Source organism: Streptomyces sp. NPDC031418 (genome assembly GCF_055581605.1).
In genome coordinates this window covers 124,582-239,924 of the sequence record NZ_JBVIJC010000004.1, presented here as the reverse complement: position 1 = coordinate 239,924, position 115,343 = coordinate 124,582, and the positions used below count along the sequence as shown (strand labels likewise).

The 115,343-nt window shown below is 71.2% G+C and carries 87 protein-coding genes, 4 pseudogenes and 1 riboswitch (2 of these 92 only partly in view); of the genes and pseudogenes, 49 read left to right on the top strand and 42 right to left on the bottom strand.

Annotated elements, in window-relative coordinates; all coding sequences use genetic code 11:
- From ACZ5CZ_RS07150 to ACZ5CZ_RS07115, 8 genes are all read left to right on the top strand, one after another.
- Nucleotides 1–5,491, top strand: partial view of a type I polyketide synthase gene (locus ACZ5CZ_RS07150; protein WP_468939954.1) — the 3' portion only. Its footprint begins 4,001 nt before the window's first position; only the last 5,491 of its 9,492 coding nucleotides appear in the window; its start codon lies off the left edge, out of view; the stop codon is at nt 5,489–5,491.
- A gap of 11 nt (nt 5,492–5,502) precedes the next feature.
- On the top strand, nt 5,503–9,387 hold the full coding sequence (locus ACZ5CZ_RS07145) for a type I polyketide synthase (protein ID WP_468940176.1): 3,885 nt from the start codon (nt 5,503–5,505) through the stop codon (nt 9,385–9,387).
- Entirely contained in the window at nt 9,384–10,148 is a 765-nt protein-coding gene (locus ACZ5CZ_RS07140) for a thioesterase II family protein (RefSeq protein ID WP_385845987.1), read from the top strand. Before ACZ5CZ_RS07145 ends, ACZ5CZ_RS07140 begins: the two co-directional genes overlap by 4 nt.
- A 73-nt stretch (nt 10,149–10,221) precedes the next feature.
- Nucleotides 10,222–11,658, top strand: a complete 1,437-nt coding sequence (locus tag ACZ5CZ_RS07135; protein ID WP_385845986.1) for an MFS transporter — start codon at nt 10,222–10,224, stop codon at nt 11,656–11,658.
- Nucleotides 11,659–11,724: 66 nt separating this feature from the next.
- Complete coding sequence (locus ACZ5CZ_RS07130; protein ID WP_468939950.1) at nt 11,725–12,918, top strand: cytochrome P450 family protein; 1,194 nt, start codon at nt 11,725–11,727, stop codon at nt 12,916–12,918.
- A 106-nt stretch (nt 12,919–13,024) separates the two neighbouring features.
- The gene (gene ccrA, locus ACZ5CZ_RS07125) at nt 13,025–14,362 is read left to right on the top strand and encodes a crotonyl-CoA carboxylase/reductase (protein WP_385845991.1); all 1,338 of its coding nucleotides are present in this window, start codon (nt 13,025–13,027) and stop codon (nt 14,360–14,362) included.
- A gap of 59 nt (nt 14,363–14,421) precedes the next feature.
- On the top strand, nt 14,422–15,633 hold the full coding sequence (locus tag ACZ5CZ_RS07120; protein ID WP_385845984.1) for a cytochrome P450: 1,212 nt from the start codon (nt 14,422–14,424) through the stop codon (nt 15,631–15,633).
- A 158-nt stretch (nt 15,634–15,791) separates the two neighbouring features.
- On the top strand, nt 15,792–16,706 hold the full coding sequence (locus ACZ5CZ_RS07115) for a HipA family kinase (RefSeq protein ID WP_468939947.1): 915 nt from the start codon (nt 15,792–15,794) through the stop codon (nt 16,704–16,706).
- A gap of 58 nt (nt 16,707–16,764) precedes the next feature.
- On the opposite strand, the gene aceB is transcribed toward ACZ5CZ_RS07115, so the two are convergent.
- Together aceB and ACZ5CZ_RS07105 are read right to left on the bottom strand one after the other, a co-directional pair.
- The gene (gene aceB, locus ACZ5CZ_RS07110) at nt 16,765–18,390 is read right to left on the bottom strand and encodes a malate synthase A (protein ID WP_385845982.1); all 1,626 of its coding nucleotides are present in this window, start codon (nt 18,388–18,390) and stop codon (nt 16,765–16,767) included.
- Nucleotides 18,391–18,574: 184 nt separating this feature from the next.
- On the bottom strand, nt 18,575–19,189 hold the full coding sequence (locus ACZ5CZ_RS07105) for a nucleotidyltransferase family protein (RefSeq protein ID WP_468939943.1): 615 nt from the start codon (nt 19,187–19,189) through the stop codon (nt 18,575–18,577).
- A gap of 156 nt (nt 19,190–19,345) precedes the next feature.
- Here ACZ5CZ_RS07105 and ACZ5CZ_RS07100 point away from each other — a divergent pair, with 156 nt between their 5' ends.
- Complete coding sequence (locus tag ACZ5CZ_RS07100; protein ID WP_467544296.1) at nt 19,346–19,633, top strand: DUF5955 family protein; 288 nt, start codon at nt 19,346–19,348, stop codon at nt 19,631–19,633.
- Nucleotides 19,634–19,699: 66 nt separating this feature from the next.
- Here the strand turns inward: ACZ5CZ_RS07100 and ACZ5CZ_RS07095 are convergent, their stop codons facing one another.
- On the bottom strand, nt 19,700–20,494 hold the full coding sequence (locus ACZ5CZ_RS07095; RefSeq protein ID WP_385845979.1) for an IclR family transcriptional regulator: 795 nt from the start codon (nt 20,492–20,494) through the stop codon (nt 19,700–19,702).
- Nucleotides 20,495–20,768: 274 nt separating this feature from the next.
- Between ACZ5CZ_RS07095 and allB the strand changes: the two genes are divergently transcribed.
- Both allB and alc read left to right on the top strand, forming a co-directional pair.
- Entirely contained in the window at nt 20,769–22,106 is a 1,338-nt protein-coding gene (gene allB, locus ACZ5CZ_RS07090) for an allantoinase AllB (RefSeq protein ID WP_385845978.1), read from the top strand.
- 53 nt (nt 22,107–22,159) lie between these two features.
- Nucleotides 22,160–23,275, top strand: coding sequence for an allantoicase (gene alc, locus ACZ5CZ_RS07085; protein WP_467544292.1), 1,116 nt, complete (start codon nt 22,160–22,162; stop codon nt 23,273–23,275).
- A 66-nt stretch (nt 23,276–23,341) separates the two neighbouring features.
- Here the strand turns inward: alc and ACZ5CZ_RS07080 are convergent.
- Nucleotides 23,342–24,134: pseudogene (locus ACZ5CZ_RS07080) on the bottom strand (SDR family oxidoreductase).
- Between the two features lie 96 nt (nt 24,135–24,230).
- Between ACZ5CZ_RS07080 and ACZ5CZ_RS07075 the strand changes: the two are divergent.
- The 3 genes from ACZ5CZ_RS07075 (at nt 24,231) to ACZ5CZ_RS07065 (ending at nt 26,764) form a co-directional block, all read left to right on the top strand.
- Complete coding sequence (locus ACZ5CZ_RS07075; RefSeq protein WP_385845975.1) at nt 24,231–25,049, top strand: AIM24 family protein; 819 nt, start codon at nt 24,231–24,233, stop codon at nt 25,047–25,049.
- 76 nt (nt 25,050–25,125) lie between these two features.
- Nucleotides 25,126–25,734, top strand: a complete 609-nt coding sequence (locus ACZ5CZ_RS07070) for a dihydrofolate reductase family protein (protein ID WP_385845974.1) — start codon at nt 25,126–25,128, stop codon at nt 25,732–25,734.
- A 121-nt stretch (nt 25,735–25,855) separates the two neighbouring features.
- On the top strand, nt 25,856–26,764 hold the full coding sequence (locus ACZ5CZ_RS07065; protein WP_468939937.1) for a DMT family transporter: 909 nt from the start codon (nt 25,856–25,858) through the stop codon (nt 26,762–26,764).
- Between the two features lie 115 nt (nt 26,765–26,879).
- Here ACZ5CZ_RS07065 and ACZ5CZ_RS07060 read toward each other — a convergent pair whose 3' ends face one another.
- Complete coding sequence (locus ACZ5CZ_RS07060) at nt 26,880–27,275, bottom strand: guanyl-specific ribonuclease (RefSeq protein WP_468939935.1); 396 nt, start codon at nt 27,273–27,275, stop codon at nt 26,880–26,882.
- A gap of 194 nt (nt 27,276–27,469) precedes the next feature.
- Between ACZ5CZ_RS07060 and ACZ5CZ_RS07055 the strand changes: the two genes are divergently transcribed.
- Complete coding sequence (locus ACZ5CZ_RS07055; protein WP_468939932.1) at nt 27,470–28,654, top strand: cytochrome P450 family protein; 1,185 nt, start codon at nt 27,470–27,472, stop codon at nt 28,652–28,654.
- A gap of 206 nt (nt 28,655–28,860) precedes the next feature.
- On the opposite strand, the gene ACZ5CZ_RS07050 is transcribed toward ACZ5CZ_RS07055, so the two are convergent.
- Nucleotides 28,861–29,883, bottom strand: coding sequence for a Gfo/Idh/MocA family protein (locus ACZ5CZ_RS07050; protein ID WP_468939929.1), 1,023 nt, complete (start codon nt 29,881–29,883; stop codon nt 28,861–28,863).
- 130 nt (nt 29,884–30,013) lie between these two features.
- Here ACZ5CZ_RS07050 and ACZ5CZ_RS07045 point away from each other — a divergent pair, with 130 nt between their 5' ends.
- The 12 genes from ACZ5CZ_RS07045 to ACZ5CZ_RS06990 all read left to right on the top strand — a co-directional run bounded on the left by ACZ5CZ_RS07045 (nt 30,014) and on the right by ACZ5CZ_RS06990 (nt 45,009).
- Nucleotides 30,014–30,751 (top strand): GntR family transcriptional regulator, encoded by a 738-nt coding sequence (locus ACZ5CZ_RS07045; RefSeq protein ID WP_468940173.1) that lies wholly within the window; start codon nt 30,014–30,016, stop codon nt 30,749–30,751.
- Between the two features lie 201 nt (nt 30,752–30,952).
- The gene (locus tag ACZ5CZ_RS07040) at nt 30,953–31,957 is read left to right on the top strand and encodes a sugar ABC transporter substrate-binding protein (protein ID WP_450785826.1); all 1,005 of its coding nucleotides are present in this window, start codon (nt 30,953–30,955) and stop codon (nt 31,955–31,957) included.
- Nucleotides 31,954–32,997: an ABC transporter permease gene (locus ACZ5CZ_RS07035; RefSeq protein WP_468939926.1), complete on the top strand. Its 1,044-nt coding sequence runs from the start codon at nt 31,954–31,956 to the stop codon at nt 32,995–32,997. The genes ACZ5CZ_RS07040 and ACZ5CZ_RS07035 overlap by 4 nt, the downstream gene beginning before the upstream one ends.
- Entirely contained in the window at nt 32,994–33,764 is a 771-nt protein-coding gene (locus ACZ5CZ_RS07030) for an ATP-binding cassette domain-containing protein (RefSeq protein ID WP_385845967.1), read from the top strand. Before ACZ5CZ_RS07035 ends, ACZ5CZ_RS07030 begins: the two co-directional genes overlap by 4 nt.
- Before the next feature lie 117 nt (nt 33,765–33,881).
- Nucleotides 33,882–35,027, top strand: coding sequence for an ROK family glucokinase (locus tag ACZ5CZ_RS07025; protein WP_385845966.1), 1,146 nt, complete (start codon nt 33,882–33,884; stop codon nt 35,025–35,027).
- Nucleotides 35,024–35,605, top strand: a complete 582-nt coding sequence (locus ACZ5CZ_RS07020; protein ID WP_385845965.1) for a sugar kinase — start codon at nt 35,024–35,026, stop codon at nt 35,603–35,605. Before ACZ5CZ_RS07025 ends, ACZ5CZ_RS07020 begins: the two co-directional genes overlap by 4 nt.
- 97 nt (nt 35,606–35,702) lie before the next feature.
- Complete coding sequence (locus ACZ5CZ_RS07015; RefSeq protein ID WP_468939922.1) at nt 35,703–38,585, top strand: DEAD/DEAH box helicase; 2,883 nt, start codon at nt 35,703–35,705, stop codon at nt 38,583–38,585.
- 302 nt (nt 38,586–38,887) lie between these two features.
- Nucleotides 38,888–40,993 carry an SWIM zinc finger family protein gene (locus ACZ5CZ_RS07010; RefSeq protein WP_468940171.1) on the top strand — a complete coding sequence of 702 codons (2,106 nt, stop codon included), beginning with the start codon at nt 38,888–38,890 and terminating at the stop codon, nt 40,991–40,993.
- A gap of 51 nt (nt 40,994–41,044) precedes the next feature.
- Nucleotides 41,045–42,322 (top strand): MalY/PatB family protein, encoded by a 1,278-nt coding sequence (locus ACZ5CZ_RS07005; protein WP_468939919.1) that lies wholly within the window; start codon nt 41,045–41,047, stop codon nt 42,320–42,322.
- A gap of 73 nt (nt 42,323–42,395) precedes the next feature.
- Entirely contained in the window at nt 42,396–42,896 is a 501-nt protein-coding gene (locus ACZ5CZ_RS07000; protein WP_468939917.1) for a GNAT family N-acetyltransferase, read from the top strand.
- Nucleotides 42,897–42,924: 28 nt separating this feature from the next.
- Nucleotides 42,925–43,986, top strand: a complete 1,062-nt coding sequence (locus ACZ5CZ_RS06995) for a YihY/virulence factor BrkB family protein (RefSeq protein ID WP_467544268.1) — start codon at nt 42,925–42,927, stop codon at nt 43,984–43,986.
- A 498-nt stretch (nt 43,987–44,484) separates the two neighbouring features.
- Nucleotides 44,485–45,009: a peptidylprolyl isomerase gene (locus ACZ5CZ_RS06990; RefSeq protein ID WP_385845959.1), complete on the top strand. Its 525-nt coding sequence runs from the start codon at nt 44,485–44,487 to the stop codon at nt 45,007–45,009.
- 81 nt (nt 45,010–45,090) lie between these two features.
- Here the strand turns inward: ACZ5CZ_RS06990 and ACZ5CZ_RS06985 are convergent, their stop codons facing one another.
- The 5 genes from ACZ5CZ_RS06985 to ACZ5CZ_RS06965 form a co-directional block, all read right to left on the bottom strand.
- A complete protein-coding gene (locus tag ACZ5CZ_RS06985) occupies nt 45,091–45,969 on the bottom strand; it encodes a carbohydrate ABC transporter permease (RefSeq protein WP_468939914.1) in 879 nt (292 codons plus the stop codon).
- Entirely contained in the window at nt 45,966–46,949 is a 984-nt protein-coding gene (locus tag ACZ5CZ_RS06980; RefSeq protein ID WP_467544263.1) for a carbohydrate ABC transporter permease, read from the bottom strand. The genes ACZ5CZ_RS06985 and ACZ5CZ_RS06980 overlap by 4 nt, the downstream gene beginning before the upstream one ends.
- A 99-nt stretch (nt 46,950–47,048) precedes the next feature.
- Nucleotides 47,049–48,359 carry an ABC transporter substrate-binding protein gene (locus tag ACZ5CZ_RS06975; RefSeq protein WP_385845956.1) on the bottom strand — a complete coding sequence of 437 codons (1,311 nt, stop codon included), beginning with the start codon at nt 48,357–48,359 and terminating at the stop codon, nt 47,049–47,051.
- Between the two features lie 67 nt (nt 48,360–48,426).
- Nucleotides 48,427–51,417 (bottom strand): glycoside hydrolase family 2 TIM barrel-domain containing protein, encoded by a 2,991-nt coding sequence (locus tag ACZ5CZ_RS06970; protein ID WP_468939911.1) that lies wholly within the window; start codon nt 51,415–51,417, stop codon nt 48,427–48,429.
- A 68-nt stretch (nt 51,418–51,485) separates the two neighbouring features.
- A complete protein-coding gene (locus tag ACZ5CZ_RS06965; RefSeq protein ID WP_468939908.1) occupies nt 51,486–52,496 on the bottom strand; it encodes a LacI family DNA-binding transcriptional regulator in 1,011 nt (336 codons plus the stop codon).
- Between the two features lie 338 nt (nt 52,497–52,834).
- Here ACZ5CZ_RS06965 and ACZ5CZ_RS06960 point away from each other — a divergent pair, with 338 nt between their 5' ends.
- The 3 genes from ACZ5CZ_RS06960 (at nt 52,835) to ACZ5CZ_RS06950 (ending at nt 60,356) form a co-directional block, all read left to right on the top strand.
- On the top strand, nt 52,835–55,627 hold the full coding sequence (locus ACZ5CZ_RS06960; RefSeq protein WP_468939906.1) for a glycosyl hydrolase family 28 protein: 2,793 nt from the start codon (nt 52,835–52,837) through the stop codon (nt 55,625–55,627).
- Between the two features lie 175 nt (nt 55,628–55,802).
- Entirely contained in the window at nt 55,803–58,703 is a 2,901-nt protein-coding gene (locus ACZ5CZ_RS06955; protein ID WP_468939903.1) for a glycosyl hydrolase family 95 catalytic domain-containing protein, read from the top strand.
- A 96-nt stretch (nt 58,704–58,799) separates the two neighbouring features.
- Entirely contained in the window at nt 58,800–60,356 is a 1,557-nt protein-coding gene (locus tag ACZ5CZ_RS06950) for an alpha-L-arabinofuranosidase B (protein WP_468939900.1), read from the top strand.
- A gap of 63 nt (nt 60,357–60,419) precedes the next feature.
- Here the strand turns inward: ACZ5CZ_RS06950 and ACZ5CZ_RS06945 are convergent, their stop codons facing one another.
- The 8 genes from ACZ5CZ_RS06945 to ACZ5CZ_RS06910 form a co-directional block, all read right to left on the bottom strand.
- The gene (locus tag ACZ5CZ_RS06945) at nt 60,420–62,468 is read right to left on the bottom strand and encodes a family 43 glycosylhydrolase (RefSeq protein ID WP_468939896.1); all 2,049 of its coding nucleotides are present in this window, start codon (nt 62,466–62,468) and stop codon (nt 60,420–60,422) included.
- A gap of 21 nt (nt 62,469–62,489) precedes the next feature.
- Nucleotides 62,490–65,600 (bottom strand): RICIN domain-containing protein, encoded by a 3,111-nt coding sequence (locus ACZ5CZ_RS06940; RefSeq protein ID WP_468939893.1) that lies wholly within the window; start codon nt 65,598–65,600, stop codon nt 62,490–62,492.
- Between the two features lie 111 nt (nt 65,601–65,711).
- Nucleotides 65,712–66,596 (bottom strand): amidohydrolase family protein, encoded by an 885-nt coding sequence (locus ACZ5CZ_RS06935; protein ID WP_468939890.1) that lies wholly within the window; start codon nt 66,594–66,596, stop codon nt 65,712–65,714.
- Nucleotides 66,593–66,937 carry an L-rhamnose mutarotase gene (locus ACZ5CZ_RS06930; protein ID WP_468939887.1) on the bottom strand — a complete coding sequence of 115 codons (345 nt, stop codon included), beginning with the start codon at nt 66,935–66,937 and terminating at the stop codon, nt 66,593–66,595. Before ACZ5CZ_RS06930 ends, ACZ5CZ_RS06935 begins: the two co-directional genes overlap by 4 nt.
- Nucleotides 66,937–68,922 carry a DUF8034 domain-containing protein gene (locus ACZ5CZ_RS06925; RefSeq protein ID WP_385845946.1) on the bottom strand — a complete coding sequence of 662 codons (1,986 nt, stop codon included), beginning with the start codon at nt 68,920–68,922 and terminating at the stop codon, nt 66,937–66,939. The genes ACZ5CZ_RS06930 and ACZ5CZ_RS06925 overlap by 1 nt, the downstream gene beginning before the upstream one ends.
- A 74-nt stretch (nt 68,923–68,996) precedes the next feature.
- Nucleotides 68,997–69,908, bottom strand: a complete 912-nt coding sequence (locus ACZ5CZ_RS06920) for a carbohydrate ABC transporter permease (RefSeq protein ID WP_385845945.1) — start codon at nt 69,906–69,908, stop codon at nt 68,997–68,999.
- A 55-nt stretch (nt 69,909–69,963) separates the two neighbouring features.
- Complete coding sequence (locus tag ACZ5CZ_RS06915) at nt 69,964–70,878, bottom strand: carbohydrate ABC transporter permease (RefSeq protein WP_468939882.1); 915 nt, start codon at nt 70,876–70,878, stop codon at nt 69,964–69,966.
- Complete coding sequence (locus ACZ5CZ_RS06910) at nt 70,875–72,236, bottom strand: ABC transporter substrate-binding protein (protein ID WP_468939879.1); 1,362 nt, start codon at nt 72,234–72,236, stop codon at nt 70,875–70,877. Before ACZ5CZ_RS06910 ends, ACZ5CZ_RS06915 begins: the two co-directional genes overlap by 4 nt.
- 376 nt (nt 72,237–72,612) lie before the next feature.
- Here ACZ5CZ_RS06910 and ACZ5CZ_RS06905 point away from each other — a divergent pair, with 376 nt between their 5' ends.
- The gene (locus tag ACZ5CZ_RS06905) at nt 72,613–73,380 is read left to right on the top strand and encodes a FadR/GntR family transcriptional regulator (RefSeq protein WP_385845942.1); all 768 of its coding nucleotides are present in this window, start codon (nt 72,613–72,615) and stop codon (nt 73,378–73,380) included.
- A gap of 52 nt (nt 73,381–73,432) precedes the next feature.
- Here the strand turns inward: ACZ5CZ_RS06905 and ACZ5CZ_RS06900 are convergent, their stop codons facing one another.
- The 8 genes and pseudogenes from ACZ5CZ_RS06900 to ACZ5CZ_RS06865 all read right to left on the bottom strand — a co-directional run bounded on the left by ACZ5CZ_RS06900 (nt 73,433) and on the right by ACZ5CZ_RS06865 (nt 82,327).
- Complete coding sequence (locus ACZ5CZ_RS06900; protein WP_468939877.1) at nt 73,433–76,441, bottom strand: hypothetical protein; 3,009 nt, start codon at nt 76,439–76,441, stop codon at nt 73,433–73,435.
- 43 nt (nt 76,442–76,484) lie between these two features.
- Entirely contained in the window at nt 76,485–77,126 is a 642-nt protein-coding gene (locus tag ACZ5CZ_RS06895) for a LutC/YkgG family protein (protein WP_385845940.1), read from the bottom strand.
- Entirely contained in the window at nt 77,123–78,616 is a 1,494-nt protein-coding gene (locus tag ACZ5CZ_RS06890) for a LutB/LldF family L-lactate oxidation iron-sulfur protein (protein ID WP_468939874.1), read from the bottom strand. Before ACZ5CZ_RS06890 ends, ACZ5CZ_RS06895 begins: the two co-directional genes overlap by 4 nt.
- Entirely contained in the window at nt 78,613–79,353 is a 741-nt protein-coding gene (locus tag ACZ5CZ_RS06885; protein ID WP_468939871.1) for a (Fe-S)-binding protein, read from the bottom strand. Before ACZ5CZ_RS06885 ends, ACZ5CZ_RS06890 begins: the two co-directional genes overlap by 4 nt.
- Nucleotides 79,354–79,405: 52 nt before the next feature.
- Nucleotides 79,406–80,410 (bottom strand): aldo/keto reductase, encoded by a 1,005-nt coding sequence (locus tag ACZ5CZ_RS06880; protein WP_468939869.1) that lies wholly within the window; start codon nt 80,408–80,410, stop codon nt 79,406–79,408.
- Nucleotides 80,407–81,165 carry an SDR family NAD(P)-dependent oxidoreductase gene (locus tag ACZ5CZ_RS06875; RefSeq protein WP_385845936.1) on the bottom strand — a complete coding sequence of 253 codons (759 nt, stop codon included), beginning with the start codon at nt 81,163–81,165 and terminating at the stop codon, nt 80,407–80,409. Before ACZ5CZ_RS06875 ends, ACZ5CZ_RS06880 begins: the two co-directional genes overlap by 4 nt.
- Nucleotides 81,162–81,377 (bottom strand): annotated as a pseudogene (locus tag ACZ5CZ_RS06870) (fuconate dehydratase); the annotation flags it as partial. The gene ACZ5CZ_RS06875 and the pseudogene ACZ5CZ_RS06870, both read right to left, overlap by 4 nt.
- Before the next feature lie 98 nt (nt 81,378–81,475).
- Entirely contained in the window at nt 81,476–82,327 is an 852-nt protein-coding gene (locus ACZ5CZ_RS06865) for a fumarylacetoacetate hydrolase family protein (protein WP_385845989.1), read from the bottom strand.
- A 279-nt stretch (nt 82,328–82,606) separates the two neighbouring features.
- Here ACZ5CZ_RS06865 and ACZ5CZ_RS06860 point away from each other — a divergent pair, with 279 nt between their 5' ends.
- Nucleotides 82,607–83,308 (top strand): FadR/GntR family transcriptional regulator, encoded by a 702-nt coding sequence (locus ACZ5CZ_RS06860; RefSeq protein WP_385845935.1) that lies wholly within the window; start codon nt 82,607–82,609, stop codon nt 83,306–83,308.
- A gap of 84 nt (nt 83,309–83,392) precedes the next feature.
- Here ACZ5CZ_RS06860 and ACZ5CZ_RS06855 read toward each other — a convergent pair whose 3' ends face one another.
- The 5 genes from ACZ5CZ_RS06855 to ACZ5CZ_RS06835 form a co-directional block, all read right to left on the bottom strand.
- Nucleotides 83,393–84,625, bottom strand: coding sequence for a COG4705 family protein (locus ACZ5CZ_RS06855; RefSeq protein WP_468939865.1), 1,233 nt, complete (start codon nt 84,623–84,625; stop codon nt 83,393–83,395).
- An 80-nt stretch (nt 84,626–84,705) separates the two neighbouring features.
- Nucleotides 84,706–85,974, bottom strand: coding sequence for a sensor histidine kinase (locus tag ACZ5CZ_RS06850; RefSeq protein WP_468939863.1), 1,269 nt, complete (start codon nt 85,972–85,974; stop codon nt 84,706–84,708).
- Nucleotides 85,965–86,618 carry a response regulator transcription factor gene (locus ACZ5CZ_RS06845; RefSeq protein ID WP_385845932.1) on the bottom strand — a complete coding sequence of 218 codons (654 nt, stop codon included), beginning with the start codon at nt 86,616–86,618 and terminating at the stop codon, nt 85,965–85,967. Before ACZ5CZ_RS06845 ends, ACZ5CZ_RS06850 begins: the two co-directional genes overlap by 10 nt.
- Nucleotides 86,619–86,686: 68 nt before the next feature.
- On the bottom strand, nt 86,687–87,763 hold the full coding sequence (locus ACZ5CZ_RS06840; RefSeq protein WP_385845931.1) for a bile acid:sodium symporter family protein: 1,077 nt from the start codon (nt 87,761–87,763) through the stop codon (nt 86,687–86,689).
- A gap of 179 nt (nt 87,764–87,942) precedes the next feature.
- Nucleotides 87,943–89,592: a purine-cytosine permease family protein gene (locus ACZ5CZ_RS06835; RefSeq protein WP_468939859.1), complete on the bottom strand. Its 1,650-nt coding sequence runs from the start codon at nt 89,590–89,592 to the stop codon at nt 87,943–87,945.
- Nucleotides 89,593–89,912: 320 nt separating this feature from the next.
- On the opposite strand from ACZ5CZ_RS06835, the gene ACZ5CZ_RS06830 reads away from it, so the two are divergent.
- The 3 genes from ACZ5CZ_RS06830 (at nt 89,913) to ACZ5CZ_RS06820 (ending at nt 91,584) form a co-directional block, all read left to right on the top strand.
- A complete protein-coding gene (locus tag ACZ5CZ_RS06830; protein ID WP_385845929.1) occupies nt 89,913–90,311 on the top strand; it encodes a (2Fe-2S) ferredoxin domain-containing protein in 399 nt (132 codons plus the stop codon).
- Between the two features lie 96 nt (nt 90,312–90,407).
- Nucleotides 90,408–90,552, top strand: a riboswitch (cobalamin riboswitch).
- Between the two features lie 35 nt (nt 90,553–90,587).
- Nucleotides 90,588–90,809: a CbtB domain-containing protein gene (locus ACZ5CZ_RS06825; protein WP_385845928.1), complete on the top strand. Its 222-nt coding sequence runs from the start codon at nt 90,588–90,590 to the stop codon at nt 90,807–90,809.
- A 22-nt stretch (nt 90,810–90,831) separates the two neighbouring features.
- Nucleotides 90,832–91,584 (top strand): CbtA family protein, encoded by a 753-nt coding sequence (locus ACZ5CZ_RS06820; protein ID WP_468939855.1) that lies wholly within the window; start codon nt 90,832–90,834, stop codon nt 91,582–91,584.
- 402 nt (nt 91,585–91,986) lie between these two features.
- On the opposite strand, the gene ACZ5CZ_RS06815 is transcribed toward ACZ5CZ_RS06820, so the two are convergent.
- Entirely contained in the window at nt 91,987–92,850 is an 864-nt protein-coding gene (locus tag ACZ5CZ_RS06815; RefSeq protein ID WP_468939853.1) for an SDR family oxidoreductase, read from the bottom strand.
- 152 nt (nt 92,851–93,002) lie between these two features.
- On the opposite strand from ACZ5CZ_RS06815, the gene ACZ5CZ_RS06810 reads away from it, so the two are divergent.
- The 5 genes from ACZ5CZ_RS06810 (at nt 93,003) to ACZ5CZ_RS06790 (ending at nt 97,273) form a co-directional block, all read left to right on the top strand.
- Nucleotides 93,003–93,380 (top strand): winged helix-turn-helix transcriptional regulator, encoded by a 378-nt coding sequence (locus ACZ5CZ_RS06810; RefSeq protein ID WP_385845924.1) that lies wholly within the window; start codon nt 93,003–93,005, stop codon nt 93,378–93,380.
- Nucleotides 93,381–93,847: 467 nt separating this feature from the next.
- A complete protein-coding gene (locus tag ACZ5CZ_RS06805) occupies nt 93,848–94,090 on the top strand; it encodes a DUF5302 domain-containing protein (protein ID WP_028424692.1) in 243 nt (80 codons plus the stop codon).
- A 689-nt stretch (nt 94,091–94,779) separates the two neighbouring features.
- Complete coding sequence (locus ACZ5CZ_RS06800; protein WP_380968669.1) at nt 94,780–94,983, top strand: cold-shock protein; 204 nt, start codon at nt 94,780–94,782, stop codon at nt 94,981–94,983.
- 346 nt (nt 94,984–95,329) lie between these two features.
- Nucleotides 95,330–96,826 carry a DEAD/DEAH box helicase gene (locus ACZ5CZ_RS06795; protein WP_468939848.1) on the top strand — a complete coding sequence of 499 codons (1,497 nt, stop codon included), beginning with the start codon at nt 95,330–95,332 and terminating at the stop codon, nt 96,824–96,826.
- Between the two features lie 45 nt (nt 96,827–96,871).
- A complete protein-coding gene (locus ACZ5CZ_RS06790) occupies nt 96,872–97,273 on the top strand; it encodes a CBS domain-containing protein (RefSeq protein WP_385845920.1) in 402 nt (133 codons plus the stop codon).
- A gap of 166 nt (nt 97,274–97,439) precedes the next feature.
- On the opposite strand, the pseudogene ACZ5CZ_RS06785 reads toward ACZ5CZ_RS06790, so the two are convergent.
- Nucleotides 97,440–97,547 (bottom strand): annotated as a pseudogene (locus ACZ5CZ_RS06785) (IS30 family transposase); the annotation flags it as partial.
- Nucleotides 97,548–98,162: 615 nt separating this feature from the next.
- Here ACZ5CZ_RS06785 and ACZ5CZ_RS06780 point away from each other — a divergent pair.
- Complete coding sequence (locus tag ACZ5CZ_RS06780) at nt 98,163–98,507, top strand: MerR family transcriptional regulator (RefSeq protein WP_251097368.1); 345 nt, start codon at nt 98,163–98,165, stop codon at nt 98,505–98,507.
- Between the two features lie 277 nt (nt 98,508–98,784).
- Here the strand turns inward: ACZ5CZ_RS06780 and ACZ5CZ_RS06775 are convergent, their stop codons facing one another.
- Both ACZ5CZ_RS06775 and ACZ5CZ_RS06770 read right to left on the bottom strand, forming a co-directional pair.
- A complete protein-coding gene (locus ACZ5CZ_RS06775) occupies nt 98,785–99,903 on the bottom strand; it encodes a fatty acid desaturase family protein (RefSeq protein WP_385845919.1) in 1,119 nt (372 codons plus the stop codon).
- Between the two features lie 7 nt (nt 99,904–99,910).
- A complete protein-coding gene (locus ACZ5CZ_RS06770) occupies nt 99,911–100,966 on the bottom strand; it encodes a ferredoxin reductase (protein WP_385845918.1) in 1,056 nt (351 codons plus the stop codon).
- A gap of 87 nt (nt 100,967–101,053) precedes the next feature.
- Here ACZ5CZ_RS06770 and ACZ5CZ_RS06765 point away from each other — a divergent pair, with 87 nt between their 5' ends.
- Complete coding sequence (locus tag ACZ5CZ_RS06765) at nt 101,054–102,193, top strand: PucR family transcriptional regulator (RefSeq protein ID WP_468939843.1); 1,140 nt, start codon at nt 101,054–101,056, stop codon at nt 102,191–102,193.
- An 814-nt stretch (nt 102,194–103,007) separates the two neighbouring features.
- On the opposite strand, the gene ACZ5CZ_RS06760 is transcribed toward ACZ5CZ_RS06765, so the two are convergent.
- The 4 genes and pseudogenes from ACZ5CZ_RS06760 to ACZ5CZ_RS06745 form a co-directional block, all read right to left on the bottom strand.
- On the bottom strand, nt 103,008–104,687 hold the full coding sequence (locus ACZ5CZ_RS06760) for a SpoIIE family protein phosphatase (RefSeq protein ID WP_468939840.1): 1,680 nt from the start codon (nt 104,685–104,687) through the stop codon (nt 103,008–103,010).
- Nucleotides 104,688–105,041: 354 nt separating this feature from the next.
- Nucleotides 105,042–105,440 carry a transposase gene (locus ACZ5CZ_RS06755; protein ID WP_468939837.1) on the bottom strand — a complete coding sequence of 133 codons (399 nt, stop codon included), beginning with the start codon at nt 105,438–105,440 and terminating at the stop codon, nt 105,042–105,044.
- Between the two features lie 232 nt (nt 105,441–105,672).
- Nucleotides 105,673–106,023 (bottom strand): annotated as a pseudogene (locus ACZ5CZ_RS06750) (helix-turn-helix domain-containing protein); the annotation flags it as partial.
- Nucleotides 106,024–106,177: 154 nt separating this feature from the next.
- The gene (locus tag ACZ5CZ_RS06745; protein ID WP_030645405.1) at nt 106,178–106,738 is read right to left on the bottom strand and encodes a TetR/AcrR family transcriptional regulator; all 561 of its coding nucleotides are present in this window, start codon (nt 106,736–106,738) and stop codon (nt 106,178–106,180) included.
- 110 nt (nt 106,739–106,848) lie between these two features.
- On the opposite strand from ACZ5CZ_RS06745, the gene ACZ5CZ_RS06740 reads away from it, so the two are divergent.
- The 3 genes from ACZ5CZ_RS06740 to ACZ5CZ_RS06730 all read left to right on the top strand — a co-directional run bounded on the left by ACZ5CZ_RS06740 (nt 106,849) and on the right by ACZ5CZ_RS06730 (nt 109,650).
- The gene (locus ACZ5CZ_RS06740; RefSeq protein ID WP_030645402.1) at nt 106,849–107,535 is read left to right on the top strand and encodes an SDR family oxidoreductase; all 687 of its coding nucleotides are present in this window, start codon (nt 106,849–106,851) and stop codon (nt 107,533–107,535) included.
- Between the two features lie 127 nt (nt 107,536–107,662).
- Complete coding sequence (locus ACZ5CZ_RS06735) at nt 107,663–108,667, top strand: NADP-dependent oxidoreductase (protein ID WP_030645400.1); 1,005 nt, start codon at nt 107,663–107,665, stop codon at nt 108,665–108,667.
- A 92-nt stretch (nt 108,668–108,759) separates the two neighbouring features.
- Nucleotides 108,760–109,650 (top strand): alpha/beta fold hydrolase, encoded by an 891-nt coding sequence (locus ACZ5CZ_RS06730; protein WP_351092540.1) that lies wholly within the window; start codon nt 108,760–108,762, stop codon nt 109,648–109,650.
- A gap of 631 nt (nt 109,651–110,281) precedes the next feature.
- Here the strand turns inward: ACZ5CZ_RS06730 and ACZ5CZ_RS06725 are convergent.
- Nucleotides 110,282–111,334, bottom strand: coding sequence for a fatty acid desaturase family protein (locus ACZ5CZ_RS06725; protein WP_468939832.1), 1,053 nt, complete (start codon nt 111,332–111,334; stop codon nt 110,282–110,284).
- Nucleotides 111,335–111,541: 207 nt separating this feature from the next.
- Between ACZ5CZ_RS06725 and ACZ5CZ_RS06720 the strand changes: the two genes are divergently transcribed.
- The 4 genes from ACZ5CZ_RS06720 (at nt 111,542) to ACZ5CZ_RS06705 (ending at nt 114,521) form a co-directional block, all read left to right on the top strand.
- On the top strand, nt 111,542–112,519 hold the full coding sequence (locus tag ACZ5CZ_RS06720) for a magnesium transporter CorA family protein (RefSeq protein WP_386417324.1): 978 nt from the start codon (nt 111,542–111,544) through the stop codon (nt 112,517–112,519).
- Between the two features lie 189 nt (nt 112,520–112,708).
- Nucleotides 112,709–113,245, top strand: a complete 537-nt coding sequence (locus tag ACZ5CZ_RS06715; RefSeq protein ID WP_468939828.1) for a DUF5994 family protein — start codon at nt 112,709–112,711, stop codon at nt 113,243–113,245.
- 6 nt (nt 113,246–113,251) lie between these two features.
- Nucleotides 113,252–113,776 carry a hypothetical protein gene (locus tag ACZ5CZ_RS06710; protein WP_385842446.1) on the top strand — a complete coding sequence of 175 codons (525 nt, stop codon included), beginning with the start codon at nt 113,252–113,254 and terminating at the stop codon, nt 113,774–113,776.
- Between the two features lie 259 nt (nt 113,777–114,035).
- Nucleotides 114,036–114,521 (top strand): DUF5994 family protein, encoded by a 486-nt coding sequence (locus ACZ5CZ_RS06705; protein ID WP_385842447.1) that lies wholly within the window; start codon nt 114,036–114,038, stop codon nt 114,519–114,521.
- A 39-nt stretch (nt 114,522–114,560) separates the two neighbouring features.
- Here ACZ5CZ_RS06705 and ACZ5CZ_RS06700 read toward each other — a convergent pair whose 3' ends face one another.
- Nucleotides 114,561–115,343: the 3' portion of an ATP-binding protein gene (locus ACZ5CZ_RS06700; RefSeq protein WP_386417319.1), read on the bottom strand. It continues 486 nt past the right edge of the window; only the last 783 of its 1,269 coding nucleotides appear in the window; its start codon lies beyond the right edge, outside the window — the gene reads right to left on this strand; the stop codon is at nt 114,561–114,563.

Sequence of the window (115,343 nt, the reverse complement as noted above, 5' to 3'; positions counted from 1 at the left end):
GCACGGCCTGCTGCGGTCCGCGCAGAACGAGCACCCGGGACGCTTCGTCCTGGTCGACACCGACCGCCCGGAAGACCCGCTCACCACCGCCGTCCTCGGCCCCGAGCCCCAGTTCCTGGTCCGCGACGGCGCCTGGTCGGTGGCCCGGCTGGCCCGCGCCGACCTCAGGACCGGCGCCGACGGGACCACGGCCCCGGGCACCGAAGCGGCCGCCGGTGCGGCGGCCCGGTTCCGGCCCGACGGCACCGTCCTGGTCACCGGCGGCACGGGCACCCTCGGCGCTGCCCTCGCCCGGCACCTCGTCACGGCGCACGGCGTCCGCCACCTGGTGCTGACCAGCCGCCGCGGCCCGGCCGCCGACGGCGCCGAGGCGCTGACCGCCGAACTGGGCGAGCTGGGCGCCACCGTGTCGGTCGTCGCCTGCGACGCGGCCGACCGGCCCGCCCTCGCCGCCCTGCTGGCCGGGATCCCGGACGCGCACCCGCTGACCGCAGTCGTCCACGCGGCCGGGATCGTGGCCGACGGACTGCTGGAGTCCCTCACCCCGGAACAGGCCGACGCGGTGCTCCGCCCCAAGGCAGACGCCGCGCTCCACCTGCACGAACTCACCCAGGGCCTGGACCTCGCACAGTTCGTCCTGTTCTCCTCCGCCGCCGGGGTCTTCGGCGGCGCGGGCCAGGGCGCGTACGCGGCGGCCAACGCCTTCCTGGACGGGCTCGCCGCCCACCGCCGGGCCTCCGGACAGCCGGCCCTCTCGCTCGGCTGGGGCCTGTGGGCCGAACGCAGCGGCATCACCGGACAGTTGGCCGAGACGGACCTCGCCCGAATCGCCCGGGCCGGGTTCGCCCCGCTCGCCGTCGAGGAGGGTCTGGCCCTCTTCGACGCCTGCCTCGGCGCCGACCGGGCCGCCCTGCTCCCGATGCGCCTGGACACCGCCGCGCGGTCCGGCCGGCAGGTGCCGCCGCTGCTCAGCGGCCTGGTGCGGGCCCCCCGCCCGGCCGCCCGAGCGGCCGCCGCACCCGCGACGACGCTCCGCGACCGGCTGCTCGCACTGCCCGCCGGCGAACGCGACGCGATGCTGCTCGACCTGGTGCGCACGCACGCCGCGACCGTCCTCGGGCATGCCACCGCCGACGCCATCGGCACCACGCACACCTTCCGCGACCTCGGCGTCGACTCGCTGAGCGCCGTCGAACTGCGCAACGCCCTCGGCCTGCGCACCGGCCTGGCGCTGCCCCCGACCCTCGTCTTCGACTACCCCACACCGGCCGCGCTGGCCGAGCACCTGCGCCGCGAACTCCTCGCCGAGAGCGGCACCGACGCGGAGGAGACCGTCACCCACCCGGAGGACGAGCCGATCGCCATCATCGGCATGGGCTGCCGCTACCCCGGAGGGGTCCACTCACCCGACGACCTGTGGCAGTTGGTGGCCACCGGCTCCGATGGCGTCTCGGGTTTCCCGACGGATCGTGGCTGGGATCTGGAGGGGTTGTACGACCCTGATCCGGGGGTGCGGGGGAAGGTCTACACGCGGGAGGGTGGCTTCCTGCACGACGCGGCGGAGTTCGATGCCGGGTTCTTCGGTATCTCGCCGCGTGAGGCGCTTGCCATGGATCCGCAGCAGCGGTTGCTGCTGGAGACGTCGTGGGAGGCGATCGAGCGGGCGGGGATCGATCCGGCCTCGCTGCGGGGCAGCCGTACCGGCGTCTACATGGGCCTGATGAACCGCGACTACCTGACCAGGCTGCGCGCCATCCCCGAGGAGCTGGAGGCGTTCCGCGGCACCGGCACCGCCGGCAGTGTGGCGGCCGGCCGGCTGTCGTACACCTACGGCCTCGAAGGCCCGGCGGTCACGGTCGACACGGCGTGCTCCTCCTCCCTGGTGACCCTGCATCTGGCGGTGCAGGCGCTGCGGCGCGGCGAGTGCCGGATGGCGCTGGCCGGCGGTGTCACGGTGATGTCCTCCCCGGCCGCCTTCCTGGACTTCAGCCGCCAGCGCGGCCTCTCCCCGGACGGCCGCTGCAAGGCCTTCGCGGAGGGCGCGGACGGCACCGGCTGGGCCGAGGGCGTGGGCGTGCTGGTCGTGGAGCGTCTGTCGGATGCCCTCAAGCAGGGGCACCCTGTCCTGGCCGTCGTCCGGGGGAGCGCGGTCAACCAGGACGGTGCGAGCAACGGTCTTACGGCGCCCAACGGGCCGTCGCAGCAGCGGGTGATCCGGCAGGCACTGGCCGATGCCCGGCTGGGCGCCGCGGATGTCGACGCCGTCGAGGCGCATGGCACGGGTACGCGTCTGGGTGACCCGATCGAGGCGCAGGCGCTGCTCGCGACGTACGGGCAGGAGCGTACGGCCGAACAGCCGCTGTTCCTCGGCTCGTTGAAGTCGAACATCGGCCATGCCCAGGCCGCTGCCGGTGTCGGCGGTGTCATCAAGATGGTGATGGCGCTGCGGCACGGTGTGCTGCCCAAGACCCTGCACGTGGATCAGCCGACCTCGCACGTCGACTGGTCCGCGGGCGCGGTGGAGCTGCTGACCGAGCGGCGGGACTGGCCCGAGGTCGACCGGCCGCGCCGTGCGGCCGTCTCCTCCTTCGGGCTGAGCGGCACCAACGCCCATGTCATCCTCGAACAGGCCCCCGAGGCCGAGGAGGAGGCGGCCGACGCGGCGCTCGGCCCGATCCCGTGGATCGTCTCGGGCCGGACGGAGGCGGCGCTGCGCGCCCAGGCCGAGCGGCTGCACACCTTCGTCGCCGAGCGCCCCGGACTCGACCTGAGCGCGGCGGCGTACACGCTGCTCACCAGCCGCACCACCTTCGACCACCGGGCCGTGGTGGTGGCCGAGGACCGCGACGCGCTCCTCGGCGGCCTGGCCGCCGTGGCCGCCGGGGAGCCCGCGGCCGGAGTCGCGCAGGGCCGCCCGCACACCGGCCGGCTCGCCCTCCTCTTCACCGGGCAGGGCAGCCAGCGCCTCGGCATGGGCCGCGAACTGTACGACGCCCACCCGGTCTTCGCGGCGGCCTTCGACGAGGTGTGCGCCGAACTCGACCGGCACCTCGACCGTCCGCTGAAGGAGATCGTCTTCGCCGCCGAGGGCAGCCCCGAGGCCGCTCTGCTGCACCAGACCGGCTTCACCCAGCCCGCCGTGTTCGCCCTGGAGGTCGCCCTCCACCGGCTGGTCGAGCACTGGGGCATCCGCCCCGACGCCGTGGCCGGGCACTCCATCGGCGAGCTGGCGGCCGCCCATGCCATCGGGCTGTTCCCGCTGGCGGACGCGGCGGCCCTGGTGGCGGCCCGCGGCCGGCTGATGCAGGCCCTGCCGGCCGGCGGCGCCATGGTCGCCGTACAGGCCACCGAGGCGGAAGTGCTCGAACTGATCGGGGACTGCACCGACCGGGTCGGCATCGCCGCGGTCAACGGTCCGTCCGCCGTCGTGCTGTCCGGTGCCGCCGAGGCCGTCCTCGACATCGCCGGACACCTGCGCGCGACCGGCCGCAAGACCAAGCGGCTCGAGGTTAGCCACGCCTTCCACTCGCCGCTGATGGAACCGATGCTGGACGCCTTCGCCGAGGTGGCGCGCGGTGTCCGGTTCACCCCGGTCGACACGCCGTTCTTCTCCACCCTGACCGGCGGCCCGGTCACGGCCGGGGAACTCGCCGACCCCGAGTACTGGATCCGGCATGTCCGGCAGGCCGTGCGCTTCCACGACGCCGTGGGCGCACTGGCCGCCGACGGGGTGACCACCTTCCTGGAGCTCGGCCCGGACGGCGTGCTGTCCGCGATGGGCCCCAACTGCCTGCCCCCGGATGCGGAGACCGGCACCTTCGTCCCCGCCCTGCGCGGCAACACCGGCGAGACGCAGAGCCTCACCAGGGCCGTCGTCCAGCTGCATGTGCACGGCGTCGCGGTGGACTGGCCGGCGTTCTGCGGCACCCCGGTGGACTGGTCGGCCGCGTTCGACGGCCCCCGCCCGCCCCGCACGGAACTGCCGACCTACGCCTTCCAGCGGCAGCGGTACTGGCTGGACGCGCTGCCGGACCGGCCCGAGGACCTCGGCGCCGCCGGACTCGGCCCGGCCGACCACCCGCTGCTGGGCGCAGCCGTCGAACTGCCCGGCACCGGAGGGCTGCTGTTCACCGGCCGTCTCGGCGCCGCCAGCCAGTCCTGGCTCGACCAGCACACCCTCGCCGGGACACCCGTGCTGCCCGCCTCCGCCGTGCTCGACATGGTGCTGCGGGCCGGCGACGAGACCGGCTGCGCCCTCGTCGAGGAACTCGCCCTGGAGACCCCGCCGGTCCTGCCGGAGCAGGGTGCTCTCCAGCTCCGGCTGACCGCGACCCCGACCGGCGACCGGTGCGCCGTCGAACTGCACTCGCGGCCCGAGGGCACGCCCGGCCCCGGCGGCTGGACCCGCAACGCGTACGGCACACTGCGCCCCGCCGGTCCGGCCGGGGACGCCGACCTCGCCGTATGGCCGCCCGCGGGTGCCGTACCCGCCGCCGTCGAGGACCTGTACGAGCGGCTGGCGCAGGCCGGGCTCGACCACGGGCCGCTGTTCCGGACCGTGCGCGCCGCCTGGCGGCGCGACGCCGATCTGTACGCCGAGCTGGCCCTCGACCCGGCCGAGGCACCGCAGGCGGACCGGTACCGGCTGCACCCCGTCCTGCTGGACGGCGCGCTGCATGCCCTCGGCCTGACGGGCCGGGCCGGCCTGCTGCCCCTGGCCTGGACGGGCGTGTCCGTGCACGCCACCGGGGCCACCGCCGTACGTGTCCGGATCGCCCCCGCCGGGCCGGACGCGGTCTCCCTGCTGCTCGCCGACCCGGCCGGGCAGCCGGTCGCGTCGGCGGACTCCGTGGAACTGCGCCCGGCCCCCGCCGGCCTGACCCGGTCCGTGGCCCACGGCGCGGGACCGGGCGACGCCCCGGCGGCCCGCCCGGCCCGGCGCGCCGCCGCGGCCGCGCCGCCCGGCGCCGCGCCCGGCGCCCGGGACCGGCTGCTGGCCCAGTCGCCGGACGAAAGGGCGCGCACCCTGCTGGACATCGTCCGCCGCTGCACCGCCCTGGTCTTCGGACACGCGGGCGCCGACGACGTGGACCCGGCGCAGTCGTTCAAGGACATCGGCATCGACTCGCTCACCGCGGTCGAGCTGCGTGACCACGTGACGGCCGCCACCGGGCTGCGGGTGCCGCCGACCGTCCTGTTCGACTGCCCCACCCCGGCCGCGCTCGCCGCCCGGCTGACCGAGGAGGCGGCCGCCGAACTGTCCGGGCTGCCCGAACTCCACCGCGAACTGGACCGGTTGGAGGCGCTGCTGGCCGCGCTGCCCGGCGAGGGCACGGAACACGAGGAGATCTACGCCCGGTTGCGCGCCCTCACCGGGCCCCGGGACCGGCCGGCGGACCGCACGCCGGACCGCGCGGCGGACACCGACCTGGAGTCCGCCACCGCCGAGGAGATCTTCGACCTGCTGGATGCCGAACTGGAGTCGCCGTGAGCACGCAGCCCGTGACCGACGAGGCGAAGTACCTCGACTACCTCAAACGCGCCACGGCCGACCTGCGCGAGGCCCGCAGGCAGGTGCGCGAGCTGACCGAACGGCAGCACGAGCCGATCGCGATCATCGGCATGAGCTGCCGCTACCCCGGCGGGGTCACCGACCCCGACGGGCTGTGGGAGCTGGTGGCGGACGGCCGGGACGCCATCTCCGGCTTCCCGGACAACCGCGGCTGGCCCGAGGACCGGGCGGGCCACGGCGGATTCCTGCACCAGGCGGACGAGTTCGACGCCGACTTCTTCGGCATCTCGCCGCGGGAGGCGCTCGCCATGGACCCGCAGCAGCGGCTGCTGCTGGAGGCCGCCTGGGAGGCGTTCGAGGCGGCCGGGCTCGACCCGTCCGCGGCCCGCGGCGAGCAGGTGGGCGTCTTCACCGGCCTCAACCTGCACGACTACGCCACCCGCGCCGAGGCCATCCCCGCCGAGGCCCTCGGCTACCTCAGCACCGGCAACGCCGGCAGCGTCGCCTCCGGGCGGATCGCCTACGTCCTCGGTCTGGAGGGGCCGGCCGTCACGGTCGACACGGCGTGCTCGTCGTCGCTGGTGGCGCTGCATCTGGCGGCCCAGGCGCTGCGCCGCGGCGAGTGCCGGATGGTCCTGGCCGGCGGGGCGACCATCATGAGTTCCCCCGGCGCGTTCGCGGACTTCGGCGCCCAGGGCGGCCTGGCCGCGGACGGCCGGTGCAAGTCCTTCGCCGCCTCCGCCGACGGCACCTCCTGGGGCGAGGGCGCCGGACTGCTGCTGCTGGAGCGGCTGTCCGACGCCCGGCGGCTCGGACACCCGGTGCTGGCCGTCGTCCGCGGCAGCGCGGTCAACCAGGACGGCGCCAGCACCGGTCTGACCGCGCCCAACGGCCGGGCCCAGCAACGGGTCATCCGGCAGGCCCTCACGGACGCCCGGCTGGACCCCGCCGACATCGACGCCGTCGAGGCGCACGGCACCGGCACCCGGCTCGGCGACCCCATCGAGGCGCAGGCCCTGCTCGCCGTCTACGGCCAGCACCGCCCGGCCGGCAGCCCGCTCTGGCTGGGCTCGCTCAAGTCGAACATCGGGCACACCATGGCCGCGGCCGGCGTGGGCGGCATCATCAAGATGGTGCAGGCGATGCGGCACGCGACGCTGCCGAAGACCCTGCACGTGGACGCGCCGTCCCCGCAGATCGACTGGTCGGCCGGCGCGGTCGAGCTGCTGACCGAGGCCCGCCCCTGGCCCGCGGCCGACCGGCCCCGCCGCGCGGCGGTCTCCTCCTTCGGCATGAGCGGCACCAACGCCCACGTCATCATCGAACAGGCCGAGGAGGAGAGCGCGGAGCAGCCCGAGGCCGGGGCGGCCGCCGGTCCCCTGCCCTGGGTGCTGTCCGCCCGCACCCCCCAGGCGCTGCGCGCCCAGGCCGGCCGGCTCCGCGCCCATCTGCTCGCCCACCCCGAGCAGCGCGGCGCCGACACGGCCTGGTCGCTGGTGACCGGGCGGGCCGCGCTGGACCACCGCGCGGTCGTGGTCGCCGACGGCCGCGAGGAGCTGCTGGACCGGCTCGGCGCCCTGGCGGACGGCCGGGACGCGCCGGGCACCGTGCGCGGTACGACGGCCGCCCGGACCGTCGGCCGTACCGCCTTCGTCTTCCCCGGCCAGGGCTCCCAGTGGCCCGGCATGGCCACCGAACTGGCCGCCTCCTCCGCCGTCTTCCGGGAGAGCCTCACGGCCTGCGAGGAGGCCCTCGCCCCGCACGTCGACTGGTCGCTGACCCGGGTGCTGCGCGGCGACCCGGACGCGCCCTCGCTGGACCGGGTGGACGTGGTCCAGCCGGCCCTGTTCGCCGTGATGGTGTCGCTGGCCGCGCTGTGGCGGTCGTACGGCATCGCCCCGGACGCCGTCGCCGGGCACTCGCAGGGCGAGATCGCGGCCGCCTGTGTGTCCGGCGCCCTCTCCCTGGAGGACGCGGCGCTGGTCGTCGCCCTGCGCAGCCAGGTACTGACCCGGCTGGCCGGCCGGGGCGGCATGGTGTCGGTCGCGCTGCCCGCCGACCGGGTGGCGCCCCGGCTCGCCCCCTGGGACGGCCGGATCGCCGTCGCGGCGGTCAACGGACCCAACGCCACCGTGGTCGCCGGAGACGCCGACGCCCTGGACGCCTTCCTCGCCGTGAGCGAGGCCGACGGAGTGCGGGTGCGCCGGATCCCGGTGGACTACGCCTCCCACTCCCCGCACGTCGAGGCCGTCCACGAGGAGCTGCTCACCCGGCTGTCGGCCGTCACCCCCAAGCCCGCCGACGTGCCGTTCTACTCGGCGGTCACCGGCACCCGGCTCACCGGGACGGAACTGGACGCCGAGTACTGGTACCGCAACCTGCGGCAGACCGTCCGCTTCGAGGACACCGTACGGCTGCTGGTCCAGGACGGCTTCCGGTACTTCGTGGAGGCCAGCCCGCACCCCGTGCTCACCGGCGGCGTCGCGGAGACCGCCGACACCACCGACGCCGGCCGGGCCGTCACGGTCACCGGCTCGCTGCTGCGCGACGAGGGCGGCCTGCCCCGCTTCCTGGAATCGGCCGCCGAGCTGTACGTCCGCGGCGGCGCCGTCGACTGGACCGTGCCGCTGCCGCCCGCCCGGCGCGTCGAACTGCCGCGCTACGCCTTCCAGCGGCGCTCGTACTGGCTGGCCGCCACCCCCGCCGCCACCCTCCCCGCGGCCCCGGCGCCCGCGCCCGCCGCCGAGGAGGACACCGAGACGCTGCGCCGGACCCTGGCCGGTCTCACCGACGACGCCGAGCGGGCCGCCGCGGTCGCCGGCCACGTCCGCGCCGCCGCGGCCGCCGTCCTCGGGCACGCCACACCCGAGGACATCGACCCGGACCGGTCCTTCGTCGAACTGGGCGTCGAGTCCCTGACCGCCCTCCAGCTGCGCAACCGGCTGCGGGACGCGACCGGGCTGTCCCTACCCGCGACCCTCGTCTTCGACCATCCGACGGTCACCGTGCTCGCCGCCCACCTCGCCGACCGGCTCGCCCAGAGCTCCGGCGAACCCGCCGGCGACCCGCTGACCGCGCTGTTCCGGCAGGCCCACGACAGCGGTCGGCTCACCGAGGGCTTCCAGCTGCTGACCGCCGCCGCCGCGCTGCGCCCGGACTTCGCCACCCGCGCCGACGCGGACCGCTGGCCCGCACCCCTGCGCATCACCGCCGGCACCGGCGACCTCACCGTGGTGTGCCTGCCCTCGCTCAGCGCCGTCTCGGGACCACAGGAATATCTGCGGCTCGGCGCGGCCCTCGGCGCCGCCGGCGAGGTGTGGGCGCTGCCGCACCCCGGCTTCACCGCCGGCGAGCCGCTGCCCCGCTCGGCCACGGCCCTGGTCGCCGCCCACGCGGAGACCGCCGTCGAACTCGCCGCCGGCCGCCCCCTGGTGCTGCTCGGCCGCTCCTCCGGCGGCTGGATCGCGCACGCCGTCGCCGAGCACCTGGCCGCGCTCGGCACCCCGGCCGCCGCCGTCGTCCTCGCCGACACCTTCTCCCGCAGCGCGGACCGCACCAGCACCCAGCTGATGGTCTCCCAGCTGCTGGAGAACGAGGAGGCCGCCGAACTCCTCGACGACCAGCGGCTGGTGGCGATGGGCGGATACTTCCGGGTCTTCGCGGACTGGACCCCGGAGCCGCTCACCACCCCCGTGCTGCTCCTGCGCGCCACCGCCGAGGTCCCCGGCGCCGAGCCGGGCGGCCGGGGGCCCGGCTGGGAGCACGCCCACCACGTGGTCGACGTACCCGGAGACCACTTCTCGATGCTCGACACCCACCATCGGACAACCGCCGACGCCATCGCGTCCTGGCTGCGCACGGAGGTACGGGGATGACCAACTCCCTGACTGCACAAGAACTCTGGATCCGCCGCTACCAGCCGGCGCCCGAGGACACCGACCTGTCGCTGGTCTGCTTCCCGCACGCGGGCGGCTCCGCCAGCTACTTCCGCCCGCTCGCCAACGCCCTGGCCGGAGTCGCGGACGTCCTGCCGGTGCAGTACCCGGGCCGGCAGGACCGCCGCGCCGAACCGCCGATCACCGACATCGGCCGGCTCGCCGACGAGATCGTCACCGTGCTGGAGACCCTCCCGCGCCGCCGGCTGGTGCTGTTCGGGCACAGCATGGGCGCCTGCGTGGCCTTCGAGGTGGCCCGCCGCCTCGAAGCCGGCTCCGCCACCGAGCTGCTCGGACTGGTCGCCTCCGGCCGCACCGCCCCGCCCCGGCTGCGCGACCGAGGCGTCCGCTTCATGAACGACGACGGCATCGTCGCCGAGATCCGCCGGCTCAACGGCACCGACGACCGGCTGCTCCTGGACGACGACATCATCCGCATGATCATGCCGGCCATCCGCGCCGACTACACGGCGGTGGAGTCGTACCGGTACATACCCGGACCCCCGCTGCGCTGCCCCATCAGCGTGCTGGTGGGCGACCACGATCCGCAGGTCACCCCCGCCGAGGCGGAGAAGTGGCGCGAGCACACCGAGGCCGGCTTCTCGCTGCGCACCTTCCCCGGCGGCCACTTCTACCTGGCCGAGCAGAACGCCAAGGTGGCCCGGGCGCTGACCGAGGACCTGGCCCGGTTCAGCCGATAGGACCCTCTCCCGACCTCCCGGCGACGCCGCAGACGCCGTCGCCGGGGCATCCCCCGACACAGAAAGAACCGTTATGGCAAACGAACCGGCCGCCCCGGCTCGCCCGTCCTTCGGACTGACCGTCCTGGCCGTGTCCCTGCCGATGTTCATGGTGGCGCTGGACAACCTGGTGGTGACCAACGCGCTGGCCTCCATCAAGCACGACCTGCACGCCTCGATCCAGGGCCTGCAATGGGTCACCAACAGCTACATCCTCGGCTTCGCCAGCCTGCTGCTCGTCGCGGCCGGCCTCGGCGACCGGTTCGGGCGCCGCACGGTGTTCGTCTCCGGCCTGTCGCTGTTCGTGCTGTTCTCGATCGGCTGCGCCCTGTCCACCTCCACCGCGGCCCTGGTCACCCTGCGCGCCCTCCAGGGCATGAGCGCGGCCGCCGTACTGCCGCTGTCGCTGACCATGCTCACCGTGGCCGTGCCGGCCGAGAAGCGGGGCGTCGCGATCGGCATCTGGTCCAGCATCAGCAGCCTGGCCGTCGGCATCGCCCCGCTGATCGGCGGCGCCATCACCACCGGCATCGGCTGGCACTGGCTGTTCTGGCTGAACGTGCCGATCGGCATCGTCGCCGTCCCGCTGGTGCTGCGCGTGCACAGCGAGAGCAAGGGCGCGGCCGCCGGACTCGACCTGCTCGGCCTGCTCCTCGGCGCCGCCGGAGTGCTCGCCCTCGTCTGGGCCATCGTGGACAGCAGCGAGTACGGCTGGACCTCCGCCCGGGTGCTCGGCAAGTACGCCGCGGCCGCCGTCCTGCTGGTGCTGTTCGTGCTGTGGGAACGGCGCACCGCCCAGCCGCTGCTCCCGCTGCGCATCTACCGCAGCCGCGCCTTCACCCTGACCAACCTCGCCTCGCTCGCCGTCTACTTCGGCCTGTTCGGCTCGATCTTCTTCCTCGCCCAGTACCTCCAGGTGGTCCGCCACCACTCGCCCTTCGTGGCCGGTCTGTGGACCCTGCCGTGGGCCGTCATGCCGACGATCTGCGCGCCGTACGCGGGCAAGCTCATCCCCAAGGTGGGCGCCAGCAAGCTGATCGCCGCCGGTCTGGCGCTCGCCGCCGTCGGCCTGGCCTGGTGCGCCCTGATCTCCGACCCGGCCACCGCCGACTGGCAGATGGTGGTGCCGTACATGCTGTGCGGCATCGGCACCGGACTGATCTTCGCGCCGAGCGCGACCGTCGTGGTCACCTCGGTGCAGCCGCAGGACATCGGCAAGGCCTCCGGCACCAACGCCACCGTCCGCGAGATCGGCAGCGCCCTCGGCATCGCCGTCCTGACCACCGTCTTCACCAGCCGGGGCGGCAACTACCAGTCGCCGGCGGCCTTCACCGACGCCATCATCCCGGGCCTGTGGATCTGCGTCGTGGTGCTGCTGGCCGGCGGCGCGCTGGCGCTCGGCATCCCGCCGCTCAAGCCGCCGGCCCCGGCCCCCGCGCCGGCCGCGAAGCCGCAGCCCGCCCTCGACTGACCACCCTTCCCGCCACGCACCGCTCGGACCGCAAGGACCGCACGCACCACAAGGAGCACAACGCACATGGTCACCTTCACCGACCTCTACGCCGAGTACGGCGTGAAGTCCCCGCACGACCTGTTCGAGCGGCTGCGCGAACAGCGCCCGCTGTTCCAGGTCGAGCTGCCCAACGGGGTGCCGCTGTGGCTGGTCACCCGGTACGCGGACTGCCGGGCGGGCCTCGGCGACGCCCGGCTGTCCAACCGGATCGGCACCCGGATCGTCGCCAAGGACGTGCTGCCCGCCGAGATCCGCGCCAGCATGGGCACCCACATGCTGCGGGTCGACGGCACCGACCACACCCGGCTGCGGCGGCTGGTGTCCTCCGTGTTCACGGCCAAGCGGATCGAACGGCTCCGGCCGATGATCGAGCAGATGACCAGCGACCTGCTGGACAAGATGGCCGCCAAGGAGCACCCGGACGCCATCCACGACCTGGCCTACCCGCTGCCCATGCAGGTCATCTGCGAACTGCTCGGCGTGCCCGTCGCCGACCACGAGCGCTTCCGCACCTGGTCCAACGCCTACCTCGCGGGCGTCGGCACCCAGAACTTCCCGGTCGACGTGGTCACCGAGTTCGTCCACTACGTCCGCGAGCTGGTCGAGCAGAAGCGGGCCGAGCCGGACGACAAGCTGCTGTCCGCGATGATCTCCGCCCGGGACAACGAGGACCGGCTCGCCGAGAACGAGCTGACCTCGATGTGCTTCCTGCTCATCATCGCCGGCTACGAGACCACCGTGAACCTGCTCGGCAACGGCACCGCCCTGCTGCTCGCCGACCCCGAGCTGGCCGACCGGCTGCGCGCCGACCACGAGAGGATCCCGGCCGCCGTCGAGGAGTTCCTGCGCTACGAGAGCCCGGTGCCCGGCGCCAGCTTCCGGGTCGCCACCGAGACCCTGGAACTGGGCGGACAGACCATCAAGGAGGGCGAACTGGTCCTCATCTCCCTGCTGTCCGCCAACCGCGACGAGCAGGTCTTCGACGACTCGATGACCTTCGACGCCGAGCGCACCCCCAACCAGCACATGGCCTTCGGCTACGGCATCCACTACTGCCTGGGCGCCCCGCTGGCCCGGCTGGAGGCCCACATCGCCTTCCGCCAGCTGCTGGAGCGCTTCCCGAAGATGGAGCGCCTGGACCCGTCGGCCGAGCTGAAGTGGCGGCCCGGACTGGTGATGCGCGGTCTGACCGAACTGCCGGTGAAGCTCGGTCAGTAGACACCCCGGGCGGTCCCCCCCCGCGAGACCGCCCACGGCGGTGGCCGGCCGGCACGGCCACCGCCGCCGGAACCTGAACCCCCTAGCCCCACGGGAGTCTGTGGTGATAGCCGACCTGCTGGCCGCGATCGAGTCGCCTGACGCGGCGGCCCGCGACTTCGCGTCCCTGCCGGTACCGGAGTCCTACCGGGCCGCCGTGCTGCTCAAGGACGAGCAGCACATGTTCGACGGGCTGCCGCTCGCCGACCGGCAGCCCGCGAAGGCCCTGCACCTGAAGGACGTACCGACCCCGGAGCCCGGCCCCGGCGAGGCCCTGGTCGCCGTCATGGCCAGCTCCGTCAACTACAACACGGTGTGGAGCGCGCTGTTCTCGCCCGTGCCGACCTTCGCCTTCCTCGAACGCTACGCCCGCACCGGCGGCCCGGCCGCCCGGCACGACCAGCCCTACCACGTGATCGGCTCCGACCTGTCCGGGGTCGTGCTGCGCACCGGCCCCGGAGTGCGCCGCTGGCAGCCCGGCGACCGGGTGGTCGCGCACTGCCTCTCCGTCGAGCTGGAGGACGCGGCGGGCCACGACGACACCATGCTCGACCCCGAGCAGCGGATCTGGGGGTTCGAGACCAACTTCGGCGGCCTGGCCCAGCTGGCGCTGGTGAAGGCCAACCAGCTGATGCCCAAGGCCGCCCACCTCACCTGGGAGGAGGCCGCCGCCCCCGGACTGGTCAACTCCACCGCCTACCGCCAGCTGGTCTCCCGCAACGGCGCGGGCATGAAGGTCGGCGACAACGTCCTCATCTGGGGCGCGGGCGGCGGCCTCGGCTCGTACGCCACCCAGTACGCGCTGGCGGGCGGCGCGGTGCCGATCTGTGTCGTCTCCAGCGAGCAGAAGGCGGAGATCTGCCGCGCCATGGGCGTCGAGGCGATCATCGACCGCAGCGCGGAGGACTACCGGTTCTGGCGCGACGAGCACACCCAGGACCAGCGCGAGTGGAAGCGGCTCGGCAAGCGCATCCGCGAACTGACCGGCGGCGAGGACGTCGACATCGTCTTCGAGCACCCCGGCCGCGAGACCTTCGGCGCCTCCGTCTACGTCACCCGCCGCGGCGGCACCATCGTCACCTGCGCCTCCACCTCCGGCTACCGGCACGAGTTCGACAACCGCTACCTGTGGATGCACCTCAAGCGGATCATCGGCTCCCACTTCGCCAACTACCGCGAGGCCTGGGAGGCCAACCGGCTCGTCACCAAGGGCCGCATCCACCCCACCCTCTCCCGCACCTACTCCCTCGCGGAGATCGGCCAGGCGGTGGACGACGTCCACGCCAACCGGCACCACGGCAAGGTCGGCGTGCTGTGCCTCGCCCCCGGCGAGGGGCTCGGCGTCACCGACCCCGAGCTGCGGGCCCGGCACGAGCCGGCCATCAACCGCTTCCGCACCGGCTGAGCGGGCCACCCGCCACCCGGCCCGACCCTCGCCCCCCACTCACAGATTGGCCGAGTCGCATGACCGACACCCCTCTCGCCCTGGAGTCCCTCGACTACCCGTTCGAGCGGCCCACGGCCCTGGAACCGTGTCCCCACTACAAGCGCCTGCGCGAGAGCTGCCCGGTGGCGGACATCCGGATGCCCAGCGGTGACCACGCCTTCCTGGTCACCGACTACGACGCGGTGCGCACCGTCCTCTCCGACGCCCGGTTCAGCCGGGCCGCCACCGCCCGGCCCGGCGCTCCCCGGATCGGCACCGAGCCGCAGAACGCCAAGAACCTGCTCAGCATGGACCCGCCGGAGCACACCCGGGTACGGCGACTGGTCTCGCGGGAGTTCACCGCCCGCCGGGTCGCCGCGCTCCGGCCGCGCATCCAGGCCTGCGCGGACGAGCTGCTGGACACGATGGAGCGGACCGGGTCCCCGGCCGACCTCGTCCCGGCCCTCGCCTTCCCGCTGCCCGTGACCGTCATCTGCGAACTGCTCGGGGTCCCGCTGGACGAGCGCGAGCAGATCGCCGAGTGGTCCGGCACCGTCCTGTCGACCGTCTCGCTGCCGGTCGAGCAGATCGTCGCCGCCCACACCGGGCTGGCCGGCTACCTGGGCGGCCTGATCGCCGCCAAGCGCGAAAAGCCGGGCGACGACCTGCTGTCCGCCCTCGTGTCGATCCACGAGGAGGACGCCGAACGCCTGGACGAGGAGGAGCTGCTGCACCTGGCGATCACCCTCCTGATCGCCGGGCACGAGACGACCACCAACCAGATCGGCAACAGCGTCCTCGCGCTGCTCACCCACCCCGAGCAGTTCGAGGCGGTCCGCCGCGACCCCGGGGCGGTCCCCGCCGCCGTGGAGGAGCTGCTGCGGTTCGTCCCGCCGGGCGACGAGGCGACCCTGCGCATCGCCACCGAGGACGTGCGGCTGGGCGACACCCTCGTCCCGGCGGGCACCGCGGTCCTCGCCTCGCTGGCCTCCGCCAACCGCGACGCCGGCCACTTCACCGCGCCCGACACCCTCGACACCGCCCGCGTCCCCGACGCCCAGCACCTGACGTTCGGCTACGGCATCCACTACTGCCTCGGCGCCGGACTCGCCCGTCTGGAGCTGGAGATCGCCATCGGCAGCCTGCTGCGCAGGTTCCCCACGCTGCGACTGGACATCCCGGCCGACCAGGTACCGCGCTCCGCGGGCCGCCTGATCCACGGCGTCACGTCCCTGCCGGTGGCCTGGTAACCCCGCCCCCGCCACGGCGCCGCCCCTCCCGGCGCCGTGGCACCCGGCCCCCCGGGCCGAACGCTCTGGGCGCGCCCCGGCCCGACTATGCTCACCTCATGCCGGAGGCCGTAACCAGGGCCGCACCGCCATCGACGGACTGCCGGGGGCTTGGGAAGATGCTGCGACAGGTCACTGCCACCCGCTACGTCGCACCCCTGCACTCCGGCGGCTCCGTCCCCGGAGTCGTCGAGGCCGATGATCTCGGGACGTATGTCGTCAAGTTCACCGGCTCGGCGCAGGGGCACAAGGCGCTGGTCGCGGAGGTGATCGTAGGGGAGCTGGCCCGCGCGCTCGGGCTGCGCTTTCCCGAGCTGGTGCTCGTGCACTTCGACCCGGCCGTCGCCGAGGCCGAGCCGCACCAGGAGGTGCGGGACCTGCACAGCGCGAGCGCCGGGGTCAACCTGGGCATGGACTATCTGCCGGGCGCCCGGGACCTCACCCCCGAGATCGCGCCGCACTTCCCGGTGGACCCGCTGGAGGCGGGCCGGATCGTCTGGCTGGACGCGCTGACCGTCAACGTGGACCGTACGGTGCACAGCTCCAACCTGATGGTCTGGCCCACGTTCGGCACCGCGCAGCCGCGGCTGTGGCTCATCGACCACGGCGCCGCCCTGGTCTTCCACCACCGTTGGGACACCACCACCCCGGGCAAGAGGTACGACTTCCGGCACCACGCCCTCGGGCAGTACGGCCCCGATGTGCGCGCCGCGGACGCGGAACTGGCGCCGCTGGTGACCGAGGAGCTGCTGCGCGGGATCGTCGCCGAGGTCCCGGACGCCTGGCTGGCCGAGGACGCCGGCTTCGCCGGCCCGGACGACGTGCGCGCGGCCTATGTCGACTATCTCCTCGCCCGGCTGGACCGCTCGGCGGAGTGGCTGCCCACGGACTTCCCGGGCCGGGAGCAGCTGGCGGCGGAGGAGGCGGCCCGTGCGCGGCAGACCCGGGCGGGCCGCCCCGACTGGCTCAAGCACGTCCCCGACCTGCACGGCAAGCCCGCGGCGGAGCGGGACTGGTCGGGCCACGTGGGCTGAACGCGCCCGAGCGGCCCCGGGAGGTTCCCGGAGCCGCTCGGCGAGACCGGTGCGGGTGTCAGCCCTTGAGCTGCTCGTAGGCGGGCAGGGTGAGGAAGTCGGCGTAGTCCTCGTCCAGGGAGACCTTCAGCAGCAGGTCGTGCGCCTCCTGCCAGTGGCCGGCGGCGAAGGCGGCCTCGCCGATCTCCTTGCGGATGGCGTCCAGCTCCTCGGCGGCCACCTTGCGGGCCAGCTCCGGGGTGGCCTTGTCGCCGTTCTCGAACTCGACACCCGCGTTGATCCACTGCCAGATCTGCGAGCGGGAGATCTCGGCGGTGGCCGCGTCCTCCATCAGGTTGAAGATGGCGACCGCGCCCAGACCGCGCAGCCAGGCCTCGATGTAGCGGATGCCGACCTGGACGGCGTTGACGAGACCGTGGTACGTCGGCTTCGCGTCCAGCGAGTCGATCGCGATGAGGTCGGCGGCCTCGACGTGCACGTCCTCGCGCAGCCGGTCCTTCTGGTTCGGCCGGTCCCCGAGGACCTTGTCGAAGGACTCCATGGCGATCGGGACCAGGTCGGGGTGGGCGACCCAGGAGCCGTCGAAACCGTCGTTCGCCTCGCGGTCCTTGTCGGCGCGGACCTTCTCGAAGGCGACCTTGTTGACCTCGGCGTCGCGCCGGGAGGGGATGAACGCGGCCATGCCGCCGATCGCGTGCGCGCCGCGCTTGTGGCAGGTGCGCACGAGGAGTTCGGTGTACGCCCGCATGAACGGGGCCGTCATCGTGACCGCGTTGCGGTCCGGCAGGACGAACCTGGCGCCGCCGTCCCGGAAGTTCTTCACGATGGAGAACAGGTAGTCCCAGCGGCCGGCGTTCAGCCCCGAGGCGTGGTCGCGGAGTTCGTAGAGGATCTCCTCCATCTCGTACGCGGCCGTGATGGTCTCGATCAGGACGGTGGCGCGGATGGTGCCCTGCGGGATGCCGACGTAGTCCTGCGCGAAGACGAACACGTCGTTCCAGAGGCGGGCCTCCAGGTGCGACTCCGTCTTCGGCAGGTAGAAGTACGGGCCCTTGCCGAGGTCCAGCAGCCGCTGGGCGTTGTGGAAGAAGTAGAGGCCGAAGTCGACGAAGGCGCCGGGGACGGGGCGGCCGTCGGCGTCGACCAGGTGGCGCTCGTCCAGGTGCCAGCCGCGCGGGCGCATAACGACCGTCGCCAGCTCCTCGTTCGGCCGCAGGGCGTACGACTTGCCGGTGCGCTCGTCGGTGAAGTCGATGTTCCGGGTGTAGGCGTCCGTCAGGTTGAGCTGGCCGAGGACCACGTTCTCCCAGGTGGGCGCGGAGGCGTCCTCGAAGTCGGCGAGCCAGACCTTCGCGCCCGAGTTGAGCGCGTTGATGGTCATCTTGCGGTCGGTGGGGCCGGTGATCTCGACGCGCCGGTCGTTCAGCGCGGCCGGGGCCGGGGCGACCTTCCAGGAGTCGTCCGCGCGGATCGCGGCGGTCTCCGGGAGGAAGTCGAGCGTGCAGGTGCGGGCGATCTCGGCGCGGCGCTCGGCGCGGCGGGCGAGGAGTTCGTCACGGCGCGGGGTGAACCGCCGGTGCAGCTCTGCCACGAAGGCGAGCGCCGCGTCCGTGAGGACCTCTTCCTGCCGGGGCAGAGGCTCGGCGTCGACGATGGCCAGCGGGGACGGCGCTGGTGCGGACATGAGCTGTCACTTCCTTCAGCGGTGGCACCAAGTGCCAAGAGGCACGAATAGGGCGAACAGCGCCGACTGTGCGGGCAGGCGCTTCTGAACAGTGGATAGTAGTTTCCTCATTGTGGAACTTCAATGGTTTGTTGATGTCGAGATTCTCTGAGTCGAGGGAAGGTGGCGCCCGGTGCCACCCCGCTCACTCAAGGTGGCGCAGGTCGGCCTCGGTGTCGATGTCGTACGGCTCGGCCACGTCCGCGCACTCCACCAGCCGGATCCCGCCCTCGTGCTGCTTCAGGTAGGCGCGCGCCCCGCGGTCCCCGGTGGCGGTGGCCGCGATCCCCGTCCAGTGGGCCGCGCCGAACAGCACGGGATGCCCGCGCACCCCGTCGTAGGCCGCGGAGACCAGCGATTTCTCGCCCTCGTACGCGGCCAGCACCCGGGCCACCGCCGCCGCGCCGATCCCGGGCTGGTCCACCAGGCTCACCAGCGCCGCGCCGGCCCCCGTACCGGCGAGCGAGTCCAGTCCGGCCCGCAGCGAGGAGCCCATGCCCTCGTCCCAGGCGGGGTTGTCCACCAGTACGCAGCCGGTCAGCTCGGCGCGTTCCCGGACCTCCTCGGCCCGCGCGCCCAGCACCACGTGGATGCGCCCGCAGCCGGCCGCCCGCAGGGTGCCGACCGCGTGTTCGACCAGCGGGCGCCCCCGGTGCTCCAGCAGCGCCTTGGGCCGCCCGCCGAGCCGTCGTCCGCCGCCGGCGGCGAGCACCAGCCCGGCGACGCCCTCATGCCCCTCGTGCCCCTCGATCTCCGTCATGGCTCCTGCATACCCGACGGCGGCCGCGGGGGCCTGTTCCCTTGGGCTGAATTTCGGTCCGCGCTGTGGCGCTCCCGGGCCCGGTGGCGTTTACTGACCCGCGCACGACGGCGTGGGGAGGGGAGGGCCGGGTTGCGGAGTCTTGGGCAGAGGCCGGTGACCGGCAGCGACGAGGACCCGAGAGTGGCGGAGCTGCGGACCGCGGTGTCCCGCCTGCGCCGCGAACTCGCCGCGTTACCGGCGGACTTCCCCGACCGGGCGATAGCCGAGGACGAACTGGCGGCCCTGGCGGCGATGGCCGCGGACGGCACGCCCGAGATACCGCGGCTGCGCGGCTCCCTGCTGCTGATCGCGGGGGCGATCGGCTCGGTGAGCGCGCTGGCGCGGGGGCTGCGGGAGGTCCGCGAGGCGGTGAACCTGTTCGGCCCGCCGCCGCACCGCTGACCTCTGTGCCCCCACGATGCGACAAGGCGCCGCCCGGTGCACCGGGCGGCGCCCTGCCGGACGGCCTCAGGCCCCCGAACTGGCCAGCGCCTGGGACAGTTCCCTGGCCACCTGCTGGAGCACCGGCACGATCTTGTCCGTCGCGGCCTCGGTGACCCGCCCGGCCGGCCCGGAGATGGAGATGGCGGCGGCCGTGGGGGAGTCCGGCACGGACACCGCCAGGCAGCGCACCCCGATCTCCTGCTCGTTGTCGTCGACGGCGTATCCGGCCTGCCGTACCTCGTCCAGCGCCGCCAGGAACGCCTCGGGTGTGGTGATCGTCTTCTCCGTGGCCGCGGGCATCCCGGTGCGCGCCAGCAGCGCCCGCACCTCGTCGTCCGCCACCCCGGCCAGCAGCGCCTTGCCCACCCCGGTGGAGTGCGGCAGGACCCGCCGTCCCACCTCGGTGAACATCCGCATCGAGTGCTTCGACGGCACCTGGGCCACGTAGACGATCTCGTCGCCGTCCAGCAGCGCCATGTTCGCCGTCTCGCCGGTCTCCTCGACCAGCCGCGCGAGATAGGGCCGCGCCCAGGTGCCCAGCAGCCGGGACGCCGACTCGCCGAGCCGGATCAGCCGGGGGCCGAGCGCGTACCGCCGGTTCGGCTGCTGCCGGACGTACCCGCACGCGACCAGCGTGCGCATCAGCCGGTGGATGGTGGGCAGCGGCAGGCCGCTGGTCGCGGACAGTTCGCTGAGACCCACCTCGCCGCCCGCGTCCGCCATCCGCTCGAGCAGGTCGAAGGCGCGCTCGAGGGACTGGACCCCGCCTCCGTTGGCGGACTTGGCGGCGTCGGTGGTGCTGGCGCTGGACGTCGGCACGGCGCGTTCCTTTCGGGGCTGGCGGGAGGGCAGAAGCCTACCCGGCGGCCGGTTGACTCCCCGCTTGTACGTAGCTACGTTCTGCTTGCTGGAATTCTAATTCCGCTTTGTGGAAACGTCCAGACCGTAGGCGGAATGACCGCTGCCCAGAAGTGTGCCTCTTGACGGCGACAGGGCGGGAGTGAAGACTCCTTCAACAGAACGTTGAATTCCGTTACGTGGGTGTAAATCCCGTTTTCCTGGGCGTAAAACGGCGGTACAGAGAGGGGTTCGGGTGTCCGAGGCTGAACTGGTGCTGCGCTCGACGCGCGTCATCACTCCGGAAGGGACACGGGCCGCCACGGTCACCGTGGCCGCCGGGAAGATCACGGCCGTACTGCCGTACGACGCCGAGGTCCCCGCCACGGCGCGCCTGGAGGACCTCGGCGACCAGGTGCTGCTGCCCGGCCTGGTCGACACCCATGTCCATGTGAACGACCCGGGCCGCACCGAGTGGGAGGGCTTCTGGACCGCCACCCGCGCGGCGGCGGCCGGCGGCATCACCACCCTGGTCGACATGCCGCTCAACTCCCTGCCGCCGACCACCACGGTCGAGCACCTGCGGATCAAGCAGGACGTGGCCCGGGACAAGGCGCACATCGACGTCGGCTTCTGGGGCGGCGCCCTGCCGGACAACGTCAAGGACCTGCGCCCGCTGCACGACGCCGGGGTCTTCGGCTTCAAGGCCTTCCTGTCGCCGTCCGGCGTGGACGAGTTCCCGCACCTCGACCAGGACCAGCTCGCCCAGTCCCTGGCGGAGATCGCCGGCTTCGACGGCCTGCTGATCGTGCACGCCGAGGACCCGCACCACCTGGCGGCGGCCCCGCAGCACGGCGGCCCCCGGTACGCCGACTTCCTCGCCTCCCGCCCGCGCGACGCCGAGGACACGGCCATCGCCGCCCTGATCGCGCAGGCCCGCCGGCTCCGGGCGCGTGTGCACGTGCTGCACCTGTCCTCCAGCGACGCCCTCCCGCTGATCCGCGCCGCCCGCGCGGAGGGGGTGCGGATCACCGTGGAGACCTGCCCGCACTACCTCACCCTCACCGCCGAGGAAGTCCCCGACGGGGCCAGCGAGTTCAAGTGCTGCCCGCCGATCCGCGAGGCCGCCAACCAGGACCTGCTCTGGGAGGCCCTCGCCGACGGCACCATCGACTGCGTGGTCACCGACCACTCGCCCTCCACCGCCGACCTGAAGACCGCCGACTTCGCCACCGCCTGGGGCGGGATCTCCGGCCTCCAGCTGAGCCTGTCCGCCGTGTGGACCGCGGCCCGGGAGCGCGGGTACGGCCTGGAGGACGTCGTCCGCTGGATGTCCACGCGGACGGCCGCCCTCGTCGGCCTGGACGCCAAGGGCGCCATCGAGGCCGGCCGGGACGCCGACTTCGCCGTCCTCGCCCCCGACGAGACCTTCACCGTCGACCCGGCCGGCCTCCAGCACCGCAACCGGGTCACCGCCTACGCCGGCAAGACCCTGTACGGCGTCGTGAAGTCCACCTGGCTGCGCGGCGAACGCATCGTCGTGGACGGCGAGTTCACCGAGCCGAAGGGCACCCTGCTCGCCCGGCCCCAGTAAGCCACCCCCGCATCCGCAACCGGCCGACTCCCCGAAAGGACCCCCTGATCACCGTGACGGCGATACCAAGCTTCACCGGCGACGCGAACCCCTACGGAGGCGGCGACCCGTACGCGGACTACCGCACCGCCGACTTCCCCTTCACCCAGTACGTCAACCTCGCCGACCGGCAGCTCGGCGCCGGTGTCATCGCCGCCAACGACGAGTTCTTCGCCCAGCGGGAGAACCTGCTGGTCCCCGAGCCGGCCGAGTTCGACCCCGAGCACTTCGGCCACAAGGGCAAGATCATGGACGGCTGGGAGACCCGCCGCCGCCGCGGCGTCTCCGCCGAGCACCCGTGGCCGACCGCCGAGGACCACGACTGGGCGCTGGTCCGGCTCGGCGCGCCGGGCGTCGTCCGCGGGATCGTCGTCGACACCGCCCACTTCCGCGGCAACTACCCGCAGGCGGTCTCCGTCGAGGGCGCGTCCGTACCGGGCTCGCCGTCCCCGGAGGAGCTGCTCGGCGACGACGTGAAGTGGACGACCCTCGTCCCGCGCACCGCGGTCGGCGGCCACGCGGCGAACGGCTTCGCCGTCTCCGTCGAGCAGAGCTTCACCCACCTGCGCGTCAACCAGCACCCCGACGGCGGCATCGCCCGGCTGCGGGTGTACGGCGAGGTCGTGCCGGACCCGCGGTGGCTGGCGGCGCTCGGCACCTTCGACGTGGTCGCGCTGGAGAACGGCGGCCGGGTCGAGGACGCCTCCAACCTCTTCTACTCCCCGGCCACCAACACCATCCAGCCGGGCCGCTCCCGCAAGATGGACGACGGCTGGGAGACCCGCCGCCGCCGGGACCAGGGCAACGACTGGATCCGCTACCAGCTGGTGGCGCAGTCCCAGATCCGCGCGGTCGAGATCGACACCGCCTACCTCAAGGGCAACAGCGCCGGCTGGGCGTCGGTGTCCGTACGGGACGGCGAGGACGGCGACTGGACCGAGATCCTGCCGCGCACCCGCCTCCAGCCCGACACCAACCACCGGTTCGTCCTCGCGGCCCCGGCCGTCGGCACGCACGCGCGGATCGACATCTTCCCCGACGGCGGCATCTCCCGCCTGCGGCTGTTCGGCTCCCTGACCGAGGACGGCGCCGCCCGGCTGACCGCCCGTCACCAGGAGCTGGGCGGCTGACCCGCCCCCACACGCGCGCGTGGGGCGCACCCGGCCTGGACAGCACCGGTGCGCCCCACGTGTGCCTCAGGCGGCGTGACCGCCGTCGACGGAGAACTCCGCGCCCGTCACATAGGCGGCCTCCGGGCCCGCCAGGTAGGCCACCATCGACGCCACCTCGTCGGCCGTGCCGAAGCGCCCCAGGGCGGTCAGCTCCCGCTGCCCGTCGGCGTACGGCCCGTCCGCCGGGTTCATGTCCGTGTCGACCGGCCCCGGACGGACCAGGTTCGCCGTGATCCCGCGCCCGCCCAACTCCCGAGCCAGGCCCCTGTTCAGCCCGGTCAGCGCCGCCTTGCTCATCGCGTACAGCGTCACACCCGGCCCCTGAACCCGCTGGGTCACACAGCTGCCGATCGTGACGATCCGGCCGCCGGACGGCATCCGCGCCGCCGCGGCCTGCGCGGTCAGGAACACACCGCGCACGTTCACCGCGAGGACCCGGTCGACGTCCGCCGGGGTGAGCGTCTCCAGCGGGCCCAGCAGCCCCACGCCCGCGTTGTTCACCAGCACGTCGAGCCGGCCGTACTCCGCGGCCGCGCGCTCCACCGCGCCCGCCGCCTGCCCGGGGTCCGCCGCGTCGGCGCGCAGCGCCACCGCCCCGCGCCCCAGCGCCCGCACGGCCCGGACCACGTCCGCGGCCGCCCGTTCGTCCCGCACATACGTCACCGCCACGTCCGCGCCCGCGCGCGAGCCGCAGCGCGACCGCCGCGCCGATGCCCCGGCTGCCGCCGGTCACCAGCGCCACCCTGCCGTGCAGCGCGGCCCCCGCGCCCCGCCCCGTCTCGCGGCCTGCTTCCCGCTCTGCTTCTTCTGCTGTCATGCCCCCATCCCAGCCGCCCCGCCGCCGCTGGCGGCGAACGGACACCGACCTGGCCGGGCGCGGAACTCTCCGCCCCGCCTCCCGCGTTCTCCCCGTGTGACCCTTCAGCAAGAGATCGTCGGCAACGCCATGCAGATGGCGGTCGTCAACCTGCACCCCGGCCAGACCGTGTACTGCGAGGCCGGAAAGTTCCTGTTCAAGACCACGAACGTGACCATGGAGACGCGTCTGTCCAGCCCGTCCGGCAACGGCGGGCAGCAGGCACAGGGCGGCTCGGGCGGCGGCATGGGCGGCCTGCTCCGCCAGGCCATGGGCACCGCGATGCAGGTCGGTCAGCGCATGCTGGCCGGCGAGTCGCTCGCCTTCCAGTACTTCACCGCCCAGGGCGGCCAGGGCACGGTCGGCTTCGCGGGCGTGCTGCCCGGCGAGATGCGCGCCCTGGAACTCGACGGCCACCGCGCCTGGTTCGCCGAGAAGGACGCCTTCGTGGCCGCCGAGTCCAGCGTGGAGTTCGGCATCGCCTTCGCCGGCGGCCGCACCGGCATGAGCGGCGGCGAGGGCTTCATCCTGGAGAAGTTCACCGGGCACGGCACGGTGATCATCGCCGGCGCGGGCAACTTCATCGACCTGAACCCGGCGGACTTCGGCGGCCGCATCGAGGTCGACACCGGCTGTGTGGTCGCCTTCGAGGAGGGCATCCAGTACGGCGTCCAGCGCGTCGGCGGCCTCAACCGCCAGGGAATCATGAACGCCGTCTTCGGCGGCGAGGGCCTGTCCCTGGCCACCCTGGAGGGCAACGGCCGGGTGATCCTCCAGTCGATGACCATCGAGAGCCTCGCCAACGCCCTGAAGAAGGCCCAGGGCGGCGACAAGCAGGGCCCGACCGGCGGACTCTTCTCGACTCACGCGGGCTGAACCGATGAGTTGCGGGTGCGCGCGGGGTCTGAGCTGATGACAGCACAGACCCCGCACCCGGAAGAAGGCACCCGTCATGGGCAAGCTCGTCTCCACCCTCTTCGTCACCCTCGACGGCGTCTACCAGGCCCCCGGTGGCCCGCAGGAGGACACCAGCGGCGGCTTCACCCACGGCGGCTGGAGCTTCCCGTTCGGTGACGAGGACTTCGGCCGCTTCGTCACCGAGTCCTTCGACCGCGCCGGCGCCTTCCTGCTGGGCCGCCGTACGTACGACATCTTCGCCTCCTACTGGCCGAAGATGACCGACCCGACCGACCCGATCGCCTCCCGGCTCAACGGACTTCCGAAGTACGTCGTCTCCAGCACCCTCCAGGCACCCGGCTGGTCCGGCACCACCGTCGTCTCCGGCGACCTCGCCAAGGAGGTCCAGTCCCTCAAGGAGCGCACCGACGGCGAGCTCCAGGTCCACGGCAGCGGCGCCCTGGTCCGGTCCCTGCTGGACCTCCGGCTCGTGGACACCCTGCACCTGATGACCTTCCCGGTCGTCCTCGGCACCGGCCGCCGCGCGTTCCCGGAGGGCACGGTCCCCACCCGCTTCCGGCGCACCGGCGGCCGCATCACCGGTACCGGCGTCTCCATCCAGTCGTACGACGTGGCGGGCGAGCCCGAGTACGGCTCCTTCTGAGCAGCGAGGGGCCGCGGAAATACCAGGGGCGGGCGGCGCTCTCCCGCCAGTAGCATGATCGCGCCCTGTGCGAGCCGACGGCGTCTTTGCACTCCGTGCCTCACACCGGGAGAGCCGCCGCATGTCCACCACGACCGCCGTACCGGGCGCCGTCCTCGCGCCGCGCCGTACCTGGCAGACCGACCTGCCCCTGCTGCTCGTCGCGGTCTGCTGGGGCGCCAGCTACCTCGCGGCGAAGGACATCACCACCGCCCGTACCGTCCTCGCCGTCCTGGTGCTGCGGTTCGCGCTCGCGGTGCCGGTCCTCGCCGTCGCCGGCGGCCGCGCCCTGCGTGCCCTCACCGGCGCCCAGTGGCGCGGAGCGGCCCTGCTCGGGCTGGTGCTGAGCGGCATCTTCCTGCTGGAGACCTACGGGGTGGTGCACACCTCGGCCACCAACGCGGGCCTGGTCATCAGCCTCACCATGATCTTCACCCCGCTCGCCGAGGCCGCCGTCACCCGTACCCGGCCCACCCCGGCCTTCCTCGGCGCGGCCGCCCTGTCGGTGCTCGGCGTGGTGCTGCTCACCCAGGGCGCCGGTTTCACCCGGCCGAGCACCGGCGACCTGCTGATGCTGCTGGCCGCCCTCGCGCGCACGCTGCACGTCCTCGCGATGTCCCGGCTGAAGGCGGTGCGGGGCGCCGCCGCGCTGCCGCTCACCACGGTGCAGCTGGGCACCGCCGTCCTCGTCTTCGCCCTGCTCACGACCGTCGGCGGCGGCCCGGCGCCGTGGACCGCGGCGGCGGACCTCGGCCCGGGTCAGTGGGCCGGGCTGCTCTTCCTGTCCGTCCTGTGCACGCTGTTCGCCTTCTTCGTCCAGATGTGGGCCGTACGCCGTACCTCGCCCTCCCGGGTCAGCCTGCTGCTCGGCACCGAGCCGCTGTGGGCCGCCGCGGCCGGCATCGCGCTGGGCGGCGACCGGCCCGGCCTGCTCGGCCTGACCGGGGGCGCCCTGGTGCTGCTGGGGACGGCGTGGGGGCGCCGCGCGTGACCAGCACCTCCTGAACCACTGGCCCGGTGCGTCCGGCGGCCGGCCACCCGGCCGCGCACGGCCGAAGGCCCGGCGAGAGATCGCCGGGCCTTGGGGTGCGGTGCGGGCCGCTGGGTCAGCAGCCGAAGTCGACCAGGTTGAACGTGGCGTAGTGGTCGGAGGTGTAGTAGTCCTCCTGGTACTCCTCACCGGTGACGATGCGGCGGGCGCCGCGGGTGGGGGAGCCCGGGGTGATGACCGTGTACTCGTGGTAGTAGCCGTACGACTCGCTGGGCAGGACGCCTTCCTTGTTGGAGAAGACGGTGCCGTCCTGGGAGTACGGGAAGGGGCCGCCCTGGTCGATCAGGTCCAGGGTGTCGTGGGCCTGCGAGGGCAGGGCGCTGTAGCAGATGCTGCCCACGGACGAGGTGGCGGCGTCCGCCGTGGTGGCGGAGACGGTGCCGCCCACGAGAAGGGCGGACAGGAGCGCGGCTGCGGCGCCGATACGCGAAGCGCGTGGGGGGAATCTCATGCCCTCATGATGACGCGCGTAGACGTTGGCATGTCAACGACAAAGTTGAAAAGTTTCCTTCCAAGTCACATGCGTTTCCCGGAAGTTAACCCGAGCTGCGGTGGCGGGCACCGAAGCGGCGTGCCGTACGTTGTCGGTGCACGGGGTGCTTGTCGTGGCCTCGGGGGACCTCAACGGGAGGATGGAACACAAGCATGGAACCAGTCGTCGACCTGGGGGAGTTCGGGGACACCCTGCTCAGCGACCCGCACACGGTGTACGCGCAGTTGCGTGAGCGGGGCCCGGTCCACCGGGTGCGGCCGCCGGGCGCGGAAGAGGGCTACACGGCCTGGCTCGTGGTCGGTTACGAGGAGGCCCGCGCCGCGCTCGCCGACCCCCGCCTGGGCAAGGACCCCAGCAAGATCGGCGTGACCATCGTCGACACGGACATGGTCGGCCGGCACATGCTCATCACCGACCCGCCGCAGCACACCCGGCTGCGCTCGCTGGTCTCGCGCGCGTTCACCGCGCGCCGGATCGAGCAACTGCGCCCGCGCATCCAGCGCATCACCGACGACCTGCTGGACGAGATGCTCCCGGCCGGCCGCGGCGACCTCATCGGCTCCCTGGCCTACCCGCTGCCCATCACCGTCATCTGCGAACTGCTCGGCGTGCCCGAGATCGACCGCGAGGAGTTCCGCAAGCTCTCGACGGAGACGGTCGCGCCGACCAGCCCGGAGAGCGAGCAGGCGGCCATCGCGCGCCTCGGCGAGTTCCTCACCGGCCTGATCGAGGACAAGAGCGCCGGCGGTCCCTCCGACGACCTGCTCGGCGATCTCATCCGCACCACCGCCGAGGACGGCGACCGGCTCTCCGCCTCGGAACTGCGCGGCATGGCCTTCCTGTTGCTGATCGCCGGCCACGAGACCACCGTCAACCTCATCGGTAACGGCGTCCTGGCCCTGCTCAGCCACCCCGACCAACTCGCCGCCCTGCGCGCCGACATGAGCCTGCTGGACGGCGCGATCGAGGAGATGCTGCGCTACGAAGGCCCGGTCCACACCGCAACCTTCCGGTTCGCGGCCGAGCCCCTGGAGATCGGCGGCATCCCCATCGGCCGGCACGACCACGTGATGATCGGCCTCACCGCCGCCCAGCGCGACGGCGCCCGGTTCGCCGAGCCGGACCGCTTCGACATCCGCCGCGACAGCCGCGGCCACCTCGCCTTCGGCCATGGCATCCACTTCTGCCTGGGCGCACCGCTGGCCCGACTGGAGGGCCGGATCGCGATCGGCAGCCTCCTGGAGCGCGCCCCCGGCCTGGCCCTGGACGGCGCGCCGGGCGAGTGGCTGCCGGGCCTGCTGATGCGGGGGGTGCGCAGCCTGCCGGTGCGCTGGTGAGCGGGGCCGGGCGGGCGGTCGTACCACGGCCGCGCCCGGGTCCGGCAGCTCCCTGAGCGGGGTCGGCCGTATGCCCGGCTGCGCCCGGTCCGGGATCTCCGTGCGCGGGGTCGGTCGTACGACGGTTGTGCCCGGGTCCGGGATTTCCGTGCGCGGGGTCGGTCGTATGCCCGGCCGCGCCCGGTGGGAGATCTCCGTGGGCGGGATCAGCCGTACGACGGCCGCGGACGGTCCGGGATCTCCGTGAGCGGCACCGGGCGACCTTCCCGCCGGGAGACCTCGCAGGCCTCGGCGATCCGCAGCGCCTGCAAGGCCTCCCGGCCGTCGCACGGGTTGGGCCGCTCGCCGCGCACCACATCGACGAACGCGTTCAGCTCGGCCTCGTAGGCGTGCCCGAACCGCTCCAGGAAGCCGGTCCACGGCTTGTCCGCGGGCGGCGGCCCGGTCGGCTCGGTGGAGGCGAGCGGCGTACGGTCGTCCAGCCCGACCACGACCGTGTCCCGCTCCCCGGCCAGCTCCATGCGGACGTCGTAGCCGGCGCCGTTCAGCCGGGTCGCCGTCGCCGTGGCCAGGGTGCCGTCGTCCAGCGTGAGCAGCGCCGCGCCGGTGGCGACGTCGCCGGTGTCCCGGAACAGCGGCAGGCCGCCGTCCGAGCCGGTGGCGTACACCTCGGTCACCTCGCGGCCGGTCACCCACCGCAGCACATCGGCGTCCTGGATCAGCGTGTCCCGGAACAGCCCGCCGGACACCGCCAGCCACTCGGCGGGCGGCGGGGCCTGGTCGCAGCTCATGACCCGGACCGTGTGCAGCCGGCCGAGCCGGCCGTCGCGCACGGCCTCGCGCGCCCCGGTGTACCCGGCGTCGAACCGCCGCTGGAAGCCCATCTGAAGGACCGTCCCGGCCGCCTCCACCTCGGCCAGCGCCTGCAAGGTGCCCGGCAGGTCCAGCGCGATGGGCTTCTCGCAGAAGACCGGCAGCCCGGAGCGGGCCGCCCGGCCGATCAGCTCGGCGTGGGCCGCCGTCGCCGTGGTGATCACCACCGCGTCCACGCCCCACCGGTAGATCTCGTCCACCCCCGGCGCCGCGGTCTCGCCCAGCCGGTGCGCCAGCGCTTGCGCCCGCACCGGATCCGCGTCCGTGAGGATCAGGGACCCGACCTCGCGGTGACGGCTGAGCGTCCTGGCGTGGAGGGTGCCGATGCGGCCCGTACCGATGACCCCGATGCGCATGGAAACAAAGTGAGGGCGAACCCCGTACCCTGTCAATGCAAATGTCCGGACAATCGGACTTCACAACTTCCCGTCAACCATGCACGGGGTTACGCTCGGCCCCGTGCCGAAACCAGATGTGGACCCGACCGTGTCGCTCGACCTCCGCGTGGACCGAAGCTCCCCGGTGCCCCTGTACTTCCAGCTGTCCCAGCAGCTGGAGGCCGCCATCGAGCACGGCAGCCTCACCCCGGGCAGCCTGCTGGGCAACGAGATCGAGCTGGCCGCCCGGCTCGGCCTGTCCCGGCCGACCGTCCGCCAGGCCATCCAGTCGCTCGTCGACAAGGGACTCCTCGTGCGCCGCCGGGGCGTGGGCACACAGGTCGTGCACAGCCAGGTCAAGCGCCCGCTGGAGCTGAGCAGCCTCTACGACGACCTGGAGGCGGCCGGCCAGCGCCCCGCGACCAAGGTGCTGGTCAACACCGTCGTCCCGGCCTCCGCCACGGTCGCCGCTGCCCTCGCCGTCGCCGAGGGCAGCGATGTGCACCGCATCGAGCGGCTGCGCCTCGCGCACGGCGAACCCATGGCCTACCTGGTCAACCATCTCCCGCCCGGGCTGCTCGACCTGGACACCGGCCAGCTGGAGGCCACCGGCCTGTACCGGCTGATGCGCTCGGCGGGCATCACCCTGCACAGCGCCCGCCAGTCCATCGGCGCCCGCGGCGCCACCGCCGCCGAGGCCGAGCGGCTCACCGAACCCGAGGGCGCCCCGCTGCTCACCATGCAGCGCACCACCTTCGACGACACCGGACGCGCGGTCGAGTTCGGCGACCACATCTACCGCCCGGCGCGCTACTCCTTCGAGTTCCAGCTGCTCGTCCGCCCTTGACGACCGCCCCGGCCTTCGTCCCAATGTCCGGACAATGTGACCGGTGAGGGCCGACCCGGTCGTGTCATGGGTGTTCCCTGTGTTCGATACTGAAGTGTTTGGGGCTGGTGAGGTCGCCGCCGGAGTGTGCCGACGGTGAGATCGCCCGCCCCTCACGCACGTCGGAGCAGAACAAGAGCACAGGAAGAAGGGCACGGCCTCGTGGCACGGTTTCGGACCTGGGTAGGCATAGCGCTGGCGGGGGCACTCTCCGTGTCCCTGGCCGGGTGCAGCAGCACCGGCGGCAAGCGGGCGGAGGACGCCCGCAAGGCGGCCGCGGCCCAGGGGCGGGCGGCGGTGAACACCCCCCGCTGGACCTTCGCGATGATCACGCACTCGGGAGACGGCGACACCTTCTGGGACATCGTGCAGAGCGGCGCCAAGCAGGCCGCCGTCAAGGACAACATCAACTTCCTGTACTCGCACGACGACGACGCCCAGCAGCAGGCCCAGCTCGTCGACGCGGCGGTCGACAAGAAGGTCGACGGCATCATCCTCACCCTCGCCAAGCCGGACGCCATGAAGGCCGCCGTCGCCCGCGCCGAGAAGGCCGGCATCCCGGTGATCACGGTCAACTCCGGCTCCGAGGAGTCCAAGGCCTTCGGCGCGCTCGTCCACATCGGCCAGGACGAGACCGTGGCCGGCGAGGCCGTCGGTGACGAGCTGAACCGGCGTGGCCGCAAGAAGGCCCTGTGCGTACTGCACGAGCAGGGCAACGTCGGCCACGAGCAGCGCTGCGACGGCGTCGCCAAGACCTTCCACGGCACCCTGCAGAAGCTCTACGTCAACGGCACCAACATGCCCGACGTCCAGTCCGCCGTCGAGGCCAAGCTCCAGGCCGACAAGGACATCGACTCCGTCGTCACGCTCGGCGCGCCCTACGCGGACACCGCCGTGAAGGCCAAGGGCGACGCCGGCAGCAAGGCCGAGATCGACACCTTCGACCTCAACGCCAAGGTCGCGGCGGGACTCCAGGACGGCACCCTCGGCTTCGCCGTCGACCAGCAGCCGTACCTCCAGGGCTACGAGGCGGTCGACCTGCTGTGGGCCTACAAGTACAACGGCGACGTCCTGGGCGGCGGCAAGCCGGTGCTGACCGGCCCGCAGATCATCACCAAGGACCAGGCCGCCACGCTGGCGAAGTACACCGAGCGGGGCACCCGATGAGCGCGGCCACCGACGACAAGATCCTGGACGAACGGCTGCTGCGCACCTCCGTGCCGCGCCGGCTGCTCTCCCGCCCGGAGCTGGGCTCGGTGGTCGGCGCCCTCGCGGTCTTCGTCTTCTTCGCCTGCGCCGCCGACGGCTTCCTGCGCGCCGCCAGCCTCAGCACGGTCCTGTACGCCTCCTCCACCATCGGGATCATGGCCGTACCCGTGGCCCTGCTGATGATCGGCGGTGAGTTCGACCTGTCGGCGGGCGTCCTGGTGACGTCGTCCGCGCTGGTCTCCTCGATGTTCAGCTACCAGATGACGGCCAACACCTGGGTCGGCGTCGGCGTCTCCCTCCTGGTCACCCTCGCCATCGGCGCCTTCAACGGCTTCATGCTCAGCCGCACCAAGCTGCCCAGCTTCATCATCACGCTGGGCACCTTCCTGATGCTGACCGGCATGAACCTCGGCTTCACCAAGCTGATCGACGGCACGGTCTCCACCAAGACCATCGCCGACATGGAGGGCTTCTCCAGCGCCCACGCCGTCTTCGCCTCGACGCTCACCATCGGCGGCGTCGACATCAAGGTCACCATCCTGTGGTGGCTGGGCCTGGTCGCCCTCGGCTCCTGGATCCTGCTGCGCACCCGCGCCGGCAACTGGATCTTCGCCGTCGGCGGCAACGAGGACGCGGCCCGCGCGGTCGGCGTCCCCGTCGCCCGCACCAAGACCGGCCTCTACATGGGCGTCGCGTTCGGCGCCTGGATCTCCGGCCAGCACCTGCTCTTCTCCTTCGACGCCGTCCAGTCCGGCGAGGGCGTCGGCAACGAGCTGATCTACATCATCGCGGCCGTCATCGGCGGCTGCCTGATCACCGGCGGCTACGGCAGCGCGGTCGGCTCCGCCGTGGGCGCCCTGCTCTTCGGCATGACGAGCAAGGGCATCGTCTTCGCCGAGTGGAACCCCGACTGGTTCAAGTTCTTCCTCGGAGCGATGCTGCTCCTCGCGACCCTGCTGAACGTCTGGGTCCGCAAGCGCGCGGAGGCGAGCAAGTGACACTCGTGGAGCTGACCGACGTCAGCAAGCACTACGGCACCGTCCGCGCCCTGGAAGGCGTCTCCCTGGAGGTCCACGCGGGCGAGATCACCTGCGTCCTGGGCGACAACGGCGCGGGCAAGTCGACCCTGATCAAGATGATCGCGGGCCTGCACCGGCACGACGGCGGCACCCTGCGCATCGAGGGCGAGGAGACCCACCTCGGCTCCCCGCGCGAGGCCCTGGACCGCGGCATCGCCACGGTCTACCAGGACCTCGCCGTGGTCCCCCTGATGCCGGTCTGGCGGAACTTCTTCCTCGGCTCCGAGCCGCGCAAGGGCACCGGCCCCTTCAAGCGCCTGGACACCGACCTGATGCGCCGCACCACGCGCGAGGCACTGCTCCGCATGGGCATCGACCTGCGCGACGTCGACCAGCCCATCGGCACCCTCTCCGGCGGCGAGCGCCAGTGCGTGGCGATCGCCCGGGCCGTCCACTTCGGCGCGAAGGTCCTCGTCCTGGACGAGCCGACGGCGGCCCTGGGCGTCAAGCAGTCCGGTGTGGTCCTCAAATATGTGGCCGCAGCACGCGACGAAGGCCTGGGTGTTGTCTTGATCACCCACAACCCGCACCACGCATACCTGGTGGGGGACCGGTTCGTGCTGCTGCGCAGGGGCACGATGGTGGGCAATTACACACGGGACGAGATCACGCTCGACGAGCTGACGAAGCAGATGGCCGGCGGAGCCGACCTGGACGCTCTGGTCCATGAACTCCAGCGCGGTTGAGGGGCGCAGGGGGCCGGACGGGCCACCACGGCGCACCCCGCGCCCGGCGACGCTCCCGCGCCCCCGCCTCCTACCCGCGCGGCACCCCACGCGCGCGTGCGGCACAATCGACAAGCGATGAGCACCTACCGCGACCTCACCGCCCCCATCGGCTCCCGCCGGGCCCCCGTGCTCCGCACGGTCGGCACCAGGGAACGCCGCTCCCACCTGACCGCACCCCGGGTGCCGACGGTCGGCATCGACATCGGCGGCACCAAGGTCATGGCGGGCGTCGTGGACGCCGACGGCAACATCCTGGAGAAGCTCCGCACGGAGACCCCGGACAAGTCCAAGAGCCCCAAGGTCGTCGAGGACACCATCGTCGAACTGGTCCTCGACCTGTCCGACCGGCACGACGTGCACGCGGTGGGCATCGGCGCCGCCGGCTGGGTCGACGCCGACCGCAACCGCGTCCTGTTCGCCCCGCACCTGTCCTGGCGCAACGAACCCCTCCGCGACCGCCTCAGCGGCCGGCTCTCCGTGCCGGTCCTCGTGGACAACGACGCCAACACGGCCGCCTGGGCGGAGTGGCGCTTCGGCGCCGGCCGCGGCGAGGACCACCTCGTCATGATCACCCTCGGCACCGGCATCGGCGGCGCCATCCTGGAGGACGGCCAGGTCAAGCGGGGCAAGTACGGCGTCGCCGGGGAGTTCGGCCATATGCAGGTCGTGCCCGGCGGCCACCGCTGCCCGTGCGGCAACCGCGGCTGCTGGGAGCAGTACAGCTCCGGCAACGCCCTCGTCCGCGAGGCCAGGGAGCTGGCCGCCGCCGACTCCCCGGTCGCCTACGGGATCATCGAGCACGTCAAGGGCAACATCGGCGACATCACCGGCCCGATCATCACCGAGCTGGCCCGCGAGGGCGACGCGATGTGCGTGGAGCTGCTCCAGGACATCGGCCAGTGGCTCGGCGTCGGCATCGCCAACCTCGCCGCCGCGCTCGACCCGTCCTGCTTCGTCATCGGCGGCGGCGTCTCGGCCGCCGACGACCTGCTCATCGGCCCCGCCCGGGACGCCTTCAAGCGCCATCTCACCGGCCGCGGCTACCGCCCCGAGGCCCGGATCACCCGCGCCCAGCTCGGCCCCGAGGCCGGCATGGTGGGCGCCGCCGACCTGGCCCGGCTGGTCGCCCGCCGGTTCCGCCGCGCCAAGCGGCGCCGGGTGGAGCGGTACGAGCGCTACGAGCGGTACACCCAGGGCCGCCGCGACCGGGACATGGCATGATCGCGTCCCTGCCCCGCCAGGCCGCCCCGCCGGACGAACCGCACCGCCCCGTCGAGAACCCGGGCCGGCGGATCCGGCGCCGCGCGCTCACCCTGCTGATCATCATGCTGCTGATCGGCGTGCCCGCCCGCTACCTGGTGATCTCCGCCAACCTCAGCCGGGACAGCGGCAAGGACAAGCAGGCCAAGTACACGGCGACGGGCCTGACCCCGGGCATGCCCGCGAAGGTGCAGCGCCGCCTCTACCAGGTGGCCGTCCCCTACCCCGCCGACGACGTGGCCTCCTACGAGACCAACAACTGGAAGACCAGCCGCCTCTATGTGGAGTTCCGCACCAACCCGGCCGGCCTGGACGTCTTCCTGGAGTCCATGGGCGTCCGCCGCGACCAGCTGAAGAAGGGCGACATCGCCATCAGCGACCGCGACCAGAAGGTCAGCGGCTGGACCTTCGCCGACACCGGCACCTGGTGGGGCCTCACCCACACCCAGAAGAACCCGGCGCCCACCCAGGACGTCGTCGTGAACCTGGCCGACCCGGAGTACCCGACGGTCTACGTCGTCTCCCGCACCGTGCCGTGACCGCCGGCCCGGCCGGGTGCCCGGGGCCGGTTGTCAGACCCCGCCCGTAGAGTCGAAGACATCTGATCCGGCACACGGGCGGGAGGTGGCAGAACGTATGAGCACAGGCACGGCCGCGGCGGCGGCGCGCACGGGAGAGGCCCGGCGGACCGGGCACCCGGTCCCGGTGCGCCTCGCCTCCGTCTACCTGCCCGCGCCCCTCCCGCGCGAGGGCCGCGTCGCCTTCTGGGACCCCGCCGGCGACCCCCTGCCCGAGGGCGGTACCGAGGGCGCGGGCCCCGGGCCGGCCACCGCCGTACGGTACGAGGAGCTGACCGTCGTACGACGTCAGGGCGCCACCGTGCGCCGCCGGCAGGTGCCCGCGCTGACCCTGCCGCTCCCCGACGCCCTGCCCCTGCTCGTCGGCGCCCGGCGCGACCCGGCCGCCCACCCGGCCACCGCCTGCTGGGGCGCCGCCACGCTGCACGCCCTGCGGCTGGTCGCCCGCGGCCGGCTGCTGCCCGGCCTCACCCCGAGCGGCCACGACGCCTGGCGGGCCGGCCCGCTCGACCCCGCCGACCTCGCCCACCTGCGCGCCATCGCCGCGGCCCTGCCCCCCGAGGGCCACGCCGTGCCCCTGCCCGGTCCCGGCCCGCTGCGGCTGCCCGAGCCGGAGGCCCTGCTCCGCGCCTTCCTGGACGCGGTGGCCGACACCCTGCCCCGCACCCCGGCCGCCCCCCACACCGCCGGCCGGCCCTTCGCCGCCCGCGAGCCCCAGCCGCTGCCGCACGCGCACGCGTGGGCCGCCGAGGTCGCCGCCGGCATGGACGCGGGCGTCCGCGTCTCCCTGCGCCTGGACCTGTCCGCGTACGACGTCTTCGACACCGGGGCGGAGGACGGAGTACGGCACGCGGGCGCGGCGATCGTGCAGGTGCACAGCCTCGCCGACCCCACCCTGGTGGCCGACGCGGCGGCCCTGTGGGCGGGCGAGGCCGACACCGCCTTCGGCCCCCGGGCCCGGGTGGACGCGGCCCTCGCCGTGCGGCGCGCGGCCCGGGTCTGGCCGCCGCTGGAGCGGCTCGCCGAGCAGGACGTGCCCGATGTCCTCGCCCTGTCCCAGGAGGAGGTGGGCGACCTGCTCGGGGCGGCGGCCGGCCGGCTGGCCGCCGCCGGGGTCGCCGTGCACTGGCCCCGGGACCTCGCCCGCGACCTGACCGCGGCCGCGGTGGTCCGCCCGGCACCCGGCTCCGCCACCGACGGCACCGGCTTCTTCGAGAGCGAGGAACTGCTCCAGTTCCGCTGGCAGCTCGCCCTCGGCGGCGACCCGCTCAGCGAGACCGAGATGGACACGCTCGCCGAGGCCCACCGGCCCGTCGTCCGCCTGCGGGACCGCTGGGTGCTCGTGGACCCCGCCCTCGCGCGCAAGGCCCGGCAACGCGAACTGGGCCTGCTCGACCCCGTCGACGCCCTGTCCGTCGCGCTCACCGGCACCGCCGAGGTCGACGGCGAGACGGTCGAGGCTGTCCCCGTCGGCGCCCTCGCCGCCCTCCGCGACCGCCTCACCGCCGGACTGCGCCCCGCCGTCCCGCCGCCCGGCCTCGACGCCACCCTCCGCGACTACCAGCTGCGCGGCCTGGCCTGGCTCGACCTGATGACCTCCCTCGGCCTCGGCGGCTGCCTCGCCGACGACATGGGCCTCGGCAAGACCGTCACCCTCATCGCCCTGCACCTCACCCGGGCCCCCACCGAGCCCACCCTGGTCGTCTGCCCGGCGTCCCTGCTCGGCAACTGGCAGCGCGAGATCACCCGGTTCGCGCCCGGCGTCCCCGTGCGCCGCTTCCACGGCCCGGACCGCACCCTGGACGGCCTCGACGGCGGCTTCGTCCTCACCACCTACGGCACCATGCGCTCCACCGCCGACCGACTGGCCGCACAGCCCTGGGGCATGATCGTCGCCGACGAGGCGCAGCACGTGAAGAACCCCTACTCGGCCACCGCCAAGGCGCTGCGCACCATCCCGGCACCCGCGCGCGTGGCACTGACCGGCACTCCCGTGGAGAACAACCTCTCCGAACTGTGGGCCCTGCTCGACTGGACCACCCCCGGACTGCTCGGCCCGCTCCAGTCCTTCCGCGCCCGGCACGCCCGCGCGGTGGAGACCGGCGAGGACCCGGAGGCGGTCGAGCGCCTCGCCCGCCTGGTCCGCCCCTTCCTGCTGCGCCGCAAGAAGTCCGACCCCGGCATCGTGCCCGAGCTGCCGCCCAAGACCGAGACGGACCACCCGGTCCCGCTCACCCGCGAACAGGCGGCTCTCTACGAGGCGGTGGTGCGCGAGTCGATGCTCGCCATCGAGACCGCCGAGGGCATCGCCCGCCGCGGGCTGGTCCTGAAGCTGCTCGGCGCGCTGAAGCAGATCTGCGACCACCCCGCGCTCTACCTCAAGGAGGAGGCCCCGGCCGGGCGCCTGGTCCACCGCTCCGGCAAACTCGCCCTGCTGGACGAGCTGCTGGACACGGTGCTCTCCGAGGACGGCTCGGCGCTCGTCTTCACCCAGTACGTCGGCATGGCCCGCCTCATCACCGCCCATCTGTCCGCCCGCGCGGTCCCCGTCGACCTGCTGCACGGCGGCACACCGGTGCCGGAGCGCGAGCGCATGGTCGACCGCTTCCAGAACGGCGAGACCCCGGTCCTGGTGCTGTCCCTGAAGGCGGCCGGCACCGGGCTGAACCTCACCCGGGCCGGCCATGTCATCCACTTCGACCGCTGGTGGAACCCGGCCGTGGAGGAACAGGCCACCGACCGCGCCTACCGCATCGGACAGACCCAGCCCGTCCAGGTCCACCGCCTGGTCACCGAGGGCACGGTCGAGGACCGCATCGCCGAGATGCTCGCCGCCAAGCGCGCCCTGGCCGACGCCGTCCTCGGCTCCGGCGAGGCGGCCCTCACCGAACTGACCGACCGCGAGCTGTCCGACCTCGTCTCGCTGCGGAGGACGTCATGACGGGCACGGGCATGGGCACGGGCACCGGCGGCGAACCCACCCGGCCCCGCCCCGCCGACGCCGCCCGCGAGGCGCTCCGGGCGGCCCGCCGGAAGGCGGCCTCCGCCGCACCGGAGCAGCCGGCGCAGGACCCGGCCCCGGCCGACACCGCAGCGGCCCCCGGCCCCGCCGCCCAGCCCAGCCGACCCGCCGCCCAGCCCAGCCGACCCGCCGACGCGGCACGAGCGGCCCTCCGAGCGGCGGGGGAGACCCCGGCGCGGGCGGCGGGGGGCCCGGCAGCGCTGGCAGAGGTTGCGGCATCGGTGACGGGGGGTCTTGCGCCGCGGGCGGACGCGCGTGTCCGAAGCGCGGAAGCATCGGCGGCGGATCCATCGGTTCCGGCGGCGGATGGTTCGGTCGCGTCGGTGGATGCTGCTGTTTCGGCGGCGGATGGTTCGGTCGCGTCGGTGGATGCTGCTGTTTCGGCGGCGGATGGTTCGGTCGCGTCGGCGGATGCTTCCGTCCCGTCGGCGGACGCGTCCGCCCCGTCGCCGTACGCCTACGTTCCGGCGGCCGATGTCGCTGCCCCGGCGACCGAGGAAGGCCGCGGCGAGGCCACACCGCCGGCACCGCGCTCGGGCGCCGATGCCGATGCCGATGCCGCTGCCGTGGCCGGACGCTCCGATGCCGCCCGGTCCGGCGCGCCGTCCGCTGCCCTGGCGTCGGCCGGGCGGTCCGCTGGGGCCACGTCGAGCGGGCAGCCTGCGCAGACTGGGCGGCCCGGGGATGTCGCTCGGGAGGCGCTGCGTGCCGCGCGGCGGGAGGCGGCGCTGGCCGAGGCGACGGAGCCCCGGCGGCGCGGTCGTACACCCGCGCGTCCCGGTGTCGACGCACCGCGCAGCGCGCCCGTGTCCGGGCCGGACTCCGGTACCGCCCGGGTCAAGGCCGCCCAGGAGATGCGGCAGTACCTCGCGACCGCCTTCCGCATGCCCGCCTGGGCCGAGACCCCCGACGAGACCTCCGACGAGACGACGGGCACGGAGCCGGCGACGGACCACGGCGACACCCGCACGCCATCCGACAACGGCACCGACACCGCCACCGACCCCGCCACCGGACCCACCGGCGAGACCGACCCCACTCCCGCCGTACCACCCACCATGGCCAGCCCTCGTCGCGACACCGAACTGCGCCGTACCTTCCCGGCGTTTCCGCCGCGCGCGGCCGGGGCGGAGGAGCGGCCGTTCGCCGCGACCTGGTGGGGGCGTGCCTGGACCACCGCGCTGGAGCGGGGCGCGCTGGACCCCAAGCGGATCGCCCGCGGACGCGGTTACGCCGACCAGGGCCTGGTGGACGCGATCACCGTGACACCCGGACTGGTCCTCGCGTACGTCCGCGGGAGCCGGCCCCGCCCCTACCGGGTGCAGCTGCGGATCCGCACCCTGGAGGACGCGGACTGGGCGCGGTTCCTGGACACGGCCGCCGACCGGCCGGGGCACATCGCGGCGCTCCTCGACAAGGAGCTGCCCCAGTCCCTCGCCGACTGCGGGGTGCCGCTGCTGCCCGGCCCCGGCGACATCGCCCCGCGGTGCAGCTGCCCCGACTCGGGTCACCCCTGCAAGCACGCGGCGGCGCTGTGCTACCAGACCGCGCGGCTGCTCGACGCCGACCCGTTCGTCCTGCTCCTGCTGCGCGGCCGCGGCGAGCAGGAGCTGCTCGACGCGCTCTCCCGGCGCAGCGCCGCCCGCGCGGCCCGCGCCGCCCAGGAACGGCAGCCGCGGCCGCTGCCCGGCGTACGGGCGTCGGAGGCCCTGGCCGCGCGTGAACTCCCGCCGCTGCCATCGCCGTTGCCGCTGCCGCCGCACCCCGAGCAGCCCCCGGTGTATCCGGCGGCGCCCGGCGGCCCGGACCCCCTGGCGCTGGACCAGCTGGCCACCGACGCCGCCGCCCGCGCCCATGCCCTGCTCGCCACCGGATGCGACCCGGTCGGCGGACTGACCCTGTGGCAGGACGCGGTGCGGCTCGCCGCCGCCCGCCCCGGCTCCGGCCTGACCGCCGCCACCCGCACGCTGTACGCCACCCTGGCCACCGCGGTCGGCCGCACCCCGGCCGACCTCGCGCGGGCGGTCGCCGCGTGGCGGCAGGGCGGCATCGAGGGGCTGGCCGTGCTGGAGGAGCCCTGGGACCCGCCGGCCGGCCGCTTCGACCGGGCCCGCCCGCTGCTGCTTGCCGCCGACTTCCCGGCGTTCCGCCCGTGGCGCAACCGCCTCACGCATCCGCGCGGCCGGCTCCAGCTCAGACTCGGCCGCGACGGCCTCTGGTACGCCTACGAGTCGGAACCGGGCCAGGACGACTGGTGGCCCCGCGGCACCCCCGACCCCGACCCGGTCGGCGCCCTGACCGGCCTCGGCACCCCGGACGACCTCTGACCTCGCCGCTCAGCCGCTCGCCGCTTGCGCCGGGATGGGGACGGCGGTCCAATGCTGAGGGTGACCACCGATGGGCACCGTTGTCCGGGCGCCGGGGCCGGAGCGTGCGGGAACCCTCTCGAGGAGCTTTCGCTGGAGCAGCTCCGTCGGCGTACGAGCATGAAGTGGCGCACCCATCCGGCGGACGTCCTGCCCCTGTGGGTGGCGGAGATGGACGTCCCGCTGGCGGCGCCGGTCGCCGACGCGTTGCGCGAGGCCGTCGACGCCGGTGACACCGGGTACCCCGCCGGGACCGAGTTCGCCGAGGCGCTGGCCGGCTTCGCCGCACGGCGCTGGCAGTGGGACGGGGTGGCGGTCGACCGCCACACGGTGGTGCCGGACGTGATGACGGGCGCGGTCCAGGTGCTGCGACTGGTCACCGGCCCCGGCGACCCGGTCGTCGTCAACTCCCCTGTCTACGCGCCCTTTTACGCCTTCGTCGCGCATGACGGCCGCCGGATCGTGGAGGCGCCGCTCGGACCGGATCTGCGGATCGCCCTGGACACGCTGGAGGAGACCTTCCGGCGTACCCGGCAGGAGAGCGGCGACAGCGGGATCGCCTACCTTCTCAGCAGTCCGCACAACCCCACCGGCACGGTGCACACCTCCGCGGAGCTGGCGGCCGTGGCGGCGTTGGCGCGCAGGTACGGGGTCCGTGTCGTCGCCGACGAGATCCATGCTCCGCTCGTGCTGCCGGGCGCCGGGTTCACGCCGTACCTGAGCGTGCCCGGGGCCGAGGACGCCTTCTCGCTCATGTCGGCGAGCAAGGGCTGGAACCTCGCCGGGATCAAGGCGGCCCTCGCCCTCGCCGGGCCCGAGGCGGCGGCCGATCTGCGCCGGATCCCGGAGGAGGTCCACCACGGTGCCAGCCACCTGGGCGTCATCGCCCACACGGCGGCCTACCGCCACGGGGAGGTGTGGCTCGACGCACTGCTGGCAGGGCTCGACGCCAACCGGGCCCTGCTCGGCCGGCTCATCGCCGAACACCTGCCCGGGATCGGCTACGCCCGGCCGGAGGCGACCTATCTGGCCTGGCTCGACTGCCGGTGCCTCGGCGTCGACCCGGAGGAGGGAAGCACGGGCCTCGCCGTCATCACCGACCTGGTCGGCCCCGCCCAGCTCTTCCTGAAGCACGCCAGGGTGGCACTCTCCTCCGGTCATATCTTCGGAAGCGGGGGAGCCGGGCACGTCCGCCTGAACTTCGCCACCTCCCGGTCCGTCCTCACCGAGGCGATCACTCGCATGGGCCGGATCGCCGCCCTCCAGCGGAGTCGGCTGCCCGGGGTGTGATCGCCGTCGCGGTGGGGTCCCGCGCAGCCGCCCCGCCGTACGAAGGCTCCTCCCGGTGCGGGATACTCTCCCGATGGGTTCACGCACGTCCCGGTCGAGTCAGCCGGTCACCATACGGAGGGCCGTCGCAGGGGACGCCAAACGGCTCACGCGGCTCGTGCGCGGCTCAGGGGCCTACGAGGGCATGTACGCGTCCGCAGTCGCGGGCTACCGGGTCGGTCCCGACTACATCGAGGCCCACCGCACCTTCGTGGCCGTCGGCGCCGACGAGCAGGGAGGCCGGGTTCTCGGGTTCTACTCGCTCGTCCTCGCTCCACCGGAGCTGGACCTGTTGTTCGTCGCCGACGAGGCGCAAGGACGGGGCATCGGCCGGCTGCTCGTCGCGCACATGCAGGCCGAGGCCCGCGCCGCCGGGCTCGACCGGGTCAGGGTCGTGTCGCATCTCCCCGCCGCGGATTTCTACCACCGCATCGGCGCGGTGCGGACCGGCACCGCGCCCGCGAACCCGCCCGCCGTACCGTGGGACCGTCCCGAATTCGAATTCCGTATCCCTGTGGAACGACCGGGGGCGTAGACGGGGCCGTGAGGGTTACCCGACGGGTATGGCGAAGTTGCATCTTCCAGGGCGGGAAGCGCACCACAGCCGCGACGAGTCGCAGGCTCGCCGGGTGGCGCCCGAGGAGGCCGGACCCGCGCCCGAGGTGGAGCGCCGGGCACCCGATACGCCGACCAAGCTGCCCAAGGGCGCATGGCGCGGTGTGCTCAGGGGGGCGCTGCGGGAGTTCAAGGACGACGAGCTGACCGACCGCGCCGCCGCCCTGACGTACTACGGCGTGCTGGCGCTGTTCCCGGCGCTGCTGGTGCTGGTGTCACTTCTGGGCCTCACCGGCAGGTCGACGACCGATGCCCTGCTGGCCAACGTCAGAAAGCTCGCCCCCGGCTCCGCCAGGGACATCATCACCCGGGCCGTGGAGCAGTTGCAGAACAACGCGGGGGTCGGCTCCGTCATGGCGGTCGTCGGCATCGTACTGGCGGTGTGGTCGGCCTCCGGATACGTGGCCGCGTTCATCCGCGCGTCCAACGCCGTCTACGACATGCCGGAAGGCCGCCCGGTGTGGAAGATCCTTCCCGTACGGCTGGGCGTGACCATCGTCCTGATGGTGCTGGCGGTGGCCAGCGCGCTGATCGTGGTGTTCACCGGCGGCCTCGCCCGCCGCGCAGGAGCCGCGCTGGGTGTCGGTGACGCGGCGCTGACGGCATGGTCGATCGCCAAGTGGCCGGTCCTGATCATCCTGGTCACCGTCATGATCGCCATCCTGTACTGGGCGAGCCCGAACGCCAAGGTGAAGGGCTTCAAATGGATCACGCCCGGCAGCCTGCTCGCCCTGGTCATCTGGATGATCGCCTCGGCCGGGTTCGCGTTCTACGTCGCGAACTTCGCCTCCTACAACAAGACCTACGGCACCATGGCCGGCGTCATCGTCTTCCTCGTGTGGCTGTGGATCACCAACCTGGCCATCCTGCTGGGCCTGGAGTTCGACGCGGAGACCGTCCGCCAGCGGGCCATCGCGGGCGGCCTCCCGCCCGACACCGAGCCCTACACCCAGCCCCGCGACACCCGGAAGTGGGACGAGGACGACCGACGGCGCCTGGACGGCGGCTGAACACGCCGCCGACGGTCCTGGTCAAGTCCTCGTACGGCCGGCTGTCGACCCCCCCCCCACAGCGGACCGCCCCGGCATCGGCGTCGACGGCCCGGCCCTGGCCACGGGCCGTGCCGGAGATCAGGCGGCTCTCCCCTCCACCGCCTGACAGTGGGTTGTGCCGCATCCGAACGAAGTGCCCTGCGCCGAGCCCAGGGCCGGCAGCGGATGTGGCTTGCGGACGGGTGCTCGGCCGCCGGGACGCGCTCTAGACTGCGACCGCTCCGAGATCTGACGATGTTCTGGAGGGTGTGCAGGATGAACCGAGCTCTCACGACCGCACTGGCGGCAGCAGCGTTGGTCGTGTCCGGGGGTGGCACAACCGCCTACGCTTCCGATGCCCCGCCGCGAACCACGCACGGTCCTTGCCAGTACACCGAGACACCGGACGAGCCGGCGGCGCGGCCGGTTCCCCTGCCGCCCGACCCGGGGCACACCCCCAGCCGCGGCACCGTCGGTGTGGCTGTCCGGACCAGCCAGGGACCGCTCCCGCTGCGTCTGGACCGGGCGAAGGCGCCGTGCACGGTCCAGAGCTTTCTGCACCTGGCGCGGCACCGGTTCTTCGACCGTACGGTGTGCCATCGGCTGACGGCGTATCCGACGCTGAAGGTCCTCCAGTGCGGCGATCCGACCGGCACCGGCGAGGGTGGGCCGGGGTACGCGTACAAGGACGAGCTGCCGGTGGACCTGCCGCCGGCACCGACCGATCCGACCGGCACCCGTCGCCTCTACGGGCGCGGTCTGCTGGCGATGGCCAACGCCGGGCCGAACACGAACGGCTCGCAGTTCTTCGTCGTCTACGGCGACTCCGCGCTGCGACCGAACTACACGGTGTTCGGCACGGTCGGTGCCGTCGGCCTGAAGACGCTCGACAAGATCGCTGCCGGCGGAATCGAGCCGACCGGCCAGGACCCCGCGCCTGTCGACGGCACGCCCGCGCTGAGGACCGAACTGCTCAGCGTCCGGCCGTCCTGCCGGCCCTGATCGACTGGGGTGCGGCGAAGCCGTACCGGAACGCTCCGGTGCGGCTTCGCCGCGGGTTCGACTGCACGGGCAGCGGACGCGTTACTTGAGGGAGCCTGCGGTCAGGCCCTTTCGCCAGTATCGCTGGAGGCTGATGAAGGCGATGAGCAGCGGGACCAGCGACAGCGCCGCACCGGTGATCGACAGCAGCGGCGGCACGCCGTTGGCGAACTCCGAGCGCCACTGCACCAGGCCCACCGTGACGGGCTGGAGTGAGGAGGAGTTGAGCATGAGCGAGGGCAGCAGGTAGTTGTTCCAGATGCCGACGAACTGGAACAGGAAGACGGTCACCAGGGCCGGGGCCATCAGCGGCAGGGCGACCTGGAAGAAGGTGCGCTGTTCGCCTGCTCCGTCCAGCCGTGCGGCCTCCAGTAGTTCGTCCGGGACGGACGCCGCGGCGAAGATCCGGCACAGGTAGACGCCGAACGGGCTGACACAGCTGGGCAGCAGCACCGACCAGTAGGAGTTGGTGAGGTCGAGCTTGGCCATGAGCAGGAACAGCGGCAGCGCGAACATCGGCGCCGGGATGAGAACCGAGGCGAGGATGACGTTGAACACGCCTTCCCGGCCGCGGAAGCTGAACTTGGACAGCGCGTAGCCGGCCATCGCGGACAGCAGGGTGCTGACGGACGCGCCGACGAGGCTGTACAGCGCGCTGTTGGCGAGCCAGGTGCAGAAGATGCCGCCCTCGAAGCTGAACACGGTTCGGACGTTGGCGAGCAGGTCGAAGTGGGAGAACCACAGCGGCGCACCGGTGTACAGGTAGCCCGAGCCCTTGGTCGCGGAGACGAACAGCCACCACAGCGGGATCAGCGTGTACACGGCCATCAGGCCCAGCACCCCGTTGACGGCGACCTTGCTCGCGATCTCGGTGCCGCGCGGGGCCGGTCGGATCGGTCGGCTGGCCCGGGTCACGCTCATGCCATCGCTCCCTTGCGCTGGGTGTACTTGAGGAATCCGAACGAGAGCACGAGGGTGAGCAGCGCGAGGACGACGGACTGGGCGGCGGCCAGGTTCTGGTTGCCCGTGTCCATGCCCAGGGTGGTGTTCATGATCGGGGAGAACGTCGGCGAGACGCCCGGGACGCGCGCGCCGACCAGCACCGCCGGCTCGGTGTACAGCTGCGCCGTCCCGATGATGGAGAAGACCGTGGTCAGCACGAGCGCGGGACGCACCAGCGGGATCTTCACCGCCCACGCCAGGCGCCATCCGGTGCAGCCGTCGAGCGCGGCGGCCTCCATCACCTCGGCGGGGAGCGTCTGCAACGCGGAATAGATGATCAGCATGTTGTAGCCGGTCCAGCCCCACGTGATCATGTTCCCGATCGAGACCGGTACCCACGACGGCGACAGGAAGTCGACGTCGATCCCGATGCGGGACAGCGGCCCGGTGAACGGCGACAGGCTCTTCGCCAGGAGGAAGGACCACATCACCGCGGCGATCGCACCCGGCAGCGCGTAAGGCAGGAAGAACGCGAGCCGGAAGGTCTTCCGCAGCCGGGCCGAGCGGGAGTCCAGCAGCAGCGCGAGCAGGAGGGCGAGGCCGAGCATGACCGGGACCTGGACGCAGCCCAGCAGCACGACCCGGACGATCGACGCGATGAAGTCGTGGTCGCCGAAGGCATCGGCGTAGTTGGACAGTCCCGCGAACTCCGTGGACTGCGTACCGCCGAACAGCCCCGCGCGGTGGACGGTGAAAAAGCTCTGGTAGATGGCGTAACAGATCGGCGCGACCATCATGGTCAGGAAGAGCACCGCGAACGGCGCCAGGAAACCCGACGCGGTCAACGCGGTACGGCGACCGGTGCCGCGCCGAGGCCGGCCGGCGGGGGAGACGCGGGGGGTGACCGCGGGCACCGGCCGCGGCGGCGACGCGGTCCGGGCGCTGCTGGGACTGCTCATGGAAACCTCGCTGGGCGGTTCGTCGTCGGGGAGCGGGCTCCCGCGGCGCCGGGTACGGGCGGCCGCGGGAACCCTTGGGGCGGCTGAAGTGCCGCTGCCTCAGCCGTTGGTGACGGACAGTCCGAGCTTCTTGATCGCGGCGACCGTCGAGGCCTGGACCTTGGTGACCGCGTCCGGATAGGTGCCGGAGCCGATGGCACCGGTGAAGTCCGTCTCGACCTGCTGGTAGGTCGGACCGTTGGTCCAGGTGGTGGGGACCTGCGCGGCGGAGGTCTTGTACAGGTCGCCGACCTTCTGGCCGCCGAAGAACGGGTCACCCCCCGTGAGCGACGCGTCGTCCTGTCCGGCCTTCGACGCCGGGTACAGGCCGCCCTCGATCCCCGCCTTCACGGCCTGCGGGTCGCTGGACAGGAACGCGGCGAACTGCGCGGCTTCGCGGGGCGTCTTGCACCCGGTCATCACCGAGGTGGCCGAGCCGCCGTTGCTGGCGCTCGTGCCGTCGCCGGCCTTCCAGGTCGGCATCGGGGCGACCCGCCACTTGCCGGCCTGGTCCTTCAGGTCCGACTTCAGGCCGTAGGAGGCCCAGGACGCGTTGACGAACGTCAGCACCTTGCCGGCTTCGGAGGCCTTGTCGAACTGCGGGTCCCAGGCGTTGCCCGTCTTCGTCACCAGACCCTTGTCCTTCATGCCCTGCCAGAAGGCGGCGACCTTACGGGTGCCGGGGTTGTCGATGCTGACGGTCCAGCTGCTGCCCTTGGTCGAGTACCAGGACTGGCCGGTCTGGAGGCTGTAGGCCGCCAGATCGTTGGCGTCGCCGGGCGCGGTGCCGAACTTCACGCTCGGATCGGCGGCGGCGACCTTCTGGGCGTCGGCCATGTACTGGTCCCAGGTGGCCGGCGGCCTGGTGATGCCGTACTTGGCGAACAGGTCCTTGCGGTAGAAGAGGACCATCGGGCCGACGTCCACCGGTACGCCGTAGATCTTGCCGCCGATGCTGGAGGCCGAGACGGCCGACGGGATGTACTTGGCCATGTCGGCGCTCGCGTACTTCGTGATGTCCATGATCGTGTTCTTCACGAGCATCGACGGGATGGTCTGGTACTCGATCTGGGCCAGGCACGGGCCCTGGCCGGCGGTGATCGCGTTGCTGATCTGGGTGTAGCCGCCCTTGCCGCCCGACGGGATCTTCTTGAAGGTGACCTTGGTGTTCGGGTGGGAGGCGTTCCACTGGTCGACGATCTTCTCGTACGGAGCCCAGCCCCAGAACTGCATGTTCACCGGGCCGGCCTGGCTCTTCTCCGAGTCGTCGGAGGTGCTCTTGGTGCTGCTGCACGCGCCGAGGCCGGCGACGAGGAGCGCCGCGGTGGTGATGGTCAGGAGTCTGCGGGTGCGTATGGTGGTGCTGTTCATGTGAGGCAACCTTCTGTGACAAGGGCTGACTTGCTGGATGACCGGTGGGCGGGCGGGCAGGGCCCGTCTACCGGCCGGTGCCGAACTCCATGCCGAACGCGGTGGGGACCGCGGCCAGGACGTGCGGTGCCGACGGCCCCGGGCCGCAGGCCGTGCTGCCCAGGCCGTGGTGGGCGTGATCGAGGTGCAGATGGAGTCTGCCGTCGCGGACCAGGTCGTACGGGTGAGTCGCGGCGGCCAGGGCTTCGGTGCTCCACGGGCGAACGGTCAGGTCGATGACCGGGTCGCCGGTGATGAGCAGGGTGCCGTCCGGGGTGGTGATCCTGGCGCGGCGGACCTGGTGCCGGTTGCCGTTCTCCTGCGGGCGGACCTGAGGGGTCTGCATCGCCGAGACGGTCGACAGATGGCGGCCGACGCGAGCCGCGGCGCGGAAGTCGCGGTACGCCTCACCGGGACCGGGACCGAACCACTCGACGTCGGCGTCGGTGCCGGGCAGCGACATCGCGACCCCCAGCCGGGGCAGCGGCACCGGCCATGGGCCGTCGGGGGTGACGACGGCGTCCAGCCGGAGCCGCGCCCGGCCCGCGTGCGGTGTGTCGCAGGCCGACCAGCGGTAGACCACGCCGAGCCCGGAGGAGGACCCGGCGGCGGCCAGCCGGGCGGTGACCGTCAGTCCCGACGCGTCGGGCTCGACACCCAGCACATCGTGGCGCATCCGGTGCAGTCCGGCGGCGAACCAGGCGTCGGACAGCGGCTCGCCGAAGGCGTTGAGCAGGTCGTTGTCGATCGGGGCCCGCCAGATGTCCAGCCTCGGACCGTCGAGGTCCAGGTCGCCGAGCCGGATCAGCACCCCCGTGCGGGCGTCGAACCGCGCGGGACCCAGGGCGATGTACCCCTCATGGGCGAAAGCCGGCACCGGCGCGAAGGGGACGGGCGAGGCGGCCGGGGCCACGACCAGCCCCTGGGCCCAGGCGATCTCGTGACCGGCCGCGGCCCAGGTCTCGTCGGCGGCGAGCACCGCGGTCACGGTCAGCCACACCTCGTGGCCGGAGTCGTTCTTGCGCGCCGCGTCGAGCGCGGCGGTGACCTCGGCGGGCCATGCGACAGTGGTCGTCGTACCCGGAGCGGTCGCGGGCACGGTCAGGTCGCCGGAGCCCACCGGCTCGCCGCCGTCCTCCACGGTCCACCGGAAGTCCAGGTAGCCGCTGTCGCGGACATGGTGCAGGTTCTGCACACGGATCCGCCCGGCCGCCGGGTCGATGTGGATCCGGACCGGTTCGATGACCTTCTTGTACTCGACCAGGCCCGGCGACGGCGTGCGGTCGGGGAACAGCAGCCCGTCGGCGACGAAATTGCCGTCGTGGACCTCCTCGCCGAAGTCTCCGCCGTAGGCGTAGAACGAGGGGGAGTCCTCCTGCCCGGTGCGCCGGGCGATCCCGTGGTCGATCCACTCCCAGACGAATCCACCGGCCAGGCGCGGATGTGCCTCGATGACCTGCTGGTACTCGGACAGCCCGCCGGGGCCGGTGCCCATCGCGTGGCCGTACTCGCACAGCACGGCCGGCAGGGCGCGGCGGTGTGCGTCGTCGGCCGGATCGGCCGTCGGTGCCTCCTGGCCGCGTCCTACGGCGGCCAGCTCGTCCACACCGATGTACATGCGGGAGTACAGGTCGACGTACGCGCAGCTCGCGTGGTCGCCCTCGTAGTGGATCAGGCGGCTGTCGTCGCGCTGCCGGATCCACGCAGCCGCGGCGGCCAGGTTGGCTCCGGTGCCGGACTCGTTGCCCAGCGACCAGACGATGACCGAAGGGCGGTTCTTGTCGCGCTCCACCAGCCGCGCGGCCCGGTCCAGGTAGGCCTCGCGCCACGCGGGGTCGTCGCTGGGATTGCGCCGCCAGCCGCCGGGTTCGAAGCCGTGCGTCTCCAGGTCGCCCTCGCAGAACACCCACAGGCCGTGCTCGTCGCACAGGTCCAGGAAGCGGTGGTCGGGCGGGTAGTGGCTGGTGCGCACCGCGTTGATGTTGTGCTGCTTCATGAGCAGCACGTCGGTCAGCATGGTGTCCTCGGTCAGGGTCCGTCCCGTCAGCGGATGCCATTCGTGGCGGTTGACGCCCCGCAGGGAGATCGGCCTGCCGTTCACGGTCAGGACGCCGTCCACGACGGCCACGGAGCGGAAGCCGATGCGCAGCGGTATCCGCTCCCCGGCTTCGGAGACCAATTCACCCGTGTACAGCCGAGGTTGCTCGTCCGACCAGGGCTCGACGCCGTCGATCAGATGCGGGCCGGCCGGATCGGCGGCGGATATGCCGAGCTCGGGCACCGACAGGGATACCGGGGTGGGGGCGGTGACCTCGACGGACAGGGTGCCCTGCCCGGTCGTGTGGTCGTAGGCGGCGTGGACGAAGAAGTCCTCGACACCGCGGGCGGCCACGGTCACCGACCGGAAGATCCCGGACAGCCACCACATGTCCTGGTCTTCCAGGTAGCTGCCGGACGACCACTGGTGCACGCGGACCGCGAGTACGTTCCGGCCGGGCCGCAGACTGCCGGAGACGTCGAACTCGGTGGTCAGGCGGCTGCCCTTGCCGTCGCCGAGCCGGATCCCGTTGAGCCACACCGCGAACGCGGAGTCGACGCCCTCGAACCGGAGCACCGCAGCCGCCGCCGGGAACCCGTCCGGAACCTCGAACACACGGCGGTACTCACCGGTCGGGTTCCGCCGGGGCACGCGTGGCGGGTCGACCGGGAACGGGTACAGGATGTTGGTGTAGGCCGGGGCGCCGTAGCGCGGTTCGCCGGGCAGACCGGTCATCTGCCAGCAGGACGGCACGGCGAGCAGGTCCCAGGCGGCGTCGTCGAAGTCCGGCGCGGCGAAGTCCCCGGCGAGGTCGTCCACCCCCGACGCCAGCCGGAATCTCCAGGTGCCGTCGAGCGAGATCGTGGGCAGGTCGGAAGCGAACGCGGCGCGCGGGCGCAGCCGTCCGGTGCCCGGCGACCGGTCTTCGACGTAGGCGTTGGGGTCGAGGCCGTTCACGGTGAAGGTGTTTCCTCTCGACATGCCCCCGTGGTGGCGGGAACCGGCTGGGAAGGACTGCGCCGACGGCTCATGGGGTGTGCCGTGGCAGGTCAGGCGGTGCCGGGCGGCACACGGTCGCCCCGGGCGGGGCCGCTGCTGTCCCGCACGGTCAGCGTCGGGCGCAGCAGCGTGACGGCGTTGGTCGGCGGCCGGCCGGAGTCGACGGCTCGCAGCAGGAGTTCCACGGCCTGCTGGGCCATCTCTCGTTTGGGGAAGGTGACCGTGGTCAGCGCCGGTCGGATCCGCCCGACCTGGGCGATGTCGTCGAAGCCGACGACGCTGACGTCCTCGGGGACCCGCCGCCCGGACCGGACCACCGCCTCGACGGCACCGACGGCCAGGACGTCATGGGTGGCGAAGATCGCCGTCAGCTCCGGATCCGCCTCCAGCGCCGCGCAGGCCGCGGCGAACCCGCCTGCGGCGTCGTCGCTGGTGCAGGCGAACACCTTGCGGTCGTCCAGCCCGTCGGCGGCGAACGCCCGGCGCAAGCCCACGACGCGCGGTGTGTGCGCGGGGAGGTCGGCGATCACCGCGACATTCCGGTGGCCGAGATCCCGCAGGTGGCACCCGGCCAGAAAGCCCGCGTGCTGGTAGTCGATGGACACCACCGGGAGGGTGGTCGGCGGGTCGCCCTCCCAGGCGAACAGCGCGACCGGGAAGCTGGCCGCGGCGAGCATCGGCAGTTGCTGTTCGACGCCGTTGTCCCCGGCGACCAGCAGGGCGTCCACCGAGCGGGCCGTGAGGTTCTCCAGGTGGGCCCGGGTGTAGTCGGGATCGTCGCGGGTCGTGGCGAGCAGCAGGTTGTATCCGTGGCCGACCAGGAGGTTCTCCACCTCCTCGACCACCTCCGAATAGAAGGCGTTGGCCACCGACGGCACGAACAGGCCCACCGTCGACGTGCTGCCGGTGCGCAGTGAGCGCGCCACCAGGTTCGGCTTGTAACCGAGTTCGGCGATCGCCTTGTTCACCTTCGCCAGGGTCTCCGGCCGCACCTTCTTACCGGAGACCACGTTGGAGACGGTCTGTTTGGTGACCCCCGCCCTCGCGGCTACATCCGCCATTGTCACCACGTAGGCTCCCCGAAACATTTATCGATCCACGAAAGTGGCGTCAGCGTAGGGCGGCTGTCGCAGCAGGGCAAGTCCTCGCACCATGGCCGTAATTCAGCCGTTACGGCGCACGGTGAGGGCGCGCCGGGCAAGTTACGGCGGCTTTCAACGAGTTGCGGCGCACGGAGCATTGACGCCTCCAGAAATACGGCAGTAACGTCCCCGCCACGCCGATCCCTTGGATCGGTCCACGTAGTGGCGCCGGTTTCGCGCATGCTCCGCGCCCTCTCCAGCAGGCGGCGAGTGCCTGAACAGGCCTGGAGGGGTCTCGTCCTGAGGAGATGACAGACATGACCAGACCGGCCGGCGGCGACGTCGACCCGAACCCCGCCCCGGCGCGACGCGCCTCGCGCGTGATGCGCTTCCTCGCGGCCGCCGCCGGCGCCGTCATCGCGGCGGCGAGCCTCCTGCTCACCGGCGTCGTCCCCGCCCACGCCGCCACCACCGTCCACACCTACGCACCGACGGGAGTGGGAGGCGGTACGACGACGTCCCCGGACGTGGCGTCCACCAAGTACCAGGTGCAGGTGGCCGGCACGCCCGTCCAGGCTGTCCAGTACACCGAGAACGGCCACAACTTCGACATCGCCCGCTTCGCCTCGGACTCCCGGACACCGACGATCACGGTCACGCTGCCCGGCACCACGATCGACACGGTGAACGTCTACCCGGCGCGCTACTACCCCGTCGGCAGCGTCTCGGTGAGCACGGACAAGCACACCCTGACGTTCCGGATGTCAGCCGCCGCCGGGTTGAACCAGGCGATCGTGATGGTGAACGGCGACTCGACCAACGCCACGGGACAGCCGTACCTGGCGGTCGTCGACGACCCTCTGGAGGACCCGGCGCAGCGCCCGGACACCACGAGCGCACCGGACGGTTCCGGCGTCAACATGCAGACCGGTGTCCTCAACTTCCAGGAGTTCGCCGCGAAGTACCTCGCGGCGCACCCGAACAGCGCGGCCCAGAAGGCTCCCGCCGCGACGACCAGCTCCATGGCCGGCAAGACCGTCGACGGCACCTCCGTCCCCGCCGGTCAGAAGACCTCGGCCGGGAGCCTGGTGAGCGCGAGCAGCGTCAATGTGCGGTACCCGAATGTGCGGGTGATGGCCGCCGACGACGTCACCTACGCCCTTCAGGCCGCCCTCGACACCATCAAAGCCCACCCCACGGCGCTCAACACGCTCTACTTCCCGAACGGCACGTATGTGTGGTCCGGTCTCCTGGTCAACGGCCTGGACGGCAGCAAGCTCAAGGGCGGCAAGCTGAAGATCTACACCGCCGAAGGGGCCCTGCTGAAGAACCGCGTCCAGGCGTACATGGAGGCGTTCGAGCCGGCGATCGGGATCATCAACTCCAGCAACATCGAGATCGACGGCCGCGGCGTCTTCGACGGTAACGGCGTGGCGAACTACCGCAGTGACTCGCACGACGCCTACCGCAGCCAGCACCAGGGCGGCGTCATGGTCATGCACTCGTCGGACATCACGTTCAACGACACCTACGAGCGCAACGCGAAGCAGTGGAACTACGAGACCCACACGGCCAACAGGGTGACGTTCAACAACATCAAGGCCCTCACCCCGTACCGCCAGCCGTGGATCGACGGGACGGACTTCGCGAGCGGCCAGGACATCACCGCCAACGGCGTCTTCACCCTCGGCAACGACGACGCGTTCGCCTCCGGCCACTACAACCCCAGCGACGGATTCGCCCCCCTGGCCTCCGGCGTGTGGACCAACTTCCAGCTCGGCACCTCCAGCGCCGACGTCCAGGGCTATGTCAACGCGGTGGCCGCCCACGACGCCGTCGCCGACGATCTCGGGTTCGACTCCTACCACTGGGACCACGAGGACTCGAAGAACATCTCGGTCAGCAACACGCTGAACTGGTCGGTCGCCGCCGGCAACGCGATCCGGATCGGATGGAGTTCGTACGGGTACCGGCTGACGAACTACACCTTCGACAACTTCAACTCCGTGTCGCCGGCGGCCGGCGGCATCTTCACGCACAACAGCCCCAACCCGTACCCGCGCATCCAGAGCATCGTGGTGAAGAACAGCTCGATCGACACCTCCCGGTTCACCCAGGGACCGATCGGGCTCAACGGCGGCAACGGATCCACCCAGACCATCACCGCCGACCAGCAGGCGACCTACGGGTACGCCCCCAACCCCGACGGGTCGGGCACCACGTACACGTACACCAGGGCCCCGATCGGCACCTTCGACCTGGACAACGTGTGGTTCTCGCAGCAGAACACGAGCAGCACGCTGAACGGCGCCACGAACGTGACCCTGAACAACATCCGTGTCGCCGGCCGGCTCGTCGAATACACCGGCCAGCTTCCGCTGACGACGAGTGGCATCGGCACGCTGACCGCCACCTACACGGACGCGAACGGCCAGACCCAGAACGTCAAGGCCGGCGCCCTCACCAGCGGTGACACCTGGGTGGGTGCGTGGACGGGCGACCAGACCACGAACAACTCCGCGGACCTGACCCTCGTCACGCGCAACACCGGGGCCGGCCTGATGGGCGAGCAGTACACCACGGGATCCGGGGACGGAAAGCTCACCTACATCCAGTTCCCCCTCGCCGGCCTCACCAGGGCACCGAGCCGGGCGACACTCCATCTCACCTACGTCGGCCACCGCTATGCGACGGTGCCGTCGACCGACACCGACCAACTCCTCGTACAACCCGTCAGCGACACCACCTGCACCGGCGGCGGCACATCCTGCCCGGTCACCACCATGACCTGGCAGAACCGGCCGAGCTTCACCGCCACGACCTCCTCCGTCGCCACGTCGGCCACCTTCACGCTCGGTTCGACCGTCATCCCGGAGGGCGGCGGAACCCACCAGGACAACGCCGTCGACGGCCGCGACATCACCGTCGACATCACCTCCTTCGTCCAGGACGCCTACGCGGCCAACCGGTCCACGCTCCTGCTCGCCGTCTGCAACGCCGGGGGCACCAACCACGAGCTGCGCTTCGTCAGCTCCGAAGGCGCCACCGGCTCCGGAAAGCTCACCCACGGGACCGCCGAGATGGCGCCCGGAATGACCGTGACCCCGTAGCCACCCGAGGCCGGTCCGTCCCCGCGGGGCGGGCCGGCCTCAGCCGTCCGGGTCCGCCGTCGACGGCCGATCCAGCCACCGCATGTCCGACAGAGCGCTGTTGTCCGCCACCGCACCCGCACCGGTGGCACCCCTGGTCCCCGTGGTACTCACCGTCCGACAACGGAGTCCCCCCATGTCACTGCACGGCCTTCCCCTCAACCGCCGGCGCTTCCTCACCGCGGCCGCCCTCGCCGCCGGCGCCACGGCCCTGCCCGGCCTCGTCCTGGCCGACCGGGCTGCGGCCGCCGTACCGCCCCAGGTCACCCTCCCCGACCGCGGCATCTGGGACAACGACACCGCCTCGGCCTGGACCGACGGGTTCCTGAGCGGAAACGGCGAGTACGGGGCCGTCTACTACGGGGCGCCGACGCTCGAGAAGATGATTTTCAATCATCACCGGTTCGTGCTGCCCAACGGCAGCCGGAACGTCATGCCCCCGGTGATCGCGCCGTATCTCGAGACCGCCCGGGACCAGGCGCTGGCCGGTAATTACTCCGATGCCTCCGCCACCTTCGCCCACGGCTGGAGCCTGCGCTGGACCCAGACCTTCCACCCCGGCTACGAACTCCAGCTCAGCACCCCGGGCATGACCACCGTCAACGACTTCGCCCGCATCACCGACTTCCGCACCGGAGAGATCACCCACACCTGGACCGACCCGTACGGCACCTGGAAGCGCCATGTCTTCGTCTCCCGCGCCGACCAGGTCATCGTGCACGAGCTGCTGCCCGCCACCGGCCGCACCGTGGACACCACCATCAGCGTCAACACCGCTCTCACAGGCGTGCCGACCAGTGTGTCCTTCTCCACCACCGCCACCGTCACCAACGGCGACGGCTACCTGAACCTGCGCGGCACCTACCCCTCCGGCGGTGCCTACGGCTACGAGGGCGCCACCCGCGTCGTCGTCTCCGGCAGCGGCTCCTCCGTCACCGCCGACGGACAGACCCTGGTGGTCGCCAAGGCCACCAAGGTGCTGCTGCTGACCAAGCTCGCCCGGTACGAGACCTCCACCGGCTGGAACAGCCGGCCCTTGCAGACCGCCCTCGCCGCGCTGACGGCCGACTACGCCACCCTCCTGGGCCGCCACGCCCCCAGACACCAGGCCATGTACGACCGCTCCAGCCTCGACCTCGACGTCCCCGCCGCCGACCGCCGGCTGGCCACCAGCGAACTCATAGCCCGCCAGAACGGCAACGCGTCCGCCATCGACGTCGCACTGCTGGAGCGGATGTACGACTCCGGCCGCTACCTCTTCATCAGCTCCAGCGGGGTCCTGCCACCACGCCTGACCGGCATCTGGACCGGCACCTGGAACGGCTCCTGGGCCGACGACTTCACCACCGACGCCAACATCAACCTCCAGGTCGCCGGCGGCAACATCCTCGACCTCACCGACGCCATGCAGGGCTACTTCGACCTCATCCTCGGCCAGCTCGCCCACTGGCGCGACAACGCCACCAACCTCTACGGCGCCCGCGGCTTCCTCGCCCCGTCCCGGACCGACGGCGAGTACGGGCACATGCTGCACTTCAACAGCGGCAGCTTCCCCGGCGAGGCCTGGACCGGCGGCGCCGACTGGCTGCTCCACCCGCTTCTGGAGTACTACCAGGTCACCGGCGACAGCGCCTTCCTGAAGAACAAGCTCGGCCCCGCCCTGATGGAACTGGCCCTGTTCTACGAGGACTTCCTCACCCGCACCGACTCCCGCGGCAAGGCCGTCTTCGTCCCCTCCTACTCCATGGAGAACACCCCCACCAGCACCGGCCAGGCGTTCTCCATCAACGCCACCGGCGACATCATGGCCGGCCGGCACGCGCTCCAGACCGCGATCGACGCGGCCACCATTCTCGGCCTGGAGCAGGGCAGCGGCCAGGGCGTGCAACGCTGGACCGCCCTGCTCGCCAAGCTGCCCGACTACACCGTCAACAGCGACGGGGCGCTCGCCGAGTGGTCCTGGCCGGGCCTGACCGACCGCTACGACCACCGGCACGCCCAGCACCTGTACGGTGCCTGGCCGCTGCACGAGATCAACCCCGAGGACAAGCCCGACCTGGTCCAGTACGCCCGCACCGCCCTGGACAAGCGAGGCGACCAGAACTACTCCGCCCACGGCAGCCTCCACCGGGCGCTGGCCCGCGCCCGCCTGAAGGACGGCCCCGGCGTCTACGCCAACCTGCTGAAGATCTACGGCAAGAACATGGTGTGGCGGTCTCTGATGACCTCCCACAACCCGGACCTGACCACCTACAACTGCGACGCCGCCAACACCATCCCCGCCGTCCTCGGTGAAGCACTCGTCTACACCCGCCCCGGTGTCCTCGAGATCCTCCCCGCCCTCCCCGACCAGCTCCCGAAAGGCACCGTCAACGGCGTCCGCGGCCGCAACCGGATCACCATCCAGTCGCTGTCCTGGGACACGGCGGCGGCCCGCACCGCCACCGTCACCCTCACCTCCGCCATCGACCAGGACATCACCTTCATCTGCCGGCGCGGCATCACATCCATCAGCACCGGCGCGAGCGTCACCACGTCGTCGCTGGGCAACCACGCCCGCACCGTGTCGCTGACCGCCGGCACGAAAACCACGATCACGATCGGCCTGCTGACCGGCCCCTTCAAGCTGGTCAACCGCAAGAGCGGCAAGGTCCTGGACGTCTCCGGCGCCTCCACCTCCGACGGCGGGCCCGTCATCCAGTACACGTGGTCCGGCGGCGCGAACCAGCAGTGGAAACTGCTCCCCGACTACGACGGCTCGTTCCGCCTCTCCAACGTCCACAGCGGCAAGCTGCTCGACGTCCCGGGCGGCTCCACCAGCGCCGGCACAGCCCTGGACCAGTCGTCGGACACCAACGGCACCCTCCAGTGGTGGAAGCTCGTGCCGGCGGCCACCAGCGGCTACTACCGCCTCGTCAACGTCAGGAGCGGCCTGTGCGCAGACGTGCAGAGCGGCTCCACCGCCGACGGCGCCAAGGTCATCCAGTGGCCCGCCAACGGCGGCTCCAACCAGGAATGGCAGCCAGTGGGGCTGTGACGGTGCACCCGTGCGTTGACACATAGCGACAGACCGGACCTGGACGATCCAGTGACCGGGTTGCCGTACCCGCAGCGACGAACAAGGGAGTTCACTGTGCCTGTGCTGATCACGCTTCGACGACTGCGCCAGGGGGTGGTTGTCTGCCTGGCCGCGGTGGCGCTCGCCTTCGCCGGCCTCGGCGCCTTCAGCGGCGCCGCGCAGGCCGCCACGCAGGGACCCTGCGACATCTACGCGGCGGGCGGCACGCCGTGCGTGGCGGCGCACAGCACCACCCGCGCGCTGTTCGCCGCCTACAACGGCCCGCTCTACCAGGTGCAGCGGGCGTCGGACAACACGGTGCAGAACATCGGGGTGCTGTCCGCCGGAGGTGTCGCCGACGCGGCGGCCCAGGACTCGTTCTGCGCGGGCACCACCTGCACCATCACCCGTGTCTACGACCAGACCGGCGGCGGCAACACCCTGGTCTACCAGGGACCCGGCGGGACCGGCGGCGCCGACACCGCGGCCACCGCGACCACCGAAGCGCTCGGCGTGGGCGGCCGGAAGGCCTACGCGCTGTACATCAGCCCCGGCAACAGCTACTTCGCGTACAACTCCACCGGGGGCGTGCCGACCGGCAGCTCGCCCGAGGGCGCGTACATGGTCACCAGCGGCACGCACGTCAACAACGGCTGCTGCTTCGACTACGGCAACACCGAGACCGACCACAAGGCCGACGGCAACGGCGCCATGGACGCGATCAACTTCGGCACGGAATGCTGGTTCGGCGGCTGTAGCGGGACCGGGCCGTGGGTGCAGGCGGACCTGGAGAACGGCCTGTTCTCCGGCGGCAGCAAGACGTGGAACCCCCACCAGGTCTCCCAGACCAGCCGCTTCGTCACCGCGATGCTCAAGAACGACGGCACCACCCGGATGGCACTCAACGCCGCCGACGCCCAGTCCGGAAGCCTGACCCAGCTCTACAGCGGCGCACTGCCCACCGGCTACAACCCGATGCACAAGCAGGGCGCCATCATCCTCGGCAGCGGCGGCGACTGCTGCCAGACCAACCGCAACGCGAGCGCGGGCACCTTCTACGAGGGCGCCATGGTCAAGGGCTACCCCTCCGACGCCACCGACGCCGCGGTCCAGGCCAACATCGCCGCGGCCGGCTACAGCACCGACACCACCACCCCCTTCACCCCGGGCGCGAAGGTGTCGCTGCGGGCCACCACCTCCTGCTGCACCGGCGACTACCTCAAGCACGACACCAGCGACGACAACGTCGTGATCGCGCCGGTGACCTCCAGCAGTTCGGTCACCGACAAGGGCAACGCCACCTGGATCGTCCGCGCCGGCCTGGCCGACAGCAGCTGCGTCTCCTTCGAGTCGGCCGACGCACCCGGCCGTTACCTCAGGCACTACGCGTTCCAGCTCCACCTCCAGCCCGACGCCGGCACCAGCCAGTTCGCCGCCGACGCCACGTTCTGCCCCAAGCCGGGGAACAGCGGAACGGGTTATTCCTTGCAGTCCTTCAACTACCCGGCCAGGTACATCCGCCACTACCGCTTCACCGGCTACATCGCGAGCAACGGCGGTACCAACGCCTGGGACACGTCGTCGTCGTGGGCCCAGGACACCAGCTGGCTCGCCGCATCTCCCTGGAGCTGACGAGCCTCCGGCACGCGCAGCCACCCGGCCCGGCCGACGGCCCGGCCGGGTGGCTGCGCGAGGCTAACCGGTGACGCGCCGGAAGGTCCACCGCTGGTTGGAGCCGCCGGTGTCGCGGTACTGGATGAGCGCGGCGCCGTCGGCCGTACTGCCTCCGCCGACGTCGAGCACCTTGCCGCTGTTGCGGTTGACCAGGACGAACTCGCCGCCGGTCTGCGGGCGCAGCTGCCACTGCTGGCTCGTCCGGCCGTCGGCGGTCGCCTGCACGACCCGCGCGCCGTCCGCCGTCGAGGACCCCGCCACGTCGAGGACCTTGCCGCTGTTGACGCACATGATGGTGTGGTAGCCGTCCGCTGTCGACTGGAAGGCCCACTGCTGGTTCGGCCTGCCGTTGCCGGGCCACTGGATCACGGCGGCGCCGTCCGCCGTGGCGGCGCCGGAGACGTCGGCGACCTTGCCGCTGCGCACGCTGACACATGTGTAGGCCCTGGTGGGCGCGAGGGCGTACTGCACCGAGTCGAAGTCGACGTAGCCGGCGTTGTTGGGGTTGTAGGTGTACAGGCCGACCCGGTCACCGCGGTAGCCGCCCCAGGAGAGCTGGTAGGTGCCGCCGAACGAGGTGAACGTGCTGCCGTCGAGGCTGTAGGAGAACTGGCTGACCCCGTTGACGTCCCAGGTGGTACGCAGCCACACGGCGTCCTGTGCGACCACCGGACCGTAGGTCAGGGTGCCGCCGGCGTTGTGCGCGAGCGTGGTGGTGGTCCCCGAGCGCCGCACGCCCAGCCCGGCGTAGGTGCCCGCGTAGTGGCACAGTCCGGCGTGCTGGCCGTCGGCGAGGCCGGCCAGTTCGAGGCGGACCGTCACCGTCGCGCCCGACGTGCGCAGCACCCGCTGGGTGAGGGTGTTGCCGACCTTGGTCAGGTTGTCGGCCACCAGCGGTGCGAACGCCTTCAGCCGCAGGTAGCCCGGGCGCTCGGTGAGCGACCAGTGGTCCGCGCGCGGTTGGTAGTACCACTCCCACTGCGGCTTGAGGCGGCTGTCGGTGAACAGGTCGCTGGTCACCACGGGCGGCAGCGCGTCGACCGGCAGACCGGGGGTGCCGCCGGCGGGCACCTTGCCCGTCCACACCATGGTGCCGATGCCGTCCGCGCCCACCTGGCCCAGGATCGGCCAGCCGTCCACCCAGGTCACCGGCAGCAGGGACAGCGGCCGCCCCTCCCAGGCGCCGTGGCCGTGGTGGGTCACGAAGTACCAGGCGCCGTCCGGGGTCTGCACCAGCCCGCCCTGGTTGGGCTCGCGGTCCACCGAGGCGTTGACGTGCTCCAGCTGCCGGGTCTCGAAGGGGCCGTACAGGCTGGAGCCGCGGTTCATCATCAACACCCGGCCCTCGGACTTCACCTCGCTGTACAGGTGGTAGTAGAGACCGTTGATCTTGTACAGCTTGTTGGCCTCGCTGCCCGGCGACTGGTGGATGACGGTGGGCGAGCCGACCAGCGACTTCCCGTCCCCGGACAGCCTGAACAGGTTGATCTTGTAGCCGTCCGCGTAGTGCGAGCTGACCAGGTAGCCCTGGCCGTCGTCGTCCCAGAACGGGCACGGGTCGTCCCAGCCGGAGGTCCGCCACACCGACGTCAGCGGATCCCACGGCCCTTCCGGCGACGGGGCCGACGTCATGAAGAAGCCCTCGTCGGGGGTGTTGAAGTACACCCAGAACCGCCCCGCGTGGTAGCGGATGGCCCCGGCCCACACACCACGGCCGTAGCGGTTCATCTGGTCCCAGTTCAGCGCCGGTCCGATACGGGTCAGATCGTCGACCGCGCCGCCCAGCGTCCGCCAGTTGACCAGGTCCTTCGAGTGCAGGACGGCCACGCCGGGCGAGTACCCGAACGTGCTGGTGATGCCGTAGTAGTCGTCGCCGACCCGGATGCAGTCCCAGTCGCTGAAGTCGCCCGGGAGGACGGGGTTGACATAGGTGCCGTCGCCCTGGTCCCCCCAGGTGCCGGCGGGAGGTGTGGCCGCCGCGGCCCTGCCGGGGGGCAGCAGCCCCGGCAGCAGCAGGGCCCCGGTGCCGACTGCGGCGAGCCGGCCGAACTTTCTTCTGGTGATGTCCACGATGTCCCTCCTGTCAGGGAGTCAGTCCGCGCTCACGGCTTGCCACAGCTGGCTGTCGGCGTTCGTGTCCGTCGTCTGCACGAGCTGGGCGCCTGCCGATGTCGAGGAGCCGGACACCGCGAGCAGCTTGCCGCTGTTCACGTTCTTGATCTTGTAGTAGCCGTTTCCGGCGGCCACCAGGGTCCAGTGCTGGCTCGCGGCGTTGCTGTCGGGCTGCTGGACGACGGTCGCGTCGTCCGTGGTGGACCCGCCGGTGACGTCCAGCAGCTGACCGCTGTTCTCGTTGACGATCTCGTAGGCGCCGCCACCGGCCGGGAGCCACAGCCAGCGCTGGTTCTGCCCTGCGGTGTCGTTCCACTGGATGGCGTTCGCCGCTGCGGCGGTCGACGCGCCCGAGATGTCGATCACCTTGCCGCTGTTCTTGTTGAGGACCTTGTAGAGCACGCTCGCGCTGGGGAAGGGGATGGAGGCGAACGCGTCCAGGGCGCAGACGGTGTTGGAGGAGGCCGTGTTCTTCGTTCCGGTGCACACGACCTTGATCGTGTGGGAGCCCGCGGCGAGATCCGTCTTCTCGAACAGCGGCACCTGCTTCGTCACCGTCGAGGCATAGGCGTCGATGCCCGACTGGGCGAGGGTGCCGTCGAGGTAGACGTCGACCTTGCCCATGTTCGGCTGCTTCATGCCGAGGTACCGGACGCCTGAGCCGGTGAACGCGTACTGGACGTAGTCGCCCGCCCTGTTGGTGTAGCTCTCGGACCCCTTGAAGTCCTGCGAGTCGTTCCAGCTCGACCAGCTGGGGGAGTAGGTGAGACCGGAGTCCTTGTCGTCGACGTAGGTCCATCGCTGGCGGACCAGCGCCTTCGACGCGGCGGACGCGTTCCCCTGGGCGTCCACGACGTAGAGGCGGTAGTCACCGGGCTTCGGCGGGACGGCGATGGCCGTCGCGGTTCCGGCCGCCTTCGTCATGGTCGGGCCGACGGCGAACGTCGTCGTACCGGCGGGAGCCAGCCAGAGCGTCCTGGTCGCGTCACCGAGGGGGCGGACAGGGATGGACGACATGCCCTTGCCGGTGAACGTGCTGGCGGGCAGGGCGTAGTCCTGGAGCGCCAGGTTGCTCCGCGGGACGAGGTCCTTGTAGGCGTCCTCGAGGCCCGCGTTCACGGCGATGCCGTACGCCTGCGACGGCCACACCTTGTCCGGGTACGCGTGCACGTCCTGAATGGTGCTGTTCGGGACGCTCTTGCTGAAGATCTTGTTGAGGGTGCCGTAGGTGTTGGTGATGGTGAGGTCGTGCTGCCGGCCCCAGGTGCCGGAGTTGATGGTGTACGCGACATTCGGGTCCACGTCGAGGACGTTGTCGTGCTCGTTGAGGTAGGCGGAACCCTCGTCCGGGTGCATTCCGTACTTGTGGCCGGCCGGCACACCCTGGATGTAGTTGTTGCTGATCTCGGTGTTCGGCTGGCTGCCCAGCGTGTAGATGGGAGCGGAGTCGCCGAGCACCTGCATGGTGTCGACGATCTCGTTGTACTTGACGGTGTTGTTCCTGGCCGTGGTGGTCGGGTTCCCGGGATTGACGGAGTTCGCCGAACCGTCGAAGTTCCACCATCCCCAGCCGAGCGTGATGCCCGCCCAGGGGGACTTCTCGATCCGGTTGTGCTGCACGGACAGGGAGTCCACGAAGTACGCCGACACGGGGCTCGACCCCTGGAACAACACGGCGCTGTCGTAGAGGTAGTTGTCCGTGACCGATATGTTCTTGCAGACGCCCTCGACGTTCACCGGGTACTTCTCGTGGTTGGTCGAGGTGTAGTCCCCGATGTACACGTGCTGGGGGTGCCCCACGGTGACGGCGGATCCGGCGATGTCGTTGGTGACGTTGCCGGTCAGCTGTGTGTCCGTCACGTCGTTGGCCAGGGTGATGCCGTCGGCGCCGGTGTGCTGCACGGTGTTGCGCGACAGGACGATCCCGTCGGCGTTCTCGATCTGGACGGCCGCGGGCGGCAGGTCGACGTTGCGGTAGGTGTACGCGTGGAAGTTCTGCCTGGCGTACACGTTCGAGCTGGCGTTGCCCTGCGTTCCCTGCCGGAACACGGAGCCCGCGACGTTGACCAGGTTCCAGTCGGAGTGCTCGACCGTGAGCCCGGAGAACGTGATGTTCCGCGCGTGGTCGCTCGTGGACTTCCCGGCGATCTTGAGCAGGGTGGACACGTTGTTCGGCGCGAAGACATCCGCCGTGGTCATGTCCTCGGAGCCGGACTTGTAGTAGTAGAGGGTGTGCTTCGCCCTGTCGAAGTAGAACTCCCCCGGCTGGTCCAGGAATTCGTACGCGTTCATGAAGGTGTGGGTGCCGTCCGCCTTGAAGGGGCCGTACGGCGGCGCCTGGGCGATGGCCGCCCCTGGCTGCTGGAACAGGGCCACGCGGTTGGCACCGTCCGAGCTCGTGGTGATCTGCCGGACCCCCACGATGGCCGTGGTCCAGGTCGTCGCCGACTTGATCTCGACGTCGTCCTGGTTGGCGGCGACGGCGGGCAGGTCGGAGAGGCTGTACTTGGCACCGTCGCACTGCGAACCCGACTCCCAGGCCCAGGGAGCCTGACCGGCCGTGACGCTGTAGGTCCCGTAGCAGCCGGCCGAGTTGATCGTCTTGGAGGCCATCTGGGCGCGCTTGCCGTTGACGTACAGGGCGCGGAGCTTGTCGTCGCGGTTGAGTGTGGCCTTCCAGATGTTCCCGCTGTGCTGGGTCCAGCCGGTCACCTGAACACCTCCCTCCAGGACCGGCTTCTCGTTCTGGTAGGCGGCGTACACGACATGGTGGCCGTTCGTCCCGGAGTCGGCCGATGTGAAGTCGATGGTGCTGCTCACCGGGTAGGTGCCGCCGCGGAGATAGACGGTGATGTCCCCGGTCATGTTGTCGTTGACCGTGCGTACGACGTCCCGTGCGTGCTGGAGCGTCTTGAACGGCGCGCTGATCGTCCCGGGGTTGGTGTCGCTGCCGTTCGGGGCGACGTAGTAGGTCGCCTGGGTCGCGGCCGTGGCCGGGGTCGGCGTCGTGAGAGAGGTCAGCAGCACCGCGGAGAGGCCCGTCGCGAGCGCTGCTGACACCGTGCGGGTGGGGGAGGTGCCGGGCTTCATCGCCTGCCCCTCCTGTGCTGGGGGCGGGCGGTCGGGGATGCGTTCATACGGCGGCTCCGAGGGTGGGGTCAGTGCGGTGACACGGTCCTTCAGCACGAGCGCCGACGGAGGTCAGCCGGAGACGGGGAGGCGGTAGAAGGCGGTCGCGGTGCCGGCGAGCACCGCGTGGATCTCGGTGGCGGAACATCCGTCGAGCAGCTCGTCCACGGTGGCGGCCCAGCGGTTCCAGCCGCCCGCGAGGTTCGCGACCGGCCAGTCGGACCCGAACATCAGGCGGTCGGGGCCGAACGACGACAGCAGTACGTCCCACACCGGGCGGATGTCGGTGGTGGTCCATCTGTCGTGGTCGGCCTCGGTGATCAGTCCCGACACCTTGCAGACCACGTGGGGGTGTGCGGCCAGCAGGCGCACCTGCCGTTCCCATTCGGCCAGGTCGCCGTCGGCGATCGGCGGCTTGCCCGCGTGGTCGAGGACCTGGGGCAGGTCGGGGAAGCGCTCGGCCAGCCGGATCGCCTGGTCGAGCTGGTGGCTGCGGACCAGCACGTCGTAGCCGAGCCCGCGGTCCCGGAGGGCCGCCAACCCCCGTTCGACGTCGGGGCGTTGCAGCCACCCCGGCTCCGTCTCGCCCTGGACGAGATGGCGCAGGGACCGCAGATACGTCCCGCCCGGCCCGGCGAGCAGCCCGTCGAGATCGTCGCCGATCGCCGGGGACGTCAGGTCGGCCCAGCCGACGACGGCCCCGATCAGCGGCTCCTGTTCCGCGAGGGCGAGCAGGTCCTCGGTCTCGGGCAGGTCCGGGATGCACTGCACGGCCACCGCGCGGTGCAGACGGCGGCCGGCGATGGTCCGGGTGGCGGTGGTCCGCAGGTCGGCGGGGGTGAAGGTGCGGCGGATCGTCGTCAGGGCGGGGTCGTCGAGCCAGGGCTGCGGACGCTGGTCGAGGTCCCACAGGTGGTGGTGGGCGTCCACGATGCCCGGGACGGGGGTGGCGGTCATGACGCGGGTCCGGGGAGCGGGCTCAGGTGCCAGATCTCGGTGAGTTCCGTCCACTGGCGGGAGTCGCCCCGGTCGGGCCACGGCTCCTGGCAGGGGTCGGTGAGCTTCCACCACTTCTGGGTCTCGGGGTCGGCTTCGAGTGCGGCCATGTCGGCCCCGAAGTCGTCGCCGTGATATTCGAGGTAGGCGAACAGCACATCGCCGTGCAGGTAGATGCTGTAGTTGCGGATGTTCGCCCGGTGCAGGGCGGCCTCGACGCCGGGCCAGACGGCCGAGTGGAGTTCGAGGTACTTCTCGCGGTGCTCGGGGCGGAGCCTGATGGTCTGGGCGATGCGTCGCATCACGCACCCTCCTGAGGGGTGAAGGGGGTCCGGTAGCTGGGAGTGTGGGCACGCAGCCGGAGGCTCAGGGTGAGCCGGATGCGGGTGGACGCGGGCAGCCGGACCGTCAGGTAGGCGCCGTCGCAGTCCTGTTCCTTCTCGGTGACGACCGGCTCGGTGTGGCCGTAGTCGTACATGTCGCCGATCCAGCCGTCGTCCTCGCAGGTGGTGTAGCGGACGGAGGTGATGGTGTGTTCGGCGAAGGCGCCCGCCTGGACGATCACCGTGCGGTCGGTCTCGGGCGCGAGGTTGACCAGTTCGACGGTGGTGGCCTCGGGGTCGATGGAGGTGACCAGGGCGGCCACGTCCGGCGGCAGGCCGGCGCGGCGCGCCTCGGCGTCGTGGTAGCGCAGCCGGGCCTGCTGGAGACCGCCCTGGTACAGCACCTGGGGGCCGCCCCAGGTCAGCTGGACGAGGGCCTCGGTGACCACGGGGTTGCACAGCTGCCACACGTGGATGTCGGCCTCGGGCACGTCCAGGTCGCGGTAGCGGTCGATGCGCCGCAGCCGGTGGCGGACCTGGGCCTGGGCGGCCGCGAGGATGCGCTCGGGGTAGTCGGGGTCGTCACCGGCGAGGAAGGCGAACCAGGCCTTCTCGTGCCCGGACTCCTCCTTGGCCCGGAACGGCCGTACGGTGCGCCAGTCGATGCCGTCGGCCTCGCGCAGCCGCTCCAGCCTGGCGCGGTCGGCCTGGGAGGAGGTGTGGTGCCACAGGGCCACCGGGACCGGCGGGGTGGCCGGGTTGAAGTCGAACCAGCCGGAGTCGTTGTGCCGGAACGGCAGGTGCGGGGTGGGCGTGTGGACGTCGGGGCCGAGTTCGACCGCCCACTTGGAGGGCAGGCTGGAGTCCGCCTCGGTGTGCGGCATCACCTTGGCCTCGTCGATGAGGGTGTCGAGGGAGGTCGCGACCATGGCGAGGTAGTCGTCGTCGCCGGTGACCGTGGCCGCCGCGAGCGCCGCCACGCAGGCCGCGTGGCCGAGGCTGTGCCAGCCGTGCGGCCAGGACCAGCCGTAGTGGCCGCCGTACCAGCGGCCCTCCAGCAGACTGCCGACGACCCCGTCCGGGCCGACGTTGTCCGGGATCAGGCCGCCGTGTTCCCGGGTCCGCTCGCGCCACGCGCCGACGTACTCGACGATCCAGTCGCGGTAGCGCTCCTCGCCGGACAGGATCCAGGCGTTGAGGACCAGCCCGGCCGCGGCGAGGTTGACGGCGGTGTCGCCGACGCCCATCCGGTCCCGCATCTGGTCGCCCAGCCGCGGGTCCGCCGACAGCGGGAAGGGACCGCCGTCGGCCGCCTCGGGGATCCATTCGAGGGGGAAGCCGTAGGTCTCGGCCTCCTTCGGCAGCCAGGGGTAGACGTCGCCGTCGAACAGGCCTGTGCGGTCGGGGTCGCTGCCGTTGTGGGGGCGGGTGATGATGCGGTGTTCGGGGTCGTAGTTGCCCTTGGCGGGGTCGACGTACAGCTCGGCGAAGCGCAGGGCGCGCTCGCGCCAGCGGTCGGGGGCGGCCATGCACAGGAAGTAGAGCAGCAGCAGGCTCTCGCCCTGGTGGAACCAGTCGTAGCCGCGCTCGTACTCGTCGCGCAGCATGTCCAGTTCGGTCAGCTGGCGGGTGACGCCCTCCCAGTGCTTCTCACTGGCGGGCAGCAGGTCGTCGGCGCCGCCGAGGAGGTAGAGCTGGGGCCAGTTGAAGAACACCTCGTAGAAGTCGTCCACACCGTCGCGGGTGGTCAGCGGGCCGGTGTAGTTCAGCCGCCCGTCCGGGCCGGTGAAGTCGCGGGCGAAGCGCCGCCACCCGTGGTCGAGCAGGTCGAACAGCGACCGCTGGGCCACGGCCCATCCGGGGGGTTCGAGCAGCGGCACCCCCGCCTCGATCTCGGGTGGCGCGGCCGGCTGGTCGCGGGGGGCGTCCTCGGCCGGGGTGCGGTCGGCAGGGCTGAAGGGCATGGGAGATCTCCGTTCGGGACGGGCTGCGGGGACGGCGCACGCCGGGGACGACGGCCGGGCGGACGAGGCCGGTGTCACTCCTTGGTGGCGCCGGCGAGCATCCCGCTGACCAGGAAGCGCTGGGCGAAGAGGAAGACGACCAGCACGGGCGTGATGGCCACGAGCGTCGCCAGAGCCAGCTGCGGGCGCTGGATCGCCAGGTCACCCACGGTCGGATTGAACGACGGTACGTTGCTGAGCAGGTTGCCGACGCCCACCTGGACCGGCATCTGACTGCTGTCGGGGAGCATCACGTACGGCAGGAAGTAGTTGGTCCAGTTGGCGACGAAGCTGAAGAAGCCCACGAGCGCGATGACCGGCGTCGCCAGCGGCAGCGCTATGTGCCGGAAGACGCCGAACTCCGAGCAGCCGTCGATCCGTGCGGCCGCCAGCAGGTCCTTCGGTACGGCGGTGGTGAAGTAGATGTACGTCAGATACACACCGAAGGGGTAGAACGAGTACGGCAGGATGATCGACCACATCGTGCCGATCAGATGCACCGCGTTGATCTCCAGGAACAGCGGCACCACCAGCGTGGCGTTCGGCATCAGCATCACGACGAGGGTCGCGATCAGCAGGGTGTGCCGGCCGCGGAACTCGGTCATCGCCAGCGCGTATCCCGCCGGAACGGCGACGCACAGCGTGATGACCAGCGAGATCACCGCGTACAGTGCGGAGTTGCGCAGCCACAGCAGGATCGCGTCGTCCTGGAATGCCGTGAGCGCGTGCCAGTTGGCCTTCAGCGCGTGCCAGGAGCCGAAGGAGAGCGGGCTGTCGTGGACCAGTTGCTGGTCGGTCTTGGTCGCCGCGAGCAGCAGCCAGAGCACCGGCAGGACGAAGAACACCACGAACACGGCCAGTACGGCGCCGGTCAGCAGCCGGGAGGCCACGCGCCGCTGGGGACGGGTGCGCCGCCGCTCCGGAGCCCCCTGGTGCGTGCCGCTCATGACGGATGATTCCCCCTTCGCAGGCCGGGTGGCGGCGACCGGGGTGGCAAAGGACTTATTCGGCATCGAAGAACCCCGACCGTGCGACGAATACTGCGGCGGCCGACACGCTGACGACCAGGAGCTCCACCGAGACCGCGGCGGCGCCGTTGATGTTGTTCATCTGGAAGGCGAAGTCGTACGTCAGCTGGTTGAGCGAGTAGTCGCGGCCGGCCACGCCGGTGCTGGCGAGGGAGAGCAACTGCGGCTCCACGAAGAGCTGGGCTCCGCCCGCGAACGCCAGGATCACCATGTACACGATCCACTTGCGGAGCATCGGGATCTGGATGTGCCAGGCGGTCTGCCAGGCGCCCGCGCCGTCGATGCGCGCGGCTTCCATGACATCTTTGGGGATGTTGTTGAGCGCGCCGTACATGACGACGATCCAGCCGCCCGCGCCGGTCCAGAACGCGATGATCGTGAACAGCAGGGGCAGGTTGCCGGGCGCGATCACCTCGCCGAAGGTGTGGAAGCCCAGCGCGCCCAGCAGCGAGCTGACCGGGCTGACGGTCGGGTCGAGCATGAACAGCCACACCAGCACGCTCGCGGCGCCGGCGAGCGCTCCCGGGATGTAGTAGAGGAAGCGCAGCGCCTTGCCGGCGGGAGCCGAGGTCAGGCGGTGCAGCAGCAGCGCCAGGCCGACCACGAACACCACCAGGGACAGGAGCCAGAAGACGAGGTAGACGGCGACATGGCTCACCGCGTCCAGGAAGCGGAAGTCCTGCGCCGTGGTGACGAAGTTGGAGAAGCCGGTGAACGTGCCCCCGGCGTCGGTGAAGGCGAAGTAGATCGCGTAGGCGGTCGGCAGGACGCCGAAGGCGATCAGCAGGATCACGTAGGCGGCGACGAAGGCCACACCGGCCCGGCTCTGCCGTGCGGTGCCGCGAGGGCGCCGGGCAGCAGAGCCGGCCGGGGAGTGGGTGAGGGTCACTGGGAGACCTTGTATCCGTTGGACTTGGCGTACTTGGTGATGGAGTCCTGCCAGGCGGGCAGCATGGAGGCGATGGACTTGCCCTGGGTCAGGCCCGGCTTGACGGTGGCGGCCCAGATCGCCTCCTGGCTGAACTGGCCCGATCCCCAGTCCGGCCAGACCTGGGTGGACGCGGCCTTGAGGGCGCTCAGGTCACTGGCGAAGTATCCGGAGGCGGCCTGCCCCTTCAGCCACTCCTCGGCGGCCGGCGCGTACGCGGGGAAGCCGGGGGCCTTGGCGCCCTGGTAGGCGTTGTCGGTGGTGACCCACTTCAGGAAGTCGGTGGCCGCCTTGATGTGGGCGGAGTGCTTCGACAGCAGCCAGGTGCCGCCGCCGACGTTGCCGGTGGACGGCGACGCGTCCCCCTGCCACTGGGGCATGGGCGCTGCCGCGATCTGCTTGGCCGGGGTCTTGAGGCCGTCCTTGAACACCGCGCCGCCGTACCAGGCGGGGCCCGGCATGAGCAGGACCTTGTTCGCCTTGTTCTTGCTGAAGTCGGTGCTGAAGACGCCGCTGATGGACATGGACTTCGCCTTGATCAGCGTGTCCATGAGCTTGGCCATCTTGGTGCAGGCCTCGCTGGTGGTGTTCACCGACACCGACTTGGGGCCGGTGATGTGGTTGGCGCCGCACTTGCTCGCCCACAGGTAGATTTCGGGGGCGAAGGAGTCGCCCGCGTCACCCACCAGGTAGCCGGGGTGCTCCTTGGCCACCTTCTCGCCGATCGCCTGGTACTCCTCCCACGTCGTGGGCACCGTGTAGCCGAACTGCTTCAGCAGCGGCGCGTTGTACCAGAGCACCGCCTGGGAGAGATCGTTGCGCAGACAGTAGACGGTGCCGTTGACGGTGCAGACGTCGTTGGCGCCCTTGGCGAAACCGGCCAGGGTCGCGGAGGGGATCAGCCCCTTGTTCAGCGGCGCGGCGAAGCCGGCGTCGACCGCCCAGCTCACCTCGTTGTTCTGGGAGCTGAAGACCACGTCCGGCCAGCCCTTGCCGGTGCGGTTGAACAGCTGGACCTTCGTCTGGAGGTAGTTCGAGCCGTTGGCGTCGCCGTCGTAGCTGACGATGTTCAGCTTCACGTTCGGGTGCTGCCGCTGGTACAGCTTCGCGGCATCCATCCGGGTCGCGTCCACCCAGACGGTCAGCGCACCGTCCGTCTGGCGCACCTGCGCGAAGCCGTCCTTGTTCGTCGTGGCCGTGGCGCCGCCGTTGCAGGCGGAGACGGTAAGCAACACGGTGGCCGCGCAGCCGGCCAGCAACGTCGCACGCCTCCTGCTGGACGCTCTCTCCTGGCCGGACGAAGGCTTGTTGACGGTCATGTGCGACTCCACTGGTTTCACAGGGCGCCCCGAGTAGGCGGGTAGGTGGCGCGTGTATGGGGACGACGCCGGGCCGTACCGGTCGGGCGTCGGGGACCTCGGACGGCCGTGCCGCTTGCCGCCGCGGAAGAAATTAGGCGCCTTATCAAGGGATCAGTCAAGGGTGTGAGCAGGCTCTTCCTTATGACCTATGGCTGATGCCCCGTATCGACATGGGAAAAGTCCCTCATATCCGCTTACGAGCCCTGGACTTGCTGCACTTCTGCGGTGTAGACCTTCCCTCGATGAGTACGACTCATTGGGGGGTGGGGATACGATGAGCATGGCTCCACATCGATCAACCGCCCTCGCGGCAGTCATCCCGAAGGCAGGACAGATGAACGACACACCCGCGACCGCTGCGGCAGAGACGGTGAACGGTGCGGACGCGCGGCCCGAGTACCGGCCCGGCTACGAGGTCGTGGCGGAGCGGATTCTCGAGTTCATCGCCGAGTCGCGTCTGGTGGCGGGCGACCGGCTGCCCACGGAGAACGATCTGGCCCAGCGGCTGAACACCAGCAGGGCCGTGGTGCGGGAGGCCGTGAAGATCCTTTCGGCGCTCGGCCGGGTCCGGGCGCACAAGGGGCGCGGACTGTTCGTCGCGGACGACGAGGGCCTGCTCAGCACCAGCCGCTGGGGCGGCTTCTTCCGCCCGGTCGACCTCGATCACGTGCTCATGCTGTTCGAGTTCCGCAGGGTGCAGGAGATGGCCGCGAGCAGTCTGGCCGCCACCCGGGCCACCCCCGCCGAGCTGCGGACCATCGAGGTGGCCGTGCAGCGGTGCCGGCACGGCTTCGTCCACGGTCAGGTCGAGGAGTTCAACCAGGCGGACGAGGACTTCCACGGGGCCGTGGCCGCGGCCTCGCACAACGCCTTCCTCGTCAGCGCGGTGCGGGACGCGCGACGCCTCCAGCGGCAGTCCAGCGCGATCGGGATCCATGACACCTTCGGTGAGGGCACCGAGTCCGCGGTCGTGGAACACGAGGTGATCTACCGGGCCATTCGCGACGGCCGCCCCGACGAGGCGGCCGAGGCCACGGCGGCACATCTCGACAGGACGCTGGAGGACTACCGGCGGGAGATCCAGCGACGCCTGTTCGGATAGCGAGACCTCGCCGGGGCCCTCTCGTACGACCGCTCCTGCCTGCGGCGAAGCGTCACCGCACGTCGAACCGGTCGACGACCAGCCAGCTGCCTCCCGTCTTGGTCAGGGTGAGGGTGTGGCGCCCGAGGGGCAGGTCGCTGACGGAGTATACGGTCCGCTGGGCCTGGCGGCTCGCGGAGGACGCGTTGACGGTGCCCCGGGAGGCGCCGTCGAGGGAGACCGCGAGGGAGCCCTCGTCGGAGTTGGTCTCGGTGACGAGGCTGATCCCGGTACCGGTGAAGGTGACGGTGGCCGAGTCGCCGTCGGCCGTGGTGGCGTGGACGTCGTCCTGGTAGTCGCCGAAGCCGCGGTTGGCGGAGTAGCGCCAGGAGGCGCCGGTATAGGTGAGGGAGGAGTCGGTGTCGTTGTGGACGCCGGTGACCTCGAAGCCGTCCAGGGAGGCCCAGGTGCCGCTGCGCTTGACGAACCGGACGGTGTGGCTGCCCGGGCTCAGTCCGCCGGTGCTGTAGAGCACCGCCTGGGCCTGGCGGGTGGTGGCGTGGGTGTCGACCAGGCCCTTGGAGGTTCCGTCGATGAAGACCTCGGCCTGTCCCTGGTCGGTGTTCCTCTCGCCGATGACCGAGACACCGGTGCCGGTGAACGTCAGCGAGGCGCCGTCGCCGTCGGTCTTCGTGGCGTGTACGGCGTCCTCGTGGTCGCCCACGCCGCGGTTGCCGTTCGCCGTCCAGCTGCCGGTGTAGGAGATCGCGGTGTCGTCGTCGTCCATCCAGCCGGTCAGCGGCCTGTGCGCGGCGTCGGGGCCGGCGGCCGCGATGATGTCCCGGGCGGCGGAGGGCCAGGCGCCGCCGGAGACGATCGTGGCCTGGCTGAAGGTGATGCCGGTCCCGCTGTTCCGGTAGGTGGCGGTGTCGGAGTAGTTGTCGTGGATGTCGATGTCGTGGATGGTCGGCGTCCACATGCCGATCCAGTTGCCGCCGACGATGCGGGAGACGTTGTCGTGGGTGTTCCAGTACGAGCTGCCCTCGTCCTGGTACAGCATGTTGTTGGTGTGGTTGCCGACCTCGACCAGGTTGCCCGCGAGGACGGACGTGGTGGAGCCGTCGCCATTGCCCTGGCCGCCGTTGGTGTAGATGGGGCCGCCGTCGTGGAGGACGTTCATCACGTCGTGCACGTGGTTGTCCAGGACCTGGTTGGCGCCGGCGTAGAGGGTGCCGTGTGCGCAGGTGTGCAGGCCCTGGGCGGACTGCATGGAGCACGGTGAGGCGTAGCCCCAGCCCCAGCCGACCGACATGCCGGAGTAGGGGGTGTGGCCGATGTCGTTGTGCGAGACGGTGAGGCCGCGGGTGTAGCCGGCCCAGATGCCGACCGCGTCGGAGTAGTCCCGGCCGACGTCGGAGATCCAGTTCTGGGTGACGGTGTCGCCGGTGGTCATGCGGTGGGTGTCGGTGAGGTAGTAGTCGTCCACCTCGCCCACGGAGACGCCGCCACCGGAGGTGTCGTGGATGACGTTCCCGGTGATCGTGGAGTCCTGGGTGCCGTCGGCGAGGTCGATGCCGGTGCCGCCGGTGTGGGTGATCTCGTTGCCGGTGAAGGTGATGTGGGATCCGCGGTGGACCTGGACGGCGGCGGGGATGCGGAGGGGGGCGTTGTCGTTGCCGGGGTCCCAGAGCACGCCGGCCTGGTTGTCGATGTAGCCGGCCGTGGAGGGCAGGGTCCAGGTGGTGTAGGCGAAGGTCAGGCCCTGGAAGGTGATGTCGTGCGCGGGCGTGATCGCGTCCGGCACCACGGTGAAGCCGTCCAGGAGCATGGTTGTCCCGCCGGTCTTGACCAGCTTGATGGTGTGCCGGCCCTTGGCGAGGCCGCTGACGGAGGCGACGACCTGCTGGGCGAGCCGCGACGAGCCGGAGGCGGACACGCTCTGCACCTTGGCGCCGTCGACGTAGACGTCGATGCCGCCCTCGTCGGTGTTGGTCTCCGACAGCACGTCGATCCCGGTACCGGTGAAGGTGTAGCTCACCGAGTCGCCGTTGGCCGTGGTGGCGTGGACGTCGTTGGAGAGGTCACCCAGGTTGCGCCCGCTGGAGGAGCTCCAGGATCCGGTGTAGGTGATGGCCGGGTCCGTGTCGTCGACCGGCGCGAGGTGGCCGGGCGTGCCCTGCACGTTCAGCAGCGTCTCGGTGGTGGGCAGCTCCACGTCGGCGGTGGTGAGGTCCTCACCGCTGCGCGGCTTGTAGTACAGGTAGCCCGCCGAGCTGTCGAGGTAGAACTCGCCGGGGGAGTCGAGCAGTTGGTAGGCGTTCTCCACGGAGGTGATGGAGGTCAGCTTCGGCAGTCCGGCGCCGTTGAAGGGGAAGCCCCGGTTGGGCACCGAGGTGTTGTTGTTCCTGAAGCAGGCCGGGTCGACGTCGAGGCTGGACCCGCCGCCACTGGGCGTGGTGATGCTCGCCAGCGGGCAGCGCATCTGCTTCCAGGCGTTGTTGTCCACGATCTCCACCGAGGAGGCGTTGGTGAACGACGTGTAGGAGGAGTCGCCGGTGGTGAAGCTCGACCCGGAGAGGGTGAAACCCGAGGGGTTCAGCGGACCGCGTGCGCGCTGGGCCCGTACCCCGTCGACGAACAGCTGCCGGCTCCGCGTGCCGGCCGGCACGGCGGCGCGGTAGATGTTCTTGCCGCTGTCGAAGAGGGAGAACCCGCTGACCTTCGTCGCCCCGCTCAGGACGGGCTTCTCACCCGGATAGGCGGCATAGACCACCTTGTGGCCGTTGCGCCCGGAGTCGGACGCGCCCAGGGTGAACGCCTGGGACAGGCGGTAGGTGCCGCCGCGCAGAAAGACGTCGATGTCGGCGGCCATGGCGGGGGCGAGGCCCGCCACCTTGCTCCTGGCGCCGTCCAGGCTGCACGGCGCGCTCGGTGAGCAGGTGCTGCCGGACCCGGAAGGCGACGCGTACAGCACGGTCGGCGTGGCGGCGTACGCCGGACCGGCCGGGGACAGCGCGGCGCAGACGACCGCGCCGACTGCCCCCAGCGCACCGTAGAAACCGCGGGCTCTGGAACGGAACATGGAGGGGTACTCCTTCGGGATCGCGGACATCGGATGTGTGCGGCTACGCGCCCTCCACCACGACGATGTCGAGGGTCCTCGGCCCGTGCACGCCCTCCACCCGGTCCAGTTCGATGTCGCTGGTCGCCGAGGGGCCCGAGATCAGGGTCAGCGGACGGTACGGGTCCAGGCGGTGCAGCGCCTCGGGCACGTCGGGTGCGATCTGATCGGCTCGGACCACGCAGATGTGCTGGTCCGGGAGGAGCGTCAGGGCCCGGCGCCCCTGGCCCAGGCCGTGGTCGAGGGCCACGGTGCCGGTGACGGCGATGGCCACGGCGACCGTGGTGAGGACGGCGTCGGCCGCCTCGAGCTGTCCGACGGTCAGCGGCGGGACGTCCGCCGGCAGCGACCAGGGCCCGTCGGGGACCAGACCGTCGGGCAGCCCGGGCGGCACCACCAGGGACCGGGCTCCGGTACGGGCGAGCGCGTCAGCGACGGCGCCCGCGGCACCGGACGCCGGAACCCGGACCACCGTGGCGCGGTACTCGGCGGCACGCTCGGCGAACAGCCCGACGATGTCCTCTCCCGCGTGGTCGGCGCGGCAACCGTGCGGACCCGGCCGGTCATCGGGACGCTCGGAGCCGGGAACACCGGACAGCGCCCCCCGGACCGCGCTCAGGACCGTCTCGCGGTCGTTCCCCGTCATCGCTTCCCTCCCGCCGTCGTACGGCCGTCTTCGCGGGTGGGCGTTCTGGTACGGCGCCACCAGGCGCGCAGCGACTCCCGGGCCGGGGCGGGTGTGTCCCGGGTGGCGGACCAGCGGGCGAGCGGGCCCGGCAGGGCGCCGATCCGGCCGTCGCGCGCCACCAGCCGGGCTCCCAGGGCGGCCAGCCTCTGGGCCGCCGACAGGCGCCCGGGGGAGGACAGGACGGCGCCGGCGGCCTTCATGGCGAGCGCCTCAGGGGTGGGCAGCAGCCGGTCGCGGCGTCTGGCCTCCACCGCCTCGGCCCGCAGGTGGACCAGCACCTCGGGAATGTTGATCTTCACGGGGCAGGCGTCGTAGCAGGCACCGCACAGAGTCGAGGCGAAGGGCAGCGAGGCCGCGTTGTGGACGCCGACGAGCTGCGGGGTGAGCACGGCGCCGATCGGGCCGGGATACACCGAGCCGTAGGCGTGGCCGCCGGTGCGCTCGTAGACCGGGCAGACGTTCAGGCAGGCGGAGCAGCGGATGCAGGACAGTGCCTGGCGCCCGACCTCGTCGGCGAGGGTCGCGGTGCGGCCGTTGTCGAGGAGGATCAGATGGAAGTTCTGCGGACCGTCGCCCTCGGTGATCCCCGTCCACAGCGAGGTGTAGGGGTTCATCCGCTCGCCCGTGGACGAGCGCGGCAGCAGTTGGAGGAAGACCTCCAGGTCGGCGAAGGACGGCAGCACCTTCTCGATGCCCATGACGGTGATCAGCGTCTGCGGCAGGGTCAGGCACATCCGCCCGTTGCCCTCCGACTCCACGACCACGACCGTGCCGGTGTCGGCCGCCGCGAAGTTGGCGCCGGAGACGGCGACCCTGGCGCGCAGGAACTTCTCCCGCAGATGGAGCCGGGCGGCCTCGGCGAGGTCACGGGGGTCGTCGGTGAGTTCCTCGGGAGCCGGCCTGCCCCGCTTCCCCATCTCCCGGCGGAAGATCTCCCGGATCTCGGAGCGGCCCCGGTGGATGGCCGGCACCAGGATGTGGGACGGCCGGTCGCCGCCCAACTGCACGATGAGTTCCGCGAGATCGGTCTCGTAGGCGCGGATGCCCGCCTTTGCCAGCGCCTCGTTGAGACCGATCTCCTGGGTCGCCATCGACTTGACCTTGACGACCTCCTCCTCGCCGGTCTCCTTCACCAGCGCGGTCACGATGCGGTTGGCCTCGGCGGCGTCCGCCGCCCAGTGGACGACTCCGCCCGCGGCGGTCACCGCCTTCTCCAGGCGCAGCAGATGGTGGTCGAGATGGCGCAGGGTGTGGCGTTTGACCGCGGCGGCCGTCTCCCGCAGGTCCTCCCAGTCCGCCAGTTCGGCGGTGACCGCCAGCCGCTTGTCCCGGATGGTGCCGGTCGCCCGGCGCAGGTTCGCCCGCAGCCGGGTGTCGGCGAGCGCGGTGCGCGCCGCCTCGGGGAAGGCCGGGGTGCCCAGCCATACGACGTTGTCGGCGCCGCTCACCGTACGTCCCCTTCCGTGGAGGCCAGGATCTCGGCCAGGTGCAGCGTGCCGACGCCGGTACGCAGCCGGGACAGGCCGCCGCCGATGTGGGTGAGGCACGAGTTGTCGCTCGCGCACAGGAACTCGGCACCGGTGTCCTGCACATGGCGCATCTTGTCGGCGAGCATGGCGTTGGACACCTCGGAGTTCTTCAGCGCGAAGGTGCCGCCGAAGCCGCAGCAGGACTCCGCGGCGGGCAGTTCGACGAGGTCGATGCCCTCCACCGCGCGCAGCAGCCGCAACGGCCGGTCGCCCACCCGCAGCATGCGCAGCGAGTGGCAGGTCGGGTGGTACGTGACACGGTGCGGGAAGTAGGCGCCGACGTCGGTGACGCCGAGTACGTCGACGAGGAGTTCCGACAGCTCGTACACCCTGGGGACCACGTGCTCGACCGACTTGGCGAGGGCGGCGTCCCCGTACTGGGAGGCCACCACGCCGTGGTGGTCGCGCACCATCGCGGTGCAGGACCCGGAGGGGGCGACGACGGCGTCGTAGCCCGCGAAGACCTCGGCGAAGCGGCGCACCATGGGCAGGGTCTCGGGGCGGTAGCCGGTGTTGAAGTGCATCTGACCGCAGCACGTCTGGCCTTGCGGGAACTCGACGGTGTGGCCGAGCCGTTCCAGCAGCAGGGTCACGGCCTGGCCGGTGCGCGGGAACATCGTGTCGTTGAAGCAGGTGATGAAGAGGGCTATGCGCATGGCAGCCCCTGCCGAGCGGTGTGGGCGCGGACCTTGCTGTGCAGGGAAATGCTCATGACGGCTCCCACGTGGCCGTCGGCACGGGGGTGTCCACGTCCAGCAGGCCCTCGGCGCGCAGTTCGTCCCACAGGACGTGCGGGAGGGGGCGGCGCAGCTGTTCCACCGTGTCGCGCACCTCCTCCGGCGACCGTGCGCCGGTCAGGACGCTCGCCACCGCGGGGTGGCCGAAAGGGAAGCGCAGGGCGGCGGCCCGCAGCGGCACGCCGTGGCGTTCGGCGACCGCCAGCAGCCGCAGCGCCCGGTCGAGCACCGGCTGCCGGACAGGCGCGTAGTCGTAGGTGGCGCCGGGCCGGGGCGCGGTGAGCAGCCCGGAGTTGAACACGCCGCCGATGACGACGCTACGGCCGCGGGCGGCCGCCTCCGGGAGCAGTTCGGTCAGCCCGTCCTGGTCCAGGAGGGTGTAACGGCCGGCGAGCAGCACCACGTCGATGTCGGTCTCGCGCAGGAACCGGGCGGGCAGCGCCGACTGGTTCATCCCGACGCCGATCGCCCCGATCACGCCTTCGGCGCGCAGCCGCTCCAGCGCCGGGTACGCCTCGCGCAATGCCTGCTCGGCGTGGTCGTCCGGGTCGTGCAGGAGGGCCACGTCGACGCGGTCGACGCCGAGGCGTTCCAGACTCGCCTCCAGGGAGCGCCGTACCCCGTCGGCGCTGAAGTCCCAGACCCGGCGGTGGGTGGCCGGGACGGCGAAGCCCTGGGCGAGGTCGTCACCGGCCGCGCCCTCCGGATGCGGCACGAGAAGCCGGCCCACCTTGGTGGAGAGGGTGTACGCGTCCCGGGGGCGGCCGCGCAGTGCCGCACCCAGCCGCCGCTCGGACAGGCCGAGACCGTAGTGGGGTGCGGTGTCGAAGGTGCGGATGCCGGCGTCCCAGGCCGCGTCCACCGTGGCATGGGCGGCCTCCTCACCGACCGGCTGGTAGAGGTTGCCGAGGGCGGCACAGCCCAGCGCCAGCTCCGAGACCGGTACCGCGCTGCCGCCCAGCGTGGTGGTTCTCACGACCCCTCCACCGGACGCAGCCGCAGTCCCTGCATGCCGCCGTCCACCGCGAGGGCGGTGCCGGTGACGGACGCGGCGGCCGGACTCGCGAGGTAGACGATGGCCGCGGCGACCTCGTCGGCGGTGACCAGGCGTCCCATGGGCTGCCTGGCGTTGAGGGCGGCGCGCTCGGCCGCGGGGTCGTCCGCGGCGTCGAGGAGCCGGGAGACCCACGGGGTGTCGGCGGTGCCGGGGTTGACGCAGTTGACGCGGATGCCCTCGCGGACGTGGTCGGCGGCCATGGCGAGCGTCAGGGAGAGGACCGCGCCCTTGCTGGCGGAGTACAGGGCGCGCTGCGGCAGCCCCGCGGTGGCGGCGATGGAACAGGTGTTGACGACCGCCGCGTGGGACGAGCGCCGCAGATGGGGCAGGGCGGCGCGGGTGGTGCGGACCATGCCGAGGACGTTGACGTCCAGCACCCGGTGCCAGTCCTCGTCCGGGTTGTCCTCGATGGTGCCGATGGCGCCGATGCCCGCGTTGTTCACGAGGATGTCCAGGCCGCCGAGCCGATGGGCGGCCTGTTCCACGGCGGCGCGCACCGAGGCGTCGTCCGTGACGTCGGCCGTGATGCCGAGCAGCGGTGCGGGGGCTGGGTCCGGATCGAGGTCGAGTACGGCGACCGCCGCGCCGCGGTCCGCCAGCGTGCGGGCCGTGGCGAGCCCGATGCCGGAGGCGCCGCCGGTGACGACGGCGCGGAGCCCTGAGAGATCGGTCATGCTGTCCCACCCTGTGCAGCGCGGTCGGCCACCCAGAACGAGCCGTCCGGGTAGCGGGATGCGGTGATGGACTCTTTCTTCATGGTGGCGGAGAAGCCGGGCGCGAACGGCGCGGTGTAGTGGCCGTCGCGCAGCACCACCAGCGTGGTGACGTGCTCATGGGGGTGGTCGACGAACTCGATCACACGGTTCTCGGTCGTACCGGACAGCGCCGGCTTGATCTGGGTGAAACCGTCGGCGACGTACCGGAAGTCGGCCGTTTCGACCGCGGTGATCCGGGCGGAGGTTGCCGTCACGAGGGCGCTGCCCCTCACGCCTCGGCGAAGGTCTGGCGCTGGCTGCCGAGGCCGTCGACGGAGAGTTCGACCGTGTCGCCGGGGCGCAGGAAGGGGGTGCCGGGGAGACCCAGGGCCACGCCCGCAGGGGTACCGGTGTTGATCACGTCACCCGGCTCCAGGACCATGTACTGGCTCAGGTACGACACGATGTGGTCGACCGGGAAGATCATGTCGCTGGTGTGGCCGTCCTGCCGCTTCACGCCGTTGACGCTCAGGTGCAGTCCGAGGTTCTGCGGGTCGCCGACCTCGTCGGCGGTGACCAGCCAGGGGCCGAGGGGGTTGAAGGTCTCACAGGACTTGCCGAGGTCCCACTGCGACGAGTACTCCAGCTGGAACTCCCGCTCGGAGACGTCATGGCTGATCGCATACCCCGCGATCACGTCCCGCGCGGCCTCGGGGCCGTCCAGGTAGCGGGCCCGGCGGCCGATGACGACCGCGAGCTCGACCTCCCAGTCGGTCTTCGCCGAGTGACGGGGAATCAGCACCTGGTCGTACGGGCCGACGACCGTGCCCGGGTCCTTCATGAAGACCACCGGGCGGGCGGGGATCGCCGCGCCGGTCTCGGCCGCGTGGTCGCGGTAGTTCAGGCCGATGCAGACGATCTTGCCGGGGCGCGCGAGGGGTGCGCCGATCCGCAGACCGTCCGCGTCCAGCTCGGGCAGCTCTCCCGCCATGACGGCCGCGCGGGCCCGGTCGACTCCGCCGGACGCGAGGAAGGTCCCGTCGATGTCGTGGGTCACGGAGCTCAGGTCCAGCAGCCGGCCGTCGTCGGTGCGGACGGCGGGCCGCTCCTGTCCGTGGGCTCCGACGCGTAGCAGTTTCACCGGGCAAGCCCCCCTGGTCATCGGATGCATGGCGCACCGCGACCTTAAGATGCGGCTGTCACTGCTGGCAATGGATTCATCGGGTGTATTTTCCTGGCCGTGCAGGCCGGGCACCTGATTGTCGCCTCCCTTCGTGGGGGTGACTCCTCGATATCCGAGATACATCGGATGAATGGCCCAAAGGCGTGGTCGGATCGTCATCATCGTCGCCCTGATAACCTCCCGAACCGGGCCCGGCGGGGCTCGCCCCACTCATCCCCGGCACGGAGAGGCCTGCCCGTGGCACTGACGGACGACGCGATCGACAAGATCAAGTCAATGATCGTCAACGGCGAACTCGCGCCCGGCTCCCGCCTGCCCAAGGAGGAGATCCTCGCCGAACAACTCGGCCTGTCCCGGAACTCCCTGCGCGAGGCCGTTCGGGCGCTGACCGCCATGCGCATCCTGATCACCCGTCAGGGCGACGGCACGTACGTCTCCAGCCTGGAGCCCCACCTCCTGCTGGAGAGCCTCTCCTTCGCCGCCGACGTCTCCCAGGGCCGGACGGCTCTCCAGCTGCTCCAGGTGCGCCGGCTGCTCGAACCGCAGGCGACAGGACTGGCCGCCGCGCTCCTGACACCGGAGGACCTCCAGGAGTTGCGCGACATCCTCGACCGGTCCCGGACCGTCGCCACCGTGGAGGAGTTCGTCGCCCACGACACGGCCTTCCACCTCAGAATCGTGGAAGCCGTCGGCAATCCCGTCCTGTCGATGCTGCTGCAAGTGCTCTCCACCCGAACCCAGCGGGTCCGCATCGTCCGCGGCATCAAGACCCGGGACGCCCTGGACAACGCCCACCACGACCATGAGCAGATCCTCGCCGCGCTCCAGTCACGCGACGCCCTGCTGGCCGCTTCCGCCGCGACCGTCCACATCACCGCCGTGGAGCAGTGGCTGGCCGCCAGCCTGACCGACGCCCCCTCGGGAGCCGCCGAGGAATGACCACGCCCGGCCGGGTGGGCCGGCCGGGCGCTGCGCGGTCTGTCAGCCGATGTCCGTCAGCCGATGTCCGTCAGCCGATGTCCGTCAGCCCATGTCCGTCAGGAGGGCCTTCAGTTCCTTCTCCTGCTGCGCGGGCGACATCGGCGGGTTCGAGTGGTCGATGCCGAAGGTCTTGAGCATCTTGTCCATCTGGGCGTCGATGGAGTCCCAGCCGGTTCCGTCCAGCGGCTGCAGCGAGTCCTGATCGGCGTCCCACAGGTCACGCAGCTTCTGGGCGGCCGCATGGGCTCCGGCCGCGTTCCCCGAGCGTGCGTCCTTGAGCGAGGTCGACGCGAGCGTCTTCAGCGCGGCGACCTTGGCGGGCGGGAACTTCTTCACCGCCTGGCCGGGAGCCATCTGGACGGCGGAGGTGTTGTCCTCCTCCGGCGCCGGACCGACGTGCGGCTGGCCGTGGGCCCAGACCAGCAGGCCCACGGTGGCGACGGCGAGCAGTGCGAAGCAGCCCAGCGCGATGCGCTCCTTGCGGGGATCGCCGGCGGCCGGTGCGGCGTGGGTGGCCTCGTGGGTCTCGGCCACGTCCGAGCGCGTCACCGTCAGGTAGACCACCGTCGCCAGGATCAGACCCAGGAAGATCAGGCTGGTGGTGAAGGTGCCCAGGTCGAGACCGGTCGGGTCGCCCGGGCTCTGGGCGACCTTGGGGGAGGCGAGCCAGTCGCCGATGTTCGCGCCCAGCGGGCGGGTCAGGATGTAGGCGAGCCAGAAGGACAGCACCGGGTTCGCGCCGAACTTCCACAGCAGCGTGATCGCCGCGATGAGGCCGAGCGGCAGCAGGACCGAGACCCCCGGGCTCCAGCCGGTGAGCTCGAGGGTCCAGTCGCCGGTCGCGGTGCCGAGCGCGAAGGTGACGAGAACGGCCAGCCAGTAGAACGACTCCCGCGGCAGCGTCGTGACCGAGTGGATCGAAAGGGTGCGCTCGCGCAGCCACCACACGCCGAAGACCACCGCGAGCAGCACCGAGAAGACCGCGGAACTGATCCACAGCGGCACGTTCAGCTGGTCGGTCAGGATGTCGGTGTAGAGGGTGCCCGTGACGCTGACAACGACCACGGTCAGCCAGTAGGGGAACGGAACGTACCGCTTCAGCCGCAGCTGGACGGCCAGGACCACCGCGAACACCGCGGTGAAGATCCAGGCCGTGTTCACCAGGCCGACGCCCAGCTTCATGTCGATCCAGTCGGCGAAGCTCTCACCGACGGTCGTGCACAGGACCTTGATCACCCAGAACCAGATGGTGACCTCGGGAACCTTGTTGAGCATGAGACGCCCGCTGCGTGGGCGTGCTTCCGTTGTCGTTGTCATGCGGGGAGGTTTACGCCGGGAACCTGCACATAACCTGACTACGCGGTGGCACCGGCGGCCGGGAGCGTCACCTCGACGTGCCCGCGGCCGTCCGCGATCGCGCGCACCTCCGCACCGGCCGAGGCGGCGATGCGCCGGACCACCGGCAGCCCCAGCCCGTACCCGTCGCCGCCGGTCACCCCCGCTTCGAAGACCCGGTCGACGTCCGCGGGATCGAATCCGGGGCCGTCGTCCAGGACATCCACCACCACGGCCTCGCCCTGGTTGCGGGCGGTGATCCACACCCGGGACTTCGCATGCCGCAGGCCGTTGTCCAGCAGGGGGGACAGCAGCGACACGGCGACGTCGGCCGCGACGGCGACCTCGACCTTCGCGGGGAAGGCGACCTCGACCGCGCGGCCGGCGATCGCCTGCCGCGCGGCGGAGCGCAGGTCGCACCGGGTTCCCTTGTCCGTCCGTGCGCGCGCGGCGCGCAGCAGCGTCGTGATCGCCGCATCGAGGCGGTCCACCTCGCTCAGCACCGCCTCCGTCGGCACCGGCTCGCCGGACAGCTGCGCCAGCTGCGCCTCGGCCCGCAGGACCGTGAGCGGTGTCCGCAGCTCGTGGGCGATCTCGTCGGTGAGCCGGCGCTCGTCCGCCAGCGCGTTGTCGACGCGCTCCAGGAGGTGGTCCAGGGTCCGCCCCAGTTCCCCGAACTCGTCGCGGGGGACGCCGAGGTCGAAGCGGCGCCCGGGTTCGTGCTGGCCCCAGTCGTCGGCGAGGGCGGCCATCTCGTGCACGACCCGCAGCGCACGGCGCACCACGAGGTGGGCGACACCGCCGGCGAGCAGGATCGTGAGGCCGCCCAGTATCAGGGACAGGGCCAGGCTGCGCTGCTCGGATGTCTCGTACGGCGTGAGGTCCACCCGGACGATCACCATGACGTGATGGCCGTGGACCGGGACCTTCCGCGCGTACAGGAGGTAGTCGCCGACCGTCGCGGTCTGCGGTCGCCCGGAGTCCGCGAGCTGCTCGACGCGGTTGACCAGGCTCGGCGGGACGTCTCCGTCGATCAGGCGGCCGTCGGCATACACCCAGGCGACCTCGTCCAGCGCCTCGCTGCTGTTCTCCGTCAGTACGACGCGGCCGCCCACGGTGGTCACGTTCGCCGCGACCGCCTCGGCGCGCGTCCGTGCCAGATCGTGCGCGTCGGCGTCGGTCACCCGGCTCAGCAGCACATGCGAGACGACGACCAGGATCGCGACCACGGCGGTGGCGATCAGCACGGTGAGGGCGACGACCCGCTTACGGAATCCCGTCACTGCCATCGGTAGCCCACACCGCGCACGGTCGCCAGCCGCTCGGCCACACCCAGCGGACCGAGCTTGGCCCGCAGCCGGCGCACATAGGAGTCGAGGGTGTTGTCGCTGACCTGCGCCCCGTGCGGCCAGCCGGCAGCGATGAGGGCGTGCCGGCGCACCGCGTCGCCCTGCGAGGCGATCAGGCGGCCGAGCAGCCGGAACTCGGTCGGGGTCAGGCTCATGCTCGCCGCATCGTAGGTCACCACGTGCTTCGCCGGATCGAGGACGACCTCGCGCGGTGCGGGCGCCACGGTGGCCCGGCGCAGCAGCGCCCGGACGCGGACCAGCAGTTCCGGGATGTCGAAGGGTTTGGTCATGTAGTCGTCGGCGCCGGCCTCGAATCCGCCCACCTTGTGATGCAGTCCGTCCAGGGCGGTGAGCATCAACACCGGCGCGTCGACGCCGCGGGCCCGCAGGGCCAGGCAGACGTCGCGGCCGTCGGCGTCCGGGAGCCCGAGATCCAGCACGACCAGATGAGGCGCCGGTGCGAGCTGCCGCAGCAGGCTGTCGGCCGTGGCGGCGACGGAGACGGTGTGCCCGTCGTGCTCCAGGGCGCGCTTGAGGACGCCACGGACCGCCGCGTCGTCTTCGCACACCATGATGAAAGCCACGGGCCGACCCTAGATACTCCCCGCCCAGTTCTCCATCTTCCCAGGTCAACCGCCTGACGGCCGATGTTCTAGGCGACCGGACGCCACACCGCGGGAGGCCGGACCCGTACGACTCGGCTGGCGGCCGTCTTCTGGAGCAGGCCGTAGGCGAGGACCGGGAGCAGCAGGTGTGGCTTGTCCGGGAGCACAGAGGTGATCAGTACGGCGCCGGCGCTGCTGTTGTTCATGCCGCAGGCCAGGGTGAGCGAGGAGGCGGCGGGCGGGTCCAGCCGCAGCAGCCGCGCGGCGCAGCGGCCGAGCACGAACGACAGATGGCAGACCAGTGCGGCCACGACCAGCGCGGCGCCCAGCAGCAGCGGGCGTGGCCGAGCGACGAAGGAGCCGAGGGCGCCGCTGGCGTTGACGTACGTCAGGACCAGTGAGCCGGCCAGCGCCACCGGCACGACCGTGCCCAGCGCCCGGCCGAGCGACGCCGCGGGCAGGGCGAGCCGGACCAGGATGCCCGCCGCGCAGGGCAGCACCACGCCGACGAAGGTGAAGCCGCCGCCCGCAAGGTGGACACTCGCGGCGAGCGAGCCGGCGTATCCGCCGCTGAGCAGCGGAGCCAGCAGCTCGATCACCAACGGTGTGGTGAGTGGGCTGATGAGGGTGGAGGCGAGGACCAGGCCGACCATGGTCGGCTGGTCGCCGTCGCCCTTGCCGGTCCACACCGTGGCGCCGGCCGCGACGGGCATCGCCGTGATCAGGATCATCGCGGTGACCAGGCCGCTGCCGCCGTCGGCGTCGGGCGAGGCGTGCAGCAGGACCACGATGAGCGGGATGACCAGCAACGGGATCGCCAGGTGCAGCGCGAGCCCGGCGAGCAGTGCACTCGGGCGCCGCAGGACTCGGACCAGCTCACGGACGGGGACCTGGAGTCCGGAGGAGAACATCACCAGCCACAGCAGGCAGGGTGCGGTGGACACCGGCAGTCGGATCAGTGGTCCCAGCGGCAGTGCGTGGGGGTGGCGCAGCCACAGGCCGGGGCCCGGTACGAGCAGGGCTGCGGCGTAGCACAGGACAACGGCCCGGCCCAGCCGGCGCCGCAGCCAGGCGCTCGCACGGTCAGTGGGCGCCGGTGTCGCGGTGGGGGCTGGTGCGTGCATGGCGGTCTTCTTCCGTCGTGGGGGCAGGGGCGGGACGGAAGACCGTTATGCGGAGACCATGTGCGTGCGTGTGCATGGAGCCATGGTGCGGGCACGGAGCCGGCGGGGCGGGTGATCCACGGCGGCAGTCAGGATGTGTTCAGGCAGCCGCCCCTTCCCGCCCCCGCACGGCCCCCGGGCTAAGCGGTGGAAGGCAGCACGTGGTCGCCGATCTTGTCCGTGCTCAGGCACAGGGAGCAGACGGCCGCGTCGTGTGTGGCACAGGCGGTCAGGTCCGGGCGCTCGTACGGCCGTTGGCAGACATGGCAGTCGAGGGTGAGGGCGCTGGGGTTGCCGTCCGCGTCCAGCAGGGGCTCGTCCATGCCGTCGTCGGTGCGGCGGAGGTAGTACCTGCCCTTGGTGACGATCGCCATCAGCGGGGTCAGGGCGAAGGCGATGACGGCGGAGGCGACGGGGGAGTACGGCTGGAGGGTGTCGCCCAGCAGGTGGAAGTACATGGCGATGGACAGGCCGGAGGCGGCGACGAAGGCCACGACGCCGACCGGGTTGACGGCATGGAGCATGCCCCGGCGGAACTCCGGCTGGAGCGGGGAGAGCTTCAGCAGGTACTTGTTGACGCCGATGTCGGTGGCGACGGTGACCACCCAGGCGATCGCGCAGTTCGAGTAGAAGCCCAGGATGCTGTTGAGGAAGCTGAACATGTCCGCTTCCATCAGGACGAGCGCGAAGCCCAGGTTGGCCAGGACGAAGACCATGCGGCCGGGGTAGTGCCTGGTGAGGCGGGTGAAGGAGTTCGTCCAGGCGAGCGAGCCGGAGTAGGCGTTCGTGACATTGATCTTGATCTGGCTGATGACCACCAGCGCCACGGCGAGCGGGACGACCATCCAGGAGGGCATCATCGCGTCGAAGGCGCCGCGGAACTGCTGGATGGGCTCGGTCGCGGCAGCCGGGCCGACCTTGGCGAGGATGTACACCGCGAGGAAGACGCCGATGGCCTGCTTCAGCGCGCCGAGCACCACCCAGCCGGGGCCCGCCATGACGACGGCCGTCCACCAGGTGCGCCTGTTGCTCTCGGTCTTGGGCGGCATGAAGCGCAGGTAGTCGATCTGCTCGCCTATCTGGGCGATGAGCGAGAGGCAGACACCGGCGCCCAGCAGGACCGAGGCCGTGTTGACGCCGCCGTCGCCGTCCGTGCCGGTGTAGGCGAGGAAGCGGTCGACGGTGCCGGGGTCGGTGGCGATCAGGTAGACCAGCGGGCCGACCATCAGCAGCAGCCAGATAGGGGTGGTCCACACCTGGAGCTTGCTGAGCGCCTTCATGCCGTAGATCACCAGCGGGATGACCATGAGCGTGGAGACCAGGTAGCCCAGCCACAGGGGCAGCCCCAAGCCGAGTTTGAGACCCTGGGCCATGATCGAGCCTTCGAGGGCGAAGAAGATGAAGGTGAAGCTGGCGAAGATGACGCTGGTGAGGACCGAGCCGTAGTACCCGAAGCCCGAGCCGCGGGTGATGAGGTCGAGGTCGATGTTGTAGCGGGCGCCGTAATAGGCGAGCGGGAAGCCGGTGACGAAGATGACCACGGCAGCCACCGCGATGGCCACGAGCGCGTTGCCGGTGCCGTGCGCCAGGCCGATGCCGGCGCCGATGGAGAAGTCGGCCATGTAGGCGATGCCGCCCAGGGCGGTGGTCGCCACGACCATGGGGGTCCAACGGCGGTAACTGCGCGGAGCGAAACGGAGGGTGTAGTCCTCCAGTGTCTCCCTGACCGCCTGGTCGGCGGCGGCCTTCGGCGCGTCTGCCGTTTGCGTGCGTGACTCGGTGGTGCTCATGCCGCGCCTCCCGATGCTGCTGGTGCGGGTGCCTCTGTGGGAGGGAAAGCCCCGCTTGGCGTCATCGGCAGGACGGGGGAGCTGACGGACCGTCATGCGTACCGTTCGGCCGTCGTGTACACGACTCTGATCCCACGGCCGGTCACGCTAGAAAGCGGCTGTTACTGTCGGTGCTCGCCATCGTGAACGCGAAGTTTCCGAGAACTCACCTGCTGCCGCGCGGCGTTGGTCCAGACCCGGTGACGCGACACCACTCCTCACGGGCCGGCCTCGCTCGATGAGATCATGACCGTGACAACAGGCGACCGGAGGGGTGTGCCATGCCGGAGACGCCGTCGGAAGCGACATCGGCCCAGGCCGTGCAGGTGGGCGAACCGGTGCCGTGCCGGGTCGTCGTGTGCCGGGACTGCTGCTGCGGGAGCCCCAAGGTGACCGGAGTGGATCACGCCGCGCAGACCGCGCGACTGCGGGCGGAGGTGCCGGTGCGCATCTCGGAGTGCCTCGACGTGTGCGATCAGGCCAACGTCATCGTCGTACAGCCATCTGCCGCGGGCCGTGCCGCCGGTGCCCGGCCGGTCTGGCTAGGGCTCGTCAACGACCCCGACGCGACCGAGGACATCGTCACCTGGGTCCGTGCCGGTGGTCCAGGCGTGGCGCCACTGCCGGACATCCTCGACCTGTACGCCTTCACCCCACCGCGGCGCACCGCGGCTCCCTGAACCGAGGCCCGTCGAACCCCTTTTCCCAGGAAGTCCGTTACGCCCCGCACCCGGTGCGAGAAGAAGATCACGCCAGGATGAGGCGGTCTTGGCCGTGCTGGTGGCACGCGGTACGGTCTGTCCGATATCGACGACGGCGAGACGGAAGCCGGTGGGAATCCGGCACGGTCGCGCCACTGTATGCCGGACACCGCGGGGTGTCCGGTGAGTCAGACCCGTGGCCGTCGTCCAGTGCACCACCGAGATGGGACGCGAACTCCCAGAGGAGGTTCTGCCATGGCGCAGACCGTCGCTCAGCCGACAGCCACCACTCCCGCCATCCCCGCCACGCTGCCGCTGAAGGCGATAGCTCCCTGGGCGGTCTTCTTCGGCATCCTGATGCTGGTCCTGCTGTACTTCGTCGGCGCCGAGCAGGGCGCCACCTCCGTGTTCAACGGCACGGACGTCCACGAGTGGGTGCACGACGCCCGCCACCTGCTGGGCTTTCCCTGCCACTGACGCGAGGGACGCCCCGACTCCCATGAACTCCGCAACGGTAAGAAACCTCCTCGTGCGGGGCATGCTCGCCGGCCTCGCGGCCGGCGTGCTCGCCCTCGTCGTCGCCTACCTCCTCGGTGAGCCGAACGTCGACAAGGCGATCAGCTTCGAGGCGGCGCACTCCCACGAGCACGAGAGGGAGGTCGTCTCCCGCTCCCTGCAGTCCACGGCGGGCCTCGCCACCGGCGTCCTCGTGTACGGGGTCTCCTTCGGTGGCATCGCCGCGCTCGCCTACTGCTTCGCGCTCGGCCGTGTCGGCCGGTTCGGGCCGCGGGCGACCGCGCTGCTGCTGTCCGGCTGCGCGCTGCTCGCGGTGTACGTCGTCCCGTTCCTGAAGTACCCGGCCAATCCGCCGTCGGTCGGTGACCCCGACACCATCGGCAAGCGGACCACCCTGTACTTCCTGATGATGCTGCTCAGCGTCCTCCTCGCGGTCGCCGCCACCCTCCTGGGCAAGCGCCTGGCGCCCGGCCTGGGCACCTGGTGGGCGACGGTGGTCGCGGTGGCCGCCTTCGCCGTCGCCGTCGGCCTGGCCTACCAGTTCCTGCCCGCCACCAACGAGGTGCCGAGGGACTTCCCGGCCACCTTGCTGTGGCGGTTCCGGCTCTCGGCCCTGGCGATCCAGCTGAGCCTGTGGACAGGTTTCGGCCTGCTCTTCGGTGAACTGGCGCAGCGCCTGCTGAACCCCAAGCCGGCAACGGCCGCGAGCAGCCGCCCGGTTCCGGCCGCGCACTGATTCCTTCCGGACGCCAGAGGGCCCTTCGGAACCATCCGAGGGCCCTCTGGCGTTCCCCGGACACCGCCTGCGCTGCGAGTTGGCTGCGCTCCTGCGCCGACACCGGGGTACGACGTCCTGAACCACGGTGCTGACGGCCGAGTGGGGATACCCGGCCGTCAGCGACCACGATCCCTCGGCATGCCCGGCGCCGGAGACCACCTTCGCCACGGCTGACCGCGCGCCGGCGCGCACCCGCCAGACGCCGCTGGTGACGGCGTTCACCGGATGGTGCAGGAGCGGCACACACACCGGGTCGGGCGTCCGCTGGCCGAAGACCACCTTCACCTCCCGGATGAGGGCCGAACTCGCGGTGTCGCGGGCGTGATACCGCGACGACGGGGCTTCACACCTACGGGCGTCTCAGTGATGCAGGGCGGCCGCGAGTGCCTCGGCCAGGGTCAGGGGCGGGCGGCCGATCAGGCGGTGCAAGTCGCCGGAGTCGGTGTACATCTCGCCGTGGCTCATGCCGCGGTCGGCGTCGGCGAGGACCTCCGCCAGCTCGGCGGGCACGCCCGCGGCGGCCAGCGCCTGGGCGAAGTCGGTCACCGGGAGGTCGGCGTAGGCAACCTGCTTTCCGGCCGCGGCGGAGATCGCGGTGGCGAGCTCGGTGAGGGTGAAGGACGCGTCGCCGCCGAGCTCGTACACGGCGCCGGTGTGGCCTTCGGCGGTGAGGACGACCGCTGCGGCCTCCGCGTAGTCGGCGCGGGCCGCGGCGCTGATCCGCCCCTCGCCCGCGGCGCCGACGACGGCGCCGTTCTCCAGGATCTGCGGCAGTTGGCTGGTGTAGTTCTCCAGGTACCAGCTGTTGCGCAGCAGCACGCTGGGGATTCCGCGGTCCCGCAGATACTCCTCGGTCTCCCTGTGCGTGGCGCCGATGACGGTGGTGGCCGCGTCCGCGTGCGTCGTGCTCGTGTACGCCACCAGCGACACCCCTGCGGACACCGCGGCGTCGATCACGCGGCGGTGGTTGGCGACCCGCTCGCCCACGGGGACCGAGGCCGAGACCAGCAACAGCCTGTCCGCCCCCGCGAATGCCTTCGCCAGGCCGTCGGTGTCCGCGAAGTCGGCGCGGCGTACCGTGATGCCTCGGTCGGCCAGGTCCTGGATCCTGCCGGTGTCCCGGCCGGTCGCGATGATGTCCCCGGCCGGGATCCCGCGCCGCAGCAGTGCCTCGACGGTGAGCCTGCCCAACTGGCCGGTGGCTCCGGTGACGACGATAGGCATGAGGGTCGTTCCTTCCTTCCGCGCGTGTCTCGCACGCCTGCCGCGGTCCGTCCGCGGCGGGATGGAACAAGACTGACCTGGACACTCTCTGCTGGGAAGTAGCCACTTCTTGGTAGGGTACTTACCCGACCGATAGCATCGAGGTGAGCCGTATGGCTGCGTCATTCGATCCGTATGAGCGCGGCTGCCCGTCGCGGGACCTGCTCGACCAGATCGGCAGCAAGTGGGCGGTCCTCGTGCTGGGCGAACTCGGCCGGAACGGAACCTCCCGGTTCGGCCAGCTCCGGCAGGCACTGGCGGGCGTGAGCGAGAAGATGCTCACCCAGACGCTGCGCACCCTCGAACGCGACGGGCTGGTCAGCCGTACCGTCTACCCGGAGGTGCCGCCGCACGTGGAGTACGAGCTGACCTCGCTCGGCCAGACGCTGCGGGAACCGCTGAAGGCGCTCACGGAGTGGTCGGTGCTGCACATCGAGGAAGTCATCACCGCCCGCGAGGAGTACGACGACCGCACGGGGCGCACCAGGTAATCGGCACCGACCGTCTTCGGGCGTCCACGTCAGTCCAGGCCGGGCGCGTAACAGCAGGTCAGGCACCGAGGTCCGGGGGAGTCGACGTAGTGGGTGACAGACGTGTGAGAGTGCCGGTGAGAGCTGCGCTCGACGGCAAGCGCGCCCTCGCGTCGAGTGCTCGGCAAATCCGGCCGCGGCTCTTGGCGACCAACAGTCGTAGCCTTCGCTCCTGCAAAGTCGAACGCTCCGGGAGTTGTCTGAGGCGATGCCTGCCCCCGCCGAGGGGCGCAACGTGGTCACGCTCGTGCTGGCGGGCCAGCGCCGCCCGCTCGACGGCGGGCCCACCGTCCCCCGACCCAAGAACACCAACGCTCCCTTGGCCGGGGAAGGACGCCCGCCGAAACGGAGCAGGATGATGTCGCCGGCGCCTCGCACTGCGCCCGGCATGACAAGCTGTGCTTCCCCCCGGAACCCAGGAGGTCACCATGACCGCAGAGCCCGTATCCACGGAAGGTTCGGAGCCGGCTGTCCCCGAGACGTCCCCTCTGGAGCCGGACAGCGACGGCAACTACGACCTCAAGCGCAAGTTCCGCGAAGCCCTGGCGCGCAAGCGCGGTGCGCAGGCGGATGCCGCTGATGTGGCCGCCAAGTCCGATGCATCGAAGGTGCGTTCTGCGCACGGCCCGGCTGCGAGCCAGCGGTCGTTCAGGCGCAAGAGCGGCGGCTGAGTCGCTGAGTCCGGCGATCCAACCGCTTCACCGGCCCTCGCGCCATCCACTCGCGCGTCCCGTGCAGTGGCCCGCGACATGCGCATGCCCGTGCGCGCGTTGCGGGCGGGCATCGCCGGGTGCTCGCCTGGGGGAATGGCCCAGATGCGGTTGGCTCGGGTCGGCGGCGCCGCCGAACCGGAATTCCGGGATGAGGGCACTGCCTTGTCCGACGTACCCGGCCGGTGTTGCGCGCCTTGCGTGCCCCTGTACCGCGGTGAAAAACGACTGCGGCTGTCGAAGTTCCTCGCCGTCCGGGCCTGAGGCTCGTACGGCGGGCCACAGCACCGTACGTTGCCGCACCAGGATGCTGCTGTTTCCACCGAGCTGATCGAAAAAACTTCCCGAAGAGTTGCGCTTCGGCTGGGGCAAAATCTGTGCCCGCGAGCTGAGGTTTCAAGGGGACGGGCAGACAGATTCTCTATCGCATTAAGTGGGGTGGGATTCTTCACCGTACACAGGCCGCTTCGGCGTGCTACTGTCGATCTCAGTTGCAGTTGTGGTCCCAAAACTTCAAGTGCTCTCCGGGCGGCGCCTGTGCCGCTGGAAGCACTTTTGTTATCCGGTCTTTTTCCCGGCGGGGTGATCATCGCGGCGACAGAGGGTCCGTGCAGTGCGGATCCCGATGCACTGCCCAGAGGAGAAAAGACATGGCTACTGGCACCGTCAAGTGGTTCAACGCGGAAAAGGGCTTCGGCTTCATCGAGCAGGACGGTGGCGGCGCTGACGTGTTCGCCCACTACTCGAACATTGCCGCCCAGGGCTTCCGTGAGCTGATCGAGGGCCAGAAGGTGACCTTCGACATCGCGCAGGGCCAGAAGGGCCCGACGGCCGAGAACATCGTTCTCGCCTGACGTCGACTGTCGCGTACGTGTAGCTGGGGCCCGCGTCCTTCGGGGTGCGGGCCCCAGCTACTCGCGTTTTCCGCAGTGGTTTCACCTGCGGACGACAACCAGGAAACCCGTAGGCTCAGCGCATACGGAGCATCCTTCAGGGGTGTACGCACCCTTCATGGCTTCATCGCGGCGGACGCCCGAACGTTGCGTCCGCTTCGCGCCACTCATTCCAGCGTCTGTGCCCGCACGGATTTTCCGTCGGTCAGATTCGCTGCCGCATTCCACCGGTCCATTCTTGCAATTCTCTGTGCTGCTGATCGCTGTGGGAATTCCTTGATATGTGCCGCATCGAGGAAGGTTCCGCATGAACCGCACACGCACGAACGACCGCTTCACCCGCACCCGTAACGGCAGTACCGACTCCGGCAGGGGCGGCAGCCGATTCGGCTCGTCGGCCAGGAGCCGCTCCGGCGGGCCGAGCCGCTCCGGTGGTTACGGCCGCCGGCCCGCCGCGGTCCAGGGCGAGTTCGCGCTGCCCAGGACGATCACACCCGCGCTCCCCGCCGTGGAGGGCTTCGCCGATCTCGACATGCCCGGGGCGCTGCTGGCTGCGCTCAGCTCGCAAGGCGTGACCGTACCCTTCCCGATCCAGGCCGCGACCCTGCCGAACTCCCTCGCCGGCCGGGACGTACTGGGCCGTGGCCGCACCGGCTCCGGCAAGACCCTCGCCTTCGGGCTGGCGCTGCTGGCCCGTACGGCCGGGCAGCGCGCCGAGGCCAGGCAGCCGCTGGGGCTGATCCTCGTACCCACGCGTGAACTGGCGCAGCAGGTCACCGACGCGCTCGCCCCGTACGCCCGCTCCGTGAAGCTGCGGCTGGCCACGGTGGTGGGCGGAATGCCGATCGGCCGACAGGCGAGCGCGCTGCGCGGTGGTGCCGAGGTCGTCGTCGCCACGCCGGGACGCCTCAAAGACCTCATCGATCGTGGCGAGTGCCGGCTGAACCAGGTTTCCACCACCGTCCTCGACGAGGCCGACCAGATGGCCGACATGGGCTTCATGCCGCAGGTCACCGCCCTCCTCGACCAGGTCCGCCCCGAAGGGCAGCGCATGCTGTTCTCCGCCACTCTCGACCGCAACGTCGACCTGCTCGTGCGCCGCTACCTCAGCGACCCCGTCGTGCACTCCGTCGACCCCTCGGCCGGTGCGGTCACGACGATGGAGCACCACGTGCTCCACGTTCACGTCGCCGACAAGCACACGGCCACCACCCAGATCGCCGCACGCGACGGCCGCGTGATCATGTTCCTCGACACCAAGCACGCCGTCGACGGCCTCACCGAACACCTCCTGAACAGCGGGGTACGGGCCGCCGCCCTGCACGGCGGGAAGTCACAGCCACAGCGCACCCGCACGCTGGCACAGTTCAAGACCGGACACGTCAACGTGCTGGTAGCGACCAACGTCGCGGCGCGCGGCATCCACGTCGACAACCTCGACCTCGTCGTCAACGTCGACCCGCCGACCGACCACAAGGACTACCTCCACCGCGGCGGCCGTACCGCCCGTGCGGGAGAGTCCGGCAGCGTCGTCACCCTGGTCACCCCCCACCAGCGCCGCGGCATGACCCGCCTCATGGCAGCGGCCGGCATCGTCCCGCAGACCACCCAGGTCCGCGTCGGCGAAGAGGCCCTGCACCGCATCACCGGCGCCCAGGCACCCTCCGGCATCCCGGTCGTCATCACCGCACCGGTGGTCGAACGCCCCAAGAAGCGCGGCGCCACCTCACGCGGTCGGCGCCGCCCCGCCTCGGCGGCTCGCCGTGCGCTCGTACGGCAGTCCACCGCCGGTGCGGCGGCATAGAACCTTCGTGTCAGGAAGCCCGCCCAACTTCGCAGGAGGCACCCTTTGACGCTGGACCAGACGCAGTTCCGCTCAACACGTACCAACGTCGTGCAGACGGCGGCCGATCCCGCGGACGCGGCCGGACCGCAGGTCTGGGAGGACATGACCGTGGAGGTGGCACTGTGCGTGATGACCGCCGCCCGTACAGGTCATCTGGTCGTCTGCGACGAGGACGGTCTGCGCACCGGTCTGGTCACCCGGGACCGGCTCACGGCCGTTCGTGACGGCTCCGGATACACGGACCGGATCCGCCTGCGGGACATCGCCGACGTCATCGGGCCCTTCGCCCCACCGCCGGCCACGAGGGCCGAAGCCGAGCGTGCGATGCGCTGCCGCCGGCTCGGGGCCCCGCCCGTGGTCGACGGACATGGCAAGGCTCTGGGCGTCCTCGCCCTCTCTCGCTGAACCGCCGTCCCCCCTGCCCGGCCCCGTCTGCGCCCCTGGCCGGCCCGTACGGGCCGGCTTGCGCAACGCTCGGCGCTCCCCCTGTCCGCCTGACGTACGGACAGGTGTGAGCCGAACCGAACCGTGAGGCCCCACCGGCGTGGGCGAATTCCAGGCGGTGAGTTGATCAAGCCGCGAGCAGTGTGGACAGACGCTCGGCTGGGGTCTCCCAGCCGAGCGTTTTGCGTGGGCGGCTGTTGAGTTCCGTGGCGGCAGCGTCCAGGTCCTCGCGGGTGTGATCCGGCCGGCCGCCTGCTGTGACCGCCCCGGGGCGCCGGAACCTGCCGCAGGTGTCTACCGGCCCGCCAGGTAACCGGCGCCCGCTCGGCTACCTCATGGAGAGTCCGCCGCCGGGCCGGGAAACAGCCAGGGACAGCCCTCTTTCGAGTGTATCTACGGAAGAAGTTCAGACACTGACCATGGAGAAAACCTGTCGTGACGACAGTAGACATTGGCCCGTCGCAGGGTTACTGTCTTTGTCGTACCCAGGAAGTCGAAGTGGGCACGACAGACACGAACTGCCGTGCCGGCAGCTCAAGCAGGACACGGCCCAAGAGGGGCGTCAGCAGTACCCGCGGTATCCAGCAGTATCACCGAGTAACCGAAGGTGAGGAGCGAGACGCCATCAGGATCGCCCGGGCGAGGAAGCAGTCCGCCCGGGTACCGCAGGCCCCGGATTGGAAGGTGGTCCCCGGTCACGCATCCGCGATCCCCGCAGTCCTGCCCTCCCAGGCGGACCCTGCGGACATACGAGGCCGGCACAGTTCGCCGGTAGATGGTGTTGAAAGCTCGGGGCCCGGGTGCCAGTGCGGCGCCCGGGCCCCCCGACGTCCCCCGGAAGAAGAGGTCTATGCCCCCTGGCAGTTCCCGCGCCGTCACCCCTCTCGATGACGACGACTATCCCGCCTACACCATGGGCCGGGCCGCCGACATGCTCGGCACCACCCCCGCTTTCCTTCGTGCCCTCGGCGAACACCGCCTGATCACACCTTTGCGCTCCGAAGGCGGCCACCGCCGCTACTCCCGCTACCAGCTGCGCATCGCTGCCCGTGCCCGCGAACTCGTCGACCAGGGCACCCCCATCGAAGCTGCCTGCCGCATCATCGTCCTCGAAGACCAACTGGAAGAAGCGCAGCGCATCAACGAGCAAATGCGCACACAAGGCTCCGAGCCGCAGTCGAAGACCTCAGCCTGACCGGGCGCCGGCACGGAGACACGGACGACGCTCCCGGCCCGCCACCGACTGACCCCGCCATCGGCCCCTGAAGCGAGCGCCCCTGACTCCCGCAGGGCAAGGACCCCGGCGATCATGACGCTGGGGTCCTTCTCCGTACAAAACCGTTCCACCAGTCCCGGGCCGGAGCCCTGCCGGCGCGCCGGTTGCCCATCGGCGGCCCGCCAGGCGTGGCGATTCTGGAGCCTGCGGACACGGGCGCCTGACCTCGGGTTTGTGAGCCAGGCGTTTGTGACCATCAGGCGGCGACGAGCTCCTGCTCCCGGTCCGGCGTCTTGACCTCGGGCTTCCTGTTCGGCAGCGAGAGCCGGAAGACCTTGCGCCACGCGGAGAACACCTGCTTGGGCAGCGGTCCGGTGACGTACTCCAGCTCGTACTTCTCGAACAGCGCGCGCACCTTCACCGCGACCTCGGCGTACCGGTTGCTCGGCAGGTCCGGGAACAGGTGGTGCTCGATCTGGTGCGACAGGTTGCCGGTCATGAAGTGCATGGCCCTGCTGCCGCTGATGTTCGCCGAGCCCATCATCTGGCGCAGGTACCACTGGCCGCGCGTCTCGCCGTCGATCGACCGGCGCTCGAAGACCTGCACGCCCTCGGGGAAGTGCCCGCACATGATCACGGAGTGGGACCAGATGTTGCGGACCAGGTTCGCGGTGAACGTGGCGGCGAGCGTGGGGAGGAACGACGGGCCCGACAGCAGCGGGTGGATCACGTAGTCCTTGAGCACCTGCTTGCGGATCTTACGGCCCACGGCCTTGGCCCGCGCGCGGAACTCCGGGTTCTTGCGGCGGCGCTTGTCCAGGTTCTTGCCGAGCTCCAGGTCGTACGCCGCGATGCCGTACTCGAAGAAGCAGGCGTTGACGAAGTTCCACAGCGGCTGGCCGAGGTGGAACGGGTGCCACTCCTGGTCCTCGTCGACGCGCATGATGCCGTAGCCGAGGTCGTTGTCCTTGCCGATCACGTTGGTGTACGTGTGGTGCAGCTCGTTGTGCGAGTGCTTCCACTGGTCGGCCGGCGAGACGTGATCCCACTCCCAGGTCGTGGAGTGGATCTTCGGGTCCCGCATCCAGTCCCACTGGCCGTGCAGGATGTTGTGGCCGATCTCCATGTTGTCCATGATCTTCGCCACGGACAGCCCGGCGGTGCCGAGCAGCCACGCGGGCGGGAACATCGAGAACAGCAGCACGCCCCTGCTGACCAGCTCGAGCTTGCGCTGCGCCGAGATGACCTTGCGGATGTAGGCGGCGTCCTTCTCGCCGCGGCCGGCGATCACCTCGTCACGGATCGCGTCCAGCTCGCGGCCGAGCTCCTCGATCTGCTCCGCCGTCAGGTGGGCGGTGGGGTCGATGGCGGTCAAGGTGCTCCTACCGGTCGATGTCGCAAGGGCCCGCCGCGGCGGACACGCAGGTCTGGATGAGGACGCCCGGCTCGGCCTCGGTGATCTCGCCGGTGCGCAGGTCGCGGACGGCGCCCGCCTTGAGCGGCGTGACGCAGCCGAAGCAGATGCCCATGCGGCACCCGGAGGGCATGAGCACACCGGCCTCCTCGCCGATGTCCAGCAACGGCGTGGTGCCGTCCGCGTCGACGGTCTTGCCGGTGGTGCTGAACGTGACCTCACCGCCGTCGCCGGTGGCGACGATGCTGGGGCGGAAGCGTTCGGTGTGCAGCCGCTCCGGTACGCCGTGCTCGCTCCAGTGCTTCTCGGCGGCGTCGAGCAGGCCCGCCGGCCCGCAGGCCCAGGTCTCGCGCTCGGCCCAGTCGGGTACGAGTGCGTCGAGACGGGTGATGTCGAGCGTGCCGTGGGTGTCGGTGTGCAGCTCGGTGAGGCGCAGCTTCCCGGCCGCGACCAGGTCGTGCAGTTCGCTGCGGAAGATCACGTCCTGCGGCTGCGGGGCGGAGTGGACCATGACGACGTCGTCGAACTCGGAGTCGCGCAGCATGCCCATCACGGGCGTGATGCCGCTGCCGGCCGTCAGGTAGAGCACCTTGGCGGGCTTGACCCGCGGCAGCACGAAGTCACCGGTCGCCTGGTCGAGCTGGATCAGCGTGCCCGGCTTCACCCTGCGAACCAGGTGGTTGCTGACCTTGCCGTCCGGGATCGCCTTCACGGTGATCGTGACGCGGCCGTCGGGGCGGTTGGCGGGCGAGGTGAGGGAGTAGGCACGCCACAGGCGGACCCCGTCGACGTCGACCCCGATCCGCACGTACTGGCCGGCCATGTGGCCGCGCCAGCCCCGTCCTGGCCTGATCACGATGGTCGCGGCGTCATCCGTCTCGGGGTGCACGGCCTCGATGCGCCCCCGCAGGTCAGCGCCCGCACGCAGTGGGCTGACCAGGTCAAGGTAGTCCGACGGCAGCAGCGGCGTCGTGACCATCTCCAGCAGTTTCCACGCCCTGCTGCGAAGGGCTGCACTCGTCATGACTCCAGCTTGCTGCGTCTCAGGGCGTAAAGTCCTGACCGTAGGACGTGAATCTGGCGGGTTGAATTGTTCGCAGGGAATAGAAACGTGAGTCGGGTAACCCAGAGGGCTAGTGAACTGGCCCTCGATGAGACGACGGTCACGGCACTTCGGGCTGCGCTGAAGACCACCGCCGACGAGGTCGTCCAGGCGATCATCGACGAGGTCCCTTCCTACGCAGGCGCCCTGTCGGGCAGCATGGGCGGCACCATCCGCCGAGCCGTTCGCACCGCCCTCGGACACTACCTGGACCTCGCGAGCGGGAACGCCACGGGCGGCGACGGCGGTGACGCGGCCTACGAGCTGGGCCGCGGCGAGGTGCGCGACGGCCGTTCGATGGACGCCCTGCTCAGCGCCTATCGCGTCGGCGCCCGCGTGGCCTGGCGAGGCCTGGCAGCGGGCGCCGTGTCCGCAGGTCTGCCCGCCGTCGAGGTCGCCAAGTTCGCCGAGCTGACCTTCGCCTACATCGACGAGCTCTCCGCCGCGAGCGCCGCGGGCCACGCCGACGAACTGGCCGCCCGGGGCAGGGCCCACGAGCGCCACCTGGAACAGCTGGCCCGCGACCTCCTCGCCGGCGCGAGCCCGGACGTGCTGCTGGCCTCTGCTCAACGGGCCGGATGGCAGCCTCCGGTTACGCTGACGGCGGTCCTGCTGCCCGCCGCCCAGGCCCGGCCTGCCTACCGCGCGCTCGACCCGAGCACCCTCGTCCTCGACGATCTGCCCGACGCCACCGGTGTGCTGCTCGTCCCCGATGCCGACCGGTCACATCTCCTGCGGCAGCTGACCGACCGCACCGCCGTGGTCGGCCCGGCCCGGCCATGGACGCGTGCGTCCGCCTCGTACGCACGAGCCCTACGCGCGCGCTCCCTCTCCTCTGATATCCGCGACACCGAGGACCACCTGCCCGAGCTGGTGCTGAGCGCCGACGCGGACGCGTTCGCAGACCTGCGTGCCCGAGCCCTCGCACCGTTGCGCACCTTGCCTGTCTCGACCGCACAGCGGCTGGAGGAGACGTTGCGGGCGTGGCTGCTGCACCAGGGCAGGCGGGACGAGGTGGCGGCGGCGTTGTTCGTCCATCCCCAGACAGTCCGGTACCGGATGTCGCAGCTACGGGAGCTGTTTCCGGATCTCGCATCGCCACACCGGGTCCTTGAACTGACGCTGGCGGTCGGTCTTCGGGCCAGTTGACGCGTACAAGCGAACGAGGCCGGGAGGTCTTCCGCCTGGTCAGACCTGTGCAGTCGTCACCTCCGTTACAGGGGCGTCCGTGAGACGTGAGAAGGTCTGGGGCGTGAGTGAGACACCCCCGAACACCCTGCAATACCGCTTCGACGGGCCAGAAGACGCTCCGGTCCTGATCCTGGGTCCCTCACTGGGTACCACATGGCACAGGTTGTAGAGACCGTCTGTCGGCGTCCAGGTCAGTCCAAGGTGACCGCACAATTCCAGGTCAGAGCGTTTTGGTCCGCGTGAGTCGACGCAGTCGGTGACAGGTGTGTGATAGCGGTGTTCGACGAGAAGCCTCGCCGGTGCGGTCCGACGGGGTTTCTCACAGGTGCGTGCAACGTCCGCCGAGGGCACCGTTGTGCCCGGCTTCTCCCCTCCTGAGCACCCGAAGCAAGGAGGGGGCGACGCCGCCGCTCTGACGGCCGAGGCACAGCCTGTCACCCAGGGACTCTCCGCCCAAGCGGGAGGCACCCTTCGCTTCTGCAAACTCATCGGCCTTTGAGGAGTGTCTACGGCACGGCATGTCTCTCCGAGGCCGGGCGGATCGCGAACCGCGCCCACGCGACCAACCGAGCGTCGGTGAACTCGGTGCGTGGTCGTGCGGCCGACGTACTGGAAGCGGTCGCGTCCACGTCACACCAGATCCCTTCCACCAAGAAGGGCAGGCGTGCGGGTCTCACGCGAACCCGTCTCCTCGTCATCGACCAGGGGGAGGTAACGCTCCGCGACCGCTCCGCAAGATGAGGTCCACGCCTGTAGTTGCCCACGTCATGGTTCAGGACGGCATCCGCAGGGCGAGCAGGGCCACGTCATCGGTGTTGCCGGGTGGCATGCGGCCGAGTAGCTGATCGCACAGGGTGTCGAGCGGTTCGTGGGCGAGAGCGAGGGCGTGGTGGCGCAGACGGGTGAGGCCGGTGTCGAGGTCGCTGCCGGGGATTTCGATCAGGCCGTCGGTGTAGAGCAGCAGGGTGGAACCCGGCGGCAGCGACTGCGCGGCGTTCGGTCGGCTGCCGACGGTGCTCGAACCGGCGCCAAGGAGGAGCCCCTGCCCGGCTTCGAGGTACTGCGCGTGTCCGCCCTGGGCCAGCAGGAGGGGCGGCGGATGCCCGGCGCTGGTCCACCGCAGCGTCCATGGGCCGGTGTGCGGGCTGCCTTCGAGCAGGGCGAGGACGAGGGTGGCCATGGGGACGGTGGTGATGGCCGGCAGGGCGTCGTCGAGGCGGTCCACGACAGCGCCGGGTGGGCCGGCGCGGTCCCAGGCCAGTGACCGCAGGATGCCGTGCAGTTGTGCCATGCCGGCCGCGGCGGTGAGATCGTGACCCAGGACGTCGCCGATGACCAGCGCGAGCGTGCCGTCCTTCAGCTCGAAGGCGTCGTACCAGTCGCCACCGACCTGGGAGCCGGCCGGGGCGGGCTGGTAGCGGGCGGCCAGTTGCAGGCGGCCGAGCCGGGGCAGCGGGGCGAGCAGGTTGCGCTGCATGGCCTCGGCGACGGCGCGCTGGCGGCCGAACCGGCGGGCGTTGTCGATGACCAGGCCGACCCGGCGGCCGATGTCGCCCACCACTTTCAGATCGTCGGTGTCGAAGGGGGTCTCCGGGGCGGTGCGCACCAGCGTCAGGGCGCCGGTGACCTGACGGGCGGAGCCCAGCGGCACGGTGAGGGCGGATGTCGCGCCCACCGCCCGCAGGAAGCCGCTGTGGACGGCGGCCAGGGCAGAGCCGGCCGGCTCGGCGACGTCTGCTTCGCGCTGCAGAACGGGATCACCGCCGTTCAATACCTGGACGAGCGGAGAGTGGGCTCTTCCCACCTCCGTCTGGGGCAGGCGCTCGCGCCAGTCCTCCTGCGCGGCGTGGCGGCCCCCCGGGCCCGTCACCGCCACACGGTGGACCTGTCCGGTACCGACCCGCAGGTCTACCGCCGCCCAGTCGGCCAGGCGGGGAACCAGCAGGCGGCCCAGCCGGGCGAGGGCCTCGTCGATCTCGAGTGTCTGACCCAGCACGTCGGTGATCTCCGCCACCAGCGTCAGCCGCTCGGTGCGGTCCTCCAGAGCCCGCGTGTAGGCCGCACGCTCCCGGCGCGTGCTGCGGTTGCCGGCGGCGTCGGTCAACAGCACGGCCATGCCCTGGAAGGCGCTGTCGTCCCTCAGAGGGGAAGCGGACCAGGAGATCGCGGTCAGACGGCCGTCACCGCGCAGACAGATCTCACCCTCCCCCCGTGCCTCGGCTCTCTCGGCCAGGGACCGCAGTAGTGGGCACTGCTCCCGGGGCACCGGGCCGCCGGCCGCGTCCCGGTGCAGCAGGTCGTGTGCGTCCTCGCCCCGCATGGCGGCGGCGGCACGGCCCAGCAGGCGCTCGGCAGCCGGGTTGACCGCGAGAATCCGTCCAGTGGGGTCCACCACGATGAGAGCTGTGCCCAGCCGTCGGACGACCTGCCGCCAGAAATCCGGCTCGGCCACCGACCGGCACCGCCCCTCATCTCCCATGTCCTCCACCATGCCGCCTTTCCAGCCATGCAAACCCTCGCCGGAAACCGCGGACGCGTTGGCAGGCCGACACACCAGCGGATCGACGACTGCGGAGTTGACAACGATCGGTACGACCTGCATCAACGCTATGCCCGAGCGGCAGGGAACGGGCTCGTCTCGACCGGTCTGAGCAGTCTTCGTCGTTAGTCCTTCGGGGGTTGATCATGCGGCGCGTCGGGGCAAGCATTCTTCTGGGCGATCGGCGGCGTGTCGGTCGAGCCTGGCCAGCAGATCGTCCAGGTTGGAGGTGGTGAACTTCCACTGGAACGGCTGCGCCGTGGCGTACTAGCGGTCTTCGAAGGCTCGGAGCCGGTTCCCGACTTGGCAAAGGTCGGTGAAGTCGTTGGGCGAGAGGGCCTTGCGCTGTACGGCGGAGAAATAGACCTCGACTTGGTTCAGCCAAGAGGCGCGCACGGGGGTGTGGACCAGTACCGCGTTCGAGAACCCAGTGGTCAGCCGGGCTGCTGCGGCCTTGCCGCGGTGGGAGGAGCCGTTGTCGACGATCCAGAACACGCGTTTCGCGCTGGCGTAGGGTTCTTGGCTCATGACCTGGGTGACCAGGTTCATGAACGGGCCGATGCCGGTGGTCGGCTCGCAGCGGCCGAACACCTTCGCCTGGTGGACGTCGTAGGCGGCCAGGTAGGCCAGTGCTCCGCCGCGCCCGTAGGTGTGGTTGACCCGCACCGCCCTGGCCTGCCCGGGGGCGAGGGGTGGGGTGACAGCGGCAGCGGGCCTGGATGGAGGTCTTCTCGTCCGCGCTGATCACATACTCGTCCGCGCCGAGCGGCTCGCCGTCCCAGGCGCGGGTGTACAGGTCAAGGACACGGGCTGCCTTGAGCCGGAAGCCGGGGTCGCTGATGAAGATCCAGGACCGGTGTTGCCAGGGTTTGATCGCGTCCTGGACGAGCCAGCGTCGCACTGTGGAAGCGGAGATTGTGTCGACGATGGCGCGGGCGATGACCTCGCGGGCCAGCTCCGAGGCCGACCGGCGGGACAGTGGCGTGCCGCTCTCCGCGGGCAGTTGACAGGCCAGCGCCTTGACCTTGGCCCTCTGTAACGGGGCGAAGGAAGCGGGACGCCCGGAACGCTTGCGGTCGGACAGGGCGGGCAGCCGGTTCCCGGCGAAACGGTCGCGCCAGGTGCGGACGGTCTCCACCTGCAGCCCGGTCTCGCGGGCGATGCGCGCGTTGGAGCGGCCCCGAGCCGCGTACAAGACGACCTGGGCGCGCTGGCGCAGCCGGTGCTCTGTCTTGTGGCCGTAGGCCATCTTCTTCAGCCGCTCACGCTCGGAGGCCGTCAGGACGATCGGGCATGCGGCGGTGCGATGCAACGCGGGAGAGCCGTGCACGAGAAGTGGATGGCGACGGGGTGCAAAGAAGCGCGCCCTTCCTGCGGCGTGCCGCCCTGCACCGTCTCTGTGGTCAGTTGGTGCCGATCAGTGCCGTGCGTGCGGCGGTGAGGATCTCGTCGGAGAGCGGGGTGCCGTTGGTGGCTCGGGACAGGACGAGTGCGCCGAGCATGGTGCACAGCCGGGTGATGCCGTCCTGGTCCTCGGTGGCGAGGAAGTCGGCGAAGTCGCCCACGCCCTGGCTGTAGACGCGGTGGGCCTCGGTCTCTCCGCCGTCGCGGGCCATGTCGGTGGCGAGTGCGGCGGCGGGGCAGCCGTCAGCCGGGCTGTCGCGGTGTTCGACGGAGAGGTAGGCGTCGATCAGCGCCCGCTGGGCGGCGTCGCGCTGCCCGGCGTACTGATCGAGCCCGTCCTTGTGGTGCTGGGCGAGTTCGGCGAACGCGTGGGCGGTGGCTTCGTCGATGAGGGCCTCCTTGGAGGCGAACTGCTTGTAGAAGCCGCCGTGGGTCAGGCCGGCCGACTTCATGAGGTCGGCGACGCTCAGGCGGGTGCCCTCTTCCCGAAGCAGCCGAGAGGCGGTCTCCACGACCCGTCGGCGGTTCTCCTGTGCCTGTGCCTGCGATACGCGGCCCATCGGTCACCCCTCCCAGTTGGATGTCGAGCGAAATCTATTCTAGGCTGAGATTTAGATGACGGATGCAATCTATCGTGCGGTCGTCGCCGTGCTCAACGCTGGGAGTGCTCATGGAACTGAAGGACGCGGTCGCGGTGGTCACCGGCGCCAACCGGGGGCTCGGGCGGCATCTGGCCGCCCAGCTCATGGCGCGCGGGGCCAAGGTGTACGCGGCGGCCCGCCGCCCCGAGACGGTGGACCTGCCCGGGGCCGTCCCGCTGCGGCTCGACCTGACGGACGCGGAGTCGATCCGGGAGGCGGCCCGCACCGCCTCTGACGCGACGCTGCTGGTGAACAACGCCGGCATCTCCACCGGCACGCCGCTGATCGCGGGCGGCTTGGAAGCGGTGCGCCTGGAGATGGAGGTGAACTTCTTCGGCCCGCTCGCCGTGACCCGGGCCTTCGCCCCGGTCATCGAGTCCAACGGTGGCGGCGCCGTGCTCAACGTGCTGTCCGTCCTGTCCTGGCTGCACCCGGCCGGCCTCGGCTCCTACGCCGCGGCGAAGGCCGCCGCCTGGGCGCTGACCGGTGCGGTCCGGGAGGAGCTGGTGCCCCGCGGCATCGCCGTGACGGCGCTGCACGTCGGATACATGGACACCGACATGGCCGCCAGCGTTCCCGCCGAGCAGAAGGCCGACCCGGCCGAGGTCGCCGCCCAGGCTCTGTCAGGCATCGAGACGGGCCTGCCCGAGGTCCTCGCCGACGACGTCACCCGGCACGTGAAGCAGGGCCTGGCCGCCGCGCCGAATGCGGGGTGAGGCGCCCCCGCCGCATCGGCGCGGAGCCCTCTGAACCAGCAGTGCAGACAAGAAAGTACCTCGTACCGGGGCAAGCCTGGAGCGAGCGGAGACCCCGTCCCCCTGCGGGCGGAAAACGGAGATGATGATGAAGGCGTACCTGATCGAGAAGTACGGTGACCAGTCCGCGGTGCGCGCCGCCGAGCTGCCCGATCCGAAGCCGGGCGCCGACGACGTGCTGGTCAAGATCCACGCGGCGAGCGTCAACCCGCTGGACTTCAAGATCCGCGACGGTGCCTTCAAGCGGATCCTCCCGTACCGCCTGCCTCTCATCCTGGGCAACGATCTCGCTGGAGTGGTGGTCAAGGTCGGCTCGGCCGTCACCCGCTTCGCGGTGGGCGACGAGGTCTACGCGCGGCCCGACAAGGACCGCATCGGCACCTTCGCCGAACTCATCGCCGTCCACCAGGACGACCTGGCCCACAAGCCGGCCACCCTCACCATGGCGGAGGCCGCCTCCCTTCCCCTGGTCGCCCTCACCTCATGGCAGGCGCTGGTCGAGAAGGCACGGGTCCGGCCGGGCCAGAAGGTCCTCATCCACGCGGGCTCCGGCGGGGTGGGCACCATCGCCCTCCAACTGGCCAGGCACCTGGGCGCACACGTGGCCACTACCGCGAGCGCGGCCAATACCGCCCTGTCCAAGGAGCTCGGCGCGGACGTCGTCATCGACTACCGCACCCAGGACTTCGAGGACGTCCTGGACGGCTACGACGTCGTCCTGGACACCCTCGGCGGCAAGACCCTGGAGAAGTCCCTGCGCATCCTCAAGCCCGGTGGGAAGGTCATCAGCATCGCCGGGCCCCCCGACGCGGACTTCGCTCGCGAGCTGGGCGCGAACCCGGTCCTGCGCCAGGCGATGAACGCGCTGAGCTTCACGACCCGGCGCCACGCCAAGCGCCAGGGCGTGACGTACTCCTTCCTGTTCATGAAGGCCGACGGCGAGCAGCTGCGCGAGATCACCCGGCTCGTCGACGCCGGGAAGATCCGCCCCGTCGTCGACTGTGTCTTCCCCTTCGAGCAGGGCCGCGAAGCCATGGAGTACGCCGAGAAGGGACGCGCCAAGGCCGGCAAGGTCGTCATCGCGACGGTGTGAGCACCAGCCCCCGCCGCTCCACCGCCAGGCCCCGGGCGGCGAGAGGATCCCACACCCCACCACCCCTACCCTCCACACCCCAGGAACCGATCATGAGCGCACCGCGCAGGTCCCCCACCCCCAGGCCCGCCCCGTCGACGTACAAAGATGCACCGACCCGTTCGGTGTCCGTGCGCGGCGTCGACTTCGTCTACCGCCAGCTCGGCTCGGAAGGAGACGGCGTACCACTGATCCTGCTCCACCACCTGACCGCTGTCCTGGACAACTGGGACCCCCGCGTCGTCGACGGACTCGCCGCCCGGCGCCAGGTGATCGCCTTCGACAACCGCGGAGTCGGCGCGTCGGGCGGCTCCACCCCCGACACCATCGAAGCGATGGCCCGCGACGCAGTGCTGTTCATCCGAGCCCTGGGCTTCGAGCAGGTCGACCTGCTCGGCCTGTCGATGGGCGGCTTCATCGCCCAGGTCATCGCAGCCGAGGAACCGCAGCTGGTGCGCAGGGTCGTCCTCGCGGGCACCGGCCCCGCCGGAGGCCCGGGCATCGACAAGGTCACCGCACTGACCCTCCGGGACATCCTGAAGGGCTTCCTGACCCGCAAGGACCCCAAGCAGTTCCTCTTCTTCACCGACACCGAACACGGCCGACGCGAAGCACGCGCCTTCCTCAAACGGCTGAAGGAACGCACCAGCGACCGCGACAGGGCCATCTCGCTGACGTCGTTCCGCGCCCAGCTCAAGGCCATCCACCGATGGGGCCTGCAGGCGCCCGCGGACCTGTCGCGCATCCACCAGCCAGTCCTGGTGGCCAACGGCGAGAGCGACCGGATGGTGCCGAGCGAGAACACCCTCGACCTCGCCGCACGCCTGCCCCGGAGCGAACTCGTCCCCCTCTACCCGGACGCCGGACACGGCGGGATCTTCCAGTTCCACAACGAGTTCGTGGCCAGAGCCCTCGCATTCCTCGAAGCACAGCCCGTCGCCTGACTCCTGACGCCACATCCCTCCGCCGCCTCGGCCCCAGGCGCGCCCGGGACAAGGCGGGGCCGGGCGAGCCAGCCTCCCCCGATCAGACGCCTCCTGTACGCCGGCATTCCCATCGGCACCCGAGAATGCCCTCGGCATCGCATGCCAGATCCGCCCCGTCACCTGGCCACAAGCCCGCCGACGCCCAGCCGCGAAGTCAACCCCCGAAAGACTTACGACGCAGACCACTGAGTCGTACTGCCCAGAAGTACGCTGGAGTTACCGAGGACCCTTCGAACATCGGCCTTCATGTCTGTGTAGTTCTCGGTGATCCAATACGCCGGGCTGCTTCCGGTCGGCCCGAGGCAGGGTTCGCGTCATGACTGCGGCCATCTCCCGCCCGGCTTCACCCGAAGGCGGGTTCGCCCCGTCCTTCGCCTCACGCTCGCTCCCACCGGTTCCGCACCGGCCCTGCTGCACCGCCTGGTGGCCGCGCTCGCGCGACCGCGTTAGCAGCCACCTCAAGGGGAGCCGTGAGGCGGCGCAGCCCCGCCGGGAAGCCGACGGGGCTGTTCCGGCAATTGCGTTTCACCGGATCACTGCAGCCGGGCACCGGGACAGGGCTCTGGAGTACGCCGCCGGCGCCGGTGCGTCATGCTGGGGCGCTGCCGATACGGGCTCGCCGCAGTGGCGCTCCTGCTCGGTGGAGGCTGGCGAGTGCTTGCCGGTAGGAGGCGATCAGTCCGGTTTCCAGGTAGTCGACTCCCAGGTCCTGGCAGTAGTGGCGGACGAGGGGCCGGGCCTTGCGCAGGTTGGGGCTGGGCATGCTGGGGAACAGGTGGTGTTCGATCTGGTGGTTCAGTCCGCCCAGGGCGAGGTCGGTGAACCAGCTGCCGCGTACGTTGCGTGCGGTGAGGACTTGTCGGCGCAGGAAGTCGGGGCGGTCGTTGCCGGTGAGGATCGGCATGCCTTTGTGGTTGGGGGCGAAGAGGCAGCCGAGGTAGAGGCCGAACAGGCCCTGGTTGACGGCCAGGAACGCGATCGCCATGCCGGGCGGGAGGACGAGGAACACTGCGGTCAGGTAGGCGGCGGCGTGCCCGTAGAGCAGCGTGCCGTCCAGGGCGCGGTTCTTCAGGGCGCGGTTGCCCAGTGCTCGCGCGCTGGAGACGTGCAGGTTGACCCCTTCGAGCAGGAGCAGGGGAAAGAAGAGGAACGCCTGCCGGCGGCCGATGATCCTCGGCAGTCCGGTCGCGGCGCGGGCCTGGTCCTGGGACCACACCAGCAGGTCGGGGGTGATGTCGGGGTCGAGGCCCTCGTGGTTGGGGTTGGCGTGGTGGCGGGTGTGTTTGTCCTGCCACCATCCGTAGCCCATCCCGATCGCGGCCCCGGCGATGCGGCCGGCCGTCTCGCTGGGCCGGCGCCGGCGGAAGACCTGGCGGTGGGCGACGTCGTGGGCGAGCAGAGCGACCTGCCCGAACATCACGGCGAGGAACGCGGCGAGCGCCAGGGTCCACCACCCGGCGCCGATGAGGACGAACGCGCTCCAGCCGCCGGCGTAGGCGACGGCCACGACGATGGACCGGACGGTGTAGTAGCCGGGGCGCCGGTTCATCAGGCCGGCCTCGGCGATCTTCTTCGACAGGCGGGCGAAATCACTGCCACCTGCGGGGGGAGGCGGGCGACGGCGCGGGGTATGCGTGGTCATGGTCTCGGAGTGCCCTTCCCGGCTGACGGGCCGCATCCGGTCATGCGGTGTACGCCGGATGCGATGCGGCAGCCGGGTACCCACATCCCTGCCTTCGGACCGGCACCCCGGTGCTTGTTGGCCGGAGCCTGCGGATGTCGCCGGGCTTTGACGTCGTGAATCGGGGCGAAGCGGCATGGAAGGGATATAAGACACTAGCCTCGGGTCATGGTGACGCGTACCCGGCTGTATCACGACGGCACTCTCGTCCTGGAGGACTTTCCCGTCGGTGACGTCCCTGCGCATCTCGCTGATCCGGCGTCGGTCCTGTGGCTGGACCTGCACCGGCCCGGAGCCGCTGAACTCACCATGCTCGGTCAGGAGTTCGGCATCCACGAACTGGCTCTGGAGGATGCCGCCCAGCGTGGACAGCGGCCGAAACTCGACCGCTATCGCACCCACGAGTTCCTCAGCGCCTATGCCGTGACCGTCAGCCCGGACGGTGCGCAGCTGACGTACAGCGAGATCGCCGTATTCCTCACCGGCCAGGCCATGATCACCGTCCGCAAGGACGACGGCTTCGACATCGAGGACGTCGTCGCCCGCTGGGACGAGAGCCCGGACCTGGCCGGCCACGGCGTCGGATTCCTGCTGCACGGCCTGCTCGACCATCTCGTGGACGGACACTTCGCCGCCGTCCAGCAACTGGACGACGGCATCGAGGAGCTGGAGGGCCTGCTCTTCGCGGCTGGGCGCCGTGAGATCGAAGCCGTGCAGCGCCGGGTCTTCGCGCTGCGTAAATCGCTCGTCCGGCTGCGCCGCGTCGTGCTTCCGATGCGCGAGGTGGTCAATGGGCTCATGCGCCCCGGCCTGCACCTGATCACCGACCCTCTCGTCCCGTACTACCAGGACGTCTACGACCACGTGCTGCGTGCCACCGAGTGGACGGAATCACTGCGGGACCTGGTGGCCTCGGTCATGGAGACGAACCTCTCGGTCCAGGCCAACAGCATGAACCTGATCATGAAGAAGGTGACGAGCTGGGCCGCGATCATCGCCGTACCCACCGCGATCACCGGCTACTACGGCCAGAACCTCCCCTATCCCGGTTTCGGCCGCGAGTCGGGATTCGTCACCTCCGCCGCCGTCATCGTGCTCCTGTCCGCATTGCTGTATCTGACGTTCAAGCGCAAGGACTGGCTCTGACCGGCATCGGCACCGGCGACCCGGTCCCGAAGGCAGGAAACTGCCTGGTCATCCCGGGCTTTTCGGACCGGTGAGCGGAGTAGTGTGAAGACACCGGGAGTTCTTCGCGCACCGGCTCCGCTGCGGGTGCCGTTCCCGGTGATCGACAGCGCCGGGCCGCACCCACGAGCCCGGGGGCAGGTTCGCGCCATGGCTGTGACCATTGACCGTACGACATCGAGCAGAGGTGCGTCGCCGCAGCCGGCCCGGCTGTCCCTGACGCCCGCGCCGGGCGGGCTGGACGGTATGTGGTGGCCTCGCTCCCGTGCCTTCACCCGTGAGCTGCCGTCGTTGACGGCCGCATTGGGTGATCTCTGGGGTCGTATCACGAGTGTCACCGTGCACCCGGCCTACTGGCCCGTCCTGCCGCACTGGGTGTCCTACGCCGGGCGCACCGTGCAGGTGGGCTGGTCCACCGAGGAGCAGGATCCCCACCGACTCACTCTTTTCTCCGCTGACGGCCGCCGGGACGTGCTGGTGATTCCGCCGGAAACCGGTGCGGATGCCGCCGCGCAGTTGATGGTCGGCGACGGCGTCGATGCCTCGGCCCGGGAGCAAGCAGCAGACAGGATCGATGCACGAAACAGGGAAGAAGCCTGGGAGGACGACGGCGGAGCAGGTCGACCGTCGTCCCGGCCCCGGTCCATCGGCTCGGCAGGGCCTTCGCCCGCCGGTCGGCGGAGGTGAGATCCCATGCTCGTCATCGCCGTGGCCGTGCTGCTCGTCCTGATCGCCGTCGGAGTCGTTCTGATCCACCGGCTCAACGGCCAGCACGCCGAACGGATCGCTGCCTTCCACTACAGCGATGTTCTGCCGGGGATCGGGCGTCGGCCCCGGAGACACCGTCGGTCGGTGGACGCGACCGTTCCGACGCGCCCCACCGCGACGGCGACCGCGGATGACATCGGCTTCGGCCCGACCGTGGGCGGTAGAGGAAGGCGCGTCATGGCGATGTTGCGAGACCGAAAGACGTACCGCGAGAGGATCATGCAGGCTCTGTACCAAGCCGCCGAAGGCAATCGCCTCCTGGGTGTCGATGGGGCGAAGCTCCGCACGGACCTGGGTATCCCTGAGCAGGACATGGCCGCTGCCTGTATGTACCTGGCAGGTGAAGGCTGGGTCGTCGTGGACTGGGAGAGGGGCAACACGCCCGGGATGATCACGCTGACGCACCAGGGGATCCGGCAGATGGAGACGGAAGAGGAAGGGCGTGGCTGAGCCGCCGCGTCGGCGTCTCGGACCGAAGTGAACCCTCGCAAGGATTGCTTACGACGGATGCGGGTCGGCGCACGCTCACGTGCAATGACCCGGAAGGGCGGCTCCGGCGGGTATACGCCGGAGCCGTTGCCTGTTTTCGCAACCGCGCCCTGCGGCGAAGCGCTCGCGGGCGCGTCGTGCGGAGTACCGTGAGGTAGGAGGGTCGTATCGTGGTCGCACGCCGTGCGGTCGCACTGCTCTCTGCGGACGGGCGGACACCATGGCAGGCTCAGACACCCCCGACTTCCCCAGGCTCCTGCCGGACGCCGTGCACCGGTCGGTGCACCCCGGGACGGCCCTGCTGCGGCTGGAGACGACACACGCACGCGAGGGAATCCTGGACGGCGCATGGTGGCCGCGGTCCCGGGACATCGGTGCCGAGCTTCCCTCGCTGATCTCCGCGTTGACCGAGCATCTCGGGCCTGTCACCCGGGTCGGTCTGGACGGCAGTGCCTGGGACGGACTGCCGACCCGGGTGATGGTCGACGACCGGGTCGTGCACATCGACTCCTTCCCGGTCGGTGACGACACCGTTCTCATCACCCGAGGCGAAGGGGACCTTTTCTCTCTGTTGCTGGTCCCTCCGGACACGTCGCCCGACGCGGCACGCGCCGCGATGGCCAGGGCCGTACGGGCCGACAACGTCACCGAGGCCAGGCAGATCCTCATTGATACCGGCGGCGGCATGCCTCCTGCGCCGGCCTGACACGTCCGTCGCAGATCGACTCCCCTATCGGCCTGGACGCTAGATGCGGGCGTACTTTTCCGTTTGCTGGGCGAAGTCCTGGGCCATGGCGGCGCTGACCGTGGGCTTGGTGTCGCGGATCGTGTCCAGGTAGTCGTCGGTGGTGGGGGTGGTCCGGGTTCCGGTGTCGAAGGTGCGCTCGAACTGGGCCTGGGAGACGGTGCGTGCCGCGTGGGCGATGTCGGCGGGGGTGAACCCCTCGCTGGCGGCCGCGAGTACCGCGCTGTCGGCCCGTGCGCCCGCTCGGACCAGGTAGCTCTCCCACAGCGCGGTCCTGGCGGTGTGGTCGGGAGGGCCGATCGGCAGCACGTAGTCGAAGCGGCCGTGCCGCAGGAACGCGGAGTCGAGCGTGGTCACGTTGTTCGTGGCGCAGACGAGCAGCCGTCCGTCCTGGCTGCGGAACCGGACGATCGCCTTGAGCAGTTCGTTGACGACGCCGACAGCGGTCGCGTCCGCGCCGCCGCGTTCGCCGGCGACCTCCTCGACCTCGTCGATGAAGACGAGGACGTGGTCGAGCCGGGCGATCTCGTCGAAGCGCCGGTTGAGCCCGGTCGCCAGGCCGTACTCGGCGGCCAGACGGGCGGGGAACAGTTCGAGGAAGGGCCATCCCAGGCGGCTGGCGATCGCGTGCGCGAACGTGCTCTTGCCGGTCCCGGGCGGGCCGAACAGCATCACCGCCCGTGGCAGTTCCACTCCGTGCTGGGCGGCCAGTTCGGGATGGGCCAGCGGCAGGACCAGGCGCCGCTCGATGAGCTGCTTCTCCCGTTGCATGCCCGCGACCTT

What these genes read in the sequence shown, in the direction of transcription:
- ACZ5CZ_RS07140 (WP_385845987.1), top strand. Translation starts at nt 9,384, where the DNA reads ATGACCAACTCCCTGACTGCACAAGAACTCTGGATCCGCCGCTACCAG.
- ACZ5CZ_RS07135 (WP_385845986.1), top strand. Translation starts at nt 10,222, where the DNA reads ATGGCAAACGAACCGGCCGCCCCGGCTCGCCCGTCCTTCGGACTGACC.
- ACZ5CZ_RS07130 (WP_468939950.1), top strand. Translation starts at nt 11,725, where the DNA reads ATGGTCACCTTCACCGACCTCTACGCCGAGTACGGCGTGAAGTCCCCG.
- ACZ5CZ_RS07120 (WP_385845984.1), top strand. Translation starts at nt 14,422, where the DNA reads ATGACCGACACCCCTCTCGCCCTGGAGTCCCTCGACTACCCGTTCGAG.
- ACZ5CZ_RS07115 (WP_468939947.1), top strand. Translation starts at nt 15,792, where the DNA reads ATGCTGCGACAGGTCACTGCCACCCGCTACGTCGCACCCCTGCACTCC.
- aceB (WP_385845982.1), bottom strand. Translation starts at nt 18,390, where the DNA reads ATGTCCGCACCAGCGCCGTCCCCGCTGGCCATCGTCGACGCCGAGCCT.
- ACZ5CZ_RS07105 (WP_468939943.1), bottom strand. Translation starts at nt 19,189, where the DNA reads ATGACGGAGATCGAGGGGCACGAGGGGCATGAGGGCGTCGCCGGGCTG.
- ACZ5CZ_RS07070 (WP_385845974.1), top strand. Translation starts at nt 25,126, where the DNA reads ATGGGCAAGCTCGTCTCCACCCTCTTCGTCACCCTCGACGGCGTCTAC.
- ACZ5CZ_RS07065 (WP_468939937.1), top strand. Translation starts at nt 25,856, where the DNA reads ATGTCCACCACGACCGCCGTACCGGGCGCCGTCCTCGCGCCGCGCCGT.
- ACZ5CZ_RS07060 (WP_468939935.1), bottom strand. Translation starts at nt 27,275, where the DNA reads ATGAGATTCCCCCCACGCGCTTCGCGTATCGGCGCCGCAGCCGCGCTC.
- ACZ5CZ_RS07055 (WP_468939932.1), top strand. Translation starts at nt 27,470, where the DNA reads ATGGAACCAGTCGTCGACCTGGGGGAGTTCGGGGACACCCTGCTCAGC.
- ACZ5CZ_RS07050 (WP_468939929.1), bottom strand. Translation starts at nt 29,883, where the DNA reads ATGCGCATCGGGGTCATCGGTACGGGCCGCATCGGCACCCTCCACGCC.
- ACZ5CZ_RS07035 (WP_468939926.1), top strand. Translation starts at nt 31,954, where the DNA reads ATGAGCGCGGCCACCGACGACAAGATCCTGGACGAACGGCTGCTGCGC.
- ACZ5CZ_RS07025 (WP_385845966.1), top strand. Translation starts at nt 33,882, where the DNA reads ATGAGCACCTACCGCGACCTCACCGCCCCCATCGGCTCCCGCCGGGCC.
- ACZ5CZ_RS07020 (WP_385845965.1), top strand. Translation starts at nt 35,024, where the DNA reads ATGATCGCGTCCCTGCCCCGCCAGGCCGCCCCGCCGGACGAACCGCAC.
- ACZ5CZ_RS07015 (WP_468939922.1), top strand. Translation starts at nt 35,703, where the DNA reads ATGAGCACAGGCACGGCCGCGGCGGCGGCGCGCACGGGAGAGGCCCGG.
- ACZ5CZ_RS07005 (WP_468939919.1), top strand. Translation starts at nt 41,045, where the DNA reads ATGCTGAGGGTGACCACCGATGGGCACCGTTGTCCGGGCGCCGGGGCC.
- ACZ5CZ_RS07000 (WP_468939917.1), top strand. Translation starts at nt 42,396, where the DNA reads ATGGGTTCACGCACGTCCCGGTCGAGTCAGCCGGTCACCATACGGAGG.
- ACZ5CZ_RS06995 (WP_467544268.1), top strand. Translation starts at nt 42,925, where the DNA reads ATGGCGAAGTTGCATCTTCCAGGGCGGGAAGCGCACCACAGCCGCGAC.
- ACZ5CZ_RS06985 (WP_468939914.1), bottom strand. Translation starts at nt 45,969, where the DNA reads ATGAGCGTGACCCGGGCCAGCCGACCGATCCGACCGGCCCCGCGCGGC.
- ACZ5CZ_RS06980 (WP_467544263.1), bottom strand. Translation starts at nt 46,949, where the DNA reads ATGAGCAGTCCCAGCAGCGCCCGGACCGCGTCGCCGCCGCGGCCGGTG.
- ACZ5CZ_RS06975 (WP_385845956.1), bottom strand. Translation starts at nt 48,359, where the DNA reads ATGAACAGCACCACCATACGCACCCGCAGACTCCTGACCATCACCACC.
- ACZ5CZ_RS06970 (WP_468939911.1), bottom strand. Translation starts at nt 51,417, where the DNA reads ATGTCGAGAGGAAACACCTTCACCGTGAACGGCCTCGACCCCAACGCC.
- ACZ5CZ_RS06965 (WP_468939908.1), bottom strand. Translation starts at nt 52,496, where the DNA reads ATGGCGGATGTAGCCGCGAGGGCGGGGGTCACCAAACAGACCGTCTCC.
- ACZ5CZ_RS06960 (WP_468939906.1), top strand. Translation starts at nt 52,835, where the DNA reads ATGACCAGACCGGCCGGCGGCGACGTCGACCCGAACCCCGCCCCGGCG.
- ACZ5CZ_RS06955 (WP_468939903.1), top strand. Translation starts at nt 55,803, where the DNA reads ATGTCACTGCACGGCCTTCCCCTCAACCGCCGGCGCTTCCTCACCGCG.
- ACZ5CZ_RS06940 (WP_468939893.1), bottom strand. Translation starts at nt 65,600, where the DNA reads ATGAAGCCCGGCACCTCCCCCACCCGCACGGTGTCAGCAGCGCTCGCG.
- ACZ5CZ_RS06935 (WP_468939890.1), bottom strand. Translation starts at nt 66,596, where the DNA reads ATGACCGCCACCCCCGTCCCGGGCATCGTGGACGCCCACCACCACCTG.
- ACZ5CZ_RS06930 (WP_468939887.1), bottom strand. Translation starts at nt 66,937, where the DNA reads ATGCGACGCATCGCCCAGACCATCAGGCTCCGCCCCGAGCACCGCGAG.
- ACZ5CZ_RS06925 (WP_385845946.1), bottom strand. Translation starts at nt 68,922, where the DNA reads ATGCCCTTCAGCCCTGCCGACCGCACCCCGGCCGAGGACGCCCCCCGC.
- ACZ5CZ_RS06920 (WP_385845945.1), bottom strand. Translation starts at nt 69,908, where the DNA reads ATGAGCGGCACGCACCAGGGGGCTCCGGAGCGGCGGCGCACCCGTCCC.
- ACZ5CZ_RS06910 (WP_468939879.1), bottom strand. Translation starts at nt 72,236, where the DNA reads ATGACCGTCAACAAGCCTTCGTCCGGCCAGGAGAGAGCGTCCAGCAGG.
- ACZ5CZ_RS06905 (WP_385845942.1), top strand. Translation starts at nt 72,613, where the DNA reads ATGAACGACACACCCGCGACCGCTGCGGCAGAGACGGTGAACGGTGCG.
- ACZ5CZ_RS06900 (WP_468939877.1), bottom strand. Translation starts at nt 76,441, where the DNA reads ATGTTCCGTTCCAGAGCCCGCGGTTTCTACGGTGCGCTGGGGGCAGTC.
- ACZ5CZ_RS06895 (WP_385845940.1), bottom strand. Translation starts at nt 77,126, where the DNA reads ATGACGGGGAACGACCGCGAGACGGTCCTGAGCGCGGTCCGGGGGGCG.
- ACZ5CZ_RS06885 (WP_468939871.1), bottom strand. Translation starts at nt 79,353, where the DNA reads ATGCGCATAGCCCTCTTCATCACCTGCTTCAACGACACGATGTTCCCG.
- ACZ5CZ_RS06875 (WP_385845936.1), bottom strand. Translation starts at nt 81,165, where the DNA reads ATGACCGATCTCTCAGGGCTCCGCGCCGTCGTCACCGGCGGCGCCTCC.
- ACZ5CZ_RS06855 (WP_468939865.1), bottom strand. Translation starts at nt 84,625, where the DNA reads ATGCTCAACAAGGTTCCCGAGGTCACCATCTGGTTCTGGGTGATCAAG.
- ACZ5CZ_RS06850 (WP_468939863.1), bottom strand. Translation starts at nt 85,974, where the DNA reads ATGGCAGTGACGGGATTCCGTAAGCGGGTCGTCGCCCTCACCGTGCTG.
- ACZ5CZ_RS06840 (WP_385845931.1), bottom strand. Translation starts at nt 87,763, where the DNA reads ATGCACGCACCAGCCCCCACCGCGACACCGGCGCCCACTGACCGTGCG.
- ACZ5CZ_RS06835 (WP_468939859.1), bottom strand. Translation starts at nt 89,592, where the DNA reads ATGAGCACCACCGAGTCACGCACGCAAACGGCAGACGCGCCGAAGGCC.
- ACZ5CZ_RS06830 (WP_385845929.1), top strand. Translation starts at nt 89,913, where the DNA reads ATGCCGGAGACGCCGTCGGAAGCGACATCGGCCCAGGCCGTGCAGGTG.
- ACZ5CZ_RS06825 (WP_385845928.1), top strand. Translation starts at nt 90,588, where the DNA reads ATGGCGCAGACCGTCGCTCAGCCGACAGCCACCACTCCCGCCATCCCC.
- ACZ5CZ_RS06820 (WP_468939855.1), top strand. Translation starts at nt 90,832, where the DNA reads ATGAACTCCGCAACGGTAAGAAACCTCCTCGTGCGGGGCATGCTCGCC.
- ACZ5CZ_RS06815 (WP_468939853.1), bottom strand. Translation starts at nt 92,850, where the DNA reads ATGCCTATCGTCGTCACCGGAGCCACCGGCCAGTTGGGCAGGCTCACC.
- ACZ5CZ_RS06810 (WP_385845924.1), top strand. Translation starts at nt 93,003, where the DNA reads ATGGCTGCGTCATTCGATCCGTATGAGCGCGGCTGCCCGTCGCGGGAC.
- ACZ5CZ_RS06805 (WP_028424692.1), top strand. Translation starts at nt 93,848, where the DNA reads ATGACCGCAGAGCCCGTATCCACGGAAGGTTCGGAGCCGGCTGTCCCC.
- ACZ5CZ_RS06800 (WP_380968669.1), top strand. Translation starts at nt 94,780, where the DNA reads ATGGCTACTGGCACCGTCAAGTGGTTCAACGCGGAAAAGGGCTTCGGC.
- ACZ5CZ_RS06795 (WP_468939848.1), top strand. Translation starts at nt 95,330, where the DNA reads ATGAACCGCACACGCACGAACGACCGCTTCACCCGCACCCGTAACGGC.
- ACZ5CZ_RS06780 (WP_251097368.1), top strand. Translation starts at nt 98,163, where the DNA reads ATGCCCCCTGGCAGTTCCCGCGCCGTCACCCCTCTCGATGACGACGAC.
- ACZ5CZ_RS06770 (WP_385845918.1), bottom strand. Translation starts at nt 100,966, where the DNA reads ATGACGAGTGCAGCCCTTCGCAGCAGGGCGTGGAAACTGCTGGAGATG.
- ACZ5CZ_RS06745 (WP_030645405.1), bottom strand. Translation starts at nt 106,738, where the DNA reads ATGGGCCGCGTATCGCAGGCACAGGCACAGGAGAACCGCCGACGGGTC.
- ACZ5CZ_RS06740 (WP_030645402.1), top strand. Translation starts at nt 106,849, where the DNA reads ATGGAACTGAAGGACGCGGTCGCGGTGGTCACCGGCGCCAACCGGGGG.
- ACZ5CZ_RS06735 (WP_030645400.1), top strand. Translation starts at nt 107,663, where the DNA reads ATGAAGGCGTACCTGATCGAGAAGTACGGTGACCAGTCCGCGGTGCGC.
- ACZ5CZ_RS06730 (WP_351092540.1), top strand. Translation starts at nt 108,760, where the DNA reads ATGAGCGCACCGCGCAGGTCCCCCACCCCCAGGCCCGCCCCGTCGACG.
- ACZ5CZ_RS06725 (WP_468939832.1), bottom strand. Translation starts at nt 111,334, where the DNA reads ATGACCACGCATACCCCGCGCCGTCGCCCGCCTCCCCCCGCAGGTGGC.
- ACZ5CZ_RS06720 (WP_386417324.1), top strand. Translation starts at nt 111,542, where the DNA reads ATGGTGACGCGTACCCGGCTGTATCACGACGGCACTCTCGTCCTGGAG.
- ACZ5CZ_RS06715 (WP_468939828.1), top strand. Translation starts at nt 112,709, where the DNA reads ATGGCTGTGACCATTGACCGTACGACATCGAGCAGAGGTGCGTCGCCG.
- ACZ5CZ_RS06710 (WP_385842446.1), top strand. Translation starts at nt 113,252, where the DNA reads ATGCTCGTCATCGCCGTGGCCGTGCTGCTCGTCCTGATCGCCGTCGGA.
- ACZ5CZ_RS06705 (WP_385842447.1), top strand. Translation starts at nt 114,036, where the DNA reads ATGGCAGGCTCAGACACCCCCGACTTCCCCAGGCTCCTGCCGGACGCC.